The 115343-nt window shown below is 36.4% G+C and carries 112 protein-coding genes and 1 tRNA gene (2 of these 113 running past the window's edge); 68 read left to right on the forward strand and 45 right to left on the reverse strand.

Features of this window, described 5'->3' with window-relative positions:
- The 3 genes in view from NZ923_03050 to csrA are tightly spaced (at most 30 nt apart) and all read left to right on the forward strand, a layout consistent with a single transcriptional unit that may run on beyond the window.
- A protein-coding gene (locus NZ923_03050; GenBank protein ID MCS7228996.1) for an OmpA family protein crosses the window boundary here: on the forward strand, nt 1-267 show its 3' portion. It extends 486 nt beyond the left edge of the window; 267 of the gene's 753 nt are visible here — the last part of the coding sequence; its start codon lies beyond the left edge, outside the window; it ends in the stop codon at nt 265-267.
- On the forward strand, nt 267-662 hold the full coding sequence (gene fliW / locus NZ923_03055) for a flagellar assembly protein FliW (GenBank protein MCS7228997.1): 396 nt from the start codon (nt 267-269) through the stop codon (nt 660-662). Before NZ923_03050 ends, fliW begins: the two co-directional genes overlap by 1 nt.
- A 30-nt stretch (nt 663-692) precedes the next feature.
- Nucleotides 693-920, forward strand: coding sequence for a carbon storage regulator CsrA (gene csrA / locus NZ923_03060; GenBank protein MCS7228998.1), 228 nt, complete (start codon nt 693-695; stop codon nt 918-920).
- Nucleotide 921: 1 nt separating this feature from the next.
- On the opposite strand, the gene NZ923_03065 is transcribed toward csrA, so the two are convergent.
- From NZ923_03065 to NZ923_03090, 6 genes are all read right to left on the reverse strand, one after another.
- Nucleotides 922-1221 (reverse strand): cupin domain-containing protein, encoded by a 300-nt coding sequence (locus tag NZ923_03065; protein ID MCS7228999.1) that lies wholly within the window; start codon nt 1219-1221, stop codon nt 922-924.
- 16 nt (nt 1222-1237) lie between these two features.
- Entirely contained in the window at nt 1238-1951 is a 714-nt protein-coding gene (locus NZ923_03070; protein MCS7229000.1) for a hypothetical protein, read from the reverse strand.
- A 15-nt stretch (nt 1952-1966) separates the two neighbouring features.
- Nucleotides 1967-3946: a hypothetical protein gene (locus tag NZ923_03075; protein MCS7229001.1), complete on the reverse strand. Its 1980-nt coding sequence runs from the start codon at nt 3944-3946 to the stop codon at nt 1967-1969.
- Nucleotides 3943-4836 (reverse strand): hypothetical protein, encoded by an 894-nt coding sequence (locus NZ923_03080; GenBank protein ID MCS7229002.1) that lies wholly within the window; start codon nt 4834-4836, stop codon nt 3943-3945. The genes NZ923_03075 and NZ923_03080 overlap by 4 nt, the downstream gene beginning before the upstream one ends.
- Before the next feature lie 109 nt (nt 4837-4945).
- Nucleotides 4946-5734, reverse strand: a complete 789-nt coding sequence (locus tag NZ923_03085; GenBank protein ID MCS7229003.1) for a hypothetical protein — start codon at nt 5732-5734, stop codon at nt 4946-4948.
- Between the two features lie 143 nt (nt 5735-5877).
- Nucleotides 5878-8526 (reverse strand): sigma 54-interacting transcriptional regulator, encoded by a 2649-nt coding sequence (locus tag NZ923_03090; GenBank protein ID MCS7229004.1) that lies wholly within the window; start codon nt 8524-8526, stop codon nt 5878-5880.
- A gap of 161 nt (nt 8527-8687) precedes the next feature.
- On the opposite strand from NZ923_03090, the gene miaB reads away from it, so the two are divergent.
- The 6 genes from miaB to NZ923_03120 are packed head-to-tail and all read left to right on the forward strand — an operon-like array spanning nt 8688 to nt 14769.
- Nucleotides 8688-10049, forward strand: a complete 1362-nt coding sequence (gene miaB / locus NZ923_03095; GenBank protein MCS7229005.1) for a tRNA (N6-isopentenyl adenosine(37)-C2)-methylthiotransferase MiaB — start codon at nt 8688-8690, stop codon at nt 10047-10049.
- Nucleotides 10006-10704 carry an SPOR domain-containing protein gene (locus NZ923_03100; GenBank protein ID MCS7229006.1) on the forward strand — a complete coding sequence of 233 codons (699 nt, stop codon included), beginning with the start codon at nt 10006-10008 and terminating at the stop codon, nt 10702-10704. The genes miaB and NZ923_03100 overlap by 44 nt, the downstream gene beginning before the upstream one ends.
- Nucleotides 10701-11477 carry an MBL fold metallo-hydrolase gene (locus NZ923_03105; GenBank protein MCS7229007.1) on the forward strand — a complete coding sequence of 259 codons (777 nt, stop codon included), beginning with the start codon at nt 10701-10703 and terminating at the stop codon, nt 11475-11477. The genes NZ923_03100 and NZ923_03105 overlap by 4 nt, the downstream gene beginning before the upstream one ends.
- Nucleotides 11478-11484: 7 nt before the next feature.
- A complete protein-coding gene (locus tag NZ923_03110; GenBank protein MCS7229008.1) occupies nt 11485-12672 on the forward strand; it encodes a sigma-54 dependent transcriptional regulator in 1188 nt (395 codons plus the stop codon).
- A gap of 43 nt (nt 12673-12715) precedes the next feature.
- Nucleotides 12716-13177, forward strand: a complete 462-nt coding sequence (gene lptE / locus NZ923_03115; protein MCS7229009.1) for an LPS assembly lipoprotein LptE — start codon at nt 12716-12718, stop codon at nt 13175-13177.
- Between the two features lie 20 nt (nt 13178-13197).
- A complete protein-coding gene (locus tag NZ923_03120; GenBank protein MCS7229010.1) occupies nt 13198-14769 on the forward strand; it encodes a glycosyltransferase family 2 protein in 1572 nt (523 codons plus the stop codon).
- Here NZ923_03120 and waaF read toward each other — a convergent pair.
- Nucleotides 14755-15771: a lipopolysaccharide heptosyltransferase II gene (gene waaF, locus NZ923_03125; protein MCS7229011.1), complete on the reverse strand. Its 1017-nt coding sequence runs from the start codon at nt 15769-15771 to the stop codon at nt 14755-14757. The two genes, NZ923_03120 and waaF, sit on opposite strands and share 15 nt — an antisense overlap.
- 58 nt (nt 15772-15829) lie before the next feature.
- On the opposite strand from waaF, the gene NZ923_03130 reads away from it, so the two are divergent.
- From NZ923_03130 to NZ923_03145, 4 genes are read left to right on the forward strand one after another with little or no spacing between them, the layout of a single operon-like run.
- On the forward strand, nt 15830-17347 hold the full coding sequence (locus NZ923_03130; protein MCS7229012.1) for a sigma 54-interacting transcriptional regulator: 1518 nt from the start codon (nt 15830-15832) through the stop codon (nt 17345-17347).
- Between the two features lie 19 nt (nt 17348-17366).
- The gene (locus tag NZ923_03135; protein ID MCS7229013.1) at nt 17367-18008 is read left to right on the forward strand and encodes an MBL fold metallo-hydrolase; all 642 of its coding nucleotides are present in this window, start codon (nt 17367-17369) and stop codon (nt 18006-18008) included.
- A gap of 14 nt (nt 18009-18022) precedes the next feature.
- The gene (locus NZ923_03140; GenBank protein MCS7229014.1) at nt 18023-18658 is read left to right on the forward strand and encodes a flavin reductase family protein; all 636 of its coding nucleotides are present in this window, start codon (nt 18023-18025) and stop codon (nt 18656-18658) included.
- A 59-nt stretch (nt 18659-18717) separates the two neighbouring features.
- Nucleotides 18718-19788, forward strand: coding sequence for a VWA domain-containing protein (locus NZ923_03145; GenBank protein MCS7229015.1), 1071 nt, complete (start codon nt 18718-18720; stop codon nt 19786-19788).
- A gap of 3 nt (nt 19789-19791) precedes the next feature.
- Here the strand turns inward: NZ923_03145 and NZ923_03150 are convergent, their stop codons facing one another.
- The 3 genes from NZ923_03150 to ggt form a co-directional block, all read right to left on the reverse strand.
- The gene (locus NZ923_03150; GenBank protein ID MCS7229016.1) at nt 19792-20499 is read right to left on the reverse strand and encodes a metallophosphatase family protein; all 708 of its coding nucleotides are present in this window, start codon (nt 20497-20499) and stop codon (nt 19792-19794) included.
- 173 nt (nt 20500-20672) lie between these two features.
- Nucleotides 20673-21359: an NAD-binding protein gene (locus NZ923_03155; protein ID MCS7229017.1), complete on the reverse strand. Its 687-nt coding sequence runs from the start codon at nt 21357-21359 to the stop codon at nt 20673-20675.
- 168 nt (nt 21360-21527) lie between these two features.
- Nucleotides 21528-23231 carry a gamma-glutamyltransferase gene (ggt, locus tag NZ923_03160; GenBank protein MCS7229018.1) on the reverse strand — a complete coding sequence of 568 codons (1704 nt, stop codon included), beginning with the start codon at nt 23229-23231 and terminating at the stop codon, nt 21528-21530.
- A gap of 233 nt (nt 23232-23464) precedes the next feature.
- On the opposite strand from ggt, the gene gatB reads away from it, so the two are divergent.
- From gatB to NZ923_03175, 3 genes are all read left to right on the forward strand, one after another.
- The gene (gene gatB / locus NZ923_03165) at nt 23465-24922 is read left to right on the forward strand and encodes an Asp-tRNA(Asn)/Glu-tRNA(Gln) amidotransferase subunit GatB (protein ID MCS7229019.1); all 1458 of its coding nucleotides are present in this window, start codon (nt 23465-23467) and stop codon (nt 24920-24922) included.
- A 201-nt stretch (nt 24923-25123) separates the two neighbouring features.
- The gene (locus NZ923_03170) at nt 25124-28138 is read left to right on the forward strand and encodes an amidohydrolase family protein (protein MCS7229020.1); all 3015 of its coding nucleotides are present in this window, start codon (nt 25124-25126) and stop codon (nt 28136-28138) included.
- A 14-nt stretch (nt 28139-28152) separates the two neighbouring features.
- Nucleotides 28153-29490 (forward strand): amidohydrolase family protein, encoded by a 1338-nt coding sequence (locus NZ923_03175; GenBank protein MCS7229021.1) that lies wholly within the window; start codon nt 28153-28155, stop codon nt 29488-29490.
- Nucleotides 29491-29801: 311 nt separating this feature from the next.
- On the opposite strand, the gene NZ923_03180 is transcribed toward NZ923_03175, so the two are convergent.
- The 10 genes from NZ923_03180 to dapF all read right to left on the reverse strand — a co-directional run bounded on the left by NZ923_03180 (nt 29802) and on the right by dapF (nt 41064).
- Nucleotides 29802-30662: an ABC transporter permease gene (locus NZ923_03180; protein ID MCS7229022.1), complete on the reverse strand. Its 861-nt coding sequence runs from the start codon at nt 30660-30662 to the stop codon at nt 29802-29804.
- A 65-nt stretch (nt 30663-30727) separates the two neighbouring features.
- On the reverse strand, nt 30728-31693 hold the full coding sequence (locus NZ923_03185) for an ABC transporter permease (protein MCS7229023.1): 966 nt from the start codon (nt 31691-31693) through the stop codon (nt 30728-30730).
- Between the two features lie 10 nt (nt 31694-31703).
- Nucleotides 31704-33299 carry an ABC transporter substrate-binding protein gene (locus tag NZ923_03190; protein ID MCS7229024.1) on the reverse strand — a complete coding sequence of 532 codons (1596 nt, stop codon included), beginning with the start codon at nt 33297-33299 and terminating at the stop codon, nt 31704-31706.
- Between the two features lie 16 nt (nt 33300-33315).
- Nucleotides 33316-34347: an HPr(Ser) kinase/phosphatase gene (hprK, locus tag NZ923_03195; GenBank protein MCS7229025.1), complete on the reverse strand. Its 1032-nt coding sequence runs from the start codon at nt 34345-34347 to the stop codon at nt 33316-33318.
- A complete protein-coding gene (gene raiA / locus NZ923_03200; protein ID MCS7229026.1) occupies nt 34348-34647 on the reverse strand; it encodes a ribosome-associated translation inhibitor RaiA in 300 nt (99 codons plus the stop codon). It abuts the gene before it with no gap.
- 92 nt (nt 34648-34739) lie between these two features.
- Nucleotides 34740-37208 (reverse strand): DNA internalization-related competence protein ComEC/Rec2, encoded by a 2469-nt coding sequence (locus tag NZ923_03205; GenBank protein MCS7229027.1) that lies wholly within the window; start codon nt 37206-37208, stop codon nt 34740-34742.
- Nucleotides 37205-38017: a DUF481 domain-containing protein gene (locus NZ923_03210; GenBank protein ID MCS7229028.1), complete on the reverse strand. Its 813-nt coding sequence runs from the start codon at nt 38015-38017 to the stop codon at nt 37205-37207. Before NZ923_03210 ends, NZ923_03205 begins: the two co-directional genes overlap by 4 nt.
- Before the next feature lie 11 nt (nt 38018-38028).
- Nucleotides 38029-39837 carry an ATP-dependent zinc metalloprotease FtsH gene (gene ftsH / locus NZ923_03215; GenBank protein MCS7229029.1) on the reverse strand — a complete coding sequence of 603 codons (1809 nt, stop codon included), beginning with the start codon at nt 39835-39837 and terminating at the stop codon, nt 38029-38031.
- Nucleotides 39838-39884: 47 nt separating this feature from the next.
- Nucleotides 39885-40259 carry a metallopeptidase family protein gene (locus tag NZ923_03220; protein ID MCS7229030.1) on the reverse strand — a complete coding sequence of 125 codons (375 nt, stop codon included), beginning with the start codon at nt 40257-40259 and terminating at the stop codon, nt 39885-39887.
- Nucleotides 40249-41064, reverse strand: coding sequence for a diaminopimelate epimerase (dapF, locus tag NZ923_03225; protein ID MCS7229031.1), 816 nt, complete (start codon nt 41062-41064; stop codon nt 40249-40251). Before dapF ends, NZ923_03220 begins: the two co-directional genes overlap by 11 nt.
- A gap of 131 nt (nt 41065-41195) precedes the next feature.
- On the opposite strand from dapF, the gene NZ923_03230 reads away from it, so the two are divergent.
- The 5 genes from NZ923_03230 (at nt 41196) to NZ923_03250 (ending at nt 46482) form a co-directional block, all read left to right on the forward strand.
- Nucleotides 41196-41278: transfer RNA gene (locus NZ923_03230), tRNA-Leu, on the forward strand.
- A 47-nt stretch (nt 41279-41325) separates the two neighbouring features.
- A complete protein-coding gene (gene tig, locus NZ923_03235; GenBank protein MCS7229032.1) occupies nt 41326-42573 on the forward strand; it encodes a trigger factor in 1248 nt (415 codons plus the stop codon).
- Nucleotides 42574-42720: 147 nt separating this feature from the next.
- Nucleotides 42721-43344 carry an ATP-dependent Clp endopeptidase proteolytic subunit ClpP gene (gene clpP, locus NZ923_03240; protein ID MCS7229033.1) on the forward strand — a complete coding sequence of 208 codons (624 nt, stop codon included), beginning with the start codon at nt 42721-42723 and terminating at the stop codon, nt 43342-43344.
- A gap of 3 nt (nt 43345-43347) precedes the next feature.
- A complete protein-coding gene (gene clpX / locus NZ923_03245) occupies nt 43348-44634 on the forward strand; it encodes an ATP-dependent Clp protease ATP-binding subunit ClpX (protein ID MCS7229034.1) in 1287 nt (428 codons plus the stop codon).
- Nucleotides 44635-44817: 183 nt separating this feature from the next.
- On the forward strand, nt 44818-46482 hold the full coding sequence (locus NZ923_03250; GenBank protein ID MCS7229035.1) for a formate--tetrahydrofolate ligase: 1665 nt from the start codon (nt 44818-44820) through the stop codon (nt 46480-46482).
- Nucleotides 46483-46553: 71 nt separating this feature from the next.
- Here the strand turns inward: NZ923_03250 and NZ923_03255 are convergent, their stop codons facing one another.
- Nucleotides 46554-46676 (reverse strand): hypothetical protein, encoded by a 123-nt coding sequence (locus NZ923_03255; GenBank protein MCS7229036.1) that lies wholly within the window; start codon nt 46674-46676, stop codon nt 46554-46556.
- Nucleotides 46677-46762: 86 nt separating this feature from the next.
- Between NZ923_03255 and NZ923_03260 the strand changes: the two genes are divergently transcribed.
- Both NZ923_03260 and ltaE read left to right on the forward strand, forming a co-directional pair.
- Nucleotides 46763-47413 carry a hypothetical protein gene (locus NZ923_03260; GenBank protein ID MCS7229037.1) on the forward strand — a complete coding sequence of 217 codons (651 nt, stop codon included), beginning with the start codon at nt 46763-46765 and terminating at the stop codon, nt 47411-47413.
- A 110-nt stretch (nt 47414-47523) separates the two neighbouring features.
- Nucleotides 47524-48564: a low-specificity L-threonine aldolase gene (ltaE, locus tag NZ923_03265; GenBank protein ID MCS7229038.1), complete on the forward strand. Its 1041-nt coding sequence runs from the start codon at nt 47524-47526 to the stop codon at nt 48562-48564.
- Between the two features lie 2 nt (nt 48565-48566).
- Here the strand turns inward: ltaE and NZ923_03270 are convergent, their stop codons facing one another.
- Together NZ923_03270 and NZ923_03275 are read right to left on the reverse strand one after the other, a co-directional pair.
- On the reverse strand, nt 48567-50441 hold the full coding sequence (locus NZ923_03270; protein MCS7229039.1) for a family 10 glycosylhydrolase: 1875 nt from the start codon (nt 50439-50441) through the stop codon (nt 48567-48569).
- A gap of 14 nt (nt 50442-50455) precedes the next feature.
- Nucleotides 50456-52594 carry a M20/M25/M40 family metallo-hydrolase gene (locus NZ923_03275; GenBank protein MCS7229040.1) on the reverse strand — a complete coding sequence of 713 codons (2139 nt, stop codon included), beginning with the start codon at nt 52592-52594 and terminating at the stop codon, nt 50456-50458.
- 114 nt (nt 52595-52708) lie between these two features.
- Between NZ923_03275 and NZ923_03280 the strand changes: the two genes are divergently transcribed.
- Complete coding sequence (locus NZ923_03280) at nt 52709-54190, forward strand: aminotransferase class I/II-fold pyridoxal phosphate-dependent enzyme (protein ID MCS7229041.1); 1482 nt, start codon at nt 52709-52711, stop codon at nt 54188-54190.
- A 2-nt stretch (nt 54191-54192) separates the two neighbouring features.
- Here the strand turns inward: NZ923_03280 and NZ923_03285 are convergent, their stop codons facing one another.
- The 5 genes from NZ923_03285 to NZ923_03305 are packed head-to-tail and all read right to left on the reverse strand — an operon-like array spanning nt 54193 to nt 59157.
- The gene (locus NZ923_03285; protein ID MCS7229042.1) at nt 54193-54978 is read right to left on the reverse strand and encodes a dienelactone hydrolase family protein; all 786 of its coding nucleotides are present in this window, start codon (nt 54976-54978) and stop codon (nt 54193-54195) included.
- 14 nt (nt 54979-54992) lie between these two features.
- The gene (locus NZ923_03290; protein ID MCS7229043.1) at nt 54993-56618 is read right to left on the reverse strand and encodes a cyclic nucleotide-binding domain-containing protein; all 1626 of its coding nucleotides are present in this window, start codon (nt 56616-56618) and stop codon (nt 54993-54995) included.
- Between the two features lie 2 nt (nt 56619-56620).
- Nucleotides 56621-57862, reverse strand: a complete 1242-nt coding sequence (larA, locus tag NZ923_03295; GenBank protein MCS7229044.1) for a nickel-dependent lactate racemase — start codon at nt 57860-57862, stop codon at nt 56621-56623.
- An 8-nt stretch (nt 57863-57870) separates the two neighbouring features.
- Complete coding sequence (larB, locus tag NZ923_03300) at nt 57871-58623, reverse strand: nickel pincer cofactor biosynthesis protein LarB (protein MCS7229045.1); 753 nt, start codon at nt 58621-58623, stop codon at nt 57871-57873.
- A 9-nt stretch (nt 58624-58632) separates the two neighbouring features.
- The gene (locus NZ923_03305) at nt 58633-59157 is read right to left on the reverse strand and encodes a DUF5683 domain-containing protein (GenBank protein MCS7229046.1); all 525 of its coding nucleotides are present in this window, start codon (nt 59155-59157) and stop codon (nt 58633-58635) included.
- A gap of 182 nt (nt 59158-59339) precedes the next feature.
- Between NZ923_03305 and NZ923_03310 the strand changes: the two genes are divergently transcribed.
- The 7 genes from NZ923_03310 to NZ923_03340 all read left to right on the forward strand — a co-directional run bounded on the left by NZ923_03310 (nt 59340) and on the right by NZ923_03340 (nt 63718).
- Entirely contained in the window at nt 59340-59804 is a 465-nt protein-coding gene (locus NZ923_03310; protein ID MCS7229047.1) for a helix-hairpin-helix domain-containing protein, read from the forward strand.
- Nucleotides 59805-59822: 18 nt separating this feature from the next.
- Nucleotides 59823-60263: a hypothetical protein gene (locus NZ923_03315; GenBank protein ID MCS7229048.1), complete on the forward strand. Its 441-nt coding sequence runs from the start codon at nt 59823-59825 to the stop codon at nt 60261-60263.
- Complete coding sequence (gene pilM / locus NZ923_03320) at nt 60264-61142, forward strand: pilus assembly protein PilM (GenBank protein ID MCS7229049.1); 879 nt, start codon at nt 60264-60266, stop codon at nt 61140-61142.
- Nucleotides 61130-61684, forward strand: a complete 555-nt coding sequence (rsmD, locus tag NZ923_03325) for a 16S rRNA (guanine(966)-N(2))-methyltransferase RsmD (GenBank protein ID MCS7229050.1) — start codon at nt 61130-61132, stop codon at nt 61682-61684. Before pilM ends, rsmD begins: the two co-directional genes overlap by 13 nt.
- 6 nt (nt 61685-61690) lie before the next feature.
- Nucleotides 61691-62191: a pantetheine-phosphate adenylyltransferase gene (gene coaD / locus NZ923_03330; protein ID MCS7229051.1), complete on the forward strand. Its 501-nt coding sequence runs from the start codon at nt 61691-61693 to the stop codon at nt 62189-62191.
- Entirely contained in the window at nt 62191-63384 is a 1194-nt protein-coding gene (locus tag NZ923_03335; GenBank protein ID MCS7229052.1) for a pyridoxal phosphate-dependent aminotransferase, read from the forward strand. Before coaD ends, NZ923_03335 begins: the two co-directional genes overlap by 1 nt.
- An 85-nt stretch (nt 63385-63469) precedes the next feature.
- Nucleotides 63470-63718, forward strand: coding sequence for a zinc ribbon domain-containing protein (locus NZ923_03340; protein ID MCS7229053.1), 249 nt, complete (start codon nt 63470-63472; stop codon nt 63716-63718).
- Between the two features lie 129 nt (nt 63719-63847).
- On the opposite strand, the gene NZ923_03345 is transcribed toward NZ923_03340, so the two are convergent.
- From NZ923_03345 to NZ923_03365, 5 genes are read right to left on the reverse strand one after another with little or no spacing between them, the layout of a single operon-like run.
- A complete protein-coding gene (locus tag NZ923_03345) occupies nt 63848-64753 on the reverse strand; it encodes a bifunctional enoyl-CoA hydratase/phosphate acetyltransferase (GenBank protein MCS7229054.1) in 906 nt (301 codons plus the stop codon).
- A complete protein-coding gene (hemG, locus tag NZ923_03350) occupies nt 64750-66135 on the reverse strand; it encodes a protoporphyrinogen oxidase (GenBank protein MCS7229055.1) in 1386 nt (461 codons plus the stop codon). Before hemG ends, NZ923_03345 begins: the two co-directional genes overlap by 4 nt.
- Nucleotides 66125-67147, reverse strand: coding sequence for a ferrochelatase (gene hemH, locus NZ923_03355; GenBank protein MCS7229056.1), 1023 nt, complete (start codon nt 67145-67147; stop codon nt 66125-66127). Before hemH ends, hemG begins: the two co-directional genes overlap by 11 nt.
- Before the next feature lie 48 nt (nt 67148-67195).
- On the reverse strand, nt 67196-67582 hold the full coding sequence (locus NZ923_03360; GenBank protein ID MCS7229057.1) for a YkvA family protein: 387 nt from the start codon (nt 67580-67582) through the stop codon (nt 67196-67198).
- 21 nt (nt 67583-67603) lie between these two features.
- Entirely contained in the window at nt 67604-69010 is a 1407-nt protein-coding gene (locus NZ923_03365) for a TldD/PmbA family protein (protein MCS7229058.1), read from the reverse strand.
- Between the two features lie 44 nt (nt 69011-69054).
- Here NZ923_03365 and NZ923_03370 point away from each other — a divergent pair, with 44 nt between their 5' ends.
- The 9 genes from NZ923_03370 (at nt 69055) to NZ923_03410 (ending at nt 79375) form a co-directional block, all read left to right on the forward strand.
- Nucleotides 69055-70398: a glycine--tRNA ligase gene (locus NZ923_03370; GenBank protein MCS7229059.1), complete on the forward strand. Its 1344-nt coding sequence runs from the start codon at nt 69055-69057 to the stop codon at nt 70396-70398.
- 18 nt (nt 70399-70416) lie between these two features.
- Nucleotides 70417-71337 carry a TIGR01777 family oxidoreductase gene (locus NZ923_03375; protein ID MCS7229060.1) on the forward strand — a complete coding sequence of 307 codons (921 nt, stop codon included), beginning with the start codon at nt 70417-70419 and terminating at the stop codon, nt 71335-71337.
- A 14-nt stretch (nt 71338-71351) separates the two neighbouring features.
- On the forward strand, nt 71352-71567 hold the full coding sequence (locus NZ923_03380) for a DUF5320 family protein (protein ID MCS7229061.1): 216 nt from the start codon (nt 71352-71354) through the stop codon (nt 71565-71567).
- A complete protein-coding gene (hutI, locus tag NZ923_03385; GenBank protein MCS7229062.1) occupies nt 71564-72811 on the forward strand; it encodes an imidazolonepropionase in 1248 nt (415 codons plus the stop codon). The genes NZ923_03380 and hutI overlap by 4 nt, the downstream gene beginning before the upstream one ends.
- Before the next feature lie 103 nt (nt 72812-72914).
- Complete coding sequence (locus NZ923_03390; protein ID MCS7229063.1) at nt 72915-74582, forward strand: T9SS type A sorting domain-containing protein; 1668 nt, start codon at nt 72915-72917, stop codon at nt 74580-74582.
- Between the two features lie 270 nt (nt 74583-74852).
- The gene (pta, locus tag NZ923_03395) at nt 74853-77144 is read left to right on the forward strand and encodes a phosphate acetyltransferase (GenBank protein MCS7229064.1); all 2292 of its coding nucleotides are present in this window, start codon (nt 74853-74855) and stop codon (nt 77142-77144) included.
- 76 nt (nt 77145-77220) lie between these two features.
- Entirely contained in the window at nt 77221-78003 is a 783-nt protein-coding gene (locus NZ923_03400; GenBank protein ID MCS7229065.1) for a TPM domain-containing protein, read from the forward strand.
- 51 nt (nt 78004-78054) lie between these two features.
- Nucleotides 78055-78510: a TPM domain-containing protein gene (locus NZ923_03405; GenBank protein ID MCS7229066.1), complete on the forward strand. Its 456-nt coding sequence runs from the start codon at nt 78055-78057 to the stop codon at nt 78508-78510.
- Between the two features lie 22 nt (nt 78511-78532).
- Entirely contained in the window at nt 78533-79375 is an 843-nt protein-coding gene (locus NZ923_03410; GenBank protein MCS7229067.1) for a hypothetical protein, read from the forward strand.
- Here the strand turns inward: NZ923_03410 and NZ923_03415 are convergent.
- The 3 genes from NZ923_03415 to aroF are packed head-to-tail and all read right to left on the reverse strand — an operon-like array spanning nt 79342 to nt 82051.
- A complete protein-coding gene (locus NZ923_03415) occupies nt 79342-79938 on the reverse strand; it encodes an AAA family ATPase (protein ID MCS7229068.1) in 597 nt (198 codons plus the stop codon). The genes NZ923_03410 and NZ923_03415 overlap by 34 nt on opposite strands.
- On the reverse strand, nt 79935-81023 hold the full coding sequence (locus tag NZ923_03420; GenBank protein ID MCS7229069.1) for a prephenate dehydrogenase: 1089 nt from the start codon (nt 81021-81023) through the stop codon (nt 79935-79937). The genes NZ923_03415 and NZ923_03420 overlap by 4 nt, the downstream gene beginning before the upstream one ends.
- Before the next feature lie 5 nt (nt 81024-81028).
- Nucleotides 81029-82051, reverse strand: a complete 1023-nt coding sequence (gene aroF, locus NZ923_03425; GenBank protein ID MCS7229070.1) for a 3-deoxy-7-phosphoheptulonate synthase — start codon at nt 82049-82051, stop codon at nt 81029-81031.
- A gap of 453 nt (nt 82052-82504) precedes the next feature.
- On the opposite strand from aroF, the gene NZ923_03430 reads away from it, so the two are divergent.
- The 16 genes from NZ923_03430 (at nt 82505) to NZ923_03505 (ending at nt 96069) form a co-directional block, all read left to right on the forward strand.
- Nucleotides 82505-84550: a S9 family peptidase gene (locus tag NZ923_03430; GenBank protein MCS7229071.1), complete on the forward strand. Its 2046-nt coding sequence runs from the start codon at nt 82505-82507 to the stop codon at nt 84548-84550.
- Nucleotides 84551-84689: 139 nt separating this feature from the next.
- Nucleotides 84690-85889 (forward strand): MFS transporter, encoded by a 1200-nt coding sequence (locus NZ923_03435; GenBank protein MCS7229072.1) that lies wholly within the window; start codon nt 84690-84692, stop codon nt 85887-85889.
- 73 nt (nt 85890-85962) lie between these two features.
- The gene (gene ffh / locus NZ923_03440; GenBank protein MCS7229073.1) at nt 85963-87279 is read left to right on the forward strand and encodes a signal recognition particle protein; all 1317 of its coding nucleotides are present in this window, start codon (nt 85963-85965) and stop codon (nt 87277-87279) included.
- A gap of 7 nt (nt 87280-87286) precedes the next feature.
- Complete coding sequence (locus NZ923_03445) at nt 87287-87679, forward strand: hypothetical protein (GenBank protein MCS7229074.1); 393 nt, start codon at nt 87287-87289, stop codon at nt 87677-87679.
- Nucleotides 87680-87778: 99 nt separating this feature from the next.
- Complete coding sequence (gene rpsP, locus NZ923_03450; protein ID MCS7229075.1) at nt 87779-88204, forward strand: 30S ribosomal protein S16; 426 nt, start codon at nt 87779-87781, stop codon at nt 88202-88204.
- 64 nt (nt 88205-88268) lie between these two features.
- The gene (locus NZ923_03455) at nt 88269-88499 is read left to right on the forward strand and encodes a KH domain-containing protein (protein MCS7229076.1); all 231 of its coding nucleotides are present in this window, start codon (nt 88269-88271) and stop codon (nt 88497-88499) included.
- A gap of 50 nt (nt 88500-88549) precedes the next feature.
- The gene (locus NZ923_03460; protein ID MCS7229077.1) at nt 88550-88945 is read left to right on the forward strand and encodes a hypothetical protein; all 396 of its coding nucleotides are present in this window, start codon (nt 88550-88552) and stop codon (nt 88943-88945) included.
- Between the two features lie 16 nt (nt 88946-88961).
- Nucleotides 88962-89471 (forward strand): ribosome maturation factor RimM, encoded by a 510-nt coding sequence (gene rimM / locus NZ923_03465; protein ID MCS7229078.1) that lies wholly within the window; start codon nt 88962-88964, stop codon nt 89469-89471.
- A 15-nt stretch (nt 89472-89486) separates the two neighbouring features.
- Entirely contained in the window at nt 89487-90188 is a 702-nt protein-coding gene (trmD, locus tag NZ923_03470; GenBank protein ID MCS7229079.1) for a tRNA (guanosine(37)-N1)-methyltransferase TrmD, read from the forward strand.
- A complete protein-coding gene (rplS, locus tag NZ923_03475; GenBank protein MCS7229080.1) occupies nt 90181-90522 on the forward strand; it encodes a 50S ribosomal protein L19 in 342 nt (113 codons plus the stop codon). Before trmD ends, rplS begins: the two co-directional genes overlap by 8 nt.
- Before the next feature lie 58 nt (nt 90523-90580).
- Nucleotides 90581-91027, forward strand: coding sequence for a peroxiredoxin (locus NZ923_03480; protein ID MCS7229081.1), 447 nt, complete (start codon nt 90581-90583; stop codon nt 91025-91027).
- Nucleotides 91028-91053: 26 nt separating this feature from the next.
- Nucleotides 91054-92166 (forward strand): aminofutalosine synthase MqnE, encoded by a 1113-nt coding sequence (mqnE, locus tag NZ923_03485; protein ID MCS7229082.1) that lies wholly within the window; start codon nt 91054-91056, stop codon nt 92164-92166.
- 55 nt (nt 92167-92221) lie between these two features.
- The gene (locus tag NZ923_03490) at nt 92222-93313 is read left to right on the forward strand and encodes a tetratricopeptide repeat protein (protein MCS7229083.1); all 1092 of its coding nucleotides are present in this window, start codon (nt 92222-92224) and stop codon (nt 93311-93313) included.
- Between the two features lie 21 nt (nt 93314-93334).
- Complete coding sequence (locus tag NZ923_03495; GenBank protein MCS7229084.1) at nt 93335-94156, forward strand: menaquinone biosynthesis protein; 822 nt, start codon at nt 93335-93337, stop codon at nt 94154-94156.
- 16 nt (nt 94157-94172) lie between these two features.
- Nucleotides 94173-95534 (forward strand): magnesium transporter, encoded by a 1362-nt coding sequence (gene mgtE / locus NZ923_03500; GenBank protein MCS7229085.1) that lies wholly within the window; start codon nt 94173-94175, stop codon nt 95532-95534.
- Between the two features lies 1 nt (nt 95535).
- Nucleotides 95536-96069 carry a hypothetical protein gene (locus NZ923_03505; GenBank protein ID MCS7229086.1) on the forward strand — a complete coding sequence of 178 codons (534 nt, stop codon included), beginning with the start codon at nt 95536-95538 and terminating at the stop codon, nt 96067-96069.
- Here NZ923_03505 and NZ923_03510 read toward each other — a convergent pair.
- The 8 genes from NZ923_03510 to NZ923_03545 are packed head-to-tail and all read right to left on the reverse strand — an operon-like array spanning nt 96031 to nt 102175.
- On the reverse strand, nt 96031-96882 hold the full coding sequence (locus tag NZ923_03510) for a cell wall-active antibiotics response protein (GenBank protein MCS7229087.1): 852 nt from the start codon (nt 96880-96882) through the stop codon (nt 96031-96033). The genes NZ923_03505 and NZ923_03510 overlap by 39 nt on opposite strands.
- A gap of 59 nt (nt 96883-96941) precedes the next feature.
- Nucleotides 96942-97544: a sigma-70 family RNA polymerase sigma factor gene (locus tag NZ923_03515; GenBank protein ID MCS7229088.1), complete on the reverse strand. Its 603-nt coding sequence runs from the start codon at nt 97542-97544 to the stop codon at nt 96942-96944.
- Between the two features lies 1 nt (nt 97545).
- Entirely contained in the window at nt 97546-98292 is a 747-nt protein-coding gene (locus NZ923_03520; protein MCS7229089.1) for a ZIP family metal transporter, read from the reverse strand.
- 13 nt (nt 98293-98305) lie between these two features.
- A complete protein-coding gene (locus NZ923_03525) occupies nt 98306-99718 on the reverse strand; it encodes a sodium:solute symporter (GenBank protein MCS7229090.1) in 1413 nt (470 codons plus the stop codon).
- Nucleotides 99715-100221, reverse strand: a complete 507-nt coding sequence (locus NZ923_03530) for a thioredoxin family protein (GenBank protein MCS7229091.1) — start codon at nt 100219-100221, stop codon at nt 99715-99717. Before NZ923_03530 ends, NZ923_03525 begins: the two co-directional genes overlap by 4 nt.
- Nucleotides 100218-100841, reverse strand: a complete 624-nt coding sequence (gene udk / locus NZ923_03535; protein ID MCS7229092.1) for a uridine kinase — start codon at nt 100839-100841, stop codon at nt 100218-100220. Before udk ends, NZ923_03530 begins: the two co-directional genes overlap by 4 nt.
- Nucleotides 100838-101572 (reverse strand): rRNA pseudouridine synthase, encoded by a 735-nt coding sequence (locus tag NZ923_03540; protein MCS7229093.1) that lies wholly within the window; start codon nt 101570-101572, stop codon nt 100838-100840. The genes udk and NZ923_03540 overlap by 4 nt, the downstream gene beginning before the upstream one ends.
- A 3-nt stretch (nt 101573-101575) precedes the next feature.
- The gene (locus NZ923_03545; GenBank protein ID MCS7229094.1) at nt 101576-102175 is read right to left on the reverse strand and encodes a DedA family protein; all 600 of its coding nucleotides are present in this window, start codon (nt 102173-102175) and stop codon (nt 101576-101578) included.
- 149 nt (nt 102176-102324) lie between these two features.
- Here NZ923_03545 and NZ923_03550 point away from each other — a divergent pair, with 149 nt between their 5' ends.
- From NZ923_03550 to fbp, 4 genes are all read left to right on the forward strand, one after another.
- Nucleotides 102325-102537: a CDGSH iron-sulfur domain-containing protein gene (locus tag NZ923_03550; protein MCS7229095.1), complete on the forward strand. Its 213-nt coding sequence runs from the start codon at nt 102325-102327 to the stop codon at nt 102535-102537.
- Nucleotides 102538-102609: 72 nt separating this feature from the next.
- Entirely contained in the window at nt 102610-104355 is a 1746-nt protein-coding gene (locus NZ923_03555) for an ABC transporter ATP-binding protein/permease (protein MCS7229096.1), read from the forward strand.
- Nucleotides 104356-104373: 18 nt separating this feature from the next.
- On the forward strand, nt 104374-106200 hold the full coding sequence (locus tag NZ923_03560; GenBank protein ID MCS7229097.1) for an ABC transporter ATP-binding protein/permease: 1827 nt from the start codon (nt 104374-104376) through the stop codon (nt 106198-106200).
- Nucleotides 106201-106252: 52 nt separating this feature from the next.
- Nucleotides 106253-107257 carry a class 1 fructose-bisphosphatase gene (gene fbp / locus NZ923_03565; protein MCS7229098.1) on the forward strand — a complete coding sequence of 335 codons (1005 nt, stop codon included), beginning with the start codon at nt 106253-106255 and terminating at the stop codon, nt 107255-107257.
- Between the two features lie 36 nt (nt 107258-107293).
- Here fbp and NZ923_03570 read toward each other — a convergent pair whose 3' ends face one another.
- Nucleotides 107294-107461, reverse strand: coding sequence for a hypothetical protein (locus NZ923_03570; GenBank protein ID MCS7229099.1), 168 nt, complete (start codon nt 107459-107461; stop codon nt 107294-107296).
- A gap of 264 nt (nt 107462-107725) precedes the next feature.
- On the opposite strand from NZ923_03570, the gene NZ923_03575 reads away from it, so the two are divergent.
- From NZ923_03575 to NZ923_03610, 8 genes are all read left to right on the forward strand, one after another.
- A complete protein-coding gene (locus NZ923_03575) occupies nt 107726-108055 on the forward strand; it encodes a YtxH domain-containing protein (GenBank protein MCS7229100.1) in 330 nt (109 codons plus the stop codon).
- Nucleotides 108056-108121: 66 nt separating this feature from the next.
- Entirely contained in the window at nt 108122-108508 is a 387-nt protein-coding gene (locus tag NZ923_03580; protein ID MCS7229101.1) for a hypothetical protein, read from the forward strand.
- A gap of 28 nt (nt 108509-108536) precedes the next feature.
- Nucleotides 108537-110636, forward strand: coding sequence for an elongation factor G (gene fusA, locus NZ923_03585; protein MCS7229102.1), 2100 nt, complete (start codon nt 108537-108539; stop codon nt 110634-110636).
- A 199-nt stretch (nt 110637-110835) separates the two neighbouring features.
- On the forward strand, nt 110836-112344 hold the full coding sequence (gene glgA, locus NZ923_03590; protein MCS7229103.1) for a glycogen synthase GlgA: 1509 nt from the start codon (nt 110836-110838) through the stop codon (nt 112342-112344).
- Nucleotides 112341-112991 carry a D-glycero-beta-D-manno-heptose 1,7-bisphosphate 7-phosphatase gene (gene gmhB / locus NZ923_03595; GenBank protein ID MCS7229104.1) on the forward strand — a complete coding sequence of 217 codons (651 nt, stop codon included), beginning with the start codon at nt 112341-112343 and terminating at the stop codon, nt 112989-112991. Before glgA ends, gmhB begins: the two co-directional genes overlap by 4 nt.
- Nucleotides 112939-114084 (forward strand): hypothetical protein, encoded by a 1146-nt coding sequence (locus tag NZ923_03600; GenBank protein ID MCS7229105.1) that lies wholly within the window; start codon nt 112939-112941, stop codon nt 114082-114084. The genes gmhB and NZ923_03600 overlap by 53 nt, the downstream gene beginning before the upstream one ends.
- A gap of 6 nt (nt 114085-114090) precedes the next feature.
- Nucleotides 114091-115308 (forward strand): hypothetical protein, encoded by a 1218-nt coding sequence (locus NZ923_03605; protein ID MCS7229106.1) that lies wholly within the window; start codon nt 114091-114093, stop codon nt 115306-115308.
- Nucleotides 115309-115313: 5 nt separating this feature from the next.
- A protein-coding gene (locus NZ923_03610) for a tetratricopeptide repeat protein (protein ID MCS7229107.1) crosses the window boundary here: on the forward strand, nt 115314-115343 show its 5' end (the start). The gene runs 1245 nt beyond the window's last position; 30 of the gene's 1275 nt are visible here — the first part of the coding sequence; it begins with the start codon at nt 115314-115316; its stop codon lies off the right edge, out of view.

Genomic DNA, 115343 nt, shown 5'->3' on the forward strand with positions numbered 1-115343 from the left:
CATACAGATAATAGGCCAATTCGTAGCGCGAGATTTCCATCAAACTGGCATCTTTCGGTTGAAAGAGCGTTAAATACTGCGTATTATTTGATAAACAAGGGCGTCAGCCCCGAGAGAATTTCAATCGCTGGATATTCGGAATACAGACCGATTGCGCCAAATGATACGGAAGAAAACAGAGCAAAGAATAGAAGGGTTGATATAGTCATAATCTCATCACAAAACGGGGTGTTAGGAAGAATTTCAAATCAAATTTTGGAACAGTGATGAAGATAAAAAATTCCCAGTTCGGAGAAATTGAATTTGATGAACAAATAATAATACCGTTTCCAGAAGGCATAATAGGATTTGAGGATTTGAAAAGATTTATTATAATAGAAGATGAAGACTGCAAACCTTTTAGATGGTTAATTTCAGTTGATGAACCAGAGATTGGATTTGCGGTCCTTGAGCCATCTCTTCTGATTGAAGATTATTATCTTCGTTCAGGTTTTGATCCTAATGTTTATGTTCTTTTTGTTATAGCGACATTAAGTAAGGATATTTCAAAGATAACTGTTAACTTAAAGGCTCCAGTTGTTATTGACAAAACCAGAAACCTTGGAAGGCAAGTTATACTTGAAAATTCTGAATTTGAAATATCACATCATTTGTTTATGTGAAAAGATGAAAAATTTACAAAGGAACTTAAAATGCTTGTGCTTTCAAGGAAAAGCGGTGAATCAATTGTGATACAAAATAATATAAAAATAACTGTGCTTGAAATTTCTGGCAATCAAGTAAAGCTTGGTTTTGAAGCGCCGGATTATGTGCCAATTTATCGTGAGGAGATTTATCTGAAAGTTGCAAATGAGAACAAGTTAGCTTCTGAAATTGTTCGCGATTCGCTTAAAAGTTTCGCAAAGAAATTTAAAAAATAAACTATTTTGATGCACATAGATAAACGACGGGCTCATCACCTTCAACTTTTGCCCAGTGTACTGTTCCAGCAGGAAGATCAAGCCGATCACCGGGACCTAGGACGAATTCCTCATTTCCAACCCCATATCTCATTTTACCACTCACGACCCATCTAATCTCATCAAATGGATGAGAATGATTTCCGTAATATGTCCCGGGTTCATCAGTCCAGATATGAGGGCGCGTTCCCTCCGAGATAAGTATTTTTTCAAGTTCTTCAACTGTCGGTTTATTTTGTTTGTCCCATCTTGTTATCTTCATAGCAAGCATCGTTATTTTATTTCTTTTCTTTAGGGGGTGCAATTTTTAGTTTGAGATCATTGATCTTTCTTTCAATTTTATAGTTTAAAGTTTCATCTTTTGATGCTAAAAGTATTTTGTTAAGCTCAGAAATCGCTTCTCCGTAAAGTTGAAGTTTTTCAAGGGATGACGCGACTATGATTCTTAGTTCAATGTTATCTTTTAATTCATCAAACTTTGACATCAAATTCTTTGCCCTTATTGCTGCGGTTTCGTAGAACCCATTTTCAAACAAAGCCCTAACCCCGCTAACCCAAAAATCTATCAGGTTCCATCCAGATTTTAATTTTATTCCACCCTTTTCCATACCTGTTCCATAAACGCCAGTTGATCTTGCATTTTGTTTTTCTTTTTGTGTGTTTGGGACAGATTTAATTTCTTCAAAGGCGAGCTGAAGCAAAAGTTCCTCTTTAGTTAAGCGTCTTAAATCAATAATGTTTATAATTATGCCACCACTTGACTTAAAGTATGTTTTATTATTTCCATCAATTTCAACATAACCATTTTTATCAAGTAATATCGTATCCCCAGGGCGAAGAGTGTCGCCAAGTGAAAGTTTATCCCATTGTTCTTTTAGCCCATGTCTTACTCGTGCTTCGCCATATAATTTTTTTACTTTGTAGATTTGATTCTCATCGGAAGCTGAGATTGAGAAAAATAACAATGTTAAAATTAAAACTTTCAATATCATTTCCAGAACCCGAATTTAATTTTGAATATGGATAATCCTTGCTTTTCCCCTTGCATGTCCAAGATTAAGCTCAAAATCGTTAAAAAATTGTTCGGCTCCGATTTCCCAAGCTTTATCAAATCCATTGCGAACAAGGGTTGTCTCAACAGGTATCCAAATAGTTTCAATTCCGTTTTTATTTTTCATAACGATGTACTTTTTCTCGTTATCTGTTAAATTAACTGCATACTTCTTCTCAATTCCTGAATCAAATAGAAGATACACATGAGATTCATTCGTTTTCCTCATTGCTTTTACATCAACAAAAGCAACATCAATCCCAGCTGAACCAAGCATTGAAGCATAAAGAACAACGAGATCATCACAATCGCCCCCGTGGAGTTTCAAAGTTTCACCTGGATACTGAACTCTATCAACACTTACACTTGGATCATTTACATAAGTTATAATTTTTGAAAGTTCATCAAATATAAACTTTGCCTGATAAAATTTTCTAAAAATTGGATCTACTTTTTCAAGTGTATCTTTTCGCTCCCAAATTATTCTTCTCGTCAGTGATAAGATTTCTGGTTCATCAAATCTTAAGAAAAATTTCAAATCTTCAACATTTCCGTTCCAGTCATTTTTACCGCGAAGGGTAATTTTAACTCTTTTTATCTCATCAGGCATATTTATATGTGATTTAACGCTAAAGGTAATAAAGGACTTGGTTCGCTCCTTTATCTCTGGTTTCCCGAGTCCAATTGAGGTAAGAATGGGGATCTTTTTTATCTCATGTGGTTTTAGATGAATCTCTTCTGGGTCAGCTTCAACGGTAACGAAATGAGAATTAACCTCAATTTTTGCGTTCACAGTTTTATCGGAGATATTTTCAATTTCAAGATATCCAATTTTTTTCTTCTCTAACTCATCAAGTAAATGCGGGAAAATTTCGTCCTGAATTGTTACGCTTTTGATGCGCAGTGTTTTTTCATGCCACTGGCTCATATCTATTGAAACGGAAAATAGCAGTCTATCTCTTATAAATTTATTAAATTCAATATCGCGAAGAGGCGAAGCAAATATTTCTTCTTGCGTTAATTTACCATCGCTCCATATTGGGGATGTATTTTTAAAGTAGGCAATGTCAAGTTGCAGTGGCCCGATTCTAAATCCAACTCCGGATGAAATAGCATTTAAAGTTCCTTTTTCTAAAAAAACTCCAGATCTTAAAAATAAATTTCTAACGGCTTCAATCTCAACTCCCGATGAAACAGCACCGATAGAGGAAATTTCAAAGCCCACTTTGAAATTTTTTAAATTAATCCCTGCGGAAATTTTAGCCCTATATTTGCTTTGGATTTCAAGATTTTTAAACTTGTCTGGGAATCCACGATCAAATTTTGAAGATAAATTTTCAATCAAAAAAGCAAATGAAATTTGTGGAGTTGGTTCGTAAAGCATGGAAACCTTTGAATTTAAAAAAGAAGATTTATAATGCTCTGTTGCAATACCGACAAATGGGAGAGAATCGGTGAATTGAACTTTGTAAACGGTTTCTGATAAACTTTGCGATATGAATTGGGTTGATAAACCAACTGAGATTTTATCTAAAGGTTTAAAAGCATACATCAGGGCATAATTTAATGAATAAGTTATCTTTTGCTGGGATTCGGCTTTTATAATTGAATTTCCTGTGTTTATTGATAGGGTTGATGGAAAAATTAATTCAAGAACAGCACCCGGTGAATAAATGAAACCTATACTATGTAAATGGTTCAATCGTTTTGCTATACCAAGCGAGTACATTTTAATTCCTGAATAGTTTGAATAATAACCTGTTAATCCAATGTTCCAATCGTAAATCCTTATTAAACCCGCTGGATTTAGCAATGATGATAATACAGAATTTACAAATGGCGAAAATCCAGCGGTCGCAGTTGCTTGCGATGATGTAAAGTTCTGTGCCACAGCCAGATTGAGCGCTGTGAAAAATAAAATAAGGCGCAGTTTCATCTGAACTTGACTTTAAAATAAAGTGTTGAGGATGTAAAACTCATTATATTCTCGGGAAATCCTGGAATGTTTATATTTCTTTTACGCCCTTGAACTATGCTGAATATGAGATAGCTCTGTCTGTATTCGTTTGGTATAAGATTTACGATGCTTGAATCAATTTTAATTTTTTGAGTGAATAAGTTTTTGAACTTCAAAATCATTATCGGTTTTATAATAGATTCATTTTCCTGATATAATGGCACACTTACGATGATATCCAGGGAATCGGCTCTTGATTTAAGCTTAAGTTTCAAACCTTTCCCAGCATGCTCCGGTAAACCTTCAAGTTCCTTTTTATCAGGTGTTTCAAGTTCAAAGACTCGTTCTGAGCCTGATTTATCAATGATTTTAAATCTGTGTTTTGCGGAATGTTTAAAATTAAAGTTGACCATCTTAAGTTTGTATTCAATACCATAACTTGTGTCCATCCAACCATGATAATGTGAAGGTGTTCTTATTTTTCTTATTGATTTTTCAAGTTTTGTGTTTTCAACATAAATGTCTCCAATGTCAAGACCTCTTCTTTCACGCCAGCGTCCCATGTTTATGGGTGGTGAGTTTATATCGCGAAAGAGAGCATATGCGAAAGTTGTGTCATATTTATTTCCAAGGTCATCTATAAATTGGGAGTAGCTTAACATAATTAAACTGGGTGGACGCATAGTCTCAGAAGTTAAAAGACCTGTTTGCGCTGGATTTAAAAACTCAACGATTGATTCTGTTTCGTCAAGATATACAACTTCAACTTTAAAGTTTTCTTCCTCGGGCGGTGTTATTATTATAGAATCCTTTCCACATCCGAACAAGACAATTAGAGAAACTATGTAATGAAATGGAAATTTTTTCATTGGTTTTAATATTGTTGTTTTTCTTACTTTAAATTAAAAAGTATAAATTAAAAAAGTGCAAAGCCCAGCTTAAGCTGAGCTTCACACCGATAAGCTGCGCCCTCAGCGCTCAATCTGGTTTGCCATCTCTATTTCTATCCTTGCCACCTCGCGATTTGCTTTTTAATGAGTGAACAATGTTTGCTATTATCTTGCCGTGGTTGCCAGGGTCGCTTGGATCAAGGATTCTTCCTGTAAATGGATCAATAAACCATGAAGTTAAATCAAAAATAAGAACATACGGTATATTTCTGTCGGTTTCCGTAATTGTGAAATTACCTTTAATTTTGAACTCTATATTAACTTTGCCAGTTGTGAAGATAAAATCTTTCCAAGCACCACTTTGATAAATTTTCCCTTTAACATAAATACTCTTTCCAAGGAATGAGTCGGGTATTGCAGGATTTACTTGTAAATCATATGGAACAATTGCGTGCACTTTAAATTTTATACCATTATAGTTCCCTGGTGGTAAACTATCAATACCAATCGGTGTTGGCTCGTTGTTTCGCAATCTTACAAAAAATGGTCCTTTAAATCTTATAGTTGGGTCATTATCAATTCGTCTCATTTTCTCGCGAAGTCTATTCATATCTTGATCATCCCAGAGAGAATCTTCCTTAACAGTATCAATGTTTTGTTTAAATTGTATCCAACGAAGGACAATTATGGCAAAGTCAATCTTGATTGAATCAACCTGCTCAAATCCCTTAGCAAAAGTTATAGCGCCTGTTGTTTCTCCTTTTAGAGTAAGTTCAACTGGGACGGAACTTGTTGCTGATGGTTCAGTTCCTTTTGTGCAGCCATTGATTGAAATTGCGAAGATAATCAAGGTAAGGGTAAATAATTTTTTCAACATGGCAATTTGCAAACTTTGTTTTTAAAGTTCTCACAAAATAATTAAAACAATTAATATGCCAGTTGCACAATAGAGCAAACTGATTATTTTTCAATTACTATTTCAGAATCTAAATGCTTGGTTTGATTTTGAATTTGCTGGGTTTAAAAATTCCCATCATTTATCCCCAATTTCTCAGTGGTGATTTCCCCCTTTTTAAATCTCATAGCGAATTCCTCAAGATAAAAATGGTATCTGGCAGGTAAGTTTTTGTATTTTAACCTAATTATAGATCTAATTTCCTCTTCTGATTTACAGTTGGCTATGTTTTCAATAAAGTTATGTATATAATCAGCGATTTTCTTTTTAAGTCTTTCTAATGCCTCGGGGTCATTTCCGGTGATTTTTAATGATGCTTTATTTATGTCAAATTTGGATTCATATAAATTCTTGAAGCAGAGTCCGCGAAGGTATTCTCCAACAGTTCCTCTGTTTAGTCCAAGTTCATTTGCGGTTTCGGAGATAGAGCTGTGAGAAAATTTTTTCTCGCGAAGCAATGTTAAAATTTCTTCTTCTATATCTATTTTACCTTTTGCTGACTTTGCAATTTCCTCTGGTAGATCTTTAAGTTGAATTAATTTTCTTCCTTCAGATTTTGCAAATATAATTGCTCTTTTTACTGCATTTTCAAGTTGTCTTACATTTCCTGGCCATTCGTAATTTAAAAACGCAATCATTACAGCTGAGGAAAACTTCATATCATTTGCTTTAAATTTTTTTAAAAAATGTTCAGCGAGGAATCTTATGTCTTCCTTTCTCTCGCGTAGCGGAGGAATATGAATTCTTACAACATTTAATCTGTAGTAAAGATCTTCTCTGAAGTTTCCTTCTCTTAGTGCTTTTTCAATATCGCGATTTGTTGCTGCAATAATTCTAACATTAACCTTTAAAGTTTCAACTCCACCGATCCTATTAAATTCCCCGGATTGAATGATTCTTAGGATCTTTGCTTGAAATGATTCGGTTGTTTCAGCGATTTCGTCTAAAAATATCGTTCCACCGTCAGCTATTTCAAATAAACCTTTTTTTCTTTGAACTGCCCCTGTAAAAGCTCCCTTTTCGTGCCCGAAAAGTTCACTTTCAAGTAGTGTTTCTGGAATGGCAGAGCAATTTATAGTGATAAATTTTTTATCTTTTCGTTCGCTCAACTTATGTATCGCCATTGCTACAAGCTCTTTTCCAACGCCGTTTTCTCCAGTTATCAAAACTGGAACATCTGATGGAGCAACTTTTTTGATAATTGAAATTATTTCTTCCATTTTTCCACCTTTTGAAAAAACTATCCCCTCAAATTCATCCTTCTCTGTTTCGTCAGTGAGGTTGAATTCAGATAAATCTTCAAATTTTGATGTTAATTCTTTCATTTCGCTATAAGTTTTTTCAAGATTCTTAATAGCCTCATTGCGTTCAGCAGCGATTTTCAAATTTTCAATTTGTTCTTGCAGATCAATTATTTTTAACTCCTTCTCTTTGATCATATCCTCAATTTTCCTTTTCTCTTCATTAAATTTGATCATTTTTTGTCGTTCAATTTCAAAGTTATAAATGACACCTGCGAACAACGAGAATAATCCCGCAAAAATGGGATAAATAGGAACCGAAATGCCAAGTTTAAATAAGAAAAGCAAAACAAGCAATAAAGCAGAAATTACAGCGGATTGAAATAGCAAAATTCTGAAAACAGTTGAGATATGTTCAAGTGAAAGCAGATGTAATATCAATAAGGAGAAAAGCAAAGATATGGCAAAATTTAAAATCAGAGTGGTTTCAGTTAAAAATTTTTTCTGAACAATTGTATTAAGCGCCATAATATGAAGTCCGGTGGTTGGAAATTTATCTTGGAATGGAGTTTTTATAGTTTGTCCAAGTGCTTCGCTGTAAATGCCAATGAATACAATTTTATCTTTAAAATTATCCAAATCAATTTCAGGTTCAATTCCAGATTTGATCGCGTCGTAAGATTTTATGAAATCAAGAATTGAATACATTTTTAAAGCATCTGTCCCACCAGTGTAATTTATCAACATTGTTCCGTTTTTTAGAGGTATCTTAACATCGCCAAGGATGATTGAACTTTCAAAAACTTTTATTGAATCCCGAGGAATGCCGTAATATGTCCGTGCGAGCTCGAGAGAGATAGAAGGCAAATATAAATCTTGAGCAACTTGAACAAGCAAGGGGATTTCATAACGAGAATCATTTTGAATATAATTTAAGTGTCCTAATCCTGCACAGCTCTTAAGAAGCTCATCAAATGGAAGTCGGAAATTTGTACCTTTGTGGAAATTTAAGCTTTGAACATTAGACTTTATCAAAAATTTTTTAAGTGATTCTGGGAAATGAATCTCATTGTGGTTTGATCTCTCAAGGTTTGTAAAACTCCCACCAAGATAAACTCTATTTGAATTTTTCACAATCAATACAAGAAGGTTGTCCCTCTCAGGATAATCTGGGTTTTTATCAGTTAGCAATATATCAAGCATGATCGCCTTGACATTTAATTGAGTAAGTAGGTCGATTAAGAGTGCATAGTATGTTCTTTTCAGTGGATAGCCGCCAAGCGAATGAATTGCATTATCATCAATGTAGAGAAATACGAGCGAGGTATCAACATGTTGTTGCCCACGAAATTTAAATTTCAATTCGTTAAAAAATGAATCCAAAGTATCAAATATCGGGATCCTCATAAGCTCAATTGTGAGAGTCATTAAAGAAACCGATAATGCGATAATGAGTTTATGTTTGGCTTTCATCGTTAGTTTTGAGTATCTTAACGGATCTTGAATTTTAATTTAAAAAGCACTTTTTAGTTTTTCAAGGTAAGATAGCTTGGAAATATGAACTTTGTTTTTAAATGCTCATTTTGTAAATTTAAATCAAAATCACCATCAAAAATCAATGAATTCTCGCAAGGATGAGTGAAAACAGGAAAATTTACATAGAAACATATGGATGTCAGATGAATTTCGCAGATTCTGAGATCGTTCTCGGGATCATGAAAAAACATGGCTATACGCTTACAGATGACGCTTCAAAAGCGGATGTGATACTTGTAAATACTTGCAGTGTAAGAGAACACGCTGAGCAAAGGGTTATAGGAAGGTTGAGTTCCTTTTTAAGATACAAAAGAAAAAATCCTAACCTTGTCATTGGGGTTCTCGGGTGCATGGCGGAAAGATTGAAGAAAAAACTTATAGAAGAAGAAAATCTCGCTGATATAGTTGTCGGTCCAGACGAATATAGGAAACTACCACAACTTGTGAACGATGCTTTCTTTGGGCATAAGGGGATCGCTGTAAAATTATCAAGAGTTGAAACATATGACGATATAACTCCTTTAAGGACAGATGGGATAAGCGCGTGGATTACAGTCATGAGAGGGTGTGATAAATTCTGCACATTTTGCGTTGTTCCGTTTACAAGGGGGAGGGAAAGAAGCAGACCACTTGAAAGTATAGTCAAGGAAGTTGAGATGCTCTCTGCACAGGGATATAAAGAAGTCACATTGCTTGGTCAAAATGTTAATTCTTATCGTGATGGAAATTATGATTTTGCGGACTTGCTTTCGGCTGTTGCTCAAGTTGATAGAAATATGAGAATTAGATTTGTAACATCACATCCGAAAGATATGTCTGATAAATTGATTCAAACAATAGCTGAACATCCAAACATCTGCAATTACATTCATCTTCCTGTGCAATCTGGCTCTGATAGAATTCTTGAGTTAATGAACAGAACTTATGATAGAAAACATTATTTGAACCTCGTTAAAAAAATAAGGGATATGATCCCCGGAGTTAGTCTGTCAACCGATATAATTGCTGGATTCCCAACGGAGACGGAAGAAGATCACAAGATGACATTGAGTTTGCTTGAGGAAGTCAGATTTGATGGCGCATTTATGTTCAAGTATTCTCCACGGGAAGGGACCAAGGCATATGAAATGGGTGACGATGTTCCTGATGAAGTAAAAATAAGAAGGTTAAACGAGATAATAGAACTTCAGCAGAAAATTTCATATGAAATTAATCAAGGTTTGATAGGAACTGATGTTGAAGTTTTGGTTGAAGGCGAGAGCAAACGTTCTTCTGACCAATGGATGGGGAGAACTGATACTAACAAAGTTGTTATCTTCCCGAAGATCAAGGAAATAAAACCAGGGGATTATATCATTGTTCGTATAAATAGAGCAACTTCTGCAACTTTATTTGGTGATATAGTTAAAATCCTTCATGAAAAAAACAATTCTGAAAATATCCCTGCTTCTGTTAATTAATTACGCTTTTGCGCAAGAGGTTGATATAAGTAGATACCTTTATCTTTTAAGGCTCGGAGATATTGAAAGCGTTAGAAACGCTGTTGATAGTTTAAAGAAGATTTATCCGAATTCGGTTAATTTGAGATATCTTGAAGCGAACTTAATGCAAGATGGGGAACAAGCACTAAAAGTTTACTACGACATCGCTTTAACTCATCCAGATAATGAATATTCTGATGATGCGCTTTTGAGGGTTTTTCAGTTTTATTATGCCAAGGGTGAATACGAACAGGCAAAGAAGGAACTTGAGAGATTGAAGAAACTTTATCCGTCATCTCCATATGCGGGAATAAAAGTTCGTTTTCCAGAGGTTTCAGCAACTTCAATAGATGATAAATCAGGTAAGAAGCCTTCTGAATCAAAAGTTGATTGCAATTATTCATTGCAAGTTGGGGCTTTTCTGGATAGGAAAAACGCAGAAAGGGAACGGGAATTTTTTGAAAGCAGGGGATATGGGGTGGAAGTTCATACAAAATTTAAAGATGGGAAACAGTTTTTCGTTGTATGGGTTGGATGTTTTTATGATAGAGAAGAAGCTGACGCTGTGAAAAGAGATATTAAAAGAAGGTTTGGTAAAGAAAGTTTTATCATTTCAACGCTGGAGTTGAGATGAAAATTACAATTTTTGGAAGCGCGTCTGGAATACCTGAGAAGGGCAGAGTTCATACTTGTATTGGAGTTGAAGTTAAAGAAAAAATGATTTTGCTTGATATTGGCGAAGGCGCTGTCTCATCAATCGCTGGTGATGGAATTAATGTTGATAAAATTGAAAAGGTTTTTATTTCACACATGCACGCTGATCATTTCATAGGATTGCCGATGTTACTTCAGTATTTGAAATTGAAAGAAAGAAAAAAATCACTTGAGATTTATCTTCCGGAAAAACACATTGAAGCGGTTGAAAAGTTTTTGCCATTTTTATACATTTTCAGAGAAAGGTTTGAGTTTGAATATAAATTTTTACCTTTGCCAGCTAAAGAATTTTTTGTATTTGATAATTTGAAAATGAAAATGCTTCCAACGAAACATTTGCAAAAATATGAGAAATATGCGAATCTTTACGGTGTTGAGACGACTTCTTATAGTTATTTAATTGAGGAGATCGCAAGTGATGGTGTTGATGTTAAAAGGTTTCTTTTTTCCTCTGATTTGAATTCAGCGGATGAAATTAAACCTTATCTTGATGGGCTTGATCTTTTGTTAATTGAATGTTCTCACATTGAAATTGAAGAAATAATTGACACGCTGTCTGATTTTTATATTCCAAAGATTGTTTTGACTCATGTTTCCCCTGATAAAGATATAAGACCGATGGTTGAATATGCGAGGGCAAAGTTTGACATGAACATAGATCTCGCTTACGACGGAATGAAAATTGAAGTATAATTTGCAAATGGTTTTACTTACAGATGACGAAAAAAGGATGGATATTCAGGAAAAATATGGGATTTATGGCGAATCCCAAGCGATAAAGGAAATAGTTGCGGTTATAAAGCAAGTTGCACCGACTGATATAACTGTTTTGATCACTGGTGAAAGCGGTGTTGGCAAAGAGCTTGTAGCGCGGGCGATCCATGGGGAAAGCAAAAGAGCCAATGGTCCGTTTGTTATTGTCAATTCTGGGGCGATACCAGAAGGAATACTTGAATCTGAATTATTTGGGCATGAGAAAGGAGCATTCACGGGGGCTATTGAAACGAGAAAAGGATATTTTGAAATGGCAGATGGTGGAACGATCTTTCTTGATGAAATTGGGGATATGCCGATTTCAACTCAAGTGAAAATTTTGAGGGTTATTGAAATAGGCGAATTTATGAGGGTTGGCTCATCTCAATTAAGAAAAGTTGATGTGAGAGTTATAGCAGCAACGAATAAGAATCTTGAGGAGGAAGTGAAGCGCGGAAACTTTAGGGAAGACCTTTATTATCGCTTGAGAAGTGTTAACATTTATATTCCGCCACTTCGCGATAGAAGGGAAGATATACCTATTTTGTTTGAGAAGTTCGTCGCCCAGTTCTGCGAAAAAAATAAAGTTGCTTTTTCAGGGATAACGGACGATGCGATGCAGGTTTTGATTAGTTATCATTGGCCTGGAAATGTTCGTGAGTTGAAAAATTTTGTTGAAAGCATCCTTGTGCTTGAAAGTGGTAAAATTATTGACGCTGGAATGGTGCGTAAATACCTCAAATATGACTTTGCTCAATTTGATTACACGCGAAATCTTCCAATAAAGTATGGAAAACCTGGAGAACAAGCCGATAGGGAACTGATTTATAGAGCTTTGATTGATATGAAAAATGATTTAATTGAAATAAAAAATTTGCTCGGTAATCTTGCTGATTTCATAGCTAGACAAATTGCTTCGCCACTTGCCTTGCCTGAAGCAAAGGTTGATTTAAAAACTGGGACTGTCGTTGAGAATTATTCACTTATTGACATGGAGAAAAGGATGATAAAAGCTGCTCTTGATAGATTTAACTGGAATAAACGTCTTGCTGCAAAGGCTTTGCAGATAAGCGAGAGAACACTCTATAGAAAAATAAAGGAATATGGACTTGAGGAGGAAAGGGAGAAAAAATAATTTTCACATCTTAAATGGATTTGTTATATTTGCAATTGTATTTTTGAGCTATGGATGTAGGTATTCATTTACCGGTGCATCTGTGCCACCGCATTTGAAAACTATAGCTATACCCGTGTTTGACGATCAAAGTGGCTATGGCAGGGCGACTTTGAGGGAAGAATTAACAAATAAAATAGTTGAAAGATTTATCCAAGATAACACCTTAAAAATCGCTGATAAAAGCACAGCAAATTCAATTCTTGAAGGAATTATAATAAGTGTTCAAGATAATCCAGTTGTCGTCGGAACCGGTGAAAGAGTTGTGAAATCAAGGATAACGATAACTGTTAAAGTGACTTATTACGATATGGTCAAGCGTGTTAAGGTTTGGGAAAGGACATTTTCAAATTGGGGCGAGTATGAGCTTACAGGAAATATACAGTTAAATTTACAACAAGGAATTCAGCAAGCGATAGAAAAACTTTCTGAGGATATCTTGCTTGCAACCGTAGCAAATTGGTAAAAATAAAAAAGGAAATTTTAATGTTGGAAACGCTCGTTCTTGCGGTTTATTTCGTTTCAATTCTCGTTCTTTCAATTTTTGGTTCTCACGGCTTCGTTCTTGTGTATTATTACTTCAAAAGCAAAAAGGAAGAATTAGAGGGGAAACGAAAAAAATTAAAACTGAAAACTCTTGACGAGCTTTTCGGGGATGAGAAAAATTATCCTAATGTCACAATTCAATTGCCTATTTACAACGAGCTTTATGTTGCCCCTCGGCTACTTGATGCGGTAAGTAGAATTGACTACCCGAAAGAAAAAATGCAAATTCAGGTGCTTGATGATTCTACAGATGAAACCGTTCAAGTCGTTGCTTTGAAAGTAATGGAATTGAAAGCAAATGGATATGATATTGAGCATATACGCAGGGGGACGAGGGAGGGATTTAAAGCTGGTGCTTTAAAATATGGTTTAAAGTTTGCAAAGGGTGATTTCATAGCGATTTTTGATGCTGATTTTGTTCCGAAACCTGATTTTTTGAAAAAGACATTGCCATATTTTTATCTTGATGGAAATATAGGGATGGTTCAAACGCGTTGGGAACATTTAAACGAGAACTATTCTCTTTTAACTCAAGCGCAGGCACTTGCGTTAAATGGACATTTCATAATGGAACAATATGTTAGAAATGAATCAGGGTTTTTCATAACATTCAACGGCACTGGTGGAGTATGGAGGAAATCATGCATTATAGATGCGGGAAATTGGGAAGGCGATACGCTTGCTGAGGATATGGATTTAAGCTATAGAGCTCAACTTAAGAAATGGAAATTTGTATTTTTAAAAGATGTTGTTTCACCTGCTGAGTTACCAGCTGAGATAAATGCTCTAAAATCCCAACAATTTCGCTGGACAAAAGGTGCAATTGAGGTCGGTTTAAAATATCTTAAAAGAATTTGGACAGAAAATCTACCTTTGAAGATCAAACTTGAAGCGACATTTCATCTGACGAATAATTTTGTTTTTCCATTTATTTTGTTAACTGCGATTCTTAATCCGATAGTTGTTATGATAAAAGAAAGCGGAGATTACGAGTGGTATTATTTCGTGATGGGTATCTTTGTTTTGCCATTTTTCGGGCCTTTTCTTGCTTATATGCTTGCCCAGAAGGAAATTTACAGCAACTGGCGGGAGAAGATAGTCTTGTTTCCACTGTTCCTTGCTGGAAGTATGGGGCTTGCGGTTAATAACACAAGAGCTGTAATTCTTGCACTGCTTCGCAAGAGAACTGAATTTGTGCGGACACCAAAGTATGGAATTAAAAGCGAAGGAGAACAATGGGAGATGAAAAAATATGTCGCATCGCGGGTTGAATGGGTAACATATGTAGAGATTTTGCTTGCCTTATATATGTTTGTCGGTATGATGTTAAGTGCTTATTACCTTGAGCTTGCTGCTATACCGTTTCAGGCGATGTTTTTTGCTGGATTTTTATTTATAGGCGTCCTATCGGTAAAGCATTCAAAGGTTTGGAACGAGTATGCGAAAAAGCTATATCCAGTGTGGAATTTGATCAAAGGTAAGTTCGCATATAGAACTTTAGATATGAAGTAAATTGGCACAGGCATTAAATACCTCTTCCACTTGAATATCTTTCATGCATTTGAAGTGTCCTTTGGGACATTCTTTTCTGCCTATGTGTGTGCAAGGTCGGCAAGATATGTTTTTTTCAACGACTATGCTTTCAGTGCCATAAGGGAAAAATCCAAATTCTTTCACGGTTGAGCCAAAAATTGCGACGATTTTTGTTTTCATTGCTGAACCGATGTGCATTAATCCAGAATCATTGGTAATTAAAAGTTTGCATAACGATAGAACAGCGGATGATTCAAGAAGCGAAGTTTGACCGCATAGATTTATAGGTTGATTTCGCATCAGTTTTTTAACAGTTTCACATCTTGGTTTATCTTCTTCGCTACCGAGCAGTATTATTTTTGCGTTGAATTTTTCAATTAATTTATCTCCCAATTGTGCAAATCTTTCTGGGAGCCATCTTTTCGTCTCGTGTTTCGCCGATGGTGCGATCGCTATGTAAAGATCATTTGCGGAAAAGTTTATTTTGTTTTTCACTGCTTCAATCATATATTCAGGAACAAAGACATCAAGACCCTGGTTATCATTTTTGATAGAAAAATTTGACAAAGTTTCAATGTAGCGATCAACGACATGAATTGCATTTTTGTATAGATTGATTTTAAATTTTACCAAAAGAAATCTTTTGAATATCCTTTTGTTTACTCTGACAACCCGCGCACCTGCAAAAGTTCTTAGAAAGAAGCTTCTTAAGTTGTTGTGAATATCAACTATTAAATCATATCTTTCTTTTAAAATTTGCCTGCGCAATTTCAATAGTTCTTTAAATCCATTTGCTGTGTTGAACTCAATAAGATTTGTGATGTTTGGATTATATTTTAAAATTTGGGCAAACTCTTTTTTCACGATGAAGTCAATTTGTGCCGTCGGAAATTTATTCCTTAACACTCTGATAAGAGGAGTCGCAAGCACGATGTCTCCGATGGAACTTAAACGAATTATCAAAATTTTCTGAGGAGTCATTCGTCTTTCAAATGTTTTTTGTTAAACAAAATTACGATAACAAAATTTAATTTTAAAAATGAATCTTGCGAAAACAATTGGCGAGCTGAAACGCTCAGGTTATAAAGTCCTTTCGGTGAAAGAAGAATTGAGAAAAAATGTCATCCAAAAGTTGAAAGACAACGAACCCCTTTTCCCAGGTATCATTGGATACGATAAAACTGTGATCCCTATGATAATAAATGCGATACTTTCAAAGCACGATATCATCTTGCTTGGGTTAAGAGGGCAAGCGAAAACAAAAATTGCAAGGATGTTTGTAAACCTCCTTGATGAATATATACCAATAATTAAAGGATGTGAGATAAACGATAATCCTTATAAACCATTGTGCAAAAGGTGTGTGGACCTTGTTAAAGAATATGGAGACGATGTTGAAATTGAATGGCTTCCCCGAGAAAGAAGATATGGCGAAAAACTTGCAACACCAGATGTTACCATCGCTGATCTGATCGGTGATATTGATCCAATAAAAGCAGCAACGCAGAAACTTTACTATTCCCACGAAGGAGTTATTCATTGGGGAATAATTCCGAGAACGAATCGCGGCATATTTGTTATCAACGAACTCCCAGATCTTCAGCCGAGAATTCAAGTTGGATTGTTCAACATAATGCAGGAAAGAGATATTCAAATCAGAGGATTTAACATAAGAATTCCGCTTGATATAATGATAATTTTCACTGCGAATCCAGAGGATTATACTAATCGCGGAAACATAATCACTCCGCTAAAAGATAGAATTGGTTCGCAGATACTAACTCATTATCCAAGGACCATTGAGGACGGGATAAAAATCACAGAACAGGAAGCGTGGGTAAATAGAGATTCTGGTAAAAAGGTGATAATTCCATACTATTTCAAGGAAATAATAGAGCAGATAGCATTTCAGGCAAGGACAAGTGAATTTATTGATCAAAAATCAGGCGTGAGCGCAAGATTGACAATTTCTTGTATGGAAAATCTTGTGAGCAACGCTGAAAGAAGAGCTATAAAATTCAACGAAGATATTGTTTATCCGCGGATTTGTGATTTAAATTTTGTCTTGCCAGGGATAACTGGAAAAGTTGAGCTTGTTTTTGAAGGAGAGCAAGAGGGAAGCGTGAAGGTTAGCAAGGCGTTAATTGGAAAGGCGATAAGAGAAGTATTTAGAAAATACTTTCCAGATCCGTTGCCAAAGACAAGATATTATTCAGAAGAAAGGGCAAGAGGGCAGACACAACAACAATCGGGACATCAAGAATATGCTCAAATAATTGCTTGGTTTGAAGGTGGGAATAAAATAGAGATTTCGGATGAAATGCCGATTGATGAGTTTTACGCTGAGCTTTCAAAAGTGAAAGGTTTGAAGGAAATTGTGAAAAAATATCTTAAAATTAACGATAGCGATAAATATGCAATGGCAACTGCTATGGAATTTGTTCTTGATGGTCTACATCAATTCTCAAGGATAGCTAAAGATGAAGTTGATAATGTCAGCTCATACAAGGATATGGTTGTCAGTATCTTTTCAAGCCGAGCGAAAGAGGAATTTTAAAAACAAAAGATGATTTAAAATGCTTATCAAATCTTTTGAATCTGGTCCGCTTTTGACGGTCGGTTATCTTGTAATTGATGAGAAAAGCAATTACGCCGTTGTAATTGATGCACCAAAGGATTCAGCCGAGGTAATTGTGAACGAAGCAAAGAAAATAAATTGTGAAATTCTTTGCTTAATTAATACACATGGGCATTGGGATCACATTGCCGATGATTCCGAAATCGTTCGTCTCACAGCTGCGAAGGTCGCTATTCATCGGAAAGATGCACATCTATTGGAAGATCCAAAGTCAGTGATATATGAACTTCCATTTAGAATTGAAGGAATAAAACCAGATATAATTTTGAATGATGGCGACATAATTGAAGTTGGTGATATGCGATTAAAAGTAATTCACACACCTGGTCATACGCTTGGAAGCATATGTCTTTACGAGGAGAAGGAGAAAATTTTATTCAGCGGTGATACATTATTTGCTGGAACGATAGGAAGAACTGATTTGCCAGGAGGTTCTTACGAGGAGATAATAAAATCAATTCAAGAAAAACTTTTCGTTCTTGACGACGATGTCGTTGTTTACCCGGGACACGGTCCATCAACAACGATTGGAAAGGAAAAACAATTTAATCCCTTCTTTAATGAAATGGACATAAAATAAAAGATAAAGTTAAAATGAAAGTTGATCCATCAGAACTTCAAAAACCTCAATTATACAAACTTTTGATAAGTGCGCTAATACCGAGACCTATCGCTCTTGTTTCAACGATTAACGAAGCAGGGGTTGTAAATGTTGCTCCTTTTAGCTTTTTCGGCGGTGTGAGCTCAAAACCGCCAGTGATTTATATTTCAATAGATAGAAAAAGAGACGGCGATAAAAAAGATACATTGAGAAACATTGAACTCAACGGTGATTTCGTGGTCAACATTGTTACTGAAGAAATAGCCGAGAAAATGAATATATGTGCTGTTGATTTCCCCTATGGCGTAAGCGAAGCAGAGATCGCAGGGCTTACTCCTATTAGAAGCGATTTAATTAAATCTCCAAGGATACTTGAGTCACCAATTAATTTTGAATGTAAAGTTCTTAGAATTATTGAAATCGGAGATTCACCGAGTTCAGTCGTGTTCGGCGAAATTGTCATGTTCCATATCAGAGACGAAATTTTTGAAGATGGCTCTATCAATCCGAAAAAATTAAAAGTCATCGGGCGACTTGGTGGGAATTTATATACGCTCGTTGATAATGTTTTTGAGATGAAAAGAATGAGCTATGATGAATACAAAAAAATTTACGGAATTAACGATTGAAAACTAAAATAGGTTCATAGATTATGTTCATTCGTTACTCAAAATGGACTGAACAATCAATGACGGATGAGCAAAAATTGCAACAGCTGATCTCTCTTTTTAGTTATCTTTTGTTGAAAACGAGCGGGGATGTAAAAGAAGCTCTTGAATGGATGAGGATGATAGGTGAAGAAAACAATTTATTTGATGAAAAATTTACTTTTAACGATTTTGTGCAGAAGCTAAAGGAGATGGGTTATATTGAAGAAGCTAAAGATATGTTAATTTTAACGACGAAAGGAGTTCAAAGAATAAGACAAGATGCATTAAATGAGATCTTCAACGGCTTGAAGAAAGGTCCTTTATCTGGATATCACGAGACTCCTCACTCTGGCGAAGGAATTGATAGATTAAGCGAGACAAAGCCGTATCAGTTTGGAGATCAACCAATGAACATTGACCTTACATCAACTATTACAAATGCTTTAATAAGAGATGGAGTTGACGATTTTTCTATAAAAGAAGAGGACTTGCAAGTTTATGAAACTGAATTTATGACCTCTTGTGCCACGGTTATTTTGCTTGATATAAGCCATAGCATGATTTTATACGGCGAAGATAGAATAACTCCAGCGAAGCAAGTATCACTTGCGCTTGCAGAACTTATAAGAACACGCTTTCCAAAAGATAAACTTTATATCGTTGTTTTCGGTGATGATGCAAAGATAATAACTTTGTCTGAACTTCCTTTTGTAAGTGTTGGACCATATCATACAAATACGAAAGCGGCTCTTCAGCTCGCAAGGCATATCTTGAGAAAAGAGGGGAATGTAAACAAGCAAATCTTTCTTGTCACGGATGGAAAACCATCGGCAATTTTTGAACCTGATGGAAGATTGTATAAAAATTCATTTGGGCTTGATCCAAAGATAGTGAATAAAACCCTTGATGAAGCTGTCGCATGCCGGAGGGAGAAGATAACAATATGCACTTTCATGGTTGCGAGAGATCCGTATTTGATAAATTTCGTGGAGGAATTAACGAAAGCAAATCGCGGAAGGGCTTATTATTCTGCGCTTGATAAGCTTGGTGAATTCGTATTTGTTGATTATATCAGAAACAGGCGAAAGAGAGTAAGATACAATTTGTAGGATTTACCTTCCGACGAGAATTCTTCTTGCGAGAAATTCAGGCAAGCCGTTTTGAATTATTTTGATTGAAGCCCTCTCAACATCATACTCAGAGCGTATCTCCTCGTATGTCCATTTATCTAAATCAAATATCCCAAGGCATAATCTCCAATCCCCATCTCTTGGTTGTCCTATGCTTCCGACATTGATTATGTATCTTGTGTTTCTGTCAAGTTTTCCATTGTAATAACCATTTTCAGGGAATATCCCTGGAAAGTGAGAATGACCTATAAAGCAAATTTTCTCTTTGAAATAGTGGAATTGAACTTTGGCTTGTGCTTCTGTAAATATATATTCCCATTCTTTCGGTTGCGCTGGAGATGAGTGAACAAAAAGTAAATTTTTAAAAGACACTGTAAACGGAAGGGATTTTAAAAAATCAAGATTTTCTTTCGTTAAAACTTCTCTTGTCCAAATGTCGGATTCCCGAGCATATGAGCTAAAGTAATAAAGTTCGGTTGGATCAACAGCAACAGCATAGTCATGATTTCCCATTACGACATATTTAGCTCGCTTTCTTACAAGTTCAACGCATTCGTTCGGATTCGCACCATATCCAACTATATCACCAAGACAAACGATTTCATCAACATTTTTCGTGTCAATTATTTCCAACGCTTTTGTCAAAGCCTCAAGATTTGAATGTATGTCAGAAATTATTGCTATTCGCAAGGTTTGTTAAAAAGTTCGCCCGATTTTTTTAGTAATTTACAAATTTTCAAATAAAGAAAAAATTAGGTTTAGTTTTAAACGACCGAAATTTGGCAATCTTTTAGTTTAAGGAAGTTAAAAAAGTGAACTTTGGAATGCCTGGCTTCGTTTATGATTTGGCACCGAAGTTTATATCAATCTTTTATTTTTTCATACTTTGATATCATTCTACCGACAAGTATTCCAGCTTCATATTCTGGGACGATAACTTCATCTGCCCCTGCCCCTTTCATCGCTTCAGCATATCTTAAATTCCCAGCTCGTGAAATTATTTTTATATTCGGGTTTAACATCTTTGCAGTGATTGTTATATAAAGATTGTCCGCATCGTTATCAATTAGTGTGCAAAGAATTTTTGCTTTCTTAATTCCAGCGTTGAGTAAGACATTTCTTCTTCTTGCATCACCATGAATTACATTTATACCTTCTTTGAGAAGCTCTTTCGCAAGGCCTTCGTTCATCTCTATTAAAACGAACGGAAGATTTAATTTTATTAGTTCATCAACAACTGTTCTGCCGACCTGACCGTAGCCACAAATTATGTAGTGATTTTTAAGTCTTGAAATTGCGACTTCACTCATACGCTTCCTCCACAATGTTTTTATTTCCCCGCTAAATACATTTACGAGAATTCTTTCAATAAACCAAACCTGGAAAAAGAAAATTCCGATGTAAACAATGAAAGCGAAAATTTTGGTTATATCTTTTCTATGTTCTGAAATTCCATGTGGGTGAGTTATCCAGAAAAAAGCATCAATCCAAGATATATCCTTTTCAAGGTTTTTATAAACTATTATTGAGATGGCAAAGAATAGTATCAAAAAAATCAGTGGCGGCGAGATTGATATCAAGACAAAGCGAAAAATTCTTAAGATGTTTTTAATCATTTGCGTTTCTGCCTGTATTTTCTAACAAGTTGTTGTGCCCGCTAATTAAATTAATTTGCGTAAAATTTAGTAAAATTCTAAAAATCTCTCAATTTTAAATTTTCAATATCCCATTGCTAAGCCATAACCTCTCGGATCAGCTGCTCCGTATTTAATTCCGTTTTCGTCAATTAAAATTGCTTGAACTTCCCCTTGAAAGCCTCTTCTTTCTACAATTTTATGCCCACGCTTTTTTAAGTTTTCAACTACATCAAGTGGCAAACCGCGCCTTTCGTAGTATATTTCATCTGGATACCATTGGTGGTGGATCCTTGGTGCGTCAACTGCTTCTTGAATGTTCATTCCGAAGTCAATCACATTCAAAATTACTTGAAGAACAGATGTTATAATCGTTGAACCACCGGGCGAACCTAAAACAAGAAATGGTTTACCATTTTTCAAAACTATGGTTGGAGTCATAGAACTTAACATTCTTTTTTCTGGCTGAATTGAATTTGCTTTATTTCCCAATAAGCCGAATTGATTTGGTGTGCCCGGTTTTGCGCTGAAATCATCCATCTCGTTGTTTAGGAAAAATCCAGCTCCATCAACGACGACCATTGAGCCAAAGGAGCTATTAATTGTTGTTGTCACGCTTACCACATTTCCCCATTTGTCAACAACCGAGTAGTGAGTCGTTTGATCTCCTTCGGATGGTGGGGAGACAGAACGAATGATTTTGGAACTTGGAGTTGCATAAAATGTATCAATTTCGTTTGCGATTTCCCTTGCGTATTCTTTTGATAAAAGTTTATCAAGTGGTATATCAATGAAATCGGGATCACCGAGGTATTCAGCTCTATCTGCGTAAACTCTTTTCATTGCCTCAACAAGGTAGTGAATTGTGTAAGATGAGCCAAAACCATATTTTTTTAAATCAAAGTTTTCAAGAATGTTAAGAAGTTGAATTAGGCAAACACCACCAGAACTTGGTGGACCCATTGAGATAATCTCATATCCACGATAATTTCCAATTACAGGTTTTCTTATCACTGGTTGATATTTTTCAAGGTCTTCGTAGGTTATTATCCCACCACCTCTTTTCATTTCTGCGACGATTAAATCAGCGACTTTACCTTTGTAAAAACCATCACGACCTTTATCTCTTATCAATTTTAAAACTTTTGCGAGATCTTTTTGCACAAGGCGATCACCAGCTTTATATGGTTCTCCGTTTTTAGAAAAATACTTCATCGTGCTCGGAAACTTTTTAAAGTGTTCAAACACATTTTTGAATGCATTTGCAAGCCCTTCGTTTACGATAAAACCTTTTTCAGCAAGTTGAATTGCTGGCTTTAAAACTTCTTTTCTTGACATTGTCCCATACTTTTCAAGTGCAAGCAATAATCCAGCAACTGAGCCAGGGACGCCAACTGATAAGTGTCCAATTTGACTTTTTTCGGGAATAAAATTTCCATTTTCATCAAGAAACATATTTTCATGAGCTTTTAACGGTGCTTTTTCTCTGTAATCAATTGTAACGGTTTCACCATTTGCCATTCTTATTACCATAAATCCACCTCCTCCGATATTTCCAGCTTGAGGGTAGGTTACCGCAAGAGCAAAGCCAACTGCAACGGCTGCGTCAACGGCGTTTCCACCTTTTTTTAGAATTTCAATTCCAACCTTTGTTGCGATGGAATCAGAAGAAACGACCATGCCGTTATATGCTTTAACTGGTTTTCTTGATGCAGATTCAAGACAGGGGATATTGAAAGCATAAGCGACGAGAAGTAAAACTACGAAAGCACGAAAATTTCTTCTCATCTTTCGTTTGTGAAATTTGTTTTCAAAGTTCAATAGATTTTACTGATTATTTTAACTTTAATCAAGAAATCAGCGAGGTAAGATTTTCTCGTTTCAACCCTAAATTTGCGAAAAACATAGGCTTTGTTTTGTTTCTGCACAATTTCAAAACGAAATTACCTTCGCTAAATACAGGTTTTGTTTTATTTTCACAAATTTTTTAACTTTCAAAAAAATAAATCATTCGTACTTCTATGTTGAATGATAAGTATGAAGCGGTCATTGGACTTGAAGTTCATGCTCAGCTATTGACTAATTCAAAAGCATTTTGCAGTTGTTCAACTAAATTTGGGCTTCCGCCGAATTCAAATGTTTGTCCTGTTTGCCTTGGCATGCCTGGGACATTGCCTGTTTTAAATAAAAAGGTTGTTGAGTTCGCAATTAAACTTGGTCTTGCGACACATTGCAAAATCAGAACATACTCAATTTTCGCCCGAAAAAACTATTTCTATCCTGACTTACCTAAGGGATATCAAATATCGCAATATGAGGAACCAATTTGCTACGATGGTTATGTTGAAATTGAGCTCAAAAACGGCGAAAAGAAGAAAATCAGATTGAAAAGAATTCATATGGAAGAAGACGCTGGCAAATCAATCCACGATCAAGATATTGACACATTGATTGACATAAATAGATGTGGTGTCCCACTTCTTGAAATAGTGACGGAGCCAGATATAAGAACCCCTCAAGAAGCTGCTCTTTACTTAACAAAGATAAGGCAACTCGTTCAATATCTTGACATTTGCGATGGAAATATGGAGGAAGGTTCATTAAGATGCGATGCAAATGTATCCGTTAGATTAAAAGGTGAGACAAAGCTTGGGACAAAAACAGAGGTTAAAAATATGAATTCAATCAAAAATGTTGAGAAAGCGCTTGAATACGAGATAAATCGTCAAATTCAAATACTTGAAAATGGCGGGACAATCGTCCAAGAAACATTGCTTTGGGACGCTGGATCTGGAGTTGTAAGACCAATGCGTTCAAAAGAAGAAGCACACGATTACAGATATTTTCCCGAACCAGATCTCGTCCCTGTAATTGTATCAGAAGAATGGATAGAAGAAATTAAAAAATCACTTCCTGAACTTCCAGAGGAAAAAAGAGATAGATTTATGAAACAATATGGGCTACCAAAGTATGATGCTGAAGTTTTAACATCTTCAAAATCTCTTGCGGAGTATTACGAGCAATGTGTGAGATTTACCGATGACTATAAATCTGCGAGCAATTGGATAATGGTTGAGGTTTTGAAAATTTTAAATGACAGGCAAATTGAAATAACCGACTTCAAAGTAAAGCCAGAATTTCTTGCGAAGATAATAAACATGGTAAATAACGGCAGGATTAATCAAACGACAGCTAAAAAGGTTCTTGAAGAAATATCAGAAACAGGCGAGGAACCAGAATCGCTTATAGAAAGGAAAGGGCTTGCCCAGATAAGCGATGAAAAATTTATTGAGGATGCCGTTGTGAAGGTTTTGGAGAACAACAAAGAAAACATTGAGAGATATTTCTCAGGTAAAGATAAATTGTTTGGTTACTTCGTCGGTGAAGTAATGAAGTTAACAAAAGGTAAAGCGAATCCAAAGATCGTCAATGAGATATTGAGAAAGAAGCTTGACGAAATGAAAGAGAAGGTCGGTTAAGTTTAAATTGATGTGAGAATTAATTATATTAAACTTTGAAGGTTTCCCCACACCCTGGGTCAATCCCCGCCCAGGGTTAATCCCCTGCGGTGAGTGGGTTCCTCCCCCGCCCCTCACCGCTTTTTATTTTGAAACATTTGGTTTCTACATAACGACTAAAAGAAAAAGTCGTATTCCATAACAAAAATGGAGATATATGAAATGAGGAAAATTTTACTTCTTTTGCTAATTCTTTTCCCGATTCTAATCGCAGCTCAAGAGCAAACTAAACCGATTGAAGGACTTAGAGATAACCCTCCGAAGGTTTTCGCACTGACAAATGCCAAAATTGTTCAAGCACCAGGAAAAGTAATTGAAAAAGGAACTCTTATCATAAGAAATGGACTAATTGAATCTGTCGGTGCAAATGTGAAGATACCACCTGATGCTCAAATAGTTGATCTTTCTGGAAAGGTGATATATCCGGGATTTATAGATCTTTACACGAGCTATGGGATGCCGAGGCGAAGAGAATCAGCTCAAATGGAAGGACAACAGCCAGGAGCGCAACAGGTTCAGGAGACCAAAAAAGGGGCTGACAGCTGGAATCCGAATGTGCTTTCGCATAAACTTGCGGTAGATGAGTTTTCGCCCGATCAAAGAGATGCCGAAAGATTAAGGTCTCAAGGTTTCACTGTTGTTCTTTCAGTTCCTAATGATGGAATCTTTAGAGGAAAAAGCGTTCTCGTAACGCTTGCGGATGGAAAAGCACCAAATGATGTCGTTATTAAACCGGTTGTTGCGCATCATATCGCCTTCATTCGTGGTTTTGGTAGGGATATATATCCGAATTCATTGATGGGAAATATCGCTTTAATTCGCCAAACTTTTCTTGATGCGCAGTGGTATGCTTCTGCATGGGATGCGTTTTCAAAGAATCCAGCTCTTCCGAAACCAGAAGTAAATTCGTCGCTTGAAGCTTTGCTCGGTGCATTAAAAGGTGAAAAAGTTGTGTTTGAAAGTGCTGATGAACTTGATTTCTTAAGGTGCGCAAAAATTGCGAAAGAATTCTCGCTTAACACGTTCATAATTGGAAGTGGCTACGAATATCGTAGGGTTGAAGCAATAAAAAATACTGGATTTCCAGTTGTAATCCCTGTTAACTTTCCAAAACCGCCAGATGTTGAAAACCCTGATGATGCAGATAACATTGATTTAAGAACATTAAAACATTGGTATAATGCACCAGAAAATCCTAAGAGATTGTATGAAAATGGAGTAACATTTGCTTTTACGACATATCGTCTTGAAAATCCATCTGAGTTTTTGCAGAGAGTTCGTGAATCTGTTGAAAGAGGATTGCCAGAAGATGTCGCACTTTCAGCTTTAACAATTACACCCGCAAGAATCATCGGGCTTGATAAGATCCTTGGAACTGTTGAGCCAGGAAAAATGGCAAACTTTATAATCACTGACAAAAATATATTTGATGAAGACGCCAGGATACTTCAGGTTTGGATTTCTGGTGAAAAATATGATGTTGAAGGTCTGCCAGAGTTTGATCCAAGGGGAGAGTGGAAAGCGCAATTAAACAACGATACATTGAATTTAAGCATAACTGGGCAACTTAAAAATCTCAGGGGAAGAGTTAAAAAAGGAGATAAATCTGTTAACCTCATTAGGGTTAATTTATTTGACAATAACTTAACTATTGCTTTCAATGGTGATTCCCTTGGGATAAAGGGGATTGTAAGAATTTCTGCTTTTGTGAAAAAAGATAGAATTGAAGGTTATGCTGAAATTTCAATTGGTGAAAGAGCTTTGTTCAAAGCAATAAAAATCTCTGAACCTAAAGATGAAGCACCACGAAGGACGAGGAAAGTTAAATTTGAACCTTTACCTGTTGTCTATCCGGATGGAGCGTTTGGTCTTTCAAAGATTCCCGAACAACCTGAATATGTTTTAATTAAGAATGCAACCATTTGGACAAGTTCAAATCTTGGTAAACTTGAAAACGCTGATATGCTTATCCGTCGCGGGATAATTGAAAGAATTGGTAAAAATATCCAACCACCCAAAGGTGCGGTTGTGATTGACGCAACAGGAAAGCATGTCACACCTGGAATAATTGATGCTCACTCTCATACTGCAATTTCTGGTGGAGTTAATGAATCAACTCAGGCGATAACTGCCGAAGTTAGAATTCAAGATGTGATTAATAGCGATGATATAAATATATATCGTCAACTCGCCGGTGGTGTCACCACTGTGAATCTATTGCATGGATCAGCTAATCCAATCGGAGGTCAAAATGCGGTGATAAAATATAGATGGGGTTCATTGCCAGATGAACTTATTTTCAAAGAAGCGCCCCCTGGAATAAAATTTGCTCTTGGTGAAAATGTTAAGCAAAGTAATTGGGGCGATAGGTATACGACAAGATATCCGCAAACGAGGATGGGTGTAGAACAAATCATAAGGGACGCGTTCAAAGCGGCAATTGATTATGAAAAAGCATGGAATACCTACAGGGAGGAAAGCAAGAGAAGAGTTTTAATTCCACCGAGACGAGATCTTCAACTTGAGGCACTTCTTGAAATACTGAAAGGACAGCGGCTTGTCCATGCTCATTCTTATAGACAGGATGAAATACTTATGCTTTTAAAAGTTGCTGAGGATTTTGGATTTAGAATCGCAACATTGCAACATGTTCTTGAAGGGTACAAAATAGCGGAAGCAATAGCTAAACACGGTGCAGGGGCTTCATCATTTAGCGATTGGTGGGCTTATAAATTTGAAGTTTACGATGCAATTCCGCATAACGGTGCTTTAATGGAAAAAGTTGGTGTAGTTACATCATTTAACTCGGATAGCGATGAACTTGCAAGAAGATTAAATCTTGAAGCTGCAAAAGCCATAAAATATGGCGGACTAACTGAAGAACAAGCTTTAAATCTTGTCACTATAAACCCAGCAAAGCAATTGAAAATTGATAAATATGTCGGCTCGCTTGAACCTGGAAAGCATGCTGATTTCGTGATTTGGAGCGGAAATCCACTTTCAACTTATACGATCTGTGAGCAAACCTGGATTGAAGGGAGAAAGTATTTTGATAGAAATGAGGACTTAAAAATGCGCGAGGAAGCAAAGAGATTAAGAAATTTCATAATCCAAAAAATTATTGAAGTAAAAACTACTGCAAGACCACAACCACAAATTGCATCACCAACAAATTAATGAGGAGACTGAAGATGAAGATAAAATCAGTTTTACTTTGGATTTTAACATTTGTGCTCGTTTCAAATTTAATTGCATCCGACATAATCCCAGGCAAGCCACAAAACAAACCAATTGCCCTCGTTGGAGGGACAATACACACGATCACAAGTGGAACAATTGAAAACGGTGTAGTTTTATTTGACAAAGGCAAAATCGTTGCTGTTGGAAAAAATGTTAATATTCCAAGGGATGCTGAAGTGATTGACATAACCGGGAAACATGTTTATCCTGGATTGATCAATGCTTTTACCACGATTGGATTGGTAGAGATCGGAGCGGTGAGAGCAACCCGTGATGTCACTGAAGTTGGTCTTGTAAATCCAAATGTGCGTGCAGAAATCGCTTTTAATCCTGATAGTGAACATCCACCCGTGACGCGAGCAAATGGCATAACGCTTGCCCTTGTTGTGCCAACTGGTGAACTCATCGCTGGTCAATCGGCCCTAATGATGCTTGATGGATGGACTTGGGAAGAAATGACGCTAAAAGCACCTGTTGGACTTCATATTTATTGGCCAAGGATGACTCAACCCTCTGGGCCTGGATTCGCACCCGCAAGGCGAAGCCCTGAGGAATTAAGAAGAGAAGTGGAAAAACGACTTCAATTAATTCGGGAAACATTTCAAAAAGCAAGGGCATATAAAAAAGCAAAAGAAGCAGAAAAACAACAAAAAGACATCCCATATCACGATACCGATTTAAAATATGAAGCAATGATACCAGTGCTTGAAGGGAAAGTGCCAGTTTTTGTTCATGCAAATTCATCAAAGGAAATTTTATCGGCTATTGAATGGGCTGAAAGCGAAGGTGTAAAAATTGTTATCGTTGGTGGAAACGATTCTTGGAAAGTCGCTGATGTTTTAAAAGCAAAAAATGTCCCCGTGATCTTGACAAATATCCATAGATTGCCCTCGGGAAGAGATGTTGAATATGATGAACCGTTTACAGTCGCATATAAACTTTACAAAGCTGGTGTTAAGTTCTGTATTGGCGGAGAAGGTGGATATTACAATGAAAGAAACCTCCCTTATCAAGCGGCGACATGTGTGGCGTTTGGACTTCCAAGAGAAGAAGCATTAAAAGCTATAACGATTTACCCTGCCGAAATCCTCGGCGTAGCTGACAAAGTAGGCTCAATTGAACCTGGAAAAGACGCAACACTTATTGTTACAACAGGTGATCCTCTTGAAATACCAACGCAAGTGGTTTATGAATTCATCCAAGGTAAAAAAGTTGACCTATCAAACCGACAAACAAAACTTTACGAAAAATATCTTGAAAAATATCGTCGGCTTGGATTATTGAAGTGAAAAACGAACAGATTCATTTTCCTATTGTTCCTTTACAAACTTTTTGGATGAGTGATTGTGAGTTAATCTTTAAAGACATGAAAAAGCCACGATAAAAACATAATTCGCTTTATCAGTTATGTTATCTGCAGTGGCAGTGCTGATTGATGGTTTGTGATTTTGCACGGTGTTTTTGCGAAAGTAATCTTTAATAAAAATAGTTTGCTTTAGGGCTCGTTGCTTATGTTTATTTCAATGCCACAAAGTGATATTTCACTTGAGTATGAGACATTGGGAGAGATAATTTTGACCTATTTTTAGTTAATCAAAACTTAATCTTCTTGACTTACATCTGAAATCCAGTTCATTGTTAAAACCGTTGCAGAGATTAAGATACCAGGGAAAATTGGTAGCCACCAAGTTGAAACTAAACTTTTTTCCGCTTCGCTTATCATATTTCCCCAAGTTGGAGTTGGAGGTTGAATTCCAAATCCAAGAAAACTTAAAATTGATTCGGTCAATATAACATCGCCAGTTATAAATGGAATGCTTATCAGCGCAGGTGTAATCGCATTCGGCAAGATATGTTTAATTGCTATTTTTAAATTAGGCAATCCAATTGATTCAACCGCAAGGATGAATTCCATTTCTTTTAACCTCAAAAATTCCGCTCTCACAAGGCGAGATATTCCCATCCAATTTAAAAGCGAAAGTATAATTATAATTGAAAAAATTGTTTGCGTTTGAGTGAAGGCTATAATAACTAGAACAAGGAAAAGTTTCGGAAAAGCAAGAAATACATCAGTTATTCTCATTAAAATTTTATCCACGATGCCACCAAAATAACCAGAGATAACCCCAATAGAGACACCAATTAAAAAAGCGAGCAAGGATGAAAGGATACCGATTATAAGTGAAAATCTTCCGCCATAAATTGTTCTACTGAAGACATCTCTTCCAAGGTTATCAGTTCCGAATATAAATAAAATCGTCTTGACACTTTGTAGTTTATCAATTTCCACTTTGCCAGACACAAACTTTTGCTCAAAGTAAATTAAATTGTCCTGAATTTCGTAATCAAGGACAAAAAGTTTTCTTCCGTCTTTGAGTGTTAATTCATAAACTTTTGAAAGTGGTGGAAGGGATGAAAGATTTTCTCTATCCAGTGATGTAATTGGGTCAAACGGGGTCATCAAATCAGCGAAAATTAGATACAAGATAATCGTGAGCGCAATAAAAAATATTTTCCCTTGCTTTTTCATTTTAACCTTATCCTTGGATCTAAAATTGAGTAAAGAATATCTGAAATCAAGTTTCCGACGATAACGATGAATGAAACAAAAAGCGTCACCCCAACTGTAAGTGGATAATCTCGTTGAAAAATTGAATCAACCGTTAATTTACCGATCCCAGGAATTGAAAAAATCTCTTCAACGACGACAGAACCAGCGAAGAAAATTGGAAGATAAAGTCCCAAAAGAGTTACCACAGGTAAAAGTGCGTTTGGTAAAGCATGTCTGTAAAAAATTATTCTTTCGTCAAGCCCTTTTGCTTTCGCTGTTTTAATGTATGTTTGCGAGAGGACTTTTAACATTGTATTTCTCGTAAATCTTGCGATTGCAGCCATCGGGGCAGTTCCGAGCGTAATAGCAGGTAGAAATATGTGTAAAATGGTATCAAAAATTTTTTCAATTAAGCTCATCTCATTGAAATTTAAGGAGTGAAGTCCTGAAGGTGGAAACAATCCGAGCGTGTAACTAAACAGGAGAATTAAAATTATACCGAGCCAAAAAGTGGGAAGCGAATATAGTATGAGAAGAAGCGAGTGAGCTATTCTCTCGGTCAACTTACCTTGATTCTTTGCAGAGTGAATCCCAATTAAAATTCCGACCCCGAAGCTAAAAATAAAAGCGGGAATCCCTATAATTAATGTCGGAGCTAAAGAGTCAATTATACAATCTATTACGGGTTTACGATAGATAAAAGAGAAACCAAAGTTGCCAGTAATGATTTCCTTAAGCCAGTTTAAGAATTGAATCAATATCGGCTTATCAAGTCCATATGATGCTTTTATTCTTTGGATTACATCTTCAGATAATCTCGGATTTAAGTAGATGTCCGAGAACGAAACATCCGGTAAAAGCCTTATCAAGAAAAAAACAATCGTTGCGATCCCGACTGACAAGAAAATAGAGTTAATGAGTCGCTTTAAAATGAAACTCATTTTTAGTGCGCTATTTTAATTCCCATTCGTGCAAATTATAAAGAAAACTTATGCTATTCATTCGCACCGTTTCGCTTTTTATTCGTTTACTTATTCCATTTATTCGCACTGGTTCGTAAAGGAAAGTGTATGGCTGATCTTCATAAATTATCTCCTGAACCTTATCCCATATAACCTTAGCTTTTGAAAGATCGTTCAAAACTGCAGCTGAGTCGTTTAATTTGTCAAATATCGGGTTTGAATATGAAACAATGTTATGTCCGGATTTTATTGCCTCTGAATGGAAAATCGTGGTGAGATCTGGTTTTGTTGCAACTCTCCAACCTGATAAAACCGCATCAAAGTTTCTGTCAAGGATATAACGCATAAATGTGTTGAACTCAAAAACTTGTATTTCCATTTTTATTCCAAGTTTTGAAAGATCGTTTTGAATTACCGTTGCAATTTCCTTTCGGGTTTGATTTTCTGCATTTGTTATAAGAGTGAATTTGAAATCAATTTTTTTATTGTTTATCACTTTGTCAAGTATTCCATCGCCATTTGAATCTCTCCAGCCAGCTTCGGTTAGAAGTTTTTTCGCTTTCTCGGGGTCATATGGATACGGTTTTAATTTATCGTTGTAAGCCCAGAAAATTGATGGAAACGGAGAAGTTGAGCGAACAGCGTTTCCTTTAAGTATAACTTTGATTATATAGTCAACATTTATTCCATAAGATAATGCTTGGCGAACCCTTTTATCTGCAAAGAGCGGGTTTCTTTGGTTCCAACCGATATATTCATAAGCTAAAAATGGATATTTTATAAACTTGACATTTGGATTATTTTCATACTTTTCCGCAACAGCTGGTGGGATTGAGGGTAGAACATCTATTTGGCCATTTAGAAATTGAAGGAGAAGGTTTGATTCATTTGGCACAATCTTTACGAAAATTCTTTTGATTTTAGGGTAATTTTTGTCAAAGTATTTTTCATTTTTCACAAGCTCTATAAATTGACCTCTTTCCCAGCGAGCAATTTTATATGGGCCATTTGTGATCGGGTTTTTATCAAAGTATCCATTCCTTCTCCATTCAGAAAAAGGAATTTTTTCATAGACATGTTTTGGAACTATCCAAATGTCGTTTATATCGGTTAGTTGATATGGATATACATAATTGTATTTAACGACCAGCGTCGTTTCATTTAGTGCTTTAACAGATTTAATGTTTCTAATTATGTCTTCTGAATTTAACCAAGCAACTTCTGGTGATGTCGCTGCTTTAAAGCTAAATTCAACATCGTAAGCAGTTGTTTTAACTCCATCTGTCCAATATACATCATTGCGGAGGTAAAATGTGATTTGTGTTGAATCCTCAGACCACTCCCAGCGTTTTGCAAGAAGTGGGACGAAAGTTTTATAATCTTCCTGCTCAATAGCAAGCCGTAGATATACTCTATCAAGCAGATCTTGAGAGAAAAGTGAGGTGCTTAAATACGGATTGAAAGAATCAATATCAATTGTGCTTCCTATGACGATGTAATTTTTATTCGCCTCCTTTCTACAGCCTAAAAAAAACAAAAGAATTAATATGAGCCAAAAGAACGGAAGACGATGATTAATCCGCATTTAATTTATAATTTTGTTATTCAAAGTCGTGCTCAAAGTATTTCGTCATTCTTTCAATTGGAATATCTTCGGTTTTTAGAGTAGACGCTTTTTGCTTGAGAAGAGTTTCAATATTTTTGTTAAATTCCTTAGCGGAATCATATCCGTAATGTTTTAAAAGATGATTAAGCGCAATGACTTCGGCAATTACTGTGATATTTTTTCCTGGAAAAATTGGGAGTTTGATAAGTGGAATTTCAACTCCAAGTATTGAAATATGTTCTTCATCAAGCCCTGTGCGCGTATATTCCTCTTTCGGATCCCAATCAAGAAGTTCAACAACGACTTCAACTCTCTTTTGATAGCGAATTGCTCTAATTCCAAACATATTTCTTATATCAATTATCCCAAGCCCTCTTATTTCCATAAAATGCTTCGTCACAGTATTACAAGTTCCAATTAAAATATTCTCACCCTTTTTTGTAATTAACACCACATCATCTGCAACAAGACGATGACCTCTTTCAACAAGGTCAAGGGCGATTTCGCTTTTCCCGATCCCAGAACGACCGACGAAAAGAAGCCCTATGCCATAGACATCAACAAGGTCGCCATGGACAACCGTTTGAGGAGCAAATTGATCATCAAGGAAATCACTAATGAAGTATACAAGTTTCGTTGTTTCAAGTGGCGTTTGGAAAACTGCTACTTCTTTCTCTGTGAAAAGATCAAGCAGATTGTCTGGAAGTAAGTTGTTATTAGTTATAACAACACAAGGAATTTCAAATTGAAGAATTGTTTGAATTGATTTTATTCTGTTCTCTTGTGGCAAACTTTGAAGATACCTTATCTCAGTGTTTCCGAAAACTTGAATTCTATTGTATGTGAAAAGCTCAACATATCCAGCTAGCGCAAGTCCAGGGCGATGTATGTTCTTGTCCGTAATTTTTCTGTCAAAACCAACTTCACCATTAAGGGAACTAAGCTTGAAAAGTTCCTTGCCAGATTCGTAAAAAAAACCAACCGTTATGTGAGTTTTTCGGAATTCTTTAAATTCCCTACTAAACATTTATCTGTGTGATTTTAATTTGTCTTTAAATTTTATCAACTGCCTTTCTACCTTTGTAAGCGATTTATCAAATGCTTTTAGAATATCGGGATCTGTAGCTTTTGCAGTGAGTTTATGCTCATACACCTTTATAAGTATTTCAGCTTCTTTTAGGTGATTATGCTTTGTATCTTGTCGGAGTATAACTTCGGTATCAATTATACCATCAAAAAACTTGTCAAGTCGTGCGATTTCCTTCTCAATGTAATTTTTAATTTGTTCTGTCATTTCAACATGATGCCCTGTAATTCGGACTGCCATATGAGGATTCTCTTTTAATTTTCGTTTTCACAATGTAAATATAACAATTAACTCTTGATTTGTCAATTTCGGAATTTTTGAGTTGGAAGTGTTTAGTTCCTCCATTCAACCTTTTCAATTTTTATCCCGTCTGATCTGAAGACGCCCGCTCCCTCCTCATCCGTTCGGTGAATCTTTGTGCCAATTAGATTATATCTTCTTAAAACTATGTCCGATGGATGATTATATTTGTTATATTTCCCAACAGAGATAACTGCCCATTGCGGTTTAACTTTTAAAACGAACGCTGGCGAACTGCTCGTTTCGCTACCATGGTGTCCAACCTTTATCCAGTCGCTTTTTAAGAATGTATCATAAACCCTTATCATTGCTTCTTCTGCTTCCTTTTCAGCGTCCCCTGTTAAAAGAAATGAATTGTTGCCATATTGAATTTTTATCACGACAGATGAATTATTAATCTCTTGTCCAGAATTATAATTTTTCTCCGTTTCTTTAGCTTTGACAAAAAATTCGGTTGGATGAAGGATGTAAATTCTGGCTTGCTCGGTTAGTTCAATTTTGTTTCCGGCTCTTGCGGTTATGTGTTTTATTCCCTTTTTTCTAATTATCTCAATATATTTTTGGTAGATTGAGGAATTGTAACTCAACCCGTTGTCTATCACCATTCCGACCTCAAAATTTTCAAGTATATATGGAATTCCACCGATGTGATCGTTGTGTGGATGTGTTACGAGAATGGCATCAATTCTTCTTACGCCTTTTCTCTTCAAAAATGGCTCAATAATTCTCTCACCTGGATCAAAATTAAAGGTTTTGTTTCCGCCGTCGACCAGTAAATTCTTCCCATCAGGGAATTGAACAAAGATAGCATCACCTTGTCCGACATCAAGAACGGTTATTTCAAAATTTGAACTTGAATAAGGAGTTTCACTGGTCAAGCTTGAAATAACGCCGTTGGGAGCAAAGTAAATATAAAGGTTCGCAATGATCAGAATCGCAAAAATTATTCGTTTCATTACACTTTGGAATTTTATTTTTAGAAAAACGACGAAAAAGACGATAAGCAGGAAAATGTATATTGAAACTTCTTTGCTTGATTCAATATAAGAAAATGGAACTTGAGCAAAAAATTTAGCTATAGATATCGTTAGGTTCAAAACAAGCCATAAAGTATTTGCGAAAGTTTGCGCGATAAATTCCGAAATAGGATGAAACAATACAACTGCGAAACCAAGTGGGACAGATAAACTTGCGAGCGGAACGATGAAAACATTCGCAATAAGAGAGATCAGCGAGATTTTATTAAAATATGAAATTGTAAAAGGCAGTGTTAAAATTTGTGCACTAAGTGAAACGATCACAAGAGATGTGATCGGAAGAATATATCCACTCGTTAGAGATGGAGAAAATTTTGAAACAAATTTAAAAGTTTTTGGATAAAAATAAACAATTGAAGCGACAGCAGAAAAGGAAAGTTGGAAACCAGGATGAAAAATTTGCTTTGAATTGAACAAGAGAATAAGCAAGGCTGAGAAACCAAGCAAATTGTAAATGTCAACTCTTCTCTCAAGAGCCATCCCAATTAACACAATAGATGCCATTAGAGTTGCTCTAACGACCGAAGGTGGTAGATCGGTGATCAAGGCGTAAATTATGATTCCGATAAGTGTTAAAATAACTCTAATTGTCAAGTCAACTCTGAAAAAACTTGTTAGCACAAAAAACATCAAGGTTATTATACCAACATTTAATCCCGAGACAGCAAGGATATGATATGTTCCCGTATTGATGAAATACTCTTGGACATCTTTTGAAATTTCACCTCTATATCCGAGAACTAATCCTTTTGCGAAGGCGGATTCTTGAGGCGATAATAACTTGTCAAAAACCTTCAATGCAAAGCTTCTTATTTTGTAAGCGAAGCTTCTTATCGCTTCAATCGGCTCTGAAATCCGCGGTTCAAATTCTTTGATGATTTTAACATGGCTTTGGATATACGAAAGAAATACTGCTTCAATATCGTTTATTTTTAAATACCTTGCAAAGTTGAATTCGTCTGGATTTCTTGAATTCAATGGTTCTCTTAGAATTCCTATTATCTGAATTTGATCGCCGTAGTCAAGAGCTGGCAATGTATCAGATGGTGCTTTACCTTTCCTTATTGAAACAAAAACATTTCCAGAAACATTTATCTCTTCATTCGCTTTAAAAATTTTTTGAGCCGATATGATGAAGTTCGCTCTGTTATTTCTAAACTCTGGATGTGAAATCAGTTTGCCTTGTATTTTTACAATTGCTGTGTCGTTTGCAAAGTTAACTATTGAATTTTGCGGTTGAAGTTCAGTATCCGCAAGGTATTTCAAAGCACCGATGGTTATAACAATTAAGTAAATTGAAAAAATTTTAAGCAGGTTCGCTTTCAGAAGTGAAAGAGTAAAGTGAAGGATCGCAAGTGAGAAAAGTGAAAGAATAAGTGTTTCAATGGAAAATTTTAAAAAATGCTGAGCTAAAATTCCAACGATCAAAGCAAGCGAAAATTTCAGAGCAGGTCTGCTTCTCACACGGTAACGGAAATTCCTATATTAAAAATTTTATCTGCTGGTTTTGCAAGTATAAATTTACCAGTCGGTTTACCGTTATCCCCAATTTCAGGGATCATTCTCGGCTTGTTATCGTAGTTAAGGTTAAAGTTTAGGTTTATCGCAAGTCGCGTTGTCACTTTTAAGTTTAGGTATGTTTGCGAATTTATCCTGTAGTTTTTGAGCTCTTGAAAATCAACGAAGCAATTAGCGTTGTTTCCGAATTTTATGTTCTTGTTGATTATTATCTCAAATTCGGGTTTTAGAAGAGCGAAAAAAATCTCGTCGTCGGCACTTCCTTTAATGACGAGGTTATCTTTTGAGTAGTCAACCCCGAGACCAAAATTTAATTTTAGTGTATCAACATCGTAGAAGAAATTATAGCCTGCGCCAAGTTGTGCATTTCGTCTTGACCAGTATCCGCGAAATTTATTTCCTGACAAGCCGGTTGAAATAAAAAGATAATTTTTTCTTTTATCCGATGTGAACCAATCAAGTCGGGTTGATATAGTCCAATTGTTTGTTGTCTCTATTCGTGGACCATTTCCGTATTTTGATGTCCCATATGCGATGTTAAATCTTGTGTAGTAGATAAATCTTTCAAATGGCTTTTGAATGTTTGAGTCAAATGTTAAAATCCTCGTGTCTGAGTTTCCAGCTGTAAGTGTAAATCCGAGAGTTGTTTGGATTTGAAGCGGTCGTGGTTTTGTTTTCACAATTTGGTTAGGTTCGTCCATTGAGAAAAGAGTGGTTGAAAAGATTAAAAAGAAAAGAACGAGTTTTTTATGCATTGTTTATAACCTTAATTTTGGTTTAAAATTTCCTCAAGTTCTTTTCTATCAATCACTTCTTTTTCAAGCAGGCGGTTTGCAAGTTTATCAAGTTTGTCTCTGTGTGTGGTTAAAACTTCAAGTGCTTTTTTATAGCTTTGGTCAATGATTTTTTTAACTTCTTCGTCTATAAGTTTTGCTGTTTCTTCGCTGTATGATCTTGAAAACGGGGTTCTGCTTAGAAAATCCATTTCCTCAATTTCCGCAAGCGACAAATGTCCGATTTTCTCGCTCATTCCGTAGGTTGTCACCATAAGTCGTGCAAGTTCCGTTGCTTTTTTAAGATCATCGTGTGCGCCGGTAGAGATTTGACCAAATACAATCTCTTCCGCGGCTCTTCCACCTAAAATTCCAGCAATTTTTCCGAGTAGTTCTTCCTTTGTAAGGAGATACCTTTCTTCAGTTGGGGTTCTCAAAGTATAACCGAGTGCGCCGATGCTACGAGGCACGATTGAAACTTTTTGTACGACATCAGCACCAGGTATGTAGTATCCGACTATTGCATGTCCAGATTCGTGATATGCGACAATTTTTTTCTCTTTTTCACTTATGACTTTGCTTCTTTTCTCAAGCCCGGCGATTACTCGTTCAATTGCTTCTTGAAAATCAGACATTTCAATTTTATCTTTACCTCGTCTTGCTGCAAGAAGTGCTGCTTCGTTGCAGACATTTGCGATTTCAGCGCCTGCAAAGCCTGGTGTTTGTGCAGCAAGCGTTTCAAAGTCAACATCGTCTGCAAGTTTAAGATTTCGTGTGTGGACTTTAAAAATTTCTATTCTTCCCTTCAAATCCGGTCTGTTTAAAACTATTTGCCTATCAAATCGTCCGGGTCTTAAAAGAGCTGGATCAAGTACATCAGGTCTATTAGTTGCTGCCATTATTATAACACCAATTCCGGAGTCAAAGCCGTCCATTTCCACCAACAATTGATTGAGGGTGTTTTCTCTTTCGTCAACACCTCCATAAACAACTCCTCTTGCTCTCGTTTTTCCGATTGCATCAATCTCGTCAATAAAAATTATGCAAGGTGCTTTTTCTTTAGCTTGTGCGAAAAGATCACGAACTCTTGCGGCACCTACTCCTACAAACATCTCAACAAAGTCAGAACCACTTAAATAGAAAAACGGGACTCCCGCTTCACCAGCAATTGCTCTTGCCAGGAGAGTTTTCCCAGTTCCAGGCGGACCGACGAGAAGTACACCTTTTGGAATTTTCGCTCCGAGGCGCTGATATTTTTTCGGATTCTTCAAAAAGTCAACAATTTCTCTGACTTCCTCAATGACCTCATCTAAACCAGCTACATCGTTAAATGTGACTTTATTTTTTTCATCAGCAGCATATATTTTTGCTTTGCTTTTGCCAAATGTCATTACATTTTGAGAAGGTGAAAATCTGCGAATTAGTATAACCCAAAGAAGGACGAAGAACGCTATCGGCAATATCCAGTTAAGCAGTAGATCCCTACCCCAATTACTTTGAATTACCCCGCGGTAATCAACTCCTCGTTCTTGCAATTCCTTTAACAAATTTTCATCAGGTAATTTTACAACTTCAACGACCCTTGGAATTTTTTGAGATTCTGCGATTTCCTTTTTTAATGTCACGACAATTTTTTCATTTCCTATTTGGACTGACTCTATCTCGTTCTTTGACAAACGATCTTTGAATTCTTTATACGATATTTCTTTCAAAGGCGGATGAAGAATGAAGTATTGAAGCAATATCAGAATTATCACCGCGGCAATGTAATATACTATTGAAAATTGTGTCTGCTTTTTCATTTTACCACTGTCAATGTTTTTGTTTTATAAATTTTAAACTCGCTTAATTATTTTTTCTTCAGGGCTTTTCTAACTTCCGATTCGCTCATTCCAAGGTAATGTCCGATCTCGTGAAGCACAACCTCTCTTATCTTCTTTCTCAACTCATTCTCGTCTTTACATATTCTCTCGATATTTGCTTTGAAAATAAAAATTCTATCTGGTGTCACTGGATACATTCCGTAATTTATTCCTCTCTTTGATAGCGGGACTCCTGTGTAAAGTCCAAGTAGATTATATTTGTTTGATCTTGTCATTTTCAGTTCTTCTTCATCTGGGTAATCTTGGACTATGAATACGACATTGTCAAGTTTTTGTTTTATTTGTTGGGGCAAGCTTTCAATTGTTTCTTCAATTATTTTTTCAAATTCATCAATCGTCATAGTTTATAGTCCCTTCACAAATAATTTTCGCAGTTCCTTCAAGATAAACAAACTTTTTATCTATATTCCAGCCGACAGTTAGAATTTCACCGCTTGTTGCTTTTACTTTAATTGGTGGCGTCAAATTTTTAATCTCTGATGATATTAGTGCGCTGGCGACGGAACCAGTTCCACACGCTAAAGTTTCCCCTTCAACTCCGCGTTCATATGTTCTCATCCGTATCGTGTTTTCATCAATTATTGAGACGAAATTAACATTCGTTCCATTCTCAAAATATGGATGGAAGCGAAGCTTTCGTCCAAGAGTGTTTATATTGATTTTTTCAATGTTTCTTATTTTGTTTTCGTCGGTGAAAACGACAAGATGAGGTGCCCCAGTGTCAATGAAATGGGCTTTGAAAAATTTTTTCCCAAGTTTAAGTTTAAGATTGAGCTTTCTGGTTTTCGGCGCAGGTAGGTAAAGTTTGACTCTATCGTTTGAAAGTATTTCTGCTTTGTAAAATTTTCCGTTTGCTTCAAAAGTCGTTTCCTTTTTAGCGATTCCCATTTCATATGCAAGTTTCGCAATACATCTACCGCCATTCCCACACATTCCACCGAAGCTCCCGTCTGAGTTAAAATACACCATTTTAAAATCGCTTGTTTTGCTTTTTTCAATCAGAATTATACCATCTGCACCGACTCCGAAATGTCTGTCGCAAACCCATTGCGCAAGCTTAGGTGGATTTTTTATCAAGCCATTGCGATTGTCAAACATAATAAAGTCGTTGCCAGCGCCTGTCATTTTGTAGAATTTAATCTTCATTGAAGCGAATTTTCAGATGTTTTATTTTTTAGCGTGTTGTTAAAATTTAAGTAAAATTGCGAAATTTATGCAATTTTGAACTTTATTAGAAAAAGCATTATATTTTTTAAGCAAAATTGCGAGCTCTTTTCGGGCACGTGGCGGAACTTGGTAGACGCGCTGGACTTAGGATCCAGTGGGGAAACCCGTGGGGGTTCAAATCCCCCCGTGCCCACTGAAAAAAACAAATTCAAAAATAAAAATCTTCGGAGGAAGGCGCTGGTGGAACTTAATATCACCAAGCTAAGCGGAACAGAACAAGAAGCTGAAGTAAAATTAGATTGGAACGAACTTGAACCTTATTTTGAAGAAGCATATAAAAAATTCCGCGCAAAAGCGGAAATCAAAGGATTTAGAAAAGGCAAAGCGCCGATGGAACTTATAAAAAGACAATTCGGCGAACAAATTGAATATGAAGCACTTGATGATGTAGTAAACAATGTTTATCAAAACCTCGTCAAAGATAAAAAAATTGAACCAGTTGGAACACCTGAACTCGTTGATATTGATTATAAGCGAGGTGAATCTTTAACATTCAAAATAAAGTATGAGATAATACCTGATTTCCAAATTTCAAACTACGAAGGTTTAGAAATTGAAAAGATAGTGCATACAGTTGACGATAAAGAGGTTGAAAACGAAATAAAACGTTTATTGATCGCAAACGCAAGCTATGAGGAAGCAGACGAGGTGAAAGGTGAACTTTACAGAGTTACAGTTGATCTTCAAGGGGTTGATCAAAATAACTTGCCTGTGCTCGGGAAAAGAAGCGAAGATGTTGTGATTGATCTTGACGATGATTCCGTTGTTAAAAATTTGAGAGAAAGGCTCTTGAGAGCTAAAAAAGGTGATGAGTTCACAATTGAGATTACCATTGATAATAAACCAGAAAAGGTGAGGGTTTTCGTTAAAAAAATTGAGAAGAAGATTTTGCCAGAGCTAAATGATGAATTTGCATCTAAGGTCACTGGTGGAAAAGTAAATAGCGTTAATGAACTAAAAGACCATCTTAAAACGGAACTGCAGAAGTGGTGGGACGAATATAGTGATATTAAATTTTACGACAACATAATTATAGAGATCGTTAGGACAAATGATTTCCCAGTCCCAGAAAGTTTAGTTGAAGATTTCATCCGAAGCATGCTTGATGAAGAGAAAAGTAAATATCCTGATGGAAAACTACCAGAGAATTTTGATGAACAACTTTTCAGGCAGAAGAAAAAGGCAGATGCTGTTTTCAGTGCCAAGTGGTATATCATAAAAAACAAGATAGCGCAAATTGAGGGGATAGAATTAACAGATGAAGATTTTGAAAAGCTTGCTGAGGAAGATTCCGCCGAGATCGGAATAGAGAAAGAGAAGTTGCTCTCGTTTTATAAAAGTTCTGAACATATAAGGGAAAAGATATTGAACAGGAAAGTATTGCGGTTTTTAAAGGACAAAGTTAAAGTTGTTGAAAGGTTTGTTTGAAAAATCAAAACTTTTGAACCATCAGGCATAGCGGAATTTTAAATGAATGTGAACAAGTTAAACAAGCACATTATTTTCACCGACGGTGAAAGGACGAGGGAAATTCTTAATTGTTGAAACAAAAACAAAATTTAAGATACCTGAACTATGCGAACAAGAATTTATGATCAACTTGTCCCGATAGTCGTTGAGCAAACAAGCAGAGGTGAAAGGGCGTATGATATTTTTTCACGGCTTTTAAAAGAACGAATCGTTTTCATAGGTACACCAATTGATGACACTGTTGCAAGTTTAGTAATTGCTCAATTACTTTTTCTTGAGTCGGAAGATCCAGACAAAGATATTTATCTTTACATAAATAGTCCTGGTGGATTGATTTCAGCGGGTCTTGCCATTTACGACACGATGCAATATATCAAACCTGATGTTGCGACAATTTGTATTGGCATGGCAGCAAGCATGGCTGCTGTAATACTTGCAGGTGGGGCAAAAGGAAAGAGGACAGCTCTTCCGAATTCAAGAATTATGATACATCAACCTTGGGGTGGAGTTCAAGGTACAGCTGCAGATATAAGAATTCAAGCGGAAGAAATTTTAAGAATGAAAAGAAAAATAAACGAGATACTTGCAAAACACACTGGAAAACCGATTGAACAGATTGAAAAGGACACAGACCGCGATTACTATATGTCAGCTGAAGAGGCAAAAGAATATGGAATCATTGATCAAATACTTGTGAAGAGGGAATCTAATTTAACAAAAAAGAGGTAGAAAATGTCGGAGAAACTTGATCCGAGGTCAAGACCAGTTTGTTCTTTTTGTGGAAGAGGCATTGATGAAGTTGGAAATATGATAGCCGGACCAGATGTTTACATCTGCGATATTTGCGTGAGTGAATCTGTTGATATTTTGAAAAATAATATGGCTGCTTATTCATCGCACAGAAGATATAGTAAGGTTCCACTTACCCCTGCTGCGATAAAAAAAGCACTTGATGAATATGTCATCGGTCAAGAAAGAGCTAAGAAAATTTTATCGGTCGCAGTTTATAACCACTACAAAAGGATTGAAAACAATCTTGAATCAAACAATCATGTAAAGAATCTTACCGACAATGTTGAGATAGAAAAAAGCAACATTCTTTTGATTGGTCCCACTGGCACAGGGAAAACGCTCCTTGCTCAGACGCTTGCGAAAATTCTTGATGTTCCGTTTGCAATTGCTGACGCAACAACTCTTACGGAAGCGGGTTATGTTGGTGATGATGTTGAGACAATTCTTCTTTATCTTTTGCAAAATGCTGATTACGATGTCGCAAGAGCAGAGCGTGGAATAGTTTATATTGACGAAATAGACAAAATCGCAAGAAAGACGAGCAGTCCCTCAATTACGCGCGATGTCTCGGGTGAGGGAGTTCAGCAGGCGCTTTTGAAAATTCTTGAAGGAACTATTGCTGGAGTCCCACCAAAAGGTGGAAGAAAACATCCTGAACAAAGTTTGATCTATATAAATACGAAGAACATACTTTTCATATGTGGTGGCGCCTTTGAAGGACTTGAGAAGATAATTGCTAAAAGAATAAATAAAAATTCAATTGGCTTCACTGCTGAGATAAGAGGAAATAAGGATGAGGTTATTGATGAACTCTTGCCGTTAGTTGAGCCGGAGGATCTTTTAAAATTTGGCTTCATTCCTGAATTTATAGGACGATTGCCTGTAATTGCAACACTTCATTCCCTATCAAAAGATGCTCTTGTAAGAATTCTTACGGAGCCCAAAAACGCAATTGTTAGACAGTATAAAAAGCTATTTGAATATGACGGCGTTGAACTTGAATTTGAACCTGAAGCACTTGAAGCAGTGGCTGAACTTGCCTTGAACCGTGGGACAGGGGCAAGGGGTTTAAGGGCAATCATTGAAGAAATTATGCTTGATATAATGTTTGAATTACCATCACGACTTGGAGAACAACCTATCTCAAAATGCATAATTACAAAAGAAACAGTTTATGAAAGAGCAGAACCTGTTTTCATTTATCGTGAGCAGAAACTTTCAGCATGATTTGATAAGATCAAAAAGCACTTTGAATTCATTTAGAAACTTTATTAAGCGATGTTCCGTCTCGTGCTCGGATCTATTCATCGGGTTTGATTTGAAATCTCAACTTTACAAAGTTTATAAAATTTAATCCCGACCAAAAGTCGGGATTTTTTATTTAAAAATAAAATCAATGGTGGAAAAATGATGCCCAATTCAGTTTTGACTGAGGAAAAAGTTAAGCCACTTCACATCAAGCACATTATGGAACAGATCGGATTAACTGATGACGATTTTGAATATTACGGAAAATTTACGGGTAAAATTCGGCTTGAACTTTTGGAGAAGTTGAAAGACAGACCTAATGGTAAATTAATAATTGTCACGGCTGTAACTCCAACTCCATCTGGTGAAGGTAAGACCTTAACATCAATTGGTTTAAGTCAAGCGCTTAACAAAATTGGTAAGAAGGCAATTGTCACTTTAAGGGAGCCATCTCTTGGACCTGTATTCGGAATCAAGGGCGGTGCTACTGGTGGTGGAAAGTCGCAGGTCATCCCATCCGATCTTATAAACCTTCATTTCAACGGAGATATACACGCTGTTGCATCTGCTCATAATCTTCTCGCAGCTTTGATTGATGCACATATTCACCATGGAAATGAATTAAGAATTGACATTAACAACATCACTTGGGAAAGAACAATTGATATGAACGATAGGGCATTAAGACATGTTATAGTTGGACTTGGTGGGAAAGCCAACGGTGTGCCCAGAGAATCTGGCTTCGTGATAACAGCTGCATCTGAAACGATGGCTATTCTTTGTATGGCTGGATCAAGAAGCGACTTGAAACGAAGGTTATGTGAGATCGTGATTGGATATGATCTTGATGGAAAACCAGTTAAAGCGAGGGATTTGAAAGCATGCGGAGCGATGATGGTTTTGCTTAATGAAGCGATCATGCCAAACCTCGTTCAAACAACTGAGCATACTCCTGCGATAATTCATGGCGGACCATTTGCAAACATAGCTCACGGAACAAATAGCGTTATAGCTGACAAAATCGCCCTTAAACTTGCTGATTATGTGGTCGTTGAAACTGGGTTTGGATCTGATCTTGGGGCAGAGAAATTTTTTGATATCGTTGCTCAAATTCATCATCTCAAGCCTGATGTCGCTGTCGTTGTTGTTTCAGCTAAAGCAATAAGATATCACGGCGGAATAAAAGCACAAGATGATTTCACGATTGAAAAATTTAAGAAAGGACTTGAAAATTTAGAATTCCATGTGAAAAATGTCCGCAAATTTGGTGTTCCAGTTGTAGTTTCAATAAATAAGTTTGCTACTGATTCAGATCTTGAACTTGATCTTATACAAGAAAAATGTGCTGAGCTTGGTGTTGAATGCTCAATTACTGAATTCTTCAGCAAAGGTGGAGAAGGAGGGATTGATCTTGCAGAAAAAATTGTGCGAATAACCGAAACAGTTAAATCTGACTTCAAGCCACTTTACCGATTATCAGTCCCACTTATTGAAAAGATAAAAACTATCGCTACTGAGGTTTACGGCGCTGATGATGTTTATATTGAGAGAAAAGCGATGAAAAAGATTGAAAAATACATTGAACACGGATATGACCATTATCCTGTTTGTATCGCTAAAACGCCAAATTCAATAAGTGATAATCCGAAGCTTATCGGAGTTCCGAAGGGATGGACATTAACTGTAACGGATGCTCGTTTATTTGCCGGTGCTGGATTTGTCGTCGCAATTTGTGGAGATATCATGCTTATGCCGGGGCTTTCAAAGAATCCCGCTGCCTTCAATATGGATGTTGATGAACAAGGAAATATAATTGGTCTTTTCTAAAAAAATAAGGTAGCCGCAAGCGTAGGAATTACAAAAACTTGTGATTGTAAGATTAACTTGCGGCTACCGCTTTATTGTAAAATTTTTAATTTTCGTTTGAAACTTGAAACCACTTGACAGTTAAGTTTTTCTTCGCTATATTCGCACTTGAATAGAGATACAACTGGGAAAAATTTAGGTTTTAGTTTTTTCATTTTGGCACTTCGGGAGGAAATTAAAAATTTAAATTGGCAAGTTAACTTGCGAAAACTGAGAAATAAAGAAAAAGGGGGACTAAAAAATGAAGGTTCTTAAAGGTAAAATTTTGGTTTTGGCTCTTGTTTTTGGTTTAGTAAGTATCTTGCTCCTTTTGATTTTTTTGTTTTATAGCTCCATACCTTCATCTTCACAAAATCCTGAATGGATTAATTTCACTTACGGTAATAATGTTCTTGCAATTGCATTTGAAGGTAATTATGTTTGGGTTGGGACGACGGGAGGGCTTGTTCGGCTTGACAAAACAACTGGAGCGATGACATTTTACAACAGGGCGAATTCAGGTTTGCCTGATAATAGTGTTCAGTCAATCGCCATAGATAAACAAGGAAACAAGTGGATTGGGACTTGGGATGGAGGTCTTGCGAAGTTTGATGGGAAAAATTGGGTAGTTTACAACAGGGCGAATTCAGGTTTGCCAAGTAATAATGTTTATTCAATCGCCATAGATAAACAAGGAAACAAGTGGATTGGGACAGGCGGTAAAAGAAAGTTTGTAAAGTTTGATGGAACAAATTGGATGATTTTCTATACAGCAGATTCAGGTGTACCTAATGATGATATTTTGACAATCTCTATAGACAGATATGGAAACAAGTGGCTCGGGACTTCTGGTGGAGGGCTTGTAGTGTATCGTGAAGGAGGTGTGAAGCTTGATATGCAGGTGAGAAAATGATTTTGTGGATGAATTTTCATTCAATTGAAATCAAGTTTGGTTAAATAGTTTGTTTGTTGTATCTTTTAACACATCAATGTTTAACTTTTTCTAACACATTTTTTTCTGGTATGTCCACTAAACAATACATTGATTTGAGAAGCGACACAGTTACAAAACCGTCTCCCGAGATGAGAAGATTTATGATGGAAGCGGAAGTTGGTGATGATGTCTTTGGCGAAGATCCAACTGTTAATAAACTTCAAGAGATGGTTGCGGAAATTCTCGGTAAAGAAGCTTCGCTTTTTGTTCCGAGTGGAGTGATGGGCAATCAAACTGCGATAAAAGCGCACACTGAACCCGGTGATGAGGTAATTGTTGAAGCTGAATCGCACATAATGAATTATGAAACAGCGGCACCATCAATGTTGTCTGGAGTTCAGCTTTATCCAATCCAAGGCAAGCATGGCGTTATTACATTGGAACAGATTAAAAAAGCGGTAAGACCTAAGGCGTATTATATGCCGAGGACTCGCCTAATTTGTCTTGAAAATACTCATAATCGTGCTGGTGGGACAATTTTTCCAATTGACGAAATAAAGAGAATTCGCGAGTTTGCTCTTGAAAACGGGATAAAGATGCATCTTGATGGAGCACGACTTTGGAACGCAAGCGTTGCAACAGGAATAAGCCCAAAGGAATATGCTCAGTATTTTGACTCTGTCCTTGTTTGTTTGTCAAAAGGTCTTGGTGCTCCGGTTGGATCAGTTGTCGCAGGTGATAGGGAATTTATTGAGAAGGTAAGAAAATACAGAAAAATTTTCGGTGGTGGGATGAGACAAGTTGGGATTCTTGCAGCTGCTGGAATTTATGCAATTCAAAATAACATTGAACGATTAAAAGAAGATCACGAGAAAGCAAGGTTCTTCGCTGAAGAAATATCAAAGTTGAAGGTTTTTGACATAGATCTTGAAACTGTGCAGACAAACATCGTAATAATAGGAGTTGAAAAAACCGGAAAAACACCTGATGAAATTCTCAAACTCTTAAAGGATAACGGAGTTCTCTTGAGCTCCGGTAGCTATATGAAAATCCGTGCCGTTACACATCTTGATGTCTCAATGGAAGATATAAAGCAAGCCGTCAATGTTTTTTACAAATTGTTCGGTTGAATTTATTTTGCTAAAACTATTTTTTTAGTAAGCGTTATCCTTTCGGTTTTGTTTATTGGGTTTATATCAGCTCTGACGAAATAAACGCCGGAGGCAGAAGCCTCCGGGGAAAACATAAATTTATGTTCACCTGCAGTATAGATCCCACTTATTAAGTTTGTAATCTTCTGACCGAGAATGTTGTAAATGTCAATCTTAAGGAAAGAATCAACTGGGAGAGTAACGCCCAAGTTGATTGTTAAGTTAAATGGGTTAGGATAAACATTCATTTCAAATTTTTCAGGTAATACCTCGCTTCTTCTGTCTTTGGTTGATGTCACGATTGGCGTTAAACGACGATTCAAAATTAACATAACAGCATCTCCCGTCATAAATCCAGGGGTTGTGAAATTCTCGTTCGTTATCCTCAAAACTTTTTGCCTTCCTCTTTTGAAATAGAAATCGCCAATTTTATACCATCCGTCGTAAACGAATTGATTGTTTTGATCAATTATAAATTTTCTACCTACGCCTGACGAATCATAAACATAGTAAGCTGCATTTTTTGATGTTGATCGGACCACGAAAGCATAGAGTTCGTAATAACCATCCTCTGGTATATTTGCGTGATATTCAATCCATTGTGGAGATGTTGATTGCGTCGCAAGGTAATCGCTACCCCAGCGAATGTAAGCTGACTGTCTTACCCATCCACTTGAATATGAAACAAATGCGGTGTCGCTGTTATCAACTATAACTGCTGGAATTCTCCATCTATCAGGTCTGTCTGGGACAAGAGCTTTTGTATTTAGAAGTGTCCTCAATGAATCAAAATCATCCGAAAGCGAACCGTAATGCCAAACGACGAATCCTTTTAAATTTTGTTGCCTTACATACTGAATCATTTTCAAAAATTCAGATGTAGTCGGATTGTAGCTATCAACTCCAAAGAGAATTTTACGCCTATCGTTTACTCTGCCGAAGATGTTTATACACTCGGCGATAAATTCGTTTGCTGTTCTTCTATAGTTCATTGGCTCAATGAAATCAAGCCAACCACTGTTGATCCAAGTCACCCAATCTTGAAGTTTTTCCGATTTCGCCCAATCTGGACCAACTCCAACTGCATTTGTAAGACGCATGTCTGGTCTGTAAAATTTAACTGAGTCATAAACCATTTTTGCAAATTGATTTAGCTTCTGAATCCGCCAGTTTTTCCAATCTGGGTTATTATAGTCATATGGAGGTGTATTTCCGTTATGCTCTTGCTTGTAAATTTCAATTGTTACACTGTCATAGCCACAGTTTGGATCGGGATATCTTATTCTATCAAGTTCAAAACCATCAATATCATATTTTTTGACCATTTCAAGTATAAGTTGAAGTAAGAAGTTTTGCACTTGTGGATTTGCGTGCGCCATCCAATAGAAATTTCTGCTTATTTGATCTTCGGATGAGCCCGCATCTGTTCCGTCGTTTCTTTTGGCAAGCCATTCTGGGTGAGTGTCAAAAATTTTCCCTTTACCACTATTTCCTGGAGAATATCCGCCCCATCCGCCTATAAATCCGTATTCAAACCAAGCATAAACTTCAAGCCCAGCTCTGTGAGCTTCTGCTATCATTTCTTGAAGTAGATCTCGCTCTCCAAGCTGCGGGTCTGTGTAAAGTCCAGTTTCCCTATAGAATGTCTCGCTTTTGAAAAGTGGATAGCCCCTTGCCCACACAAGCACATAAACGACATTAAAGTTATTTCTTGCGATATTATCCATATCTGCAGCTATTTCAGATTTCGTCTTATACGCATTTCCAGTTCTCGGGACATACCAAACACCGCGATGTTCGTAAACTTGAGCCAAAAGGTTGACGCTGATAAAAAGCAAGAGCAAGATTTTTTTCATGGCGCTTCCAAATTTTATTTTAAAAGTCCATATATGCTTCTTCCGAAAATTCTCTGAATTTTTTTATCTTCCCACTTTTGCTCGCGCAAATTTGAAATCAAAATTTTTGAAGCATCCGGTTTCAAGCTGACAAAAACTTTCTCGGGCTTGATAAAATTTACAGACGATAAAAATTTACCAGCGTCAGTGAAAAGGTAAAAAGTAAGCTGATCATTTGCAATTGAGTCTGGATCAACGATTATGTGTGTTTTTGTAATTTTAAAGTTTCTTGATGAATTTCCTTTTAAAACCGGGACGACATCAAGATAAAAATCGTTCACAGCGTTGGCAACATTTTTAACATTTCCAGAAGTTGCTTCATCAAAGTAAACAAATTTTAATCCTGACTTTGAGAGCACAGATAAAATTTGTGGTAAATTTTGAAAAGCATCCGCTCTTGCTGAAAAAATTATATTTAAAACATCTGGCGATGTATTGAAATCTGATCTGCTTGAAACGACATTGAAATGTCTGTATTCGCGTGTTGCGAGCGAATCTACAAAATAAATGGTTCTGACAACATCATCAAACTTATTAGAGTTTATCTCAAATATAATCGCTTCAACTCCGTTATTTTTAACCTCCTTCCAAAAGTTGTAAAGCCATTCTTTTGTTATTGAATCTGGGTGAACTTGAATGTAAATTGCAGTCTGAGCGTTTGAGTAGAGATAATCAATAAATCTATTTCCTTTTTTCAAACTTCTTGGGTAATTTGCAAGTCCGAGGATGACTTGGTAAGCAGTGTTTCCGACTTCACCGAGGACAAACGGTTGAATTTTATCATTTGTGTCATCGGTTCTGTGGTATTCGGGATGTTGACCTGCGGATATGAAAAAGAATGCTGGAATCCCACGCTCTTGAAATGGATAATGATCGGAGTTTGCACCAGCGCGGAACTTGCCAAGATTTTTAAGCTTATTTTCGGGGAAAAATCCTTTCATTATGTCCCAGATTTCAGGAAAATTTTCAGTCCCGGCGATGTTTATATTACCATTTCCACGCCCGACCATATCAAAGTTAAACATTGCAACGATGTTTTCTTCTGGCACCGGAAGATGCGAGGCGAAGTATTTTGAGCCCAGAAGTCCTTGCTCTTCAGCTGCAAATAAGACAAAAATTATTGAGCGTTTGGGCTTTTCACCGTTTGCTATCATGCTTCTTGCAAGTTCCATCACTAAACAAGTCCCAGAAGCGTTATCATCAGCTCCTGGGTAAATAAAACCTTCTGCGTCAACCCCATTGTGGTCCATATGTGCTCCAACGATTATATATTCATTTTTCAAATTTTCGTCATTTCCGGGCAACAATCCAACGACATTTTTTGTCCATCCATCAAGTTTTTCAACTTTTGCCTCTATTTCAAAAACTTTGTCAATTTCAAAAGATCTCTCTCTGAAGTTAATTTCAGCTCGCAAAGCATCAAAACTTATCCCGGTATTGTAAAAAATATCATCAACAATTTTTCTGCTGATCCAAAAAGCTGGCAATTGCGGAGTGTAATACTCTTCTGTTATGGCTCCACCTCTAATGGGTCTATCACCTTGAACATAGAAAACTGCAGACGCTCCTTTTTCAAATGCTTTTTTAATTTTATATCCTCTTGAGCTTTCAGTTTCAAACTTACCTTCCTCATCTTCAGGTCCACCAGCAAGTAAAAGCACAATTTTACCTTTGACATCAACATTTGCATAATCATCCCTTCCTTTCTCAGGTGCGGAAATCCCATATCCTACGAAAACAACCTTTGATTTTACTTTCCCACTTCCGCTATTTGTTAAAATTGTGAAGTCGTCCCCAAGTGAGTATTTCGTTTTGCCTTTTCTTCCATTTATTAAAGTTAACTTTGATGCCTTATCTTGGGTTGCAAGGATTTTGAAATTTTGGAAATATGTCCCTTTGTCTCCAAATGGTATGAGCCCAAACTCTTTGAATTTTTCCGCAATCCATTCGCTCGCTCTTTCACCACCTGGAGTTCCAGATTTTCGTCCTTGAAATTTTTCAGAGGTCAAAATTTTGTTAAAATTCCATGCGGACATTGAATCAAACTTAACCTGCGATTTAGCGCAATTCGTTATGAAGATCAAAATTAGAGTGAAGCCAGCGATTTTCTTCATGCGGTTTGTCGTTTTTTTTAAAAATAACAAAAAAAATTTAGAGGTCAAGATAAAACTTTGGGAAAAATTTGTTATCTTTAAAAAGCAAAAACAGAAATTCACGGCGATTTGCCTATGGAAACTCTATTCACATATTTTCTCGGTCCGAAGGGAGAAAACATTGAGCTTTTCAAGAAGCTCATTCACAAGGCAATTGAATGGAACAAAAGATGGCGTGAGGATTTTTTTGATGATCCATCGGTTTATCCTGAAAATTTTTTCAGTTCTGAAACTTATAAGATTGAATCGGAGAATTTGGAAAAAATCTTTGATGAATTTTTGAAACGGCTTGAGGGAAATCTTCCATACTTTCATCCGAGATATTCAGCTCAGATGTTAAAAGATCCGTCAATTCCAGCCTTACTTGCTTATTTTGCGGTTATGTTGACAAACCCGAATAATCATGCTTACGAAGGTGGTCCTGTGACTACGGAGATGGAAATGGAAGTTGTTGAAGATCTTTTGAAACTTGTGGGATTCAAAGAAGGCTGGGGACATTTGACAAGCGGTGGCTCACTTGCTAATCTTGAGGCACTTTGGGCTGTAAGAGATTTAAGAAAAGACGGCATCGCTGTTTTCTCAAAAGGTTCTCATTATTCGTGGAAAAGAATTTGTTCAATTTTAAAAGTTGATTTCGTTGAAATTGATGTTGATGAAAATTATAGAATTGACCTTGATCAACTTGAGAGCGTCTTAAAGAGAAATAAAGTAATGTTCGTAATGGCAAACTTTGGGACTACAGGGGCTGGCGCAGTTGACCCGTTGGTTGATATTTTAAATTTGAAAGAAAAATACGATTTCCACTTGCATATTGATGCAGCGTATGGAGGATACTTTCGCACTTTGATAATTGATGGAGAGTATAAATTAATTGATTTCTCAATGCTGAATGTGCCGTTGAAAAAATTTGTGTATGACAATTTGCTTGCAATTTCTGAAGCGGATTCTTTAACAATTGATCCGCATAAACATGGACTTGTTATGTATGGAGCTGGTGGCGTCTTATACAAAGACGAAAATTTAAGACAAGTTATACTTAACACTTCGCCTTACACATATCACAAAAAAGATAAACCGAATATCGGAATGTTTCAGCTTGAAGGATCAAGACCAGGAGCATCCGCTGGCGCTGTTTGGCTTACGCATAGAGTGATACCGCTTAATAGAAATGGGTTTGGGGAAATCCTTGCTCAAACCTTAAAAACTGCAAATTATCTTTATCAAAAGATAAAAAATCTGGATGGCTTTGCACCGCTAACTCAACCAGACCTTGACATTTTCTGTTTCTATAGACATGATGGAAATTTTAAACTTAGCGAGATAAATCAAAAAACGCTCAAAATTTATAACCGCCTTTCGGTTGAGAATCCAAATGCCAAGTTCATTCTTTCTAAATTTATCGTTGATAAATTGACCGCTCAGAAGATAAATCACAATTTTGAGATTGATGACGAATCTTTAACGACGCTTCGCTCGGTCTTCATAAAGCACTGGAACACGATAAGCGAGAGAAATAACTATGTTGATATGCTCGTTGACGAGCTATTGAAGGATTAGTTTTATTTATCGTTTTTTAGATTCTTCTTGAAAAATTTGTCAATTAGATCCCATGCGTTTTTGGTTGAAATTTCATCGTAATTGTTCTTGTTGTTCGGGTTCATAAAGGCATGATTGACATCGGGGTAAATTTTAACTTCAATTTTCTTGCCGAGTTTTTTCATCTTTTCTTCAAAGTTTTTCACTGCATCTGTTGGTATACCGCGATCTTTTTCCGCGAAGATACCAAGGATCGGTGCATTTATTTTCTCAAGTTGCTGTTCGTCTTCAACGAGACGACCGTAGCAAATGACGCCCGCTGCTAAATCTGGAATTTCAATCAAACTTCTCAAAGCAAATCCTCCACCCATACACCATCCAATTATTCCAACTTTATCGGGAATTACATCGTTTCTTGATTTAAGGTATTCAAGTGTTGATTTTATATCTCTAATGACCGTATTAAGCGAGAGCGATTGCATGTATGATCTTGCTTCTTCTGGTGTTTTTGCAAGCTTGCCACGATAGAGATCAACGGCAATAGCGACATATCCTTGGCTTGCGAATCTTGTAGCGTTTTCCTTTTCCCAATCGGTAAGACCCCACCATTCGTGGATTAATATGATCGCTGGGAACTTACCTTTAATTTTTGGAACCGCAAGGAAAGCTGAAACTTCCTCATCGCCGCTTTTGAATTTCACCATTCGTGTTTCAACATTTAGCTTCTTTTCCTGTGTGAAGGCAAGTATTGTGAAAATAACAGATAAAATCATTGCAATTACAAGCAGAAGAAAAATTTTATCAAACATATGCGTTTCCCATTTTATTTTTGTGTTAAAGGAAGTTTAATTGTTATCGTCGTTCCCTTTCCAAGCTCACTTTCAACGAAAATTTCTCCTTTATGTTCGGTTATGATTTTCTTGGTTATCGCCATTCCGAGTCCAGTGCCGTGCTTTTTTCCATATGTGACAAATGGTTCAAAAAGTTTTTTCTTAACTTCTTCTGGCATTCCCTTTCCTGTATCGGTAAATTGCATGTAGAAGAAATTATTTTCAAGCCATGTTTTTACGATGAATTTCCCTCCTTCCGGCATCGCATCCCTTGAGTTATGAGCGATATTGAAAACAACGCGAGTCATCTTATCAACATCAATCTCAACCTCATCATCATATTCAATCATTTTTTCAATTTGAATTTTGTTTTTCTCAAAATCCATTGCCAAAAACGCTATCACGCCATTAAGGAAATCACCGAGTTTTATCTTTGAAAAGCTCAAACTTGAAACACCCCTTGAGAAGTCAAGTATCTCTTGAGCCATATTAACGAGCCGATCAATTTGCTTTATGACCTCATCAACAAGTTGAATTGCTTCGCTTTCACCAACTTTTTTTCTTAGAACCTGCGCGTATGCTTTTATCGTCGCCATGGGGTTTTTTATGTCGTGAATAATTGCGCTTGCCATTCTTCCAATCACAGCAAGACGCTCGTTGTTTACAAGTTCCTGTGCCATCTTTGCGTTTTGAATTGCAATTGAAGCGTGGATTGAAAGTGCGTTTAGCATTTCTTCGTCTTTTTTTGTGAAAACGCCATCCTTTTTGTTTATCAATTGAAATACTCCAACAATTTTTTCGTTTTTATCTTTTATCGGTTGACATAGCATTGTTTTCGTTCTATATCCTGTCTTGATGTCTATTTCAGGGTTGAATCTTGGGTCTTTATAAGCATCTTCAAGGTTGATTGTCTCTCCAGTTTTTGCTACATATCCTGCGATGCCTTTTCCTATGGGAAGACGAATTTCTGTGATTTCATTTCCTTGAAGAACCTTTGACCATATCTCACCTGTTAATTCATCAACAAGGTAAACAGTCCCTCTATCCGCATTTGTAATTTCAAGGGCGATTTCAAGTATGATTTTCAAAAGCTCATCAAGATCTATAGTTGAGTTCACACGCTTGGTGATCTCAATTAGGTAATTCAGTTTGTTTACCTGTTCCGTCATTTCCTTTTCATACTCAAGAAAATCTTTCAAAATTTTCTCGTTTGACTTCCTTAATCTTTCGCTCAATGTCCTTGAGATGTTGATCAAGATTTGAGGGTGTAAATGAATAAGTTTTTCAAATTCGTTTGCGGGAATTGAGATTATTTTACAGTCGGTCAATGCGACGACGCTTGCGGAACGAGGGCGCAGGTCAATCAATGACATCTCGCCAAAGAAATCACCGTCTTCAAGTTCCATCAAAATTTTACCTTTTGAATCAGCAAGTTTAACAACCTTCACTTTACCTTCTGCAATCAGGCAGACCTTGTCACCAGATTCACCTTCGCGAAGTATAATGTCACCAGGTTTGTAATTTTCAATAAATGAATTTTGAGCAATTTCGTTTATCAATTCTTCCCCGACGCTTCCGAATAGTTTATTTTTCTTCAACGATTCAATCACCTGTTGCATTATTACTTCCCTCCGGTATAAGTTGGTAAGTAAAGCGAAGCGTTTTTTATAACTGCTATTGAGCCAGTAAGATTTCTTAAGATGCTTATATCATCAAGCGATTTTAGTCCCATTAGTTCAAGCAAGTTTTTTTCAAGTTCACACTTTAAAACTATATTAGCAATTTTCAATTTATTTTGCAATGACAGCGCAGTATGACCGTTCATTGAATAATTTTGAAGTAAATGTTTTTTCATTTCGTCTTGGTTTTCAAATTTAAACCAATCAAGAAATGTTCTTGAGCCGATTCCGTCTCTGCATTCAGTAAATGAGAACAAATATCCACCTTCTTTTAAAATGTAGTGTGAATGATGAAGTGATTTATGTGATTGAATGAAATTAACATCCTTCGGGAAACCACCAGCGCTTGATATGATGATATCAAATTTTTTATCCACCGGTATTGTGAAAAACTTTTTAACAAATTCAGCACCAGCTCTATGTGAAGAAATCACATCGCCTGAAAAAGCTGAAACAATTTTGTCATTTTCGTCAAGAACAACACCAAAATGAAATGTCTTGAGATTGCAAAGTTTCATCGCTTCAACTATGTCTTCGTAAATGGGATTCCCATCAAGTTTGAGGTTCGTTGCATTTGGATTTAAATTGCCGTCGGATGTTAAGGTAAGTTTATGGTTTTGAACGGCGGTTTTATATGACGCTACGCCTGGAATTAGCATTTTTGCTCCGCCACCAAAACCGGCGAAATAATGGTGTGTGATTGAGCCAATCAACAGGATTTTATCAACTGATGAAAGTAGAGGATTCAAAAAAATTTCAGTTCCAAACCTCGTCTTTCCGTAATATTCAAAATTATCAGCATAAGCATCGTGTTCAAAAACTTCAAAGTTGTTGTAAACTTCATCTCCAAGTATCTCTCGTTTCTCTATTTCCGTCTGTTTTGCGTGGGTGCCATTTGCAAATAAAATTTTTACATTTGTGTTTTTAAGTCGCCGTAAAATGAATTTTAAAACTAAATCAACGCGCGCCTTTCTCGTTTTATCCGGGACGATAATCAAAACTTTATCACTTGGATGAATAAAATTCTCAAGTTTCGGAGCATCAATTGGATTATCAAGTGCATCGTTTATGATTTCAATCTCATCTCTTTCTGGGGGTCTCAATGGAGGTTCTAAAACAACGGAATGATCCGGAAGTTCAATTTCTATCTCCGTCTTTCCATATTTGATTGAAACTTTTTTCATTTCGCTTTTCACTTTCTATTCATAAGAGTTGCGGCAAATGCTGCACCGAATCCGTTGTCAATGTTTACAACAACAACGCCTGGTGCACAAGTGTTAAGCATAGTCAAAAGAGGTGCAAGCCCATTAAAGTTTGCACCATATCCAATTGATGTCGGAACAGCTATAACTGGAACTCCAACAAGTCCCCCTACGACACTTGGCAATGCCCCTTCCATTCCAGCGACAACAATTATAACGCTTGCACTTTTCAACTTATCAAAATTTGAAAGCAAGCGATGAAGCCCAGCAACTCCAACATCGTATAAAATTTCAACTTCATTCCCAAGTATCTCTGCTGTTACTCTTGCTTCTTCGGCAACGGGCAGGTCCGCGGTTCCAGCAGTTATAATTAAAATTTTCCCCTTTTTGTCGTCTTTCTTTATATCTCCACGAATTACAGTTATCGTTCTTGCCAGCTCGTTATATTTTGCATCTTTTGCGATTTTTTTGACTTCTTTAAAGTGTTCTAAATTAGCTCGTGTTGCGAGAAGGAATTTGGATTTTTCAAGTATTCGTTTTGCTATTTCCCTTACTTGTTTAGGTGTTTTCCACTGGCAAAGTATAACTTCGGGGAAGTTGTGTTTAAGCATTCGGTGATGATCAACTTTCGCAAATTCAATGTTTTCAAATGGAAACCATTTTAACTCGTTTAAAAATTCATCAACGCTAATTTTTCCATTTTTATAATCGTTCAGAAGTTTTTCTAACTTTTCGCGCATCATTTGGCTTTTTTAAAATTTAAATTTTGCTGAAATCATAAATTTCCCACCCTTGCTTTCTACTCCGATGAAAGGAGTGTTTTCGCCGAAAATGTCTCCAGAACCTTTATCTGTTGTAAAGAAAAGTACATCAATTATGTTTACAGCCCAAAGCCCAGCTGTTATACCAAGAAAAAGGTTCCTTCTTTTGTAATCTCTATCAATGCCCGCTTTAACCTGCAACATCTCCTGCCATATTTGTTCTGCTCTTTCCCAATTCATTGTGCTTTGATACTGAATCTCTAAATTTTCAAGTCTTTCGTTTCCGCCAACAAGATTATTTTGTGATACAACTGCTGTGATGAGCGACCCGAAGGTAGTTAAGGTAAAAAGTGCGCCTTTGATTTTGTGGCCCAGATAAAATTGACCAGCACCAGGTATAAAAACTGAATATGTAAGCGCTGTAAGTTTTCGCTTTGAAATAAATGATTCATTTGAGGATTGCGAAAAAACCATAGCTTGGGCAAAAACGATTAAGAGCAAGATTTTCTTAAGCATAAATTTTAAGTCATTTTGTTTTGGGCTGAATAAATTTAAAAAATTAAGGCGAGATTTAAAATGAATTTTAAGCGAATTTTAAATTTTACCAGGGCTTTATCGGGTCGTGTGCTCATTCTTGATAAAGTTGGAATAATTTTTTAAATTTGAAAAGTCAAAAGAAACCGTAAAAAATTTGAGAGTTGAAAAGCATTTTCAAAAAAATAAACGATGCGATTGGCTTAACGAGATCCGAAAGCGTCGTCTTTTGGTTTCTAATCGTTGCTTTTGTTTCCGGGATTGCAATAAAACTTGTTCGGGGTGATGTTATCAAAAAGGAAACCGCGAAATTTGATTATTCTGTTTTTGACAAAGAATTTGAACAAAGATCCGCTGAAATTGAAAAATATGTATCCGCTGGAAGTAAAAATGTAGATAATAACTTTGTTGATGAAGGTTCTGGTTCAGCGCCTTTTAAAGTGAACATAAATACTGCAACCAAGGAGGAGTTAATGAAGCTTCCCGGCATCGGTGAGAAAACAGCTGAGCAGATAATAAGGCATAGGGAGATTTACGGGAAATTTAGAAAAATTGAGGATATAATGAATGTCAAGGGGATAGGACAGAAGAAGTTTGAAAGGATAAAAAATTATTTGACAACAAATTAAAACAAAAGGAGAAAGTAAATGCCGCAAGCAAAAGCAAAAGGCTCAATTATTCTTGAAATTTTGATAGTTGTTCTGGTTGGTATCCTTGTCTACACAATTTATGACCCAGCGATGAAAATTAGAGCTGAAGAGGAGTTAAAGAAGATATGTAGATTCAGGATGAAAAACATAAGGCAGGCGGAGCTAAAGTATTTTGATGAATACGGAAAATACACAGGCAACATTGACTCGCTTATCACATTTATAAAGGTAAAAAATATACCAGATTCACTTTTCTTTTCAACCGCAGCAGAAAAATTTAACCCTGACTCACTTCGTCGCTGTCCGAAGCTGAATCAATACTATGTAATTGGTGCTGATTCGCTTGGAAAGTATTACTGGGTTGAATGTCCATACGGTCATGGAACAATTGGTTCAAAAGATAAGCCAGAGGATGTGAATAAAGTATCATGGGAGTAAATGATTTTCATAACTGTAAAACTTGGCAGGGAACGGATAGATATAGCTGAGACCGAGGAATTATCCAAAAAGTTAGTTCTAAAAAAAACTTTAACCCAAAAGTTATGTCTTGAAACTTTCTCTTTTGAAAAGGCAATTGAAATAGCATCGGCTATTTCTTCATCAATAAACATAAGTGAAAAATTCACAAAAATTTCTTTTTGTCTTGACACTGAATTCGCATTTTTGAATGTCATTCCTGTTGATTCCAACTTATCTGAACAGGAATTAAATGAACATTTGTTGTGGGAGGTTTTTCATTATTTCCCTGGTGAATCAGTGCATAACTTTACAATTAGAGGTTACAGGTTTGGAATCGGAAAAATCCAAAAGATGCTCGTTGCTGCTGTAAGGAAGGAAATAATTTCTTTCTTAAAGACGATAGCTGACAAGTTAAATTTAAAGGTTCAGATAATTGATATTGATCATTTCGCTGCTGAGAATTGCTTGAGGGAAAGGATAAGTCCAACGCGATCAAAGTATATTTACAGTGACTTTGTCCTTGTTGGGTTGAAGGAGAGAAGGATTGATGTGAGCTTGTTCAAAAACTATGAATTTCAAAAATATTTTTACTATGTCGTCAACAGCGAATCGGATTTGAGATATTTCGTCATAAAATTGATAAATGATTACATTTCTGCTGGATTTGAAAAGTTTGTTTTTTATGGCGAAGTAAGTGAGGAGGCAATTGATTTAGTAAGTGGGATGTTGGGAAATAAGTTCCTGCTTCTTAATCCGTTTGATTCTCCAGTGTTCCTTGATATAAAGGCAAATCCTCAAAATGCCTCTGTTTTCGCTCCAAATATAGGGCTTATGTTAAGAATGTTATGGTCAGGATAATAACCGGAAAATATAAAGGGCGTTCGTTAAAAATTTCAAAGAATGAGTCTGTAAGACCTACTTCAGATAGAGTAAAAGAGGCACTTTTTAACATTTTATCAAATAGAATTAGTTTTGAAAACCTTTTCGTTCTTGATCTTTTTGCTGGAACTGGCGCGCTTGGCTTTGAGGCTTTAAGTAGAGGTGCTGAAAAAGTTATCTTCGTTGATAATCACTACGGAGCGCTTAAAATGATAAAAGAAAACGCGAAAGTTCTCGGTTGTGAGGATAAAATTCTAATTGTGAATGATGACGCCTTGAGATTTATTCAGTATTCAAACGAAAAATTTGATCTTATCTTTGCTGACCCACCTTATATGTATCCACATTTTAACGAACTTGTTTACAAGATCTGGGAAAGGGAACTGCTAAGTGAGATCGGATTTTTCTCGGTTGAGCATGATTCAAGAATTGTCTTTGCCCCTGAGATGATACCTTTTGAAATTGTCACAAGAAGAGAGTTCGGGAAGACCGCATTCACAATTTTTAAATATAAGGAGTAAAAAGTCATGAAAATCGCAATCTATCCTGGGACATTTGATCCGATAACAAATGGGCATATTGATGTAATAGAACGTGCTTCAAGGTTGTTTGATAAAGTCATCGTGACAGTTGCTAAAAATGTAGCGAAAACACCGCTTTTTACAGTTGAGGAAAGAATAAAAATGATAAAGGAGGTTGTGAAAAAGTATGATAATGTTGAGGTTGACAGCTTTGATGGTCTTCTCGTTGATTACGCAAGGATGAAAAATGCGGTAGCAATAATAAGGGGATTGCGCGCGGTTTCAGATTTTGAATATGAATTTCAAATGGCTTTGATGAACAGAAAAATATGTGATATAACCACCGTTTTCCTCGTCCCACACGAGAAATATACTTATTTGAATTCAACGATAGTTCGTGAGATAGCTTCCTTTGGAGGCGATGTTAGTAATTTCGTCCCGAAAATAGTGGAAAAAATGCTTAAAGATAAATTTAAGCAAAAGCAAAACATGAGAAGGAGAACCTAATGCTTAAACTCTCTGAAAAAATACTAAACTTACCTGAATCAGAAACTCTTCGCATTTCGGCAATTGCAAAAAACATGAAAGCTCAAGGGATTGATGTTGTTTCATTAAGTGCTGGAGAACCTGATTTCCCAACACCAGAGCACATAAAAGAAGCAGCAATTCAAGCGATAAGGGAAAATTTCACAAAGTACACCCAAAATCAAGGGATACCAGAGCTAATAAATGCAATTATTGAAAAGTTCCGTCGTGACAACAATATTGAGTATAAACCAAATGAGATATTGGTGTCAAATGGGGGGAAGCATTCAATTTTCAATGCTTTACAAGCGATATGTAATCCCGGGGACGAGGTAATAATTCCTGCGCCATATTGGGTGAGTTATCCACCAATGGTTGCTCTTGCAGATGCTGTGCCGGTAATTTTGAAAACAGATATAAGCACGAACTTCAAAATAGTTCCTGACCAACTCAAGGAAGCGATAACGAAGAAAACGAAAGCTCTCATTCTTAATTCACCGTCAAATCCAACAGGTACAGTTTACACAGAAGATGAGATAAGGCAAATCGCTGAAGTTGTGTATGAAAAAAATATCTTCGTAATTTCGGATGAGATTTATGAAAAAATACTTTACGAAGGGAAACATTTCAGCATGGCTTCAATTAAAGAGTTAAGAGATCTTGTGATAACTGTTAACGGTGTTTCAAAAGCATATGCTATGACTGGCTGGAGAATTGGATACCTTGGAGCGAAAGAAGAAATAGTTAAGCTCGCAAATAAGATTCAAGGTCAGATGACATCAAATGCATGTTCAATTTCTCAAAAAGCAGCTCTTGCTGCATTAACAGGGACGCAGGAGCCCGTGAAGAAGATGGTTAATGAGTTTAAGATAAGGCGAGATTTCATTTGTTCCGAGCTCAAGCAAATCCCCGATATAGAAATTTTCGTCCCTTCTGGTGCATTTTATGTTTTTCCGAAGGTTTCAGCTTACTACGGTAGAAGCTACAATGGCATGGTCATAAGAAATTCAAACGATTTTTGTGAGTTTTTACTTAAAGAAGAAAAATTAGCAATCGTTCCCGGGGAGGCATTCGGAATGGATGAATGTGTTAGGATTTCTTACGCTGCTTCTATGGAGGATTTGATGAAAGGTGTTGAGAGGTTCAAAAGAGCCATTGAAAAACTAAGGGATTAAAATTTGAAACTTTTTTCTAAATCTGTAATGTTATTCAAAATTGCAAGGGAGAAATTAAAAACAAAATTAGGTGTAGCAAAGGCATATGCCAACATATGAGTACAAATGCGATACTTGTGGTTACATTTTTGAGGAATTTCAAAGTATAAACGATGAACCGATAAAAATTTGCCCCAAATGTGGTGGCAGTGTAAAAAGAATGATAAGCGGCGGGGTCGGTTTAATCTTCAAAGGTTCGGGATTTTATATAACCGATTATAAGCGTGGGAATTCAAAAAACGGATCAAATTCTGAAACAAAAACGGAAACAACTAAATCTGAAAAATCGGAGTAATCAAACTTTTTTAACCCACCTCCATTTTATAACCTTGAATCCATTACTGGACATAAAAATTAGGAGGTGGGTTGTTTCATTTTAATGAACAACTTTTGGCCTTAACGAAATTTTCAAAAGTTAGATTTTTTAAAGCGTCATTAAAACTCCAAGCGCGATTGAATTCAATTTTGCTTCCATCTTGTCCGACCTTGACGGGATTAAAACCGGAGCTTTTGCACCAGCGATGACATGACCGATCTTATAGTGTGCGAAATAAGTCAAGCTTTTTCCAAGTATGTTCCCACTTTCAATGTTCGGAACTATTAAAATGTCAGCTTTTCCGGCGACTTCCGATTTTATTCCCTTCTCAAGAGCTGATTCTTCCGAAATAGCAAGGTCAAGAGCAAGAGGACCATCAACAACACAGCCCGTTATCTTTCCCTCAATGTTAAGTTGTTTTAGTTTCACAGCGTCTGTGGTTGAGGTTAATTCTTCAATTACGAGCTCTGTTGCTGATAACACGGCAACTTTAGGATTTTCAAAGCCAAGCTTATGTGCAACTTCAACAGCGTTTTTTATTATTTCAATTTTTTGCTCAAGCGTCGGATTTAAAACCACGCCTCCGTCCGACATGAGAATAAACTTTGATTCATCTTTTTTTTCTGGGTACTCAAAAACGAATACATCGCTTAACAATTTACCTGTTCTAAGTCCTGCTTCTTTGTTTAGAACACCTTTCATCAATGTTGTAGTATCAACCTTGCCTTTCAAAATTATTTGTGCTTTCCCATCTCTTACAAGCGAAGTTCCAATTAAAACAGCTTTTGCTGGATCTTTTTCCTCAATGATTTCAAAATTTGTCGGATCTTCTCCAAGTTCTTTGAGCATCTCGGAAATTTTTTGTGAATCTCCTATTAAAATTGAGTTAGCTATTTTTTGTTTCCTTGCTTCAATTGCTGCTGAAAGCGCTGTTTCTTGATGTGCGGATATGACTGCTATTGTTTTTGATGTTCCCTTTACTTTTTCAATGAGCTCTTGGAAATTTCTTATCATTTTTGATTTAAAATTTTATTTGCAATTTTGCTTGCGCTCGTGACGCAATCGCCAACCGAAATTCCACCACGATAATTTGCGCATAGATAAATTCCAGGATTTGCCTTCTCAAATTCATCTATCATGGCCATAATTTTTAAATGTCCGACATTATATTGAGGTATGGCTTTTTCCCATCTTGAAATCCATATAAATTCTGGTTCACCATTGATCTTCATTATTTCTTTCAATTCATCGCTTACAATTTTTATTAATTCATCGTCACTTTTAAGAGCAATTTCTGGTTGTCTTGTTCCCCCAACAAATGTAGTGAACTCAACATATCCTTCCGGGGCTCGCTGTGGGAATATGGTTGAATTCCAAAGTGTGCCAAGAATTTTTCGTTTCTCTTTTTCAGGCGTTAAAAATCCAAAACCATCTGGCTCAATACCGATTTGTTCTTTTTTATAGCCAAATACGACCTCTGCAACTGGTGGATAATAAATTTGCTTTAGAGTATTTTCAAGTTCACTTGATAATTGAGCAATTATTTCTCCAGCTATATAAGCGGGCGTTGAGACGACAACTATCTCCGAGTAAATGCTTTCGTTTTTCCCATCTTTTTCAAATTCAACGATGTATCCCAAATTGTCCTTTTTAATTGATTTAACATTTGCACCAAATATAATGGAATCGCCAAGGTAATTTGCTATTGCTTTTGGCAAAGTTCCCATGCCATTGATGAAAGAAAACATTTTAGCTGTTATTTTTGATTGTTCCGCTCTTCGCTTTCTCTCTTTAGCTCCTTTTATGGTTCCGATGATCAAACCTCCGTATTTTTCTTCAAGTGCGTAAAGTCGTGGAAAAGCTGATTTAACTCCAAGTTTTTCTGGATCACCAGCATATACACCAGCAACAAATGGATTGATGGTATAGTCAAGAAATTCATTACCGAGTCGCCTTCTAACGAATTGTGAAACTGTTTCTTCCCAAAATGGATCATTTGTTCTATTTTTAGCGCGACCGTGAAATGGTTCAAGAACTATGCGAAGTTTTCCGCGCCAACTCCATAATTTGCTCTTAAAAAAGTCCTGAGGTTTCATCGGGATCGGATATAAATTCCCATTTTTAAGAATGTATCTCTTATTTGAAGATTCATTTGCGTAAATCATCTCGTTTGAAATTCCAACTTCATCAGCGATTTGCTTGAAAAGTGGCGTCGTTTCAAGAGCACTATTCGGCCCGAGTTCAACGAGGTATCCATTTATTCTTTTGCTTTTCATCGTCCCACCGACTTCTTTTTCCGCTTCAAGGACTGTGACATTTAGCCCGTTCTTTTTGAGTAGAAAAGCGGTTGTAAGTCCCGATATTCCTGCTCCGATGATTATTGCACTATTTTTCATTTTTAACTGCCTCCAGAACTATGTTTTTTAGAGCTTCAATAAATGTTTCAGAGTCGTTCAAAGCTTCAGTAACGATGAATTTTTGAACTCCATTTTTAATAGCAATATCTTTGACAAAGATTCCAAGTTCATATAGCGTTTCTATGTTATCTGACACGAAGCTAAGTGGAACAACAAGCAAATTTTTAACTCCTTCATCAGCAAGTTTTATCACTGAGTCAACCGTTGACGGCTCAAGCCATTTTGTAGGTCCGACCTTGCTTTGGAAACAAAGAATCATTCTCGTGTTTTTGAAAATTTCCTTTAATTTGGAGTTATTTTGCAGATAGTTCGTTACAGCGTTGTAAGATTTCGTGATTTCGTAAAAATACGGGTCACCATTTTGAATAAGTTTAACAGGCAAGCTATGGGCGCTGAATAACACAGCAAAACTTTTGAAATCTTCATCATTGAAATTTTCAACTGCTTCTTCAATCCTTTCTGCAAGTGCCTTGATGTATAGCTCGTTATCGGGATAACTTTTTATTTCAATTATTTGCTTTATATCAAATCCGTGAGAGATTATGTTTAATCTTTTCATGGCGCGATAGAATTCATTGAAGCTTGAGCCAGTGGTTGTGGTTGAGTATTGTGGATAAAGGGGAAGAAGGATTATCTTTTGTGAATTATCTTTCAAAGCTCTTTCAAGTGCCTCGTCTATGAATGGTCTCCAATATCTCATTCCGATGTAAACTTTGCAATCAAGGAATGGTTCAAGTTTTTTCTCTAATAATTTCGCTTGAACGAGGGTATAGCTCAAAATCGGAGAGCGACCGCCAATTTTTTGGTAGTATTTTGAAACTTTTTTTGATCTTAATTTTGAAATTAATTTTGCGAAGGCTTTTTGTGTTAACGAGGGGAAAGGGAATTTGAATATGTCTGGATCTGAGAACAGGTTGTAGAGAAATTTTTCAACACTTTTTGTTGAATCAGGTCCACCGAGGTTTAAGAGAATAATTCCATATTCAGGCATTGTTGATCTATCATTAGTTTTTTTCCTTCTGTAAATCGGTTGTATATCTCAGTAATATCTCTCAAGCTCCTTGCTTAAAAATTTAACAACCATTGTTATAATTCCAAGGTCATCAATGAGTCCAATCAACGGAGAAAGATCGGGTATTGAATCAAGGGGCAAGATAAAGTAAACAAGCGCTGCTATTGCAATCGCCTTTCTAAGAAACGAAACAGCGGGATCTTTCATAAATTTGTAAAGTGCAATAAGATCGCGTTTGAAATCAATTCTGCTTTTTAACCTTGAAATTTTAGCCCAAAAGTTTTGTTCAACATATTCAACATCTTTCTCAGATATGTTCCGAGCTATCTTTTTAAACTTTTTAACAGCGTCGCTGTCTTGACTTTGCTGAATGAAAACAACTGCATCCGTGCCAAGTTCGTTATAATCTCGCATGTTTTTTGAATAAAATTTATTTTAATCGCAGGTTATTGTCATTTCAGAAATAAGAATTGATGGGGATGCGATGTTACTGAAGAAAACGAGATCGTTTCCAACCGCGATGATGTTTTTCATAATGTTACTTAAGTTATCTGCTATTGTGATCTTATCAACTGCAAATGTTATTTCACCATTCTTTATCCATAAGCCACTTGCGCCTTTTGAAAAGTTGCCAGAAACAATATCAACACCAAAACCAATTAGTTTTGTAATAAGTAAACCTTCTTTAACTTCGCTTATTATTTCGTCAAGATTTTTTGAACCAGGCTGAATGTAAAAATTCAATGGTGAAGGTGCTGGAATTGTGTCGTATCTTCTATAAGTGTTTCCAGTTGGCTCTTGTGAAAATTTTTTTGCAGTGATTGAATCAAGAAGAAACATTTTTAAAATCCCATTTTCAATAATTGCTTTCCTCTTCGTTTGAATTCCCTCGTCATCAAATGGTTTTGAAGCAAGCCCTGCCTCAAGGCGTCCGTCGTCAATTATAGTAAGGTTTTCACTTCCGACTTTCTCTCCTATTTTATCAAAAAGAAAGCTCATCTTTCTATAGCTGTTTTTTCCGTTTACGGCGGTTGCTATGTAGCTTACAATGGTTGGAGCGGTTGTGTGATCAAATATCACGGGATATCTTCCTGTTTTGATTCTTCTCGGATTCAAAAGTTGAAGAGCGCGAACACTTGCGTTTCTCGCAACATGTTCGGGTGTTTGAAGGTTTTCAAAAAATCTACTTACGGACGAATAATAACCAGTTTGACTTTCGGCTTTGTCAGATGCTATTGCGGAGCAATAGATTTCAAAGATTGTTCCTTCATATTCACCGAAAAATCCGTTTGAATTTGCAATTATTCTTCTCTGAATTAAGTTTCCAAATCCAGTTGATTCAACTTTGATTTTGGGATCAAAAGATTTCGCGATGTTTTCTATTTCTTTAGCAATTTTTATTTTTCGTTCAACGCTTATTGAGAAGATTACAGGATCAAAAGTTTTAATTTGCGCTTGAATGTTATTTTCTGTTTTGGGTAGTTCGTTATCGGGCTCGGGCATTGAGTTTCTCGCAAGTGAAATTGCTTCATCTATTGTTTTCTCAATCGCAAAATTTGAGAAATCGGTTGTATAAGCGAAACCAATCTTTTTGTCCTTGAAGATTCTTATTCCAAGCCCGTGGTTTATCGCTTGTTTTAGAGATTCAATTTCTCCATCTTTTATTGTTGTTGAAAATTCCTCATCTATTGAAATGAAAACATCACATTCATCGGCTCCCTTTTTTATCGCTTTTGAAGTAATGGATTTGACGATTTCTTCGGTAATCATCGGATTTCTCTGTTGATTTGCAATTTTTAAAAATTTATAAATTTTGGCCGAAACTTTGAAATTTGTGCTCAAAAAATTAAATTTTTACAAAACAAGGAAAATAAAAGCCGAGGAAAATGAATAAGAAAAACGCAGTCACATCATCGCAAGCACAGTTAATGGATAAGCTCGTTTCGCTTTGCAAAAGAAGAGGATACATATTTCAGTCAAGCGAAATTTATGGTGGAATAAATGCCTGCTGGGATTATGGTCCGCTTGGGGTTGAACTCAAAAATAACATCAAACAGGCATGGTGGAAAGCGATGGTTTATGAAAGAGACGATATTGAAGGGCTTGACGCAGCGATATTAATGCATCCGAAAGTTTGGGAAGCATCTGGTCATGTTGAAAATTTTACTGATCCACTTGTTGATTGTAAGTCGTGCAAGCTTCGTTTCAGAGTTGATCAGATTCCAGAAGAGAATGTTAAACTAAAGAAATGTCCAGAGTGTGGTGGGGAACTTACCGAGCCGAGAAAGTTTAATTTGATGTTCAAAACATTTATGGGACCAGTTGAGGACGAAGCACATGTTGTTTATTTAAGACCTGAAACAGCGCAAGGAATTTATGTTAATTTTGAGAATGTGTATGTTTCAATGAGGAGGAAAATTCCCTTTGGCATTGCTCAAATTGGAAAAGCGTTTAGAAACGAAATAACGCCAGGAAACTTCATCTTTAGAACGAGAGAGTTTGAGCAAATGGAAATGCAGTATTTCGTCCGCCCTGGAACTGATATGGAATGGTTTGAAAAATGGCGTGAGGAAAGGTTTAAATGGTATTTGAGAATTGGAATCAAACCTGAAAAACTTCGTTTTCACCAACATGGTCCCGATGAACTCGCTCATTATGCTTCAGCTGCTTATGATATACAATTTGAATTCCCATTCGGCTGGCACGAGATTGAAGGAATACATAACCGAACTGATTATGATTTGTCAAGACATCAGCAGTATTCGGGCAAGGATTTAAGTTATTTTGATGACGAAATTGGGCAGAAATATATCCCATATATAATTGAAACATCAGCTGGATGCGATAGGACTTTGCTGGCTGTTTTAATCAATGCCTATGACGAAGAAGATACCGGTAAAGAGATCAGGACAGTTTTGAGACTTCATCCGTTTCTTGCGCCAATAAAAGCGGCAGTTTTACCGCTTGTAAATAGAGAAAATATGCCTGAGATAGCTTTTGAAATTTATAAAACTTTGAAACCTCATTTCAAAGTTTTCTACGATGATAGCGGTTCTATCGGAAGAAGATATAGAAGACAAGATGAAATCGGAACACCGTTTTGCTTTACTGTTGACTCCCAAACTCTTCAGGATGGAACTGTCACGGTCCGAGATAGAGATACGATGAAGCAAGAAAGAATTCATAAGAGCGAGGTTCTTGATTTTCTAAAAGAAAAAATCGTCTTTTGAACAAAAGGGAGATGAACAATGAATAAAACTATTACAATCGCTGGTGGAACAGGTTTCGTTGGAAGTTATGTGGCGAATTTTCTCTCTGAAGCTGGATATAAAATTTTAATCTCAAGTAGGAATCCTGAGAAAGCTTCTGCAAAGTTGAGCAAATTTGAGGTTTTCAAATGGGATCCGGAAAAAGAAGAATTCCCTCGTGATGTATTAGAGCGTTCAGATGTTGTTATAAATTTGATTGGCGAAACGATCGCACAAAGATGGACGAAAAAGGTGAAAGAAAAATTAGTAAGCTCGCGTGTAAATTCAACGCGAAAAATAGTTGAAGCATTTGCAAAGGTAAATTCATCTGGAAAAACTTTTATTTCTGCATCGGCAACAGGTTTTTATGGTTCTAAAAGGGAGGAAGTGTTAACTGAAGATTCATCACCTGGTGATGATTTTTTGGCTAAACTTGCTATAAATTGGGAAAGCGAGGCAAAAAAGGCGGAAGAGCTCGGAGTTAGAACGGTAATTTTAAGAATTGGTATTGTTTTGGGTAAAAATGGTGGGTTTCTTGCCAGATTAACTCCCATATTTAAACTTGGGCTTGGTGGTAAAATTGGGAATGGAAAGATGTGGATGTCATGGATTCACTTAGAGGATCTCGCTCGTGTTGTTAAGTTCGCAATTGAAAATGAAAATGTGCGAGGTGTTTATAATGTTGTCTCACCCAATCCAGTCACAAATGAAGAATTCACAAAAAAATTTGCGAAGGTTTTAAAGCGCCCTGCATTTTTGCCTGTCCCAGAATTTGGATTGAAAGTTTTGTTTGGTAAAGATTTAACCGAGGTAGCCTTAACATCAAGTCAAAGAGTTAAACCTGAAAGGTTGATACAATCTGGTTTTGAGTTTAAGTATCCAGATATTGAAGCTGCGCTGGTTAGTTTGTTTAAAAAATAAAATTTTGAAATGTTATGTGGTGGCGCAGGGGATTTGGTAAAAAATTTGGTGGTGGATTTTGGTTTGGATTTGGCTTCCCTCCATTTGAAACATTTTGGACTGGATTTCGCCCATATATAACTCGTGAGGAATATATTGAAATGCTTGAAGATTACAAAAGACAACTTGAAGAGGAACTTGAAGAAGTTAACAAGGAAATTGAGAGGTTGAAAAAAGAGGGGACGAAATGATTTTAATTCACAATGCTAATCAAGTTGTAACAGTTGCATCTTTTGGGAAAGGTTTTAAGCGTGGTGAAGAACAGGGAAAGATCTATGTAATTGAAAAGGGAAGCGTTCTTATAAAAGATGGGAAAATTGATTGGGTGGGACGAGCGATTGATTTCAATTTCGGTCTGTATGGAGATAAGGTTGAAATTTTTGATGTGACTGGTAAAGTTATTTTGCCTGGATTCGTTGATTCACACACTCATCTTGTTTTTGCGGGAACTAGAGAAAACGAGTTTGACCTGCGAATAAAAGGTTTTACTTATCAACAAATTGCTGAAATGGGGGGTGGAATTTTAAATACAGTCAAAAAGACAAGAGAGGCACTAAAGGAAGAACTTTTTAAAATTGCTTATACATACGCTTTGAAAGCGTTGTCCTATGGGACGACGACTGTTGAAATAAAAAGTGGATATGGACTAAATCTTGAAGATGAAATTAAAATTCTTGAAGTAGCAAATCAGTTAAATGAAAATCCAATTTTCACGGTTGCTACATTTTTAGGGGCTCACGCGGTGCCACCTGAATTTGCAAACAGGAAAGATGATTATGTTAAGTTTTTGATAAGCGATGTTATGCCAGAGGTGTCAAGAAGAAAACTTGCTAAATTCTGCGATGTGTTTTGCGAGAAAGGCTATTTTACTCCGGATGATTCAGAAAAAATTTTAAATGCTGGTAGAGATTATGGTCTTCTGCCGAAAATCCACGCGGAACAATTTTCAAATTATGGGGGAGCCAAAGTCGGAGCAAGAGTTGGGGCGATTTCAATTGATCATCTTGAAAATTTGGAAGATGAAGATATTGAGATCCTTTCAAAAGCAAATTCAATTGCTGTGCTTTTACCGGGTGTTTCGTTCTTTTTGAATTATAAATATCCACCAGCCAGGAAATTGATTGAAGCTGGTGTGCCAGTTGCGGTTGCTACAGATTTCAATCCGGGCTCTTGTATGAGTTTAAACATGCAACTTATGATGACGATTGCTTGCATTCAAATGAAAATGACGATTGAGGAAGTTATAACAGCGGTGACATTGAATTCAGCTGGAGCACTTGGAATTTCTGATATAACTGGAAGTATTGAGGTTGGGAAACGAGCTGACATTGTTGTTTTTAATGTCCCTGATTATAGAATGATACCTTATTTCTTTGGGGAAAATCATACGGAATTTGTTTTTGTTGGGGGCGTTTTGAAGTACGGGGGAAGTTGAAGTTGGAGAAAATTTGTTTGAAATGATTTGCTTTTTTGAAAAGGGAAATTTAAATTTCCAACAAAAGAGGCAAGCCGAAAACTAATTTTCAGGAGGGATTACTATGTGGCGCTTTTTTATATTTTTCAGCATCATAACATTTGGATATTCTCAATCCCTTTATGTAGTTGATTCCTATTTGAAAGGTGATAGATATAATGTTCCTTCTGTTGATGAGTTAACCACGAGGTTTGCCTTTTCAGATGATCTTAATGCGGTGGTGAATGCATATAATCAATCGCCAGTTGAATTTGCGCCTGCGCATGGTGAAGATCATTCTTTTATTAAAATCCCTTCATCTTTGTCTTTAGCCCTAAAGCGTTTTTTATTGTTTGATTTTAATCCTTTAGGAAATGCTAAGGTTCATAAAATCCTGCGCTCTCAAATGGAACCTTTTACAGTTAGAAGTAAACTTAATGTGGCCACATCAACTGCTACGACTTTCGCAAATGATGTAAGATTAAGAGGAATAGGAGCAAATGAATTTGGGGAAATTTCAAACGATGCATACGATGGGAAAGTATTTTTTGCTGAATATCTTTTTTATTCACCTTCAAGAGGTAGGTATGTTAATGTTCGTATAAGCGCCACAGGTGAAGCTCAGATTGATACAAGTGAAATTCCAATTCGTCCAACTCGCGATCTACCAGCGACATTTATTGATAGTGATTCTGCTTTTAAAGTCGCTGAAGCAAATGGTGGCAGAACCTACCGAATTGATCCGAATGCAATTACTGCTATAATGTACGAGTTAAGAAACTTTAATGAGCCGTTTCCGCCAGCACCAGATAGTGCGAATCCATATTGGCGCCTTATGTATGTTAAATTAGATCGGAATACGCCAAGTCTTGATAATCCAGTTGGGGTTTTGGTTTTTTATTTAAATCCGTTAAATGGTAGAGTGGTTATGAAATATGAATTTTTAGTTAGACCAATTACTGCAAAAGAAAGATTTGGTAGTGTTGATTCAGTTGCAAAAAGCTATGCAAGCGATGCCAGACTTATGTATGTTTTGGGTGCAGAAAGATTTAGTGGATTTGAAATTCCAACAGATACCGTCGTTGATGGTAAGTGTTATCTTTGGAATTATGGATATAGTAGCACTTCAAAGGGGAGATTTAGTGTGTTTTTGATTTTCGGCATACCTACGATTGATACTTTTTGGGTGCCATTTTCATTTACAATGCCTTTAGATTTTAGAAGATATTTTGATAGCGATACACTTGTTAAAGTCGCAGAAGCAAATGGCGGAAGTCAATTTAGAAGAGAACATGAAGTTTCAGAACTTGCTTACCTTTATTCACAATCATTGCTTCTGCCGATAGCGATACATTTCCATAGTTTTTATCAAGGGACAGATTCCGCAACAGGCAAAGTAAGACAATTAATTGTTCTTGTTGATCCTACGACAGGTAGATATGTCCAAAGAATTACACAAGTTGAGAAAGACAATTCTATTGGAGTGCCTACAAGTTTTGCATTACATCAGAATTATCCGAATCCGTTCAATCCATCAACGACGATAACATACGATATACCGATTCGGACGAAAGTTAGGTTAGTTGTATACAACATACTTGGACAGGAGGTAGCGGTTCTTGTTGATGGTGAGCAGGAGGCGGGTAGGTATAGTGTTAGGTTTGAATCTTTTGGTTTGCCAAGTGGGGTATATTTTTACAGGCTTGAGGCAGGTAAATTCATTGAAGTGAAAAAAATGATGATTGTTAAATAAATCAGTCAATGGGGTAGCTACAAATCAATCGCTTTCCGTAGCTACCCCTTTTTATTTTTCTTTTTTCTAAATTGTCCTTCCTAAGTTGATCTAATTCAATTTCATTTCCTATACGCCCTTGCCTATTTCTCTTTATTTTGGTAAATTAACTTTTGGAGAACAAAAAACTGCCTTTTATGGAAATCTTTTCAAACATACTTCGCACCTCAAAAGCACCTTGCTCACCTTTGTTAAGAGTTTTTAAAACAAATTTTTCTTGGAGGACCTACTATGGGAGTTAAAATTCGCCGTGAGGAAGCCCTTGAGTATCACAGTCAAGGGCGAAAGGGTAAGCTTGAAATTATACCATCAAAACCTTGTTTAACCCAACGGGATCTTTCGCTTGCTTATACGCCTGGCGTAGCTGAACCTTGCAGGGAGATACATAAAAATCCAGATCTTGCTTATGAGTATACGATGAAGGGAAATTTTGTTGCTGTTATTTCAAATGGAACTGCGGTTTTGGGACTTGGGGATATTGGGGCACTTGCGGGAAAACCAGTAATGGAAGGTAAAGCTGTTTTGTTTAAAAGATTTGCGGACATTGACGCAATTGACATTGAAATCAATGAAAAAGATCCAGACAAATTAATTGAAATAATCGCATCACTTGAACCAACCTTTGGTGGAATTAATCTTGAGGATATAAAAGCTCCTGAATGTTTTTACATTGAGGAAGAATTAAAGAAACGGATGAATATACCAGTATTTCACGATGATCAACACGGAACTGCAATAATAAGTGGCGCTGCTCTCTTGAATGCGCTTGAACTTGCTGGTAAAAAAATTGACGAAGTTAAAGTTGTATTCAATGGTGCTGGTGCATCAGCTATAGCATGTGCAAGATTTTATGTGCTCCTTGGTGTTAAGAAGGAAAATATAGTAATGTGTGATAGGAAAGGAGTAATTTACAAGGGACGAAAGGAAGATATGAATCCTTATAAAGAGGAATTTGCAACAGATAAGTTTGCCGATGGCGCAACTCTTAAAGACGCTCTCGTTGGGGCAGATGTTTTCGTCGGTTTATCGGTTGGAAATGTGGTAACGAAGGAAATGTTGAAAACGATGGCTGATAATCCAATCGTTTTTGCAATGGCAAATCCTGATCCAGAAATAAGATATGAAGATGCAATAGAAGCTCGTGACGATGTGATAATGGCGACAGGAAGATCAGATTATCCAAACCAAGTTAACAATGTCCTTGGCTTCCCGTTTATTTTCAGAGGTGCACTTGATGTCAGAGCAAGAGCGATAAACGAAGAAATGAAGCTTGCAGCAGCTTATGCGCTCGCTGAACTTGCAAAACAAGATGTACCTGACTCAGTAATACGCGCATATGGCGGTGAGAAATTTGAATTTGGAAGAAACTATATAATCCCGAAGCCGTTTGATCCAAGAGTTCTAACCTGGGTTGCTCCAGCTGTTGCAAAAGCTGCAATGGAAACTGGCGTTGCAAGAATTGAGATAACTGATTGGGAAGAATACAAACACCAGCTTGAAGTTCGCCTTGGAATATCTCGTGAGATCATGAGACCTATTTTTGCGATCGCAAAGAGAAATCCAAAGCGAATTGTATTTCCAGAGGGAGAAGAAGTAAAGATTTTAAAAGCGAGCCAAATTTTAGTTGATGAGGGTATCGCAAAGCCGATCTTAATTGGCTCTGAAAATGTGATCAGACAAAAAATTGAGGAAAATAAACTTAGTTTAAAAGATGTTAAGATCGTTGAACCATTGAAATATCCGAGATTTGATGAATATGTTGAAGAGTATTATCGTTTGCGACAGCGCAAAGGTGTAACTTTGAAAGAAGCACGCAAGATGATGAGCTTACCAAATTATTTTGGTGCAATGATGGTTAGAATGGGCGATGCGGATGGTTTGATTTCTGGTTTGACATCCCACTATCCAGATACGATCCGTCCAGCGCTTCAAATAATAAGAATGGATGAAAGATTTACGCGAGTTTCAGGACTTTACATTATGCTTACCAAGAAAGGAACATTTTTCTTTGCTGATACAACTGTTAACATTGATCCGACCCCGGAGGAACTTGCAGAGATAGCGATCGCCTCCGCTGAGACAGCCAGAAGATTTAATGTTGAGCCAGTTGTTGCTTTGCTTTCCTTTAGCAACTTCGGAAGCACGGAAAATCCATATTCGTTAAAGGTTAAAAAAGCAGTTGAGATCATAAGGCAAAAAGCTCCTGATCTTATCGTTGATGGTGAGATGCAAGCTGACACGGCGGTTGTGCCTGAAATAATTGATGAAATGTATCCGTTTTCAACTTTGAAAGGAAAAGGTCCAGCAAATGTTTTAATCTTTCCGGATCTTAACTCAGCAAATATCGCTTATAAACTTGTTTACAGAATTGGTGGTGCCGATGTAATTGGACCAATTCTTATGGGGATGAAAAAACCCGTCCATGTCCTGCAAACTGGAGCTGAAGTAAACGAAATCGTCAATATGGCAGCCATCGCTGTCGTAGAAGCAATTGAAAAAGAAAAAGTCAACGAAAGGATGTAAAGATTGGTTTGAGCGCAATCAAAAATCGTAATTGTCTTTCAGATTCCTAATTTAAAATAAAGCGAGATTTCAATCGGTGAGGAAACCACATTTAATTTTGTTAATCTTTCTGCTCTTTACATTATCCTTTGCAGAACTTGAGGTTCCAAAGTTAACACGACGCGTGACTGATTTGGCAGGAATTTTAACACCTGAACAAATTTCTTCGCTTGAATATAAACTTTCAAAATTTGAAGAGGAAACAACTAATCAAATCGCTGTTTTAATAATACCTTCGCTTGAAGGGGAAAGTATTGAAGATTTTTCAATAAGAGTCGTTGAAAAAAACAAGCTTGGTCAAGCGGGCAAAGACAACGGCGTTCTTTTCTTAATAGCGGTTCAAGATAGGAAAATGCGACTTGAGGTTGGGTATGGTCTTGAAGGTATTTTGCCAGATGCCTTGTGCGATCAGATACTTAGAAATGTAGTCCGTCCCAAATTTAGGCAGGGAAACTACTACGCTGGTATAGACGCAGGGATTGACGCTATAATTTCGGCAACCAAAGGTGAATTTAAAGCGGATCCAAGAAAGAAACCTGAAACGAACATTGGCACGATCCTGGCACTTATCATAATAGGAATTGTTTTGTTGACATTTTTTGGTTCAATTATGAGAGGGATCAGGCATTATACAATTGGGTCTGGTGGGGCTGATTCAACTTTGTTTTGGCTTTGGTTGTTAAGTTCAATGAGTGAGCATAGGGGAAAAGGTAGCGGAGGAAGCTGGAGTGGGTGGACATCAGGCGGTGGATTTTGGGGCGGTGGTTGGTCAGGAGGTGGTGGAAGATTTGGAGGTGGTGGTGCAAGCAGTAGTTGGTGAAAGAATTAACTCGTAAAATTTTTATGCTTTGAAAAGAAATTTCGGAAAGCTATGTTAAGAGTCAAGGATATTTTCACAAAGGATGAGCTGAAGAAAATTTCTGAGAAAATCACGGAAATTGAGAAAAGAACAAGTGGCGAAGTAAGGGTTTCAATCCGTGAAAAGAGAAGTTTAATGGAGAAAAAACTTACTTTGTTTGATATGGCTTTGAGAGAATTTTATCGCCTCGGTATGGACAAAACCCGAGATCAAACAGGTGTGCTTGTCTATATTCTCCTTTCTGAAAAACAACTTCAAATAATTGCTGATAAGGGAATTAATGAGAAAGTTGAAAATGAAACCTGGCAAAAAATCGCTGATAAAATTGCGGAACGATTTAAAGAGGGTAAATATCTTGACGGTGTTATTGAAGGACTTGATGAAATTGAAAAAATTCTCGTCCAACACTTCCCCATAAAACCAGACGATAGAAATGAATTATCAAATGAGGTAGAGGTTAGGGAATAAAAAAACAATCACATAAAACCCTATGCCATTTTACGGTTACATTGGAATTTTGATAATTATCGTCGCTGAAATTTTACTTTTTCTGAAAGTGAAACTTGTCGGCATTTATTTCACTCCGATCGTTTGGACGGGATATATTCTCTTTGTTGACGCGCTTAATTTTAAACTTTATAAAAATTCCCTCATAAAAAGCCGAACCTCCGAGTTTCTGATAATGTTGCCGTGGTCTGTGATTTGTTGGCTGATCTTTGAAGCGTATAATTTTCACCTTAAAAATTGGTATTATATTGGTTTACCTGAAAATGCGCTTGCAAGGACAATTGGATATGTTTGGGCTTTCGCAACGATATTTCCGGCGATACTTGAGACGGAGCAGCTCGTTAGACCAGTTTTTGAAAGGATAAATAAAAAACCTTCGCAAACAACAGATAAAAAATTAACAATTTATTTCGTGCTTGGTTTAGCTTTTCTTGTTATTCCGATTCTTTTACCTTCGGAAATAGCTTCTTATCTTTTTGCGCTTGTTTGGATGGGATTTGCTTTTCTCCTTGAGCCAGTGAATTATAAGCTTGGTGGCAAAAGTTTATTTAGAGAATTTGAAAACGGAAAATTGACGACGCTGCTTTCGCTTTTTCTTGCGGGTTTAATTTGTGGGATACTTTGGGAGTTTTGGAACTATTGGGCTATTGGAAAGTGGATTTACACTGTGCCGATACCATTTGTCGGTCCGAAGATATTTGAAATGCCACTTCTTGGATATCTTGGGTTTTTGCCGTTTGCTGTGGAGGTTTACTCAATGCAGAACTTTTTAATCGCTTTGCTGAAAAGAAATCATAAACTCGCAGAGCTATTTGGTGTTGCGTAAGGTTGAACTATCTCAACAGTTACAGTATCAAGGGTTTTTTCATTCAGAACGAAAATTTCGTCAAATCCCTCCGTAGGTATTGATTTTTTTGCCTCAAGAAAATTAACATATTGGTTTCTTATAACTTGCTCTCCAACTTTTCTCGGCCTATTTTTATCTCTTTCTATGCAAATTTCAACAGGTATGTCAAAGATAATTATCACAACTCTGAAACCATATTTTCTTGCTATCTCTATCAATTGAGATCTGGTTTCTTTTGAAAGCGATGTCGCATCTGCAACTGTTAATCTTCCAACGAGCAATCTTTTTTCTATGATGAAGTAAAAAAGATCAAAAGCATGTTTTGAGACCGCTTGATTTGCTGGGTTGTCCGAAATCATAGCTCTACAATGATCTGAAGAAACAACTTGCGTTCGCTTGAAAAATTTCTTCGCAAAAGTTGATTTACCACTTCCAGCAACTCCGCAAAGGACAACGAGAGTTCTCGGAGTTAAACGGATTTTGAAAACCTCGTCTTTCTTTTCGTTTTTCCTTTTGAGTATGTCAAGAATTTTTTTGATCATCTCGTTAAAACTTTATATCCAAGTGATGTTATTATTTCAATTGCCTTTTTTGCATCGTTTTCACTTCCAAATGAAAGGCGAAATGTACCGCCAGTCCCTTCTCTTACTCGCAAAAGCTCAATGTCCTTTATGTTTAATCCTCCCTCGTATAGCGCTGTTGAAATTTTGCTTAAAACCCCAGGTTTATCCTCAACAGTTATGAAAACATCATATAAAACATTTATGAAACCTTTTCTGCTTGATGGAATCTCGTTTCTTAATTTAAAAGCGTTGTCAAATTCGGATCTTAAATCCTCTATTTTTCCAGATTTGATTATTTCTTTGTATCTATTGAAACCGTTTATGAAGTTATCAATCGCTTCAATTATTTTGTCCTTGTTGAACGAGATTATATCGTTCCACATTTCAAACTGGCTTGAGGCGATGCGCGTCAAATCTTTAAATCCACCGCCTGATAGCGAAAGATAGTCACTACCCATATTTCCGACGGTATTAACGAGCAAAACTGCAATTAGTTGTGGAAGATGGCTTATGTATCCCGCTATTCTATCATGTATTTCAGGATCAAGCAAAATTATATTAGCACCTGTTAATTTTATTAGTTCAATGAAATCGTTTACAATTTTTAAAGGCACATTAAAGTTCGGGCACAACACATAAACAGCATTTTCAAAGAGGAAAGGATCTGCGAAATTTATGCCCTTTTTCTCTGAACCAGCCATCGGATGACCACCTATGAAATAGACATCGTTTTTTATTCTTTCAGCTTCTTTCAAAACTATTTTTTTGACACTTCCGACATCGGTTATTATTGCTCCAGATTTTGCAAAATTTGGAACGGTGAGAAGTAATTGTAGGATTTCTTTTAGTGGTGTGCAAAGAAAGATGACATCAGCATCTTTGACAGCATCCTCAATTGAATATGCTTTCTTGTTGATTGCTCCAATTTCATATGCGATATCAAGGGAACGAGGATCGGCATCAAATCCTGTGATAGTAAAATTATATTGCTTTGATTGTCTCAATGAGAGAGCAATTGAACCACCGATTAATCCGGTCCCAATTATTGAAATTTTTTGAAACATAACCTCTATTGTATTTTTCTTCCTATTGCTTCCGCTATTTTTCTAATTTCCACCATAAGCTGCGCAAACTGATCAGGATAGAGTGATTGTGGCCCATCTGATTTTGCCTTTTCGGGTTGATGATGAACTTCAATTATTAAACCATCTGCTCCAGCTGCTATGGCAGCTCTTGCAATTGGTATGACTTTGTCTCTTATTCCAGTAGCGTGAGATGGATCAACCACAATGGGAAGATGACTTTTCTTATGTATGACGGGAATCGCGTTTATATCAAGTGTGTTTCTGGTTGATGTTTCAAATGTTCTTATACCTCGTTCGCACAATATAACATTGTGATTACCTCCTGCAAGTATATATTCAGCAGCCATAAGCCATTCTTCAATAGTTGCGGCCATTCCTCTTTTCAACATCACTGGTTTATTAACTTTTCCAAGCTCTTTAAGCAGAGCAAAGTTTTGCATGTTTCTTGCTCCAACTTGAAGTATATCAGCATATTTTGCAACAAGTTGTATATCTTTGGTGTCAAGGACCTCGGTGATTACAAGTAAACCATATTCATCGGCAGCTGCTCTTAAAAGTTTTAAACCTTCTTCACCAAGACCTTGAAATGAATACGGTGAGGTTCTTGGTTTAAAAGCCCCTCCACGTAAAATTTTTGCACCGTGTTCAGATACATATTTTGCTATTGTGAATATCTGTTCTTCACTTTCAACGGCGCAGGGACCTGCCATAACAACAATTTCTTCAATGTTACTGCCGATCTTAACCCCATTTATGTTGATAACTGTTCCCTCGGGCTTAAATGTTCTGTTCGCAAGCTTATAAGGTTCTGTTATTCTAAAAACTTCTGCAACCCCAGGTAACAAAAGGATATTTCTATGATCAAATTCTGGCTTTACGCCGATAGCGCCAAGAACTGTTCGTGTGACACCAGTTGACCGATGGACATCAAAACCATTTTCATTTAAAACTTTTATGACATTTTGAATTTGTTCTTCTGTTGCGTCAGGTTCCATAACAACGATCATTGTTGTTCGCCTCCTGTAATGTTTTGTTTAAAAAATTTATGTAATTAAATGATTTGGAAAAGTTTGAAAGATTTGCAGGTGACAGAATTTTGGTTTTAAGCCCAGTGGTTGCATCACCACCGGGCAAAATAGCGGGCGTAAAAGCGAGTATGGTAGGAAATTTGGTAAATGATAAGTGAAACATCTAAACTTGACGAAATTGTATCGTTTTGTCTTTGAGTTTCCATTTCTAACTTTGAGTTTCTTTGTGATAAATATATTAATTTCGTTTTCATTTTGCAAGAAATCGTGGCGTTTAAGCAAGATGTTTTTGAACAAGATTCTGGGAAACTTCCGAGATTGTTTTCATTTACCTTGGGAATGTGAAAATATCTATGCCTTGATGGTTGAATTAATTCTTTAATTTGCTTAAAATTTATCTGTGTTTTTGCAAACAAAATTTTCTGTTTACCTATGGCAAGAAAAATTCACCTTCTGGTAATTAACCTGCTCATCATCTTCTTGTTAATTCTTCCAGTTTATGCTCAAAAGAGAGCCATAACTGTTGAGGACCTTTGGGCAATGAAGAGAGTGTCAAATCTTGCACTTTCTCCCGATGGTAAGTGGATTGCTTATGTTCTTACTTCTTATAACATGCAGGAAAACAAAGGGCAAAGGGACATTTACCTTGTTTCAATTGACGGAAAAGAAAAAATACAATTAACGAAAGGTGAGGGTTCAAATTATTCACCAGCTTGGTCTCCGGACGGTAAAAAAATTGCCTTTATCTCAACTCGGGATGGTGAACCGCAGGTTTATATCATGGAAATTGAAACTGGGATGATGAAGAAAATGACAAACATTGCTCTTGGAGCTGATGGCGTCATTTGGTCTCCCGATGGGAAATATCTTGCCTTTGTATCACAAGTTTATCCTGATTGTCCTGATAACGATTGCAATTTAAAAAGAGAAAAAGAAAGAGAAACAAGCAAAGTAAAAGCGAAAATTTTCACAACTTTGCCATTTAGAATTTGGAACAGATGGATTGACAACAAAAGAAGCCATTTATTTACCGTTGATGTCAAGACAGGAAAAGTTGTTGATGTAACACCGGGCGATTATGATACTCCGCCGATAGATCTCGGTGGTAAAATTGATTACGCTTTCTCGCCGGATGGGAAAGAAATTTGCTTCGTGAGAAACACAGATACGATGATCGCCATAAGCACAAACAACGATCTTTTCATCACAACTCCAGATGGTGGGAATATAAAGAGAATCACGACAAACAAAGCAAACGACAATCAACCCGTTTATTCACCAGATGGGAAATACATCGCCTATAGAGCTCAATTCAGAGCTGGGTTTGAATCTGATAAATACAGATTGATGCTTTATGAAAGGGAAACAGGAAGAATTATCAACCTCACCGAAAATTTTGATCGTTCTGTTGAGGAAGTCATTTGGTCTCCTGATGGCAAGTTCATATACTTTACTGCAGAAGATCAAGGATATAATTCAATTTACCGAATTGATGTGAAAACAGGGGAAATTAAGCAAATAACGGAAAAAAGCTATAATACGGAGATATCAATTACTCCAGATGGACGGTTTTTAGTTTTTAAGAGGGAATCGGCTAAAAAACCAGCTGAGATTTATCGGCTTGATCTTACGAGTTCAGAAGTTATCCAGTTGACAAATCATAATGACTCTTTGCTTTCCCATCTTGAGATGAATTCGCTTGAAGAGTTTTGGTTTTCTGGTGCTGGTGGGACGAGAGTTCATGGTTTTATCTTAAAACCGCCATTCTTTGACGCAAGCAAGAAATATCCGACGGTTTTTCTAATTCACGGTGGACCTCAATCTATGTGGGCTGATAATTTTCACTACAGATGGAACGCGCAAATGTTTGCCTCACGAGGCTATGTCGTTGTTCTTATCAATCCTCGTGGTTCAACAGGATATGGTCAAAAGTTTACGGATGAAATAAGTGGTGATTGGGGCGGAAAAGTTTTTGAGGACTTGATGAAAGGAGTTGAGTATGTGATAAAGACATATAAGTTCGTTGATAAAGATAGAATAGGCGCAGCTGGAGCTTCTTATGGTGGATATATGATTAATTGGATCGCTGGACATAACGATAAAGGAATTTTCAAATGTCTCGTCTCGCACGCCGGTGTCTTTGATCTTCAAAGTATGTATGGCTCAACGGAAGAGCTGTGGTTCCCAGAATGGGAATTTAAAGGAACACCTTGGACAAATCCCGAACAATATAGGAAATGGTCGCCAAGTTATTATGTTAAGAATTTTAAAACTCCAACTCTCGTAATCCACGGCCAACTTGATTATAGAGTTGATGTAAGCCAAGGATTTATGATGTTTACAGCGTTGCAAAGAATGGGAGTTCCATCAAAAATGCTTTATTTCCCTGACGAAGGACATCATATTCTAAAACCACAAAATGCAAAATTGTGGTGGACAACAGTTCTTGACTGGCTTGATCAGTACTTGAAGAAATAGATTACTTTGACCAACAAAGCCTAATTATGTCTTTATAAAAATTTGAGTTTAACCAAGGCGAGTGTTTTTTGTTGATGTGTTTTGGCAGTTAAGAGTAGTTTTAATTTGAAAAAGTGTGATTTGGTGGTTTTTAAAAAATGTGTTTCATAAAGAAAATAGGGAAACTATGCAGAGTAAAATAAATGTCAAAACAGCTTTTTTTGTTATCACATTGCTTGGATTTGTCAGCTTATTTGCCGATATAACTTACGAAGGAGCTCGGGGTATTGTTGGACCTTTTTTATTTACACTTGGTGCGAGTGCGACGGTTGTTGGATTTGTTGGTGGTTTAGGAGAACTTGTTGGATATGGTTTGCGCTTTGTTTCTGGTTATGTTGTTGATAAAACAAAAAGATATTGGATTATAACCGGTGCTGGTTATTTTATTAATCTTGTCGCAGTTCCTTTGCTTGCTTTTGCTGGGAATTTGGAAATTGCTTCTGCTTTGATTATAGCCGAAAGATTTGGCAAAGCGATAAGAACACCAGCACGCGATACAATTTTATCTTATGCTTCTTCAAATATCGGGTATGGAAAGGGATTTGGGCTTCATGAGGCTCTTGACCAAATTGGAGCCATAATAGGACCTTTGATTGTTGCAGGAGCTATTTATAAAACTCAAAGTTATTCAAATGCTTTTTTACTTCTTGGAATCCCAGCGGCTTTATCTCTATTAACACTTTTTATAACAATGACAATTTTTCCGAAGCCAGAAACACTTGAATTTAAAACGACAAATTTAAGTGATGATAGATTAGGACAAACTTTCTATCTTTATCTTTTGTTCAGTGCGCTCACAATATCCGGCTATCCTCATTTTCAAATTATATCTTACCATTTGAAGAAAACTCAAATTGTTTCTGATGAGATAATCCCAGCTTTGTTTGCTCTTGCTATGGGTATTGATGCTTTGACTGCGCTCGTTATCGGAGGTGTGTTTGATAAGTTTAAAATTAAAACTCTCTTTTTTATACCTGTTTTTTCAATTCCTATTTCGTTTCTCTCGTTTGCTATGAATGATCTTTTTACAGTGGTTGTTGCTATCGTTTTGTGGGGGATTGTTATGGGATTTCAAGAAACCGCCATGAAATCAGCCGTAGCTGAACTCGTTCCTCCGGAAAAGCGAGGTTCTGCATTTGGAATGTTTCACGGGTTATTTGGATTTTCATGGTTCGTGGGAAGCTTCATTTTTGGAAAGCTGTATGATATTTCAATTTTGTATTTAGTTATCTTCTCGGTCGGGCTTCAGATTTTATCCTTGTTTGTTTTTCTTTACTTAAGGCGTAAGGTCATTTTGTAAAAGATATTGATTTTTCGTAAATTTGCAAGGCATGAAAAATTGATCCATTCCGTTAAAAAATAATTTTAAAGTGATGTTTGAGGAAATAACACAAAAATTTGAACTGCTTTTTAAGAAAATTCGTGGTCAGGCAAGAATTACGGAGTCAAACATAGCTGAAACGATGCGCGAGGTAAGGCGCGTGTTGCTTGAAGCGGATGTCAATTATAAAGTGGTGAAGGAATTTACTGAAAAAGTTCAGCAGAAAGCGCTTGGTCAAGAGGTTTTGCGAAGCATTACGCCAGGGCAGATGTTGATAAAAATTATATATGATGAACTTGTTAATTTAATGGGTTCAACTCGTGCTGATATAAAATTTTCACCGAATCCGCCTACAGTGATAATGGTCGTTGGACTTCAAGGTTCAGGTAAGACGACCTTTTGCGCAAAGCTTGCAAATCACCTGAAACATAAAGGTAGACATCCGCTTCTTGTTGCAGCGGATATACATCGCCCTGCAGCTGTTGAACAGCTTAAACAACTTGGCGAGCAAATTCAAATTCCAGTGTTTTCAATAGATTCAAATACTGATGCAATTAAAATTGCAGTGGATTCAATTGACTATGCGAGAAAAAATTATAGAGATGTTGTTATAATTGATACTGCCGGAAGAATGCACATAGATGAGGAAATGATGCAAGAGATTGAAAAAATTAAAGAAGCAGTGAAACCTCATGAAATTCTGTTCGTCGTTGATTCAATGACAGGACAAGAAGCTGTGAATGTTGCTAAAGAATTTAATGATAGATTAAATTTTGATGGTGTTGTTTTAACTAAACTTGATGGCGATGCTCGTGGAGGCGCTGCTCTTTCAATTAAAGCGGTCGTAAATAAACCAATAAAGTTCGTAAGTGTCGGAGAAAAGCTTGATGCGCTTGAACCGTTCTATCCAGATAGAATGGCTTCAAGAATTCTCGGAATGGGTGATATAATAACTCTTGTTGAGAAAGCACAAAAGCAGGTTGACGAAGAAAAAGCGAGAAAACTTGAAGAAAAATTAAGAAAAAATCAATTCACACTTGAAGATTTCAGAGATCAGATAAGAGAGATAAGGAGAATGGGTCCGCTGAAAGAAATTTTGAGCATGATACCAGGAGTCGGAAGCGCGATAAGAAATGTTGATATAGATGAAAGGGAACTTGTAAAAATTGAAGCAATAATAAATTCAATGACACCTGAGGAGAGACGAAAACCGCAGATAATCAACGCAAGCCGTAAAAGAAGAATTGCAATGGGAAGTGGGACAACGGTTCAAGATGTAAATAGATTGTTGAAACAATTTGAAGAAATGCAAAAGTTGATAAAGCAACTAAATCGTGGGAAATTTAGAGGATTTAAAATTCCATTTTGAATAAATCATGGCAAAAGCGAAACAAACAAAATTATCGCAGGCTCTTAAAGTTGAAATAGACAAAATTGTTAATGATAGAATAAAACCGCAAGCTGTGACAAAAAGTGATCTTGATGAAGTGAAGAATTTTTTGAAAGAGATAAGCGAAGGTCTAAAGAGCGCATTGGAAAGTATAATTTTATTACAGCAACCAAATGAGATAACAATCAATAAGAGAATTAGCAGAGGATATATCTCTGACAAGGAAGGTGACAAAATTGAAGTTAACATAGTAGGCGAAGGTGAAAAGAATGACGAAAGTATAATGATAATAGGTGAATGCAAATCGCAACTTTCAAAAAATGATGTTGACGATTTTGTTGTTTATGCAAGCATTTCTCCAGTATCGTCACTCATATGATAAGCGAGCCCAAGGTTGAGGAGTATTTGAAAGCCAAGTGAATAGCACTTTATTATTCGTATGACTTTTAAAATTTAAAAACAAAAAATGGGAGAAGATTTGGCTGTAAAGATTCGTTTGCAAAGATTCGGAAAGAAAAAACAACCATTTTACAGAATCGTAGTTGCAGATTCAAGAGAACCAAGGGATGGGAAGTATATTGAATCTGTTGGATGGTATAATCCAATTCCAGAGCCAATGCAGGTTGAAATCAAAGAAGATAGGGTAATTCATTGGCTCAAGAAAGGTGCAATCCCGACGGACACTGTCAAAGCTCTTTTAAGAAGGAAGGGCATATGGTTGAAGTGGTCCTATATGAAGCAAGGAAAAGATGAGGCATTCATTCAGGCTGAGTATGAAAAATGGCTTCAGCTACAAATGAACAGGGAAAAGAGAGAAAAGGAAAGAAAAGAGAGAAGAAGATTAAGAAAGAAGCAAAAAGAATCTGAAAAAGGAAGTTCTGAACAAGGAGGAGCGCCATCTTAATGAATTTAATTCTGCTGGTGACGCCCTCCTAAACATAAACTGAAACACTACGGAGGGCTGAAAAATGCGTGAATTTTTGGAATTTATCGCAAAACATTTGGTTGACAGACCAGAAGATGTGAAGATTACGATGGAGGACAGAGAAAATCGTGTGATTTTCAGATTACAAGTCGGTGAAGGTGATGTTGGTAAAGTTATAGGAAGGAAAGGAAGAACTGCAAACGCTATGCGCGTTCTTCTTAGCGCAGTCGCTGCAAAGGAAGGAAAAAGGGCGATACTTGAAATTTTACAGTGAAGCGGTTTGTTTTAATTTCGCTTCACTCAAATTTTTGGCGAGGCAAAGATATGTTTAAATTAGCAATTCTCTTGTTTTCATTTGCTCTTGAAAGTTTAGCGTATGATGATACGGTTCGTTGTAATTTCACGCTTCCAGATTCGGGATTAAAGAATGGAAGAAATCAAGAAATCAACGACGAAGCTGATTTTTTTGAAAAAGCGAAAGTTTTGCAAATGGAATTTGATGTGTTTGATAACGAAAAGATTGAAAAAAGTATGGAAAACATTAGAGAGCGATTGAAGAATATACCTTTTGAGAAAGGACTGCGCGTTCCAGGAAAAATTTTTCTTGTTGAGAGATTTGATGAAACTGGTTTAACCAAGGGAAATGTTAAGTATTTTATCCGAATTTGGAAGCATCCGCCGAAAGAAAAATTTAATATGCCAACATTTAAGTTAAGGTAGAAAGATCTACGACGCTATGGGAGATCTATGTATAATTGGAAAAGTTTTGAGACCTTATGGACTCAAGGGACAGATATGCGTCAAACCTATAACTGATTTCGTTAACAGGTTTAAAAAACTAAAGCGCGTTTATGTCGGCGATAATCCTATTGAAGTAGAAGAACATTATATCGTGAGTTCTTTTTTACACAATGAAGAGGTCATTTTAAAGTTTAAAAACATAAACGACAGAACAGCAGCTGAATCGTTCTCTGGAAAATTTATCTATATACCTGAGGAAGAACTTCTTCCCTTGCCCGAAGGTTTTTACTATGTTCATGATTTGATCGGACTGAAAGTTTATGATGTTAATGGTAGGAAGATCGGCGTGATAACCGATGTGTGGCTTCTCCCCGCGAACGATGTCTATGTGGTTGAATCAAAAGGGAAGGAAATTTTAATTCCAGCAATAAGCGAAGTTGTTAAAAAAGTTGACCTTGAGAATAAGATGGTCATAATTGAGCCAATGGAAGGTTTAATTGAATGAGGAGGTGATATTGAGATGAGAATTGATATAATAACTGCCGTTCCTCAAATATTTGAAAGCCCTTTGAATTCAAGCATAATCAAAAGAGCAAGGGAGAAAGGAATAGTTGAAATTTATGTCCATGACTTGCATGATTACGGGATCGGAAGATATAGACAAATTGACGATCATCCCTATGGCGGAGGAGCCGGAATGATCTTGAAACCTGAACCAATTTTTGAATGTATTGAAAAGTTGAAAAGCGAAAGAGAATACGATGAGATAATTTTTTTAACTCCCGATGGAGAACTTTTTAATCAGAAAATGGCAAATGAGCTCTCAAAACTTAACAATATAATTATGCTCTGTGGTCATTATAAAGGAGTTGACGAGAGAGTAAGAGAAGCGCTTGTTACGAAAGAAATCTCAATCGGTGATTATGTATTAACTGGCGGAGAGCTTCCAGCGCTTGTTGTAATTGATGCAACGATTAGGCTTATTCCTGGCGTTCTTCATGATATTGAATCGGCTATGACTGATTCTTTTCAGACGGGTCTACTTGATCATCCACATTATACGAGACCCGCTGAATATAGAGGAATGAAGGTTCCAGAGGTTTTGCTTTCTGGAAATCATGAACTTATAAAAAAATGGAGATACGAAAAGGCACTTGAAAAAACGCTAAAAAGAAGAAAGGATTTGTTAAACAAAATCATAGGAGATGATAAAAATGGATAAGGTGAAACTCGTTGAATCAAAATACCTAAAAACCGACATACCTGATTTCAAACCAGGGGATACGGTCTCGGTGCATGTTCGGGTTATTGAGGGCGATAAGGAAAGAATTCAAGAATTTGAAGGGATCGTGATATCAAGGAGAGGTAGTGGGCTTAATGAAACTTTCACTGTTCGCAAGATAAGTGATGGCGTTGGCGTTGAAAGGATATTCCCGCTTCATTCACCATCAATCGCAAAAATTGAGGTGAAAAAACGAGGAGCGGTAAGAAGAGCGAAGCTGTATTACCTTCGTGAGATGAGCGCTAAACAAGTCAGACAAAAGACATCAGAGTAAAATCTTGAGACACGCGTCAGCGTGTCTCTTTTTATTTTAATTAAAAACGGAGTTTGAAATGCTAAAGGTAGGTGATAAAATCCCGAACTTTACAGCAATGTGCACAGATGGAACATCCTTAAGTTCTGAAAATTTGAAAGGAAAATGGAGTGTTATTTTCTTTTATCCGAAAGCATTTACACCTGGTTGCACAAAAGAAGTTTGTAGTTTAAGAGATGGGGCTGAGCTGTTGTCAAAGTTCAATATAAATCTTTATGGCGTAAGCAAAGACGATATTGAAACTCAAAGAAAGTTTAAAGAGAAATATAAATTTCCGTATGAGCTTATTGCTGATAAAGACGGCGAGATTATAAAATCATTTGGCGTTTCAGGACTATTTGGTTTTGCAAAAAGGGTAACATTTATAATAGATCCTGAAGGAAGAATCGCCGAGGTCATTGATAAGGTGCGGGTGTCCGATCATTATTTACAAGTAGCTGAAGCGTTGCAAAAGTTTTTAAAATAGATGAAAAACAAAGAAAACAATCAAACATGGAGATAGAAATTTTACCAGTTTACGAGAAGCGGATACAAAAATCTGGGTTAAACGAGATTTTTGAAAAAGTCATTACAGGTGAAAGATTAACCTTTGATGATGGAGTAAAACTTTACAAGACGGACGATGTTCTTTCGCTTGGTTTTCTTGCAAATATAGTTCGTGAGAAATTTAACGGCAACAAGACTTATTTCGTTAAAAATCACATTATAAATTATTCAAACATCTGCGAGCTTGATTGCAAGTTCTGCTCATTCTATAGAAAGGAAGGCCAGGACGGGGCTTATAGGTTCACGCTTGAGCAAATCTTTGATAAGATTCGCCCATTAAAAGACGAAATCGTTGAAGTTCACATAGTCGGAGCGCTTGATCCAAGGTTGCCATGGGAGTATTACATTGATATGATGAAAGGGATCAAGGAGATAAATCCGAAAATTAACATAAAAGCATTTACCGCAGTTGAGATTGATTTTTTCGCAAGAAGCTTCGGGAAAACTTATGAAGAGGTTTTATCCGAGCTCAAGGAAGCTGGTCTTGATACAATGCCCGGTGGAGGTGCTGAAATTTTTAGTGAAAGAGTAAGACAAAAACTATTTCCTGATAAAATCGGTGAAAAAGAATGGCTTGAGGTGCATAGGACAGCTCACAGACTCGGGATAAGAACAAATGCAACGATGCTTTATGGACATATGGAAACAATTGAGGAAAGAGTTGAACATCTGATAAAACTTCGTGATCTACAAGATGAAACTGGCGGATTTTTAACATTCATTCCACTGCCTTATCATCCAAAAAATAACAAATACGCTGGAGATTGGACGACAGGTTTGCAAAATTTGAAAAGCTTTGCAGTTGCAAGGTTGATGCTTGATAATTTCCCGCATATAAAATGCTTTTGGGTTTCAACTGGTGTAAAGGTTGCACAGGTCTCTCAAAATTTTGGAGTTGATGATCTTGATGGAACAGTCCGAGAGGAAAGAATTTATCACATGGCTGGTGCTGATACCGCACAATATCTTACGAAAAATCAACTCATAAAACTCATCAAAGATGCTGGAAGAATCCCCATTGAAAGAGACGCGTATTATAATGTGATTGCGGAGTATTAAATTTCCTAACGCTATTTTCACATTTCTTTTGCTGACACAATAAAAGTAGAATTTTATGCAGATAATTAACGAGATTAAAAAGGCAGAGAAATTGCAGCGTGAGAGCAAGTTTACGAAAGCACTTTTGATTTACGAAAAAATTGATAAAAATTTAAACTCAAATTCTTTTGACAAAGAATGGCTTTATTATCTTCGCTTAAACGAGGGGCACTGCGCAAGATTAGCAGGAAATTTCAAAAAAGCGATAAAATATTATAATCTCGCTTTGAAACTTGCAAAGAGAATAGATGAAATATCATTTGCTGATGCGCTTTCTGGGATGGGAACAACTTTAAGGGCAATTGGAAAATTAGAGCAGGCTATAAAATCCTTTGATGTTGCTTATGAAATTTACAAACGACTAAATGATATAGAGGGACAGGCATATATACTATGGGCAAAGGGTGGGACTTTTAGATTTATGGGTTTAATTGATCGTGCTTTTAAATCGTTTGAGGATTCCTTTATGATTTATAAATCCCTTGGAAATAAAGCAGGGATGGGGTATTCTCTTTGTGGGCTTGGAGGTGCTTCAAGAGTTATGGGTAATTTTGAAAGTTCGCTTGAGTATTATACCGAGGCGAATAAAATTTTTAAGCGAATAAAAGATAAATTTGGAATTGCTTACTCTTACTGTGGAATTGCAAACGCAAATAGGATGATGGAAAATTTTGAAAAGGCGAGAAAGTATTTTTTACTTGCAACAGAAAATTACGAAGAGATCGGAGACAAAGTAAGCTATGCTTACACACTTTGGGGCGAAGGTACGCTTGCAAAAGTGCTCGGAAATACCGATGAAGCGATGGATAAATTTTCAAAAGCAGAAAAAATCTTCCTTGAAACTGGAGATAAAAGAGGTTTAATTTATACGGAGCTCGGGAAAGCTGAAGTAAAGTTTATCAAAACTGGAAGAATCAACGAGAGAAAGCTAAAATCGCTACTTTCAATTTCAACAAAATATGGATATAATTTTGAACGACTTCATGTTATTTTGCTTGAAAGCATTGCTAAAGGTGTGAATATAGATGAGGTTCGTAGTGCGTATTTAGAACTTGGTTCTAAATTCCTTGACAGAATAAAACCGGAGATACCTTTAAACTTGCCGTGAAAACAAATTTCAAGATATGGAGTGCAAAAAGTAAAACTTGGTGTAGTGAATTTTTTGAATACAAAGCCGTTGGTTTATGCAATTGAAAAGAACAAGCTTCAGCATAATTTTGAATTGATTTATGATATTCCATCTCAAATTGCAGTAAAACTTCTAAATAAGGAGATAGACGCTGGACTTGTTCCTTCAATTCATTACGCAAAATATTCTGTCAAGTATAGAATTGTTCCCGAAATCTGCATTGCATCACGAGGCGCTGTGAATAGCATCCGACTTTACTTCCGAAAAGATTTAAAGGATATAAAGACAGTTGCAGCTGATATAAGTTCAATGACCTCAGTAGTCCTTGCGCGAATTATACTTTCCGAAAAGTATGATATAACTCCAAAGTTTGTGGCAATGAGACCAAATTTAGTTGAGATGCTTTCACAGGCAGACGCTGCACTTTTAATTGGAGATAACGCACTTTTTGAAGAAACTGAATATGAGTCATATATTGATCTTGGGGATGAATGGGATGATTTAACTGGACTGCCATTTGTTTATGCTCTTTGGGTTGGAAGAAGAGAAAGCTTAAAAGATGAAGATCTGACGACTTTAATAAACGCCAAAAAATATGGGCTTCAAAACATTGATACCATATCTGATGAAGCAAGCAAAGAATATGGTGTTAGCTTTGAGTTTTGTAAATCTTACTTAACTCAAAATTTACATTACGATCTCGGTGAAGCTGAAATACAGGGGATGAAGGAGTTTTTTACTTATGCGTTTTACTATGGTGTAATTGATTTCATCCCCGAAATAAAGTTCTACGAATTTGAAAAAGGGACAATTAAAAAGTAAAAAAAGGAGTTTTTCAATGAAGACGATGTTGATTTTGTTGCCCGATATAAGAGAATTAATTCATGCAGAGAGAAACGAGGAGTTAATTGATATCCTTGACGATTTGCATCCTGTTGATATTGCTGAGATCATATCAGAGTTGCCAACAGATGAGAAGGTAAAGCTTTTTAAGCTTGTTAGAAAAGAAAAAGCAATTGAAGTTTTTGACGAGCTTGATGAGAGCGATCAAATAACAATACTTGAGCAACTTCCAGTTGAAGATAAGGCGTTCTTCCTAAACGAGATGTCGCCAGATGAACGAGCTGATTTATTTGAAGAGTTGACGGTGGATAAATCGCAGGAATATGAAGCGTTGATGACAGAAGAGGCAAGGCGTGAGGTTGAAATTTTGACTGCTTATCCGCCTGAGACGGCAGGTGGATTGATGACAACTGAATTCGCCTCCGTTGTTGAAAGCATGACAGTTGGTGAAGCAATTGAATTTTTAAGAATGACCGCTCCAGATAAGGAAACTATATACTCAATTTATGTCACAAGCGAAAAAGGTATTCTCGTGGGAGTTGTCCAATTGAAGGATTTGATCCTTTCGGATCCGAAGAAAAGAATAAGTGATATAATGGACGAGAAAGTGATAAGCGTAGAAGCTAACACAGACCAGGAAGAAGTTGCTTCAATAATGAAAAAATATAATTTGACCGTAATCCCAGTTGTTGATAAATATCGCAAGCTTTTAGGTATAATCACGGTAGATGATATAATTGATGTCATCCATGAAGAGGCATCTGAAGATATAGCCAAGATGGTCGGAACTCAGTTGGAAGATATTGAAACATTGCTTTCACCTTTGAAATCGGCAAAATTAAGAATGCCATGGTTGATTTTGACTTATATTGGCGAGATCATCGTTTCTTTTATAGTGAAAAATTTTGAACCGACGCTTCAGCAAGTTATCGCTCTCGCTTCTTACATGCCACTTATCGCAGCTATGGGTGGAAATGTCGGGACACAGGCATCAACAATTTGTGTTCGTGGTCTTGCTACTGGAAGCATAAGAATGAACGATTGGAAAAGAGTACTTGTAAAAGAAACACTTGCTGGCTCAATATTGGGGCTTGTTTATGGTACTGCTCTTGCATTGATTACAATTTTCGTATATGGATTAAAGTATTCGTTTATTTTGCCTATCTCAGCTTTCGTTGGATGTTTAGCATCAATGACTTTCGCATCAATCATGGGGACAATAGAGCCATTTGTTTTAATAAAGTTGAAGCGAGATCCAGCAACTGCAGTCGGACCTCTTGTCACAACTGGAACAGATATGCTAAGTTCTGCTACTTATCTTGCTGTTGCAACATTGTTGTTAAAATTGTTGAGTTAAGATGAGAGTTTTACTTGCATATTTTTCATTTACAGGAAACACCGAAAAAGTATCTCTTGAAATTTTAAAACATCTACAAGCAAGTGGAGTAAAGTGCGATGTTTTCAAAATTGAACCTCTGATAAATCTAAAATATCCATTTTGGCTTTTTCTTTCTTTCGTTCCATCTCTGCCTTTCCCAGTGAAAAACTTGAACTCTTTAAACCTTAAAGATTATAACGCCCTGATACTTGGCTCTCCCAAATGGACATTCAATTGCCCACCGATTACATATTTTATCCATTTTCTGAAACGACTTGGATTTGGAAACTCATTTAAAATTTTTCTATTCCTGACTTACGGAGGGTTTCGCGAGGATGTTTACCTGAAGAAATTGAAAATTAAACTGGAAAAAATCGGTTTTGATGTTCCCATAGTATGGAAATTCAAAAGAAGAAAAATTCAGGAAGGCAAAGTAGATGCGGAAATTCAGAAGTTTTGCTCAGAAATTTTGGCTTCAATCAATCCATCTGACTCTAACATTTCCAAGCCCTGATTCAATGAAAATGCTAATTTTTTTCTGCGCTTTTTCGTAGTTGAAGCTTATATATTTATCCCATTTTTTAAAAAAATTATCAAACTTCCCTGACGAAAAAACTCCCGAGGACGATATTATTGCACCTACTTCTTTGGGTAGATAAATATCAATTTCTCCGAGTCCAAGTTCAACATTTACCTCTGCATCATCAAGTATTTCGCCTGACAAATCAATATCAAATGATCCAACACCTCCAGAGAAATGAAGTGTTTTAAATTTTGCATTGCCCAATTTTTCACCTTCAAATTTCGCAGCACCGGTTTCAATTTCAAATCTTTTCATCGTTATTTTGTTTGGATTTGTGAATTTAAGATTCGTTTTGCTAACGCCAGTTGAGATTTTTAAATTTTTCAAACTTAATCCTCCAAGTTCAATATCTGCCTTGCTTGCTCCGAGAACGATATCAAGTGTCGTTGGAATATCGCGACAAAGTTTTATATACCATTTCTCATTATCAGAAATTCTCCCAGCTGAAGATTTCGCCATCTCAAATTCAAGATATCCAACATCCTCAGCAACAAAGTAATTGACATCCACAAAATTTTTCCCCATAGCTTTATCAGAATAGCCATCTATCACAACTATTTTATCATCGCTACCTGGCAAGATATAAAAAACACCAATCCCACCGGTAATTTTTATCTTTAGCTCTTTCTCGTTTCTTCTTGGTATTTCTTTGTGAAACTTGAGTTGAAGAACATCGCCATCGTTTGCTTTGGCTATCTGGATGAAGAAAATCAGAAAAATTATTTTAATTTTGAGAAATTTCAAGCCACTGAAATTTTTGTTTGCGTTCTATATATTTTTACGCAACATTCAAGTTTGCAGTTTCAATAATCTTTTAACTTGTCCTTCAGCTTTTTGTATAGCAGTTCCCTTGCCCTAAAAATGTGGACTTTAACAGTTCCGATTGGTAGTTTCAGCTCTTTTGCTATTTCTTCGTATGATTTATCTTCAAAATGTCGCATTATGATCACTTTTCTATAATGTTCTGGAAGTGAGTTTATCGCTTCGTGAATAATTTCATTTCTTTGTTTTTGGAATAGTTCATGATCTGGAAGTTTAGTCCAATCAGGTATTTCTCGCTGAATTGAATCCTCTTCAAGTTCGTGTTCTTCATCAATTGAATAAGTTGAAATTTTTTTCTTTCGGATGAAATCTATGCAATGATTGGTTGCAATTTTGTAAAGCCATGTTGAAAACGAGAATTCTGACTTGAAACTTGATAGAGAAGTGAAAGCTTTGGCGAAAATTTCCTGCACAAGGTCTTCGGTTTCGCTTCTCTGTCGTATAATTCTGGAGACGATTGTTTCAACTTTCTTTTTATATCTATTCATTAATTCAGTGTAGGCTAATTCATCGTTATTTTTTGCTGCAAGTTTTGCAAGTTCAGCGTCGGTTAATTTTTTATAGTCCTTTTTCTCCTTTTTCATTTTAGTGAACTATTTTATGTAAAAAGTCAGCGGTCATGTAAAAAAGGAGCATACCAATGAAAACGACAAGTGGTGCAAGTTTTGTTTGTGAGTTATTTATCTCTGGGATCAGGTCGGTTGTTCCAACATATAATCCAATTCCAGAAATGAAAGCGAATAGATATCCAATAAGTTTTTCGCTTATTTGTGGTATCACAAGACCAAGTAAAACGCCCGCAAATGTCGCAAATCCAACGAGTGAGGCAAGAATTAAAGATGTATGCACTTTTCTGCCAGAAGCTGAAATAACCGAAGCAACCGTCATCCCTTCGGGAAGTTTATGAAGGAAAATCCCAATGAAAAGTAGAAGCCCGATTATATAATCAAATTTTAATCCAATTGCTATAGCCATGCCATCAAAGAAAGCGTGGATGAAAAGTCCAAAGAAAATTGAATAACTTGCGGTTTTTGAAACTATATGTTCAGTGTGAGTTTCCTCGCCAAAGTGTAAGTGTGAAACAATTGAATGTTCAAAGAAGTGAAGCGTCGCATAGCCAAGCATGATCAAAATCGGTGCTGTTTCACCAATCGCTTCTACTGACTCCGGAATAAGCTGCGTAAGAACGAGCGCGACAATAAATCCAGCTCCAACTGCAAGCAAGTAATCTTGAAATCTCCTCGGCCATTTTTGCGTGAAGAATATGATCAAACCTCCAAGTATCTCTGCAATCGTTGCTACTAATCCAAGTGTTAAAATCAAAATGGTCATTTTTCACTGAACTTTAGTTTAAGATGAAACCGAAAATTACGAAGAAAATCAAGGCAAGTAAGCCAGCAGTAATTGCGTAAGGTAATTGTGTTTTGACATGATCAATATGGTCACAAGCAGATGCCATTGATGAAACTATCGTTGTATCCGAAATCGGTGAACAGTGATCTCCAAAAACGCCGCCACTTAAAACACTTGCAACAATAATTGATAAATTTGAATCAAGAGCTATCCCTGCTGGGACTGCGATAGGCATCATTATGGCAAAAGTTCCCCAACTTGTTCCAGTTGCAAATGAGATAAAAGATGAAGTCAAAAAGATCAAGGCAGGTAAAAGCGCAGGATCTATAAATTTACTCGTGACATATGCGACATATTCACCCGTTTTCAATTCTTTGCATACAGCACCTATTGCGAAAGCAAATGTCATCAAAACAGCAAGCGGGATTAAGCCACCCATACCTTTGAGAGTAAGTTCAATTGTTTCGCGGATTGATAATATTTTTTGAGATTTGTAAAGTATACCTGCAACAAAAATTGAAGCCATAACAGCCCAAAGAACAGATGTTGAACCAGAACCATTTGCAATGTTTCCATTTCCAGTAATATAAAGTCCGATTGGCATCATCAAGATCATCGTTAAAATGGGGATGATCATATTTCTTGCTTTTGGATTTGCAGTTGGCTTAGGTAAAATGTTAAGAACATCGTCTGCGATAAGTGGTATTGCGCCATCAGCTATAACTTTGCCTTCGTGGAGCGCTCTTAGCTCTGCTTTTTTCATCGGACCGAAATCAAAACCTGTCAATGCGATAAATAAAACCAAAAGTATAGCAAATATGGCATAAAAGTTTAAAGGGAGTGCCGAAATGAATAGTGAAATTTCGTTTGTAACACCAACTTGAGTTAACAATCCAATCACATATGCTCCCCATGCGTTAAGTGGTATCATGATACAAACGGGAGCGGAGGTTGAATCGCAGATATACGCAAGTTTTTCTCTTGAGATTTTAAGTTTATCAAAAATTGGTCGCGAAACCGTCCCAGTGACAAGAGATGTGATGCTTGATTCAACAAATATGCTCATTCCGATAGCCCAGGCGAAAAGCTGTGCCTTCCTTCGTGAATTTATGAACCCACGATTTGAAACTAAATTTACAAAGCCGTGGACTCCTCCAGATCTTTGCATCAAAGCGATCAAAGCACCAACAAGCGCACTAAAAATTATAACTCGTGTATTGCTCGGTTCTTTGAAAACATTTATTATCCCATCAATTGAGCTTGCAAGACCAACAATAGGATTAAAATCAGATAAAATAGTCCATCCGAGCCATATCCCGATAAAAAGCGAAGTATAAACCTGTTTGGTTATCAAGGCAAGGATTATCGCCGAAAGCGGAGGTATGACCGAAAGCCATGTGTTCATTTGATCTGACTTAAAATTTTTGCAATGTGTTTTATAAGTGTTTCCTGTGGATGTTCAATTATTCTTCCAATTTCTTTGTTGTTTTCAAAAAAGATAAATGTTGGGACCCTCGTGATGTTATATTTGTCTGTTAAGCCGTTTAACCTTTTATCTCTATCAAGCCCGATGACTTTTATACGTTTTCTTGAAACACCTGCTTCATCCATTATTCTCATAAATTTTGGGACATGCTCTCTACTGTCTGGACACCAAGTTCCGAGGAAAATCAAGACATCAAACTTGTTGGCTTTTGATTTTATTACATTGAAACTTTCAACATCGTCAATTGTATATTTTGAATATCCATCGCTGTACCATTCAAATGATTTGTCTTCAAGCAACTTAATTGGAAATTCGCCGATAATTATTTTAGTGTTTCCTCTTTCAATGATTGAGTATTTTTTAGTTGCACAGGAGTTTAAAAACAGAAGAAGGATGATTGAGATGCTCAAAATTTTTCTCATTTTTTGTCCTCCAACATTGTTTTTATTCTTGACACCACCATTTCAATTGCGACTTCATTTTCACCGCCCCTTGGGATTATGACATCCGCCCATCTTTTGCTTGGTTCAACGAATTCAAGATGCGATGGCTTTACGGTTGAAATATATTGGTTTATCACCGATTCAAGCGTTCGCCCTCTTTCAAGTATATCTCTTTTTATTCTTCTTAACACTCTCTCGTCCGCATCAGTGTCAACGAAAATTTTTATGTCCATTAAATCCCGAAGTTCCTTCTCAACGAAAACAAGTATACCTTCTATTATTATCACATCTTTAGGTTCTATGTGCTTTACTTTTTCAAGCCGTCTGTAAGTTGTAAAATCGTAAATTGGGACATCAATCGGTTCATGGTTTTTTAGTTTCTTGACATGCTCAATCAAAAGTTTTGTGTCAAGAGCGTCGGGATGATCAAAGTTTATCTCCTCAATCTTTTTACCTTCAAATTGCGAGATGTCTTTATAATAGCTATCGTGTTCAAGTATGATGACTTTGCTTTCGCCAATTCTACTTGCTATTTTTTTCGCAACGGTTGTTTTTCCAGAGCCAGTTCCTCCAGCGATTCCGATAACGAGTGGCTTCATTTGAAATATCCCGGCGCTATTTGTTTGAGTTCCTCTTGGTTTAAAAATCTCCATTCACCCGGTTTTAGATTTATATCTGTAAAGTTTCCGATTTTAGTTCTTATCAAATTTTCAACTTTATAACCGAGTTTTTCAAACATTTTTCTAACCTGCCTATTTTTCCCCTCGTGAATTTCTATTTCAATCCAGCAGGTTTTGGGATTCATTTTAACAACTTTTGCTTTGGCAGGCATTGTTTTGTATGTTTGTCCGTCTATTTCAATATCCATCCCAGATTGGATCTTTTGCAAATCTTCCAACTTTATTCGTTTATTGATCTTTACGAGATATGTTTTTGAAACTTTTGACTCAGGATTTGTGATAAAATCAGCGAATTTATTATCATTTGTTAAAATTAAAAGTCCTGATGTATCCTTGTCAAGTCGTCCTGCTGGAGCAATCCATTCTTTAATGTTGACGATGTCATAGATCGTTTTCCTGTTTAACTCATCTTTTCGCGTTGTCACCACACCTTTTGGTTTATTTAAAACGATGTAAATTTTTGGTTTTCGTGTTAAAATCTTCCCATCAACGGCGATTTTATCTTTTTTGAGGTCAACCCTGTATGATGGATTTGTTATAATTTTTGTGTTCACACTTACCCTTCCGCTTAAAATTAGCTCCCTTGCGACAGTTCTTGAGGCGTATCCAAGTTTTGAAAGCGCTCGTTCAAGCGAAACACCACTTTTCATATTTCAACTGATATACTTAATTAAGACGAAACCAAGTATCAACAAAATTATGAAAAGAATTGTAAGCCAATCAAAGTATTTATCAATGAATGTTTTAACCTTTGGACCGAAAAAGTAAATTAATCCTCCAACCAAGAAAAATCTTGCAGGTCTGCTCAAAGCAGACGCAACAACCAAGGTTTGAAAATTAACTTGAAAAGCACCAGCAGCGATAGTGAAAACTTTATACGGAATTGGAGTAAAACCAGCAATCGCAATTGCAACGAACGCGTTTTTGTCATACATAATTTTCACAGCGTTATACTCGTCTTGAAGATGGTAAAATTCAATTATTTTTTTGCCAATAATTTCATAAAATTGAAAACCGATTAAATACCCGAACATTCCGCCAAGCACCGACCCAATTGAGCAAATAAGCGCATATCTAAAGGAAAGGTGTGGTTTTAGGAGAGCGATTGCGATTAATAAGACATCAGGTGGTATTGGGAAAAAGGATGATTCTGTGAAAGCAATCAAAAAGAGGGCAAGCCCAGCATAGGGTTTGTCTGCAAAGTTTTCAACCCATTTTTTCAGTTCAAATAAAAATTTTGATACTTTTCGCATCAACCTTATCTGTGATTACTTTTTTAACTTAAACAAGTTAAAAATGTTAAACCAGAAATTCAAGTTTAAGATTAAGACGCAAAATTTTGCGGATTTGTAAAAGTCGCTTTGTTTTGTTAAGTTAAAACAAAAAGCGAGGTGGTAAAATGATGCGAATAAAGGTAAATGAAAATGGACCTTATGTGATTGAGATAGAATCTGGAAATTTTGAAGTTGAATTGGGTTCAAAAAAGGAATTAATTGATAAAAAGACGATCGCTCTTTGTAGGTGTGGCGGTTCTGAAAATAAGCCGTTTTGCGATGGCACACATAGAAAAATTAACTTTTCTGCGGGCTCCGCAAACATCAAGGTAAATGTTTAAAAATCTTAAGTGAAATTTCTTTCGTTTCGTTCGCGGGTAAAATTTTACTAAATCAATTTTCGCGGGAATTTTATGCGTTCTCTGCTTGAGCTTAAGCCATACATTTTTAAATACAAAAAGTTATTTTTGCTTGGACTTTTAGCGATACTTTTTAGTGAAGCATTTTATGTTTTAATTCCGATTTTAATTGGTCGTGCTGTAGATAGCTTGAAATTTGGGGTGACGGGTGAAAAGCTTCTTTGGTTTGCCTCACTTGTAATTGGTTCAACGCTTTTAAGTGGCATTGCTTCTTTCTTCACGAGACAGACGATAATCGTTGCATCAAGGAAAATTGAATATGACATGCGAAATGATTTTTATCGCCATGTCCAAGGTTTGCATTATCTTTATTTCAGAGATAAGAAGATAGGTGATATAATGGCTTATGCTACAAATGATATACCTGCGGTTAGGAACTTCCTCGGACCTGGAATAATGTATTCAATTGAAACAGGGATTGAATTTGTTGTTATACTTGCCATCATGTTTTCAATGAATTTTAAACTCACGCTGATAACTTTAATTCCACTTCCGTTAATTTCTTATCTTGTTTACAGGGTTGGAAAAATAGTTCACGAACGATACGAGGACATACAAGAGCATTTCGGGACTATGACAACGGCAGCACAGGAAAACATTTCGGGAATAAGGGTGCTGAAATCTTATGTTCGGGAAGATTACGAGATTGAAAAGTTTAGGAAGTTAAGTTTTGAATATATGCTGAAAAACATAAAACTAATAAAAGTTCAATCACTGACATATCCTTTGATGATAATGATAACAGGAATTTCAATCATACTTGTTGTTTGGTATGGTGGATATCAAGTTATAATGGGTGTGATGACGCTCGGGCAGATAACATCTTTTTTGATTTATCTCGGATATCTGATCTGGCCGATGATTGCTTTTGGTTGGATAGTCAATCTGACTCAAAGAGCATCTGCTTCAATGGATAGATTGCTTGAAGTTTTCAAAGTTGAGCCGAAGATCAAAGATACGGAGGAAACAGATTTTACGATCAAAGAGATAAAAGGTGAGATTAAGTTTAAAGATGTTTGGTTTAAATATCCGGACTCTGAAGATTATGTTTTAAAAAACATAAACCTTGAGATCAAGCAAGGGCAAACTGTTGGAATTGTTGGATATACAGGAAGTGGAAAGACGACGCTTGTTAATTTGATACCAAGGTTGTTTGAACCTGATAAAGGTGAAATTTTTATAGATGGTGTTAATATCAAAAGAATTCCGCTTAAGGTTTTGCGCGAAAGTATCGGGTATGTTCAGCAGGAGGTTTTCTTGTTTTCAGATTCGGTGAAAAATAACATAAAATTTGGGGTAGATGGGGTAAGCGATGAAAAAATTTTTGAAGTCGCAAAGATCGCTCACATTTATGATGAGATCATGGAATTTCCAAACAAATTTGATACTATCGTTGGTGAAAGAGGTATAACATTATCAGGTGGGCAAAAGCAAAGAGTCGGGCTTGCACGAGCCTTGATAAAGGAACCAAAAATTTTAATACTTGATGATTCATTTTCTTCTGTAGATGCATACACGGAAGAGATGATTTTAAAAAACTTGAAAAACTTTAGGAAAGGAAGGACGACGATAATTATAAGTCATAGGATAACAGCAGTTAAGGACGCTGATTTTATTGTTGTTCTTGATGATGGCGAGATCGTTGAAATTGGCATGCACGAGGAACTTCTTCAACTTGGTGGAGTTTATGCAGACCTTTATCAGAAGCAAATTTTAGAAGAAGAACTTGAAAAAATATAAAATGAGATTTTCCTTCATATGCACGATTTCAGAGATGATGAAATACTTGGCAAGGCATATGATTCAAAATTGATGAAACGACTTCTAAAGTATGTTAAACCTTATTGGAAACAAGTTATATTTGCTGTTTTTCTCGTCTTGATACTTGCAGTGTTGAATCCATTGCGACCATATATAACCAAATTCGCAATAGATGATTATATCCTTAAATCAAATTATGAAGGGCTTACCAAGTTAGCTTTGCTTCTGCTTGGAATTTTGTTTCTGCAGGGGATTTTACAATATCTGTTAAGCTACACAACCGAATGGATAGGTCAGAAAACGATTTTTGATTTAAGAATGGAAATTTTCGCTCACCTGCAAAGACTTGCGCTGAGATTTTTTGATAAAAATCCCACTGGACGACTTGTAACGAGAGTCACGAACGATGTTGAATCTTTGAACGAAATGTATTCATCTGGTATCGTTCTCGTGTTTGGGGATATATTTACGATCATTGGAATTTTATATTTCATGTTTAGCTTAAGTTTTGAGCTTTCAGTTGTAACTTTAAGCGTCTTGCCATTGCTTTTTTACGCTACCTTCTTGTTCAGAAAGAAGGCCAGAGAAGCATATAGAGAGGTAAGGACATTAATTGCTCGGATAAATGCGTTTCTACAGGAGCATTTTTCTGGTGTTAGCGTCGTTCAAGTTTTCAACAGGGAACAGGAAGAGTTTAAGAAATTTGACAACATAAATGCGAAATACAGGGATGCAAATATAAGATCAATTTTTTATTATTCTGTTTTCTTCCCGGCTGTTGAATTAATAAGCGCAATTGGCGTTGGTCTTATAATTTGGTATGGAGGGGGTAAGGTTTTGGAAGGAACCGTCACAGTTGGTGTGTTGATTTCTTTTCTACAATATACAGAAATGTTTTTCAGACCTGTAAGGGATTTATCCGAAAAGTATAACATCTTCCAAACTGCGATGGCTTCAGCTGAGAGAATTTTTAAACTTCTTGATACCAAGGTTTTTATAAAGCCACCCGATGATCCAATAAAACTTGAGAAAGTTCACGGCGATATTGAGTTTAAAAATGTATGGTTTGCATATAGAGATGACGGCGAGATGGTTTCGGATGATGAGTGGATTTTAAAAAATGTTTCTTTTAAAATTAATGCTGGTGAAAAGGTCGCGATAGTTGGATCCACCGGTGCTGGTAAGAGCACGATTATAAATTTAATATGCAAATTTTACGAACCTCAAAGAGGACAAATTTTGATTGATGGGGTAGATATAAAAAATGTTGATGAAAGAGAATTAAGAAGACATATAGCGGTGGTTTTGCAAGATGTGCAGTTATTTTCCGGAAACATTTTGACAAATATAACACTTGGAAACGAAAAAATACCTATTGAAAAAGTTGTTGAATCAGCTAAATTAATCGGGGCTGACAAGTTTATTGAAAGGTTACCGAATGGTTATTTTGAGCCAGTTCAAGAAAGAGGAGCAAATCTATCTGTTGGCGAGAGACAGCTTATTTCATTTGTGAGGGCTTTGGTTTATGAGCCGAAAATTTTAATACTTGATGAGGCAACCTCAAGCGTAGATGTTGAAACAGAAAAGATAATTCAAAATGCAATTGAAAAATTACTTGAGAACAAAACCGCAATAATCATTGCTCATAGATTATCAACAATTCAAAATTCGGATAAAATAATTGTTCTTCACAAGGGTGAGGTTCGCGAGGTCGGAACTCACGATGAGCTGCTTGCCTTGAAGGGAATTTATTATCGTCTTTATCAATTGCAGTATAAAGATAGAAAAACGAAGTTCGTTAATGTATCGGGGATAACCAAGTAAGCCATCTTAAAAAGATGGCTTTGATAACAAAAAAATCAAAGGAGGTTAAGTCATGCAAAGAATTATTACAATTGAACGATTTATAATTGAGCGGGAACATGAGGTTCCCGGCGCAACTGGAGAATTTTCAAAACTTTTGACGGATATTGCTCTAGCGTCTAAAATTGTCTGGCGCGAGGTTTCAAAAGCAGGACTTGTTGATATCATCGGTTCAACGGGCAAAATTAACATTTCGGGGGATGTTGTTCAAAAACTTGATGAATTTGCGAATGAGATATTTATCAATGTTATGCAAAAAGGGGGACATCTTTGTGTTATGGCAAGCGAAGAAAGCGGGCTAATTGAAATACCGGAAGAGCTTGCGAAGGGTAAATATGTTTTGGTTTTTGATCCGCTTGATGGAAGTTCAAATATTGATGTAAATGTTTCAATAGGTTCTATATTTGGAATTTTCCGCCGCGTGACTTCTGGCGGTAAAGGAACAGAGGAGGATATACTACAACCTGGGAGAAATCTCGTCGCAGCTGGTTATGTAGTTTATGGTTCAAGTACTATTTTGGTTTACACTACTGGAAATGGTGTCCACGGGTTTACGCTTGATCCAAGCATTGGTGAATTTTTGCTTTCGCACGAGAACATCAAAATTCCGAAAAAGGGCGATATTTACAGCGTGAACGAAGGATATTATGAAAGATGGGATGAGAATATGAAAAAATTGATCAACTATCTTAAAGCTGAAGATAAAGCAACTGGAAGACCTTACAAGTTAAGGTATGTCGGGACTCTTGTTGCTGATTTTCATCGTACTCTTTTGTATGGTGGTATCTTTATGTATCCGGGCGATTCTAAAAATCCGGAAGGAAAGTTAAGGTTAATTTATGAAGCGGCACCACTTGCCTATGTTGTTGAAAAAGCTGGTGGAAGAGCAAGCAACGGTTTTCAAAATATACTTGATATAAAGCCAACGAATTTACATCAAAAAACTCCGCTTTTCATAGGGAGCGAGGAAGATGTGAATCTCGTTGAGAAATTTTTGCAAGGCAAATATGAAGATTAATAACAAAGGGGCTCATTTCGAGCCCCTTTTTTAATTTTATCCCCCTTCGTGATGTTCAATGTTCATCTCAATCCATTTTGAGATAAACTCAACTACATCGTTCCATAATTTAATTTTCTCTTCAAGCGTTAAGTTTGCCGTTTTGATGATGTTTTCAATTTCATTGCAAAGGTCTTCGGGCAAGTTGAGGTTTTTTTCTTCCATTGTTTCGCTCCGATTTTTGTTGCTTTTAAAGTATTTTATTCCCGCTTTTTCTCGTCATCTTTACTATTGAAAGAACATAGTTGGTAGTTTTTCAAAATTTAAAGATTTTCTAATAAAATCTCAACAGGCTGTAAAGAAGGGTGGGGAAATATGGGATTTCTTGTATATTATGGCACAACTTAAACTTGCCAGTTCTTGATTTTTTATGCTATACTTTTTATCTTATCTTTGAGTTTTTACAAAATAAAATTTTGGAGGTTGGAGATGGCTCAAAATAATAACGAAGGGATGTTCAAAGGATTTTTAATTGGTTTCCTCGCTGGGAGTGCGCTTGGGGCGATACTTGCTATGTTATTTACACCGAAGAGCGGTAAAGAAATGAGATCTTTGATTAAAGAAAAATCTGGAGAGTATCTTGGTGAAGCAAAAGCGAAAGCGGAGGAAATTATTGAAAAAGCGAAAGAAGAAGCTGAAAAGATTAAAAAAGAAATTGATGAAATAATTACGACTGCAAAACAAAAAGTTGAAACAGTAAAGGAAGCAGTGAAGTCAGGCGTTGAAACTTATAAAGAAGAAACTAGAAAGAAAAGTTAGATCCAGGTAAGGCAAGACACTATGTCTTGCCTTTTTTATTTTTAAAAATAACTTCAACAAGGTGGCATGGAGATATTAATTCAAATCTTAACTGCTTTATTACTTGCAAGCGCAGTTGTTGTCCTTATTTATCTTGTTGTTGTCTTTGCCAAATTGAAAACATTGATAGAAAACTTAAACCGGACGACTAAAGAAATTAATTCAAAATTACCAACGATTCTTGAGAATCTTAAAAAAATTTCAGAGCAGCTTGCGGATGTGACCTCAAAAGCTCAATCCCAATTTGAAACCGTCCAAAACTTATCTGAATCAGTTCAATCTTATTTCAAAAAGCTTCGCGGAATTTTCTCGCCAGATAGTTCTTCATCTGCGGAAGGTCTGCCATTCGGCTTAACAAAAATTTTTGCTTTGATAAAGGCAATTCGCACTGTCATCGCAAGATTAAAGACATAAAACATAAAAAGATAAGGAGGTAGATAAAGTGGCGAAAGAATATACGACGGAAAAAATCAGAAACATCGGATTAATTGGACATGGGGGTTCTGGTAAAACATCGTTCGCAGAAGCAATCCTTTATAGCGCTGGGGTAACAACTCGGCTTGGAAGAGTTCAAGAAGGAAATACCGTTTCGGATTACCATCCTGATGAAATTGCACAACAGGTCTCAATCAACTTGTCCCTTTTGCATTGCGAGTGGAAGGATACTAAAATTAACATTATTGATATGCCTGGTTATGCTGACTTTATTGGTGAAGTTAAAAGTGGTTTAAAGGTAAGTGATACCGCTCTCCTTTTTGTTAAATCCGTTGAGGGTGTTGAAATAGGAACTGAAACAGCGTGGGAGTCAGCTAAAGAAACTGGGAACAGCGTTATTTTCATTGTTAACAAGCTTGATGCCGAACATTCAAACTTTGATAATGTAGTCAATCAGATACGGGAAAGATTTGGACATGAAGCGATTGTTGCTCAATTCCCTGTAAATCAGGGAACTGGTTTTGATTCCATCGTTGACCTTGTTAGAATGAAAGTTTTGAAATTTTCAAAAGATCTTTCTGGAAACTATACCGAAGAAGAAATACCGCAAAATTTAAAGGAAAAAGCGGAAAAATTAAGAGAAGAACTAATAGAATCAATCGCTGAAACAGACGAAGAACTTTTGAATAAGTTTTTTGAGAATGGTGGATTAACGGATGAAGAATTGAAAATTGGTTTTATGAAGGCTCTTGCTGAAAGAAAAATTTTCCCGATTTTCTGCGCTGATGCATATCATAACATAGGAGTAAAGTCCATTCTTGATTTCATAGTTGATTATTGTCCAAGCCCAAACAAAAAATCTGTTGAAGCTATATTAAAAAATTCTACACCGCAAACGATAAATTTAAATTACAATCCTTCCGGCGAACCAGTTTTGTTTGTTTTTAAAACAGTTTCAGAAGCACATGTCGGTGAATTTTCATTTTTCAAAGTTTATTCAGGAACAATTACTCGTGGAATTGATCTTGTAAATCAAAGCAATGGCACGATTGAAAGGTTAAGCCAGCTTTATGTGATGAACGGTAAAGAAAGGAAAGAAGTCCAAAAGTTTTATGCAGGAGATATCGGCGCAGTTGTTAAATTGAAAAATACACACACAAATGACACTCTTTCAACAAAAACATTTCCAGTTGTAATTCCACCTATTAAATTCCCAGAACCAGTTATTCAATTTGCCATTATATCAAAGAACAAGGGCGAGGAAGAAAAAATCGCAGCAGGACTACATTCGCTTCACGAGGAAGATCCAACATTTGTCTTCACAGTTGATAATGAATTACAGCAAACGATAATCAGCGGGCAAGGGGAAACTCATCTAATGATAATTGCGAAGCGATTAAAAGAGAAATACGGAGTTGAAGTAGAATTGGGTGAGCCCAAAATTCCATATCGTGAAACAATAAAAGGTAAAGCAAGGGAACAAGGTAAATATAAAAGACAAACTGGTGGAAGAGGTCAATATGGAGATGTTTGGCTTGTCCTTGAACCTTTACCAAGAGGTGGAGGATTTGAATTCGTTGATGCAATAGTTGGAGGTGTTGTACCAAGAAACTATATTCCTGCCGTTGAAAAGGGAGTCCGTGATACAATGGCGAAAGGTGTCCTTGCAGGTTATCCAGTGATTGATGTCAAAGTTACGCTTGATTATGGTTCCTATCATCCTGTTGATTCATCTGACCTTGCTTTCCAAATCGCAGCGTCAATGGCTTTTAAGAAAGCTTTTATGAATGCAAATCCAGTTTTGCTCGAGCCGATTTATGAAGTAGAAGTTAAAGTTCCAGAAGAGTATATGGGAAGTGTGATAGGTGATATTTCAAGCAGGAGAGGGAAGGTAATAGGGATGACTGCTGAGGGAGCCTATCAAGTCGTCAAAGCATATGTTCCACAGAAGGAGCTTTACAGATATTCATCTGCTTTGAGGTCCTTAACGCAAGGTCGTGGGATTTTTACCGCAAGATTTTCGCATTATGAGGAGGTTCCAAAAGAAATTGCGGACAAAATCATAGCTGAAGCCCAGAAGCAAAAGGAAGCAGTTGAGGAGGAATAGGATTAAATCTAAATTTTTTAAGTTCAAATCCCCTCCAATCTTTTTTGGAGGGGATTTTTTATTTATAAACCTGTGGTATAAAATTTGTAGCTTTGGCGCAGTTTAGGGGCAAATTGTTTATTACGATTTTTTTTGTTAAATTTTAAAAAAATTTTCGTGTCTTCGTGGAAAAATCTAAAAAATTCACGAGGAGTTTTTGATGGCTCAACCTCTCAATATCCTCTTTCTTTCCAGTGAAATTGTCCCATTTGCAAAAACAGGTGGGCTCGCCGATGTTTCCTTTGCTCTTCCCCAAGCGATAAAAGAACTTGGTCATGAGATAAGAGCGATGATGCCTAAATATGGATTTATTAGCGAAAGAAAATTCGGAATACATGAAATTGTCCGCCTAAGAGATATGGATATCCCAGTTGGAGATAAACTTCAAAAAGGAAGCGCAAAGGCCTCTTTTATCGTCGGACAAAAAGTTAAAGTTCAAGTATATTTCCTTGAAAATGAATTTTATTACAGTCGTGACGGTCTTTATGTTGATTCAAAAACAAAAAAAGATTATCCAGATAACGACGAAAGATTCATATTTTTTTGTAAGGGAGTTATTGAAACGCTCAAGAAGTTAGGGTGGAGACCAGATGTAATTCACTGCAATGACTGGCAAACCGCACTTGTTCCAGTTTATCTTAAAACGATTTACAAAGATGATCCATTTTTTAAAGGAATAAAAACGGTTTTGACAATTCATAATATCGGATATCAAGGAGTTTTCCCTAAGGAGTCATTTTACAAATCTGGGCTTCCAGATGAAATTCTACCGCAGGTAGAACACAACGGAAATTTCAATTTTCTAAAAGCTGGTATACTTTATGCTGATGTTATAACCACCGTGAGCCCGACTTACGCGAAGGAAATAATTTCTGATGATGAATTCGGAGCAGGGCTTTCTGAAGTGCTTAAAAAAAGGAAAAAAGATATTTATGGAATTTTAAATGGTGTTGATTATTCTGTGTGGAGTCCTGAGAATGACAAGTATATTCCCGTTCCGTATAGCATTCAAACGATAGAAACGAAGTATGAAAATAAAAAGGCTCTTTTGAAACATTTCGGGCTTGAATATGATGAGGAAATTCCAGTTGTTGCGCAAATTTCAAGGCTCGTTGATCAAAAAGGATTTGATCTAATTGAGGAAGTGATTGATGAAATGATGAAACTTAACATTCAATATATTGTCTTGGGCACAGGAGAACCACGCTATGAAGAGATGCTTGAAAAGGTAAAGAAGAAATATCCTAAAAAAGTTGGAGTTCATATAGGATTTAGTGAAGAACTTGCTCATCTTATTGAGGCAGGAGCTGATATATTTCTCATGCCATCAAAATACGAACCATGTGGTTTGAATCAGATGTATAGTTTAAGATACGGAACTATCCCAGTAGTCAGAAAAACCGGAGGACTTGCTGATACAGTTGAAGAGTTCAATATAAAGACAGGACGAGGAACTGGATTTTTATTTGAAAGATATTCAGGTCAAGATCTATTGAAAGCGTTAAAAAAAGCATTGTCAGTTTATAAAAACCGAAAAGCATGGTTGAAATTGATGAAAAACGCAATGACAAAAGATTTCTCTTGGACGATGTCCGCAAAAAAATATGTTGAACTTTATCAAAAACTGATGGCACAACAAAAAAAGACGCGAACTGTTAAAGCGAAATGAAAAACTTAAATGTCGCTGTATTCCTTGATAGAGATGGGACAATTAATGAAGATGTAAATTTTTTATCTTCACCAGAACAACTCGTTCTCATAGATGGTTCTGCCGAAGCAATAAAAGAGGCAAATGAGATTGGTTTAAAGGTTATCGTTTGCACAAATCAAAGTGGAATTGCGCGAGGTTATTTCACGGAAGACGATTTGCACAAGATCCACAAACGACTTGATGAGTTGCTCGCTGAAAAAGGGGCAAAAGTAGATGCTTATTATTACTGTCCTCATCATCCAACCGAAGGGACTGGAAAATATAAACTTGAATGCGAATGTAGAAAACCTAAGAATGGAATGCTCAAGCGCGCCTCGCAGGAGCATAACATTGATTTGAAAAGATCATTCGTTATAGGTGATAGACTTTACGATATTTTAGCTGGAAAATCTTCAGGTGCGACCACGATCCTTGTTTTAACTGGCTATGGCAAGGAAGCATATGAAAAATGTAAAAGCGAAAACCTTGAACCAGATTTTATCGCAAGAAATCTGAAGGAAGCAATGGAAATAGTTAAAAAAATAATAACTCAAGGCAACGGCGGTTTAGAAAATGACAACAAAAATTTATCTCAAGAGAATGAAAAAGACGCTTTGGAAAAATAAAATGAAACGAAACTTATTAATATTATCTTTCTCACTTATGACTACTTTTTTTCTCTCAGGATGCGCAAAGGAACCAAATGATGTCGGATTCGGGCTTTTACCAGAAAACGAACTTTTTAATGTTAGGGTATATGAAGATTCCGTAGAAATTTATGCAGAAAACATTGAAACATTTATATCAAATTCTACTTCAAACATTTTGCTCATTGGAAATTACGATAACATCTCCTGTGGTATATTAATTCGTTTTGATATTCCTGATACACTTAAGGACATTAAAATGGAATGGGCTCAAATAAGATTATTTAGATCAAAATTTTTCATCGGAGATAGCACTATACCAATTCACTTTACTGCTCACAAAGTTTTATCTAACTATTATGATACGCTCTATGAAGCGCGAGCTATAGGTGAATTTAGGGGCGTTCCTGATTCTGTTAATTATTTTAAAATAGATACAGGAGTAGTGAGGGAATGGCTTAACGGGAAAAATTATGGGCTTTACCTGAAGCCGCGTAATTCTGGTGTAATCAGAGGATTTAACTCACTTGATGAGATGCTTTTCACGCCTGCTCTTGAAATCGTCATCCCAAAACAGGATAAGCTAGATACAATAAGATTTTTCTACGGAAGCGACGGCTATATAGCAAGGTTAAATGAAAGAATTGATACAAACTACATTGTTTTGCAGGCAGGAGTTGGTATAAGAAGCATTTTGAAATTTGGTATTTCAAATCTTCCCAAAAATATAATTGTAAATCGTGCTGAAGTCGTTTTATATCTGAAAGAAAGAAAGAAGTATGGTGGAGGTGTTGATTCGCTATTGGCTAGTTTTATAACTGATGTTGATTTAGCCAAGAAATCAATTGGTGGTTTTGAAGGTAATTATCTCGGCTTGAGGAATCAACTTGACACGATTGAATATACAATTCCAGTCACAACTCCAGTTCAGCGCTGGGTAAATGGCGAGGCGAATAATGGAATTTTAATAAGACCTTTTTCTGAAGTAGATAACTTTGATCGTTTCGTTTTTTATTATAAAACTAAGCGACCTAAATTGAAAATTTATTACACAACAAAACCTGGGATTTAAATCAAGATGAGATTTAAGTTTTTAATTCTCTTTCTTTTTGTTTACTCAATCTCAATAGCAAACGGTTCTATTTACTCACGATTTGGCATAGGTATTTTGCGCTTTTCAACTGTTGATAAAACCGCTGGACTTGGTGGTCTTGGAATCGCCCTTTTTGATCCGATTTATATAAACCGATACAATCCAGCTTTGTGGAGCGAAATTGCAAGAGTGAGAGTTTCTGGAGGTTATCTTTATGAAGGTACATCAATTCAAGATAAATTTAAAAATACTTTTTTAACGAGCGGGAATTTTGACGGTGTTTTATTTGCAATTCCTCTGTGGAAAAGACATGGCTTAACATTTGCAACTGGCGTGGTGCCATTTAGCAAGGTAAGTTACAGCATCAAAAAAGATTCAATTGTTGAAAGTAGATATTTTACACAATGGTATAAAGGCGAAGGTGGAATTTCAAGTTTTATTTTCGGGCTTTCGTTTAGACCATTTAATAAGTTGAGCATTGGAGTAAGAGGTGAGTATTACTTTGGGACAATAATTAATTCATGGGATACAGATTTTGGAAGTTCAGAGTTCTTTTTTTCAAACATAAAGCGTGAGAGGAGTTATTGGGGGTTGGGATTTACCGCAGGAATTGCATATGGTCTCGGGGTAGGGAAGAATTCTGTAACTGTTGGATTTATATTTTCTTCACCTGTCAATTTGAAAGGATTAACGACGATTGAATATATGGTTCCTGTTGTAGGAAGTTCAAATGTTACGGAAACAAGTGAATTAAGCTCAAAACTACCATATAGAGTTGGGTTTGGACTAAGCTACTTCATATCTGATAGAGTTCAATTTTCTGGTGATGTTTATTATCAAAACTGGAAAAAGTTCCATATTAATGGCAAACAGTTAAAGGAGATAACGGATGCTTTGAGGGTTGGCGCTGGACTTGAGGTTTTGCCATCAAGGGAGGTTTTTGCTGGATTTTTTAATAAAACCTCTTACAGATTTGGAATTTTTTACAACAAAACATATTTTAAAATAGATGAGAAGCAAATAAATGAGTTGTTCTTTAGCGTCGGTTTTGGTTTCCCTATAAGTTTTGATACCAGATTGAATTTGGCGGTTGAGTATGGTGTGAGAGGAAAAATTGAAATAGTTAGAGACAGAATTTTGAGAATTTCAATCGGAGTTAACACTGGAGAAATTTGGTTTGTAAAACAAAAGCTTGAGGATTAATAAAAATGAAAAAAATAGTTTTGCTTTCGCTTCTT

This window comes from Candidatus Kryptonium sp. (genome assembly GCA_025060635.1).
Classification (GTDB): domain Bacteria; phylum Bacteroidota; class Ignavibacteria; order Kryptoniales; family Kryptoniaceae; genus Kryptonium.

Excerpts from the sequence above, each read along its gene's own strand:
- NZ923_03540 (MCS7229093.1), bottom strand. The coding sequence starts at position 101,572 with ATGAAAAGTGGTGTTTCGCTTGAACGAGCGCTTTCAAAACTTGGATAC.
- NZ923_03445 (MCS7229074.1), top strand. The coding sequence starts at position 87,287 with ATGGCAAAAGCGAAACAAACAAAATTATCGCAGGCTCTTAAAGTTGAA.
- NZ923_03210 (MCS7229028.1), bottom strand. The coding sequence starts at position 38,017 with ATGCATAAAAAACTCGTTCTTTTCTTTTTAATCTTTTCAACCACTCTT.
- NZ923_03080 (MCS7229002.1), bottom strand. The coding sequence starts at position 4,836 with ATGAAAAAATTTCCATTTCATTACATAGTTTCTCTAATTGTCTTGTTC.
- NZ923_03140 (MCS7229014.1), top strand. The coding sequence starts at position 18,023 with ATGAAAGTTGATCCATCAGAACTTCAAAAACCTCAATTATACAAACTT.
- hutI (MCS7229062.1), top strand. The coding sequence starts at position 71,564 with ATGATTTTAATTCACAATGCTAATCAAGTTGTAACAGTTGCATCTTTT.
- NZ923_03120 (MCS7229010.1), top strand. The coding sequence starts at position 13,198 with ATGTTGGAAACGCTCGTTCTTGCGGTTTATTTCGTTTCAATTCTCGTT.
- NZ923_03070 (MCS7229000.1), bottom strand. The coding sequence starts at position 1,951 with ATGATATTGAAAGTTTTAATTTTAACATTGTTATTTTTCTCAATCTCA.
- NZ923_03515 (MCS7229088.1), bottom strand. The coding sequence starts at position 97,544 with ATGAAAAAGGAGAAAAAGGACTATAAAAAATTAACCGACGCTGAACTT.
- NZ923_03100 (MCS7229006.1), top strand. The coding sequence starts at position 10,006 with ATGAAAAAAACAATTCTGAAAATATCCCTGCTTCTGTTAATTAATTAC.
- ffh (MCS7229073.1), top strand. The coding sequence starts at position 85,963 with ATGTTTGAGGAAATAACACAAAAATTTGAACTGCTTTTTAAGAAAATT.
- NZ923_03560 (MCS7229097.1), top strand. The coding sequence starts at position 104,374 with ATGCACGATTTCAGAGATGATGAAATACTTGGCAAGGCATATGATTCA.
- larB (MCS7229045.1), bottom strand. The coding sequence starts at position 58,623 with ATGATGCGCGAAAAGTTAGAAAAACTTCTGAACGATTATAAAAATGGA.
- NZ923_03135 (MCS7229013.1), top strand. The coding sequence starts at position 17,367 with ATGCTTATCAAATCTTTTGAATCTGGTCCGCTTTTGACGGTCGGTTAT.
- NZ923_03105 (MCS7229007.1), top strand. The coding sequence starts at position 10,701 with ATGAAAATTACAATTTTTGGAAGCGCGTCTGGAATACCTGAGAAGGGC.
- NZ923_03525 (MCS7229090.1), bottom strand. The coding sequence starts at position 99,718 with ATGAACACATGGCTTTCGGTCATACCTCCGCTTTCGGCGATAATCCTT.
- NZ923_03220 (MCS7229030.1), bottom strand. The coding sequence starts at position 40,259 with ATGACGATTGATGAATTTGAAAAAATAATTGAAGAAACAATTGAAAGC.
- NZ923_03570 (MCS7229099.1), bottom strand. The coding sequence starts at position 107,461 with ATGGAAGAAAAAAACCTCAACTTGCCCGAAGACCTTTGCAATGAAATT.
- gmhB (MCS7229104.1), top strand. The coding sequence starts at position 112,341 with ATGAAAAACTTAAATGTCGCTGTATTCCTTGATAGAGATGGGACAATT.
- mgtE (MCS7229085.1), top strand. The coding sequence starts at position 94,173 with ATGAAGACGATGTTGATTTTGTTGCCCGATATAAGAGAATTAATTCAT.
- NZ923_03065 (MCS7228999.1), bottom strand. The coding sequence starts at position 1,221 with ATGAAGATAACAAGATGGGACAAACAAAATAAACCGACAGTTGAAGAA.
- NZ923_03110 (MCS7229008.1), top strand. The coding sequence starts at position 11,485 with ATGGTTTTACTTACAGATGACGAAAAAAGGATGGATATTCAGGAAAAA.
- pilM (MCS7229049.1), top strand. The coding sequence starts at position 60,264 with ATGATTTTCATAACTGTAAAACTTGGCAGGGAACGGATAGATATAGCT.
- NZ923_03380 (MCS7229061.1), top strand. The coding sequence starts at position 71,352 with ATGTGGTGGCGCAGGGGATTTGGTAAAAAATTTGGTGGTGGATTTTGG.
- glgA (MCS7229103.1), top strand. The coding sequence starts at position 110,836 with ATGGCTCAACCTCTCAATATCCTCTTTCTTTCCAGTGAAATTGTCCCA.
- udk (MCS7229092.1), bottom strand. The coding sequence starts at position 100,841 with ATGAAGCCACTCGTTATCGGAATCGCTGGAGGAACTGGCTCTGGAAAA.
- NZ923_03575 (MCS7229100.1), top strand. The coding sequence starts at position 107,726 with ATGGCTCAAAATAATAACGAAGGGATGTTCAAAGGATTTTTAATTGGT.
- gatB (MCS7229019.1), top strand. The coding sequence starts at position 23,465 with ATGTTGAATGATAAGTATGAAGCGGTCATTGGACTTGAAGTTCATGCT.
- NZ923_03605 (MCS7229106.1), top strand. The coding sequence starts at position 114,091 with ATGAGATTTAAGTTTTTAATTCTCTTTCTTTTTGTTTACTCAATCTCA.
- NZ923_03185 (MCS7229023.1), bottom strand. The coding sequence starts at position 31,693 with ATGAGTTTCATTTTAAAGCGACTCATTAACTCTATTTTCTTGTCAGTC.
- coaD (MCS7229051.1), top strand. The coding sequence starts at position 61,691 with ATGAAAATCGCAATCTATCCTGGGACATTTGATCCGATAACAAATGGG.
- mqnE (MCS7229082.1), top strand. The coding sequence starts at position 91,054 with ATGGAGATAGAAATTTTACCAGTTTACGAGAAGCGGATACAAAAATCT.
- NZ923_03530 (MCS7229091.1), bottom strand. The coding sequence starts at position 100,221 with ATGAGAAAAATTTTGAGCATCTCAATCATCCTTCTTCTGTTTTTAAAC.
- NZ923_03090 (MCS7229004.1), bottom strand. The coding sequence starts at position 8,526 with ATGAAAGCCAAACATAAACTCATTATCGCATTATCGGTTTCTTTAATG.
- fbp (MCS7229098.1), top strand. The coding sequence starts at position 106,253 with ATGCAAAGAATTATTACAATTGAACGATTTATAATTGAGCGGGAACAT.
- aroF (MCS7229070.1), bottom strand. The coding sequence starts at position 82,051 with ATGATCGTTGTTATGGAACCTGACGCAACAGAAGAACAAATTCAAAAT.
- NZ923_03390 (MCS7229063.1), top strand. The coding sequence starts at position 72,915 with ATGTGGCGCTTTTTTATATTTTTCAGCATCATAACATTTGGATATTCT.
- NZ923_03480 (MCS7229081.1), top strand. The coding sequence starts at position 90,581 with ATGCTAAAGGTAGGTGATAAAATCCCGAACTTTACAGCAATGTGCACA.
- hemH (MCS7229056.1), bottom strand. The coding sequence starts at position 67,147 with ATGCCTGAATATGGAATTATTCTCTTAAACCTCGGTGGACCTGATTCA.
- ftsH (MCS7229029.1), bottom strand. The coding sequence starts at position 39,837 with ATGAAAAAGCAGACACAATTTTCAATAGTATATTACATTGCCGCGGTG.
- NZ923_03335 (MCS7229052.1), top strand. The coding sequence starts at position 62,191 with ATGCTTAAACTCTCTGAAAAAATACTAAACTTACCTGAATCAGAAACT.
- NZ923_03075 (MCS7229001.1), bottom strand. The coding sequence starts at position 3,946 with ATGAAACTGCGCCTTATTTTATTTTTCACAGCGCTCAATCTGGCTGTG.
- NZ923_03275 (MCS7229040.1), bottom strand. The coding sequence starts at position 52,594 with ATGAAGAAAATCGCTGGCTTCACTCTAATTTTGATCTTCATAACGAAT.
- NZ923_03130 (MCS7229012.1), top strand. The coding sequence starts at position 15,830 with ATGAATCTTGCGAAAACAATTGGCGAGCTGAAACGCTCAGGTTATAAA.
- rsmD (MCS7229050.1), top strand. The coding sequence starts at position 61,130 with ATGGTCAGGATAATAACCGGAAAATATAAAGGGCGTTCGTTAAAAATT.
- clpX (MCS7229034.1), top strand. The coding sequence starts at position 43,348 with ATGTCGGAGAAACTTGATCCGAGGTCAAGACCAGTTTGTTCTTTTTGT.
- NZ923_03600 (MCS7229105.1), top strand. The coding sequence starts at position 112,939 with ATGACAACAAAAATTTATCTCAAGAGAATGAAAAAGACGCTTTGGAAA.
- ggt (MCS7229018.1), bottom strand. The coding sequence starts at position 23,231 with ATGAGAAGAAATTTTCGTGCTTTCGTAGTTTTACTTCTCGTCGCTTAT.
- NZ923_03340 (MCS7229053.1), top strand. The coding sequence starts at position 63,470 with ATGCCAACATATGAGTACAAATGCGATACTTGTGGTTACATTTTTGAG.
- NZ923_03430 (MCS7229071.1), top strand. The coding sequence starts at position 82,505 with ATGGCAAGAAAAATTCACCTTCTGGTAATTAACCTGCTCATCATCTTC.
- fliW (MCS7228997.1), top strand. The coding sequence starts at position 267 with ATGAAGATAAAAAATTCCCAGTTCGGAGAAATTGAATTTGATGAACAA.
- NZ923_03405 (MCS7229066.1), top strand. The coding sequence starts at position 78,055 with ATGTTAAGAGTCAAGGATATTTTCACAAAGGATGAGCTGAAGAAAATT.
- pta (MCS7229064.1), top strand. The coding sequence starts at position 74,853 with ATGGGAGTTAAAATTCGCCGTGAGGAAGCCCTTGAGTATCACAGTCAA.
- NZ923_03410 (MCS7229067.1), top strand. The coding sequence starts at position 78,533 with ATGCCATTTTACGGTTACATTGGAATTTTGATAATTATCGTCGCTGAA.
- NZ923_03270 (MCS7229039.1), bottom strand. The coding sequence starts at position 50,441 with ATGAAAAAAATCTTGCTCTTGCTTTTTATCAGCGTCAACCTTTTGGCT.
- NZ923_03145 (MCS7229015.1), top strand. The coding sequence starts at position 18,718 with ATGACGGATGAGCAAAAATTGCAACAGCTGATCTCTCTTTTTAGTTAT.
- NZ923_03460 (MCS7229077.1), top strand. The coding sequence starts at position 88,550 with ATGTTTAAATTAGCAATTCTCTTGTTTTCATTTGCTCTTGAAAGTTTA.
- NZ923_03285 (MCS7229042.1), bottom strand. The coding sequence starts at position 54,978 with ATGTTTGATAAAATTTTTCTTCTGCTTGTAATTGCAATGATTTTATCT.
- NZ923_03580 (MCS7229101.1), top strand. The coding sequence starts at position 108,122 with ATGGAGATATTAATTCAAATCTTAACTGCTTTATTACTTGCAAGCGCA.
- NZ923_03545 (MCS7229094.1), bottom strand. The coding sequence starts at position 102,175 with ATGCGAAAAGTATCAAAATTTTTATTTGAACTGAAAAAATGGGTTGAA.
- NZ923_03280 (MCS7229041.1), top strand. The coding sequence starts at position 52,709 with ATGGAAACTCTATTCACATATTTTCTCGGTCCGAAGGGAGAAAACATT.
- NZ923_03255 (MCS7229036.1), bottom strand. The coding sequence starts at position 46,676 with ATGAAAAAACTAAAACCTAAATTTTTCCCAGTTGTATCTCTATTCAAG.
- NZ923_03455 (MCS7229076.1), top strand. The coding sequence starts at position 88,269 with ATGCGTGAATTTTTGGAATTTATCGCAAAACATTTGGTTGACAGACCA.
- hprK (MCS7229025.1), bottom strand. The coding sequence starts at position 34,347 with ATGTTTAGTAGGGAATTTAAAGAATTCCGAAAAACTCACATAACGGTT.
- NZ923_03415 (MCS7229068.1), bottom strand. The coding sequence starts at position 79,938 with ATGATCAAAAAAATTCTTGACATACTCAAAAGGAAAAACGAAAAGAAA.
- NZ923_03360 (MCS7229057.1), bottom strand. The coding sequence starts at position 67,582 with ATGCGAGATTATAACGAACTTGGCACGGATGCAGTTGTTTTCATTCAG.
- miaB (MCS7229005.1), top strand. The coding sequence starts at position 8,688 with ATGAGTGAAAACAGGAAAATTTACATAGAAACATATGGATGTCAGATG.
- clpP (MCS7229033.1), top strand. The coding sequence starts at position 42,721 with ATGCGAACAAGAATTTATGATCAACTTGTCCCGATAGTCGTTGAGCAA.
- rplS (MCS7229080.1), top strand. The coding sequence starts at position 90,181 with ATGGATAAGGTGAAACTCGTTGAATCAAAATACCTAAAAACCGACATA.
- raiA (MCS7229026.1), bottom strand. The coding sequence starts at position 34,647 with ATGGCAGTCCGAATTACAGGGCATCATGTTGAAATGACAGAACAAATT.
- NZ923_03085 (MCS7229003.1), bottom strand. The coding sequence starts at position 5,734 with ATGTTGAAAAAATTATTTACCCTTACCTTGATTATCTTCGCAATTTCA.
- larA (MCS7229044.1), bottom strand. The coding sequence starts at position 57,862 with ATGAAAAAAGTTTCAATCAAATATGGAAAGACGGAGATAGAAATTGAA.
- NZ923_03555 (MCS7229096.1), top strand. The coding sequence starts at position 102,610 with ATGCGTTCTCTGCTTGAGCTTAAGCCATACATTTTTAAATACAAAAAG.
- NZ923_03305 (MCS7229046.1), bottom strand. The coding sequence starts at position 59,157 with ATGCTTAAGAAAATCTTGCTCTTAATCGTTTTTGCCCAAGCTATGGTT.
- NZ923_03315 (MCS7229048.1), top strand. The coding sequence starts at position 59,823 with ATGCCGCAAGCAAAAGCAAAAGGCTCAATTATTCTTGAAATTTTGATA.
- NZ923_03550 (MCS7229095.1), top strand. The coding sequence starts at position 102,325 with ATGCGAATAAAGGTAAATGAAAATGGACCTTATGTGATTGAGATAGAA.
- NZ923_03490 (MCS7229083.1), top strand. The coding sequence starts at position 92,222 with ATGCAGATAATTAACGAGATTAAAAAGGCAGAGAAATTGCAGCGTGAG.
- rimM (MCS7229078.1), top strand. The coding sequence starts at position 88,962 with ATGGGAGATCTATGTATAATTGGAAAAGTTTTGAGACCTTATGGACTC.
- waaF (MCS7229011.1), bottom strand. The coding sequence starts at position 15,771 with ATGACTCCTCAGAAAATTTTGATAATTCGTTTAAGTTCCATCGGAGAC.
- NZ923_03190 (MCS7229024.1), bottom strand. The coding sequence starts at position 33,299 with ATGCGGATTAATCATCGTCTTCCGTTCTTTTGGCTCATATTAATTCTT.
- NZ923_03260 (MCS7229037.1), top strand. The coding sequence starts at position 46,763 with ATGAAGGTTCTTAAAGGTAAAATTTTGGTTTTGGCTCTTGTTTTTGGT.
- NZ923_03505 (MCS7229086.1), top strand. The coding sequence starts at position 95,536 with ATGAGAGTTTTACTTGCATATTTTTCATTTACAGGAAACACCGAAAAA.
- NZ923_03345 (MCS7229054.1), bottom strand. The coding sequence starts at position 64,753 with ATGATAAGAAATTTCCAAGAGCTCATTGAAAAAGTAAAGGGAACATCA.
- dapF (MCS7229031.1), bottom strand. The coding sequence starts at position 41,064 with ATGAAGATTAAATTCTACAAAATGACAGGCGCTGGCAACGACTTTATT.
- NZ923_03420 (MCS7229069.1), bottom strand. The coding sequence starts at position 81,023 with ATGTTTCAAAAAATTTCAATAATTGGGACCGGATTAATCGGTGGTTCA.
- NZ923_03290 (MCS7229043.1), bottom strand. The coding sequence starts at position 56,618 with ATGCAACAGGTGATTGAATCGTTGAAGAAAAATAAACTATTCGGAAGC.
- NZ923_03520 (MCS7229089.1), bottom strand. The coding sequence starts at position 98,292 with ATGACCATTTTGATTTTAACACTTGGATTAGTAGCAACGATTGCAGAG.
- hemG (MCS7229055.1), bottom strand. The coding sequence starts at position 66,135 with ATGAAAAATAGTGCAATAATCATCGGAGCAGGAATATCGGGACTTACA.
- NZ923_03370 (MCS7229059.1), top strand. The coding sequence starts at position 69,055 with ATGAATAAGAAAAACGCAGTCACATCATCGCAAGCACAGTTAATGGAT.
- NZ923_03250 (MCS7229035.1), top strand. The coding sequence starts at position 44,818 with ATGCCCAATTCAGTTTTGACTGAGGAAAAAGTTAAGCCACTTCACATC.
- NZ923_03170 (MCS7229020.1), top strand. The coding sequence starts at position 25,124 with ATGAGGAAAATTTTACTTCTTTTGCTAATTCTTTTCCCGATTCTAATC.
- ltaE (MCS7229038.1), top strand. The coding sequence starts at position 47,524 with ATGTCCACTAAACAATACATTGATTTGAGAAGCGACACAGTTACAAAA.
- trmD (MCS7229079.1), top strand. The coding sequence starts at position 89,487 with ATGAGAATTGATATAATAACTGCCGTTCCTCAAATATTTGAAAGCCCT.
- NZ923_03375 (MCS7229060.1), top strand. The coding sequence starts at position 70,417 with ATGAATAAAACTATTACAATCGCTGGTGGAACAGGTTTCGTTGGAAGT.
- NZ923_03180 (MCS7229022.1), bottom strand. The coding sequence starts at position 30,662 with ATGACCCCGTTTGACCCAATTACATCACTGGATAGAGAAAATCTTTCA.
- csrA (MCS7228998.1), top strand. The coding sequence starts at position 693 with ATGCTTGTGCTTTCAAGGAAAAGCGGTGAATCAATTGTGATACAAAAT.
- NZ923_03175 (MCS7229021.1), top strand. The coding sequence starts at position 28,153 with ATGAAGATAAAATCAGTTTTACTTTGGATTTTAACATTTGTGCTCGTT.